Origin of the sequence: Collinsella aerofaciens, assembly GCF_028206995.1 — a bacterium.
GTDB lineage: Bacteria > Actinomycetota > Coriobacteriia > Coriobacteriales > Coriobacteriaceae > Collinsella > Collinsella aerofaciens_AQ.
Map to the genome: position 1 here is coordinate 57,423 of NZ_JAQLFL010000003.1, position 115,343 is coordinate 172,765.

A 115,343-nucleotide genomic window follows, 5' to 3' on the forward strand; every position below is an offset into this window, starting at 1 on the left:
AAGCGCTTTGTCGAAGATGTCGACCCGCTGGCTCTGGGCGTTTGGCAGCTGGGCTTTGGCGGCTTGTTCTCGGGCATCGCCGCATTCGCCTTTGGCGGTTTCACACTTCCCAGTACGCCCAGCGAGATCGTGGTCGTCGTTGCCCTCGCGCTCATCTGCTCTGCCTACGGTTTTATCACCCAGACGCTCGTGCAGCCCCACGTGCCCGCCGAGACCACCGGCTTCGCCTTCTCGCTCGAGCCAGTCTGCTCCGCCGTCTTCTCGTTCTTCCTGGTCGGCGAGGTCCTGAGCCCCATCGCCTTCTTTGGCGCCGCCCTCATCCTCACCGGCGTCATGGTGGCAACCGTCGAGCTTCCGCGCCTCCGCGCACATGGACAGGCTCGCATGGCAGGAGCGCCCGAGCACGTCTCGTAGACCCCGCTCTTCATACAGCCGCGGCATAAAGGCAACCGGTGCGCCTTTACAATAGATGCCAACAGAGCATCTGACGTAAAGGAGCCCCATGGACGCCGCGACCCGCGACCGCAACATAGCAACTTGGTTGGGCGATGCACCGCAGCCGGTACGTGACACTACGAACCAGCTGCTCGAGCGCATCGCCCTTTTGCGTGCCGAGCAGACTATCTACCCGGCACAAGACGACATCCTCAATGCCCTCGCCTACACGCCGGCCGGCCAGGTCAAGGTTGTCATCTTGGGTCAAGACCCCTATCACGGACCCAACCAGGCCATGGGGCTGTCGTTCTCGGTCCCCGCGACGCAAACCAAGTTGCCGCCGAGCCTGCGCAACATCTACAAGGAACTCAATGCCGATCTGGGTTGTCCCATTCCCGCCACAGGAGATTTAACGCCATGGGCACAACAGGGCGTCCTGCTTCTCAACACTACGCTCACCGTGCGCGAGCATGCCGCGAACTCGCACGCCAAGCTGGGCTGGAGCACGCTCACCGACTACGTTATCGAACGCTGCTGCCAGCTGCCTCAACCGGTTGTCTTTTTGGCATGGGGCCGCTTTGCCCAGCAGATGGTCGAGGGCAAGCTCGTCGCAACTGACGCGGGCAAGGCAACCGACAAGTTCTGTCTGGCCTCCACGCACCCCTCGCCGCTTTCGGCCAATCGTGCCACGGCAGAACTCCCCGCCTTTATGGGGTCGCGTCCCTTCTCGGCAGCCAATCGGCTACTCGAACAGCACGGCTCGACCCCCGTCAACTGGACTTGCCTCGGCTAAAAATCGATACATCAAAAACGCGCCCGACGGCTTTCCATCGGGCGCGTTTCCTATTCGGGCCAAATAAATTGCGTGCGGCCGGCCTCGCCGCCATCGATCAACAGACTCTGTCCGGTCATAAACCGGTTGGTCACGCCCACAAAGTAGATCCACTCGGCGATCTCTTGGGCGGTGGCCCAGCGTTTAAGCGGCGTGAGCTCCATAATCTGATTCCACAGGCGCTCGTCTTCCATCACGCAACGGTTGAGCGGCGTGATAACGCCGCCCGGGTCCACACTGTTGGCGATGGCCTGCGGCGCCAGGCGGTTTGCAAGGTTCTTGGTGTACGCGATAACGCCGCCCTTGCTGGCAGCATAGGCAGGAAACTCCGATCCCGTATGCCCGCTCGCCGACCCCACATTGACCACGGATTGGATAGCCGGCACCGGCTTGGCGGCAAGCCCCTCCCCCGCAAAGGCGTAGCGCTCGGTCACGTTGATGGTGCCATACAGGTTGGCGGCGATGTCATCGGCCGAATCCTGCGTACCGGCAACGTTCACGATCACCTGGGGTTCAAGGTCGCCTGGAAACGAGCCCGGCTCGCGGACATCAACGATCAGATGGCGGTAGCGCTCGTGTTCGACCGCCGCCGGCAGCAGATCAAAGCCCACAACCTCGTGGCCCTCGTCCAAAAAGCGCTGCACGCATGCAGCTCCGATACCGCCCGAAGCGCCCGTGATCAAAACCCGCATACTTGCTCCTTAGGCGGTTGCGTGGCGCTCGAGGTACTCGGAGCCCACATTCTCGCGCTCCCAGCCGCGCACGACCTTGTAGCCCACAGGGCTCAGGAAGACCTCGCATAGCAGCTCGGCAACAGCACCCGTCAGCGAGCACATAAGGACCTGCACCCAGGTCCAACCAAAGAACGTGTGGCTCACTACAATGGCAAAGACCAGGTTGTCGATAAACTGGCCAACACCCGTAGACACATAGGAGCGGAAGGCAAAGCTCGCAAAGTTATTCTTTTTGAGCATACGGCCAAGCGACTGGTTGAGCGTGGAGTTAACCACGGCAGAAACGAGCATTGCCAGCGAAGAGCCCAGCACCACGTACCAGGTGCCACCGATGGTGGCGTTAAGGGCGGTGTTGACCTCGATCATGCCCGTGTCGTAGTAAGCGCCCCACATGCCGGGCGTGAGCGAGCACGCCCAAAAGCACAGGCTGACGGCGAGGTTGACCAGCAGCGCGAGGATAGAGATTTTGATGGATGCCTTGGCGCCAAAGCGCTTGCAGATCATGTCCTGGCACAAAAACGAGACCCAGCTCACCACAAAGCCGCAATCGAGTGCCAGATACGGCAAGCTGATAAGCTCTTTGTTGGCCAGCAGGTTCATCATGATGACGCTCACGAAAAACAGCGAAACCGTTGCCGCGGGAATGCTCCGCAACAGGACCTTGTAGTCCTCCATGACCTTCTTGATCATTATGTACTCCTTTGGTTTTAGGTTTAACGAGCAGGATATCGGACCCGAACTGCTCGGACGCCCCGGTCTTGAGACGACGGTGGGTATGATAGCCGCTCACACGGCATCAGGCAAGCAAACGGCGCGGCAGCCCCGCAGGGCCACCGCGCCGATGCGTTAAAAGGCCACGTTACCAAACTCCGACAGGATAAGGTCGGGGTTGTGGTCAGTTGCCCAATCCACGTTCCACGGGCTCGTAAACAGCAGCAGCTTACCGCCGCGCATGTCCTCGACGCGCAGCGTGTCGCGCGTGAGCGAAAGGCCCGGGATATCGATGGTGTCGGGGTCGTTCTGGATCCAGCGGATGTCCGTATAGGGCAGCGGCTGGCGACGAACCTCAACACGGTACTCGGCCTTGAGACGGCGCTCGAGCACCTCAAACTGCAGCACGCCGACCACGCCCACAATAACGCTCTCCATGCCGGCACCCAGCTCGCGGAAGATCTGGATGGCGCCCTCCTGGGCAAGCTCCTCCATACCCTTGACGAACTGCTTGCGCTTGAGCGTATCGACCTGCGTAATGCGAGCGAACATCTCGGGGGCAAACGTCGGGATCTGCGGATACTGCACGTGGCGCTTGCCGGAGCACACGGTATCGCCGATGCTAAAGATACCCGGATCGAACAGGCCCACGATATCGCCCGCGTACGCCTCGTCAACAATCGCGCGGTCATCGGCCATCATCGACGTGCCCGTGGCAAGCTTGAGCTTGCGGTTGCCCTGCACGTGGAAGGCGTCCATGCCGCGCTCGAACTTGCCCGAGCAAATGCGCACAAAGGCGATGCGGTCACGGTGGTTCTTGTCCATGTTGGCCTGGATCTTAAACACAAAGCCGCTAAAGTCGTCGCGGCAGGGATCGACCGGCTCGCTGGTGAGCGTATCGGTATAGGCGCGCGGCGTCGGGGCCAGGCGCAGGAACTCCTTGAGGAAGGGCTCCACGCCAAAGTTGGTGAGCGCCGAGCCAAAGAACGCCGGGCTCAGCTTGCCGCAGGCCACGGCATCCAAGTCGAGCTCGTCGCCGGCACCATCGAGCAGCTCGATATCGTCCATTAGGTTCTTATGGTTCTCCTCGCCGATGAGCTCATCCATGGCGGGGTCGCCCAGCTCGGCCTCGACCTCGGCGACCTTCTTGGTGGCGTTGGCGTGACCATCGCCCTCAAAGGCGATAACGCGACGGGTCTGACGGTCGAACACGCCGCGGAAGTTGCGACCGCTGCCGATCGGCCAGTTCATGGGATAGGTGTTGATGCCCAGGACGTTCTCGATCTCTTCCATGAGCTCAAACGGATCGCGAGCCTCGTGGTCGAGCTTGTTCACAAAGGTGAAGATGGGAATATGGCGCAGCGTGCAGACCTTAAAGAGCTTTTTGGTCTGGGCCTCGACGCCTTTGGCGCCGTCGATGACCATGACCGCGGCGTCGGCGGCCATAAGGGTACGGTAGGTATCCTCCGAGAAGTCCTGGTGGCCGGGGGTATCGAGGATGTTGACGCAGGCGCCGTTATAGGTGAACTGCAGCACCGAGGAGGTAACGGAGATACCACGCTCCTTCTCGATGTCCATCCAGTCCGAGACGGCATGCTTGGCCGAGCTCTTGCCCTTGACCGAGCCGGCGGTCTGAATGCTGCCGGTATAGAGCAGCAGCTTCTCGGTAAGCGTGGTCTTACCGGCGTCCGGGTGGCTGATGATCGCGAATGTGCGGCGCGACGAGATTTCATCCGACAGGCTTGCCATGCGGATCCTTTCTTGCATTGAGTGCATTACGTCGTTGTAACCGCACTATTGTAGCCGCGAAATCCCGCCATAGGGCGCCTATCAGGACAAATTCATCAGTTGGGACCTGGGCAGCCGGCCCAATCCGTATTTACCTCTTGCAGAACTGTGCATAGTGTATATATACTGTGCTTACCGGTTATATACACGTGTAGCCCAACAGCTAAGGAGCCGCTGTGGACATCATCCTATCCAATTCGAGCGACAAGCCCATCTACGAGCAGATAACCTCGCAAGTCAAAGCTCAGATCTTATCGGGCACGCTCGCCGCGGGAGCCAAACTCCCCAGCATCCGTGCACTCGCGAGCGACCTGGGCGTGAGCGTCATCACCACCAAGCGCGCCTACGCCGACCTGGAGCAGCTCGGCTTTATCTGCACCGTGCAGGGCAAGGGCTGCTTTGTCGCCGAGGGCAACCAAGAACTCTTGCGTGAAAACCAGCTCTGCCATATCGAAGAGTTACTTGCGAAAGCGGCAAGCCAAGCCGAAGCCTTGGGCGTCACGCGCGACAAGCTGCACGAAATGCTCGACCTCGTGGCCCCCGAAACCATGCAGTAGCCATCTGCAAGAAAGGCTATACCATGCAAAACCTTTTAGAACTCAAAGGTATCTCACGCCGTGTGAGCGACCGTTTTTCGCTGCGTGATGTCACACTCGCTGTGGAGCCCGGCCAGATTGTCGGCTTTGTGGGTGCCAACGGCGCCGGCAAAACCACGACGATTCGAGCCGCGCTCGGGCTTATAAAGCTCGATGCCGGCGAGGTGCACCTGTTTGGGCAGCGCTGTGGCGCCGACGCGCCCGATGAAGCGCAGCGTTGTCTGCGCACTCGTGTCGGCCTCGTGCTGGACACATGCCCCTTCCCTTCCACACTCAAGGTGGCCGAAGTTGAGGCACTCGTAGGCCCGGCGTACCCCATGTGGAATCGCGAAACGTTCAGCGGACTCATCAACCGATTTGGCCTCGATCCCAAGGCAAAGGTCAAGGACCTCTCTCGCGGCATGGGCATGAAGTTGCAGCTTGCCTGTGCGCTCAGCCACAATGCCAAACTGCTCGTTTTGGACGAAGCCGCCGCAGGCCTCGATCCCATGGCACGCGAGGAACTGCTTGATGAGCTGCTTGCCTTTGTCGCTGACGGCCAGCACAGCGTGCTGCTCTCGAGCCATATTACGTCCGACCTCGATCGCACCGCCGACCGCGTCATCTGCATCGACGCTGGCTCGATTATGTTTGACCTGCCGCGCGAGGATATTACCGACCGCGCTGGCATCGCCCACTGTACCCAAGCACAGGCCGCCGAGCTTATGGCTTGCGTCGAAGGCGCCCGTGCCGCCCACCACGCCTATAGCGTGGACGTGCTCGTGCCCAACCGTCGCGAAACGCTCGAGGCCTTCCCCGAGATTCCCTGCGATCGGGCAACCATTGATGACTATCTGCGCCTCATGCTGAAAGGGGCTTCGAAATGAAACGCGCCTTTATGTCCGAGCTCGCCATCGTTCGCACGCTCGTCCCGAGCATCGCGGGCGTCGGCCTGTTCATATTCGTCGTGCTGACCCTCGCCAACGCATCGGATGGCGATTCCGGTATGAGCGCCGGCGCCTGCGCCGTCAGCGCCATGTCGCCCATCATGGCCATGAGCTCACTGGCAGGCTTCGACAATCAAAACGGATGGGAGCGCTATCGGGCAACGCTGCCCATCTCGCGCAAAGACATCATCTGCGCACGCTACCTGAGCATTGTCGCATTTTCGGCCGTCATGGCGTGCGCCGCCGCGCTTTTGAGCATCGTCGTCATCCCGCTCTTCAACAGCGCGGGCGTCCCTTCGACGGGGCAGGCTGTCTTTGAAATCACAATAGCCTCCGCCGCATCGATGCTCATCTCCCTCATGATGGTGTTTTTGGCACAGCCGCTGTTCTTTCGATTTGGACACATGGAGGCGCTGCGCCTATCCGTTGGCCTGTTTGCCCTGCTCGGATGCCTTGCCATGGCAATGCTGAGCTCCTCCAACCCCATTAGCAACTGGCTCATGTCGATTGCTGGGGCGAATCCCGATCCCGCCGTCCTTGGCTGTCTGTGTGCAGGAATTGCCGTACTGGCGCTCGCACTATGTGCAATCAGCTGCACCGTCAGCACCAAGGTCTATCGAGCACGCGATCTGTAACCACGCGAGCCTCAATCCACGAAGGGCACGATCGCCGCCCCTTCCCGCAAATCCGTGGCAAACGGTATGTCCCCGGCGTGCGCCACCGTACTACTTGCGCAGCGGCTTGGGCAGCGGAATGCCGGCGGCGATGGCTGCGGCGATGATCATGCAGACGATACCCTTGAGTGGGAAGCACATGAGCAGCAGGCCCACAACCATGACGGGCTGACGCATGACCGCACCCATCGTCGATGCCGTGCAGACGGCGACGCAAAAGACCGGATCAGCGCCAGTGAGGATAGCAAAGCCGTAGCCCAGGCTCACGCCCGAGAAGATAACGGGGAAGAAGTGGCCGCCGCGCCAGCCCATGTTGATGAGGGCGGGGGTCAGCATGGCCTTAACAAGACCGGTCGCGATGAGCACACCGGCGGGGATGGTCAGATAGGTTTCCATGAGCACGTCGGCCTGCGTCTCGCCGGCAAACATGGTGAAGGGCAGAGCCGTACCGCAGGCGGCAAGTACCAGACCGGCCAGCATGGCCTTGGCGACGGGGCGCTCCCCTATTGCATGGGACAGTGCCTCGCTTGCGTGCTCGGAGACAAAGTACAGCCAGCCGCATACGGTGCCGACCAACGCCAGCGGGATGAGCCAGGCAAGTTCCAGGTTGCCCACCTCGGCGGACTCAAATCTGGGCATGCCCATGCCGCCGCCCACAAGCTGGCCAAGCAGCAGGTAGGCGCCCAGACCGCCGGCAATCGCAATGCCGTAGACCACCGTCTTTTGCGCCTTGGGCAGCTTGATGGTGATTTCGCCGGATGCGGGGTCCTCAGCATCATTGGCACCCTGGCTGTCGGCGCTACCGGCGAGCGGAGCCACAAAGCCAAAGACAGGCGCGGTAAAGAGCGCCGTCAGGGCAGCCTGGGTACCCAGCAGCGTAAGCTCCCTAAACTCGGCACCAAAGCGGCGCATGCGGTTGCCGACCCAGCTGCACAGGCCCGCGATGACGCCGGTCAGACCGGCCTCCGGTCCAATACTTCCGCCAAACAGCAGCGGCAGCAATGCCGCGAGCGAAAGCTTGCCCAGGTTGTCGTACGGGTAGCACCCGTCTTGCTTTACCTTAGCCATCACCTGGTTGAGGTCATCGGTCTTGGTGCCTGTCATCTTTTCGTACAGGCCAATCACCAAGCCGCCCAGCAGGCAGACAAAAAACGGGTACGGCAAAAAGCCAAACGGGCCGCTGGCAAGCTCGGGCGAAGCAACGCCCAGCGCGTTCGGAATCTCGGTCCATAGATAGTCGATACCGTGCTCCATCGCAAAAAAGAACAGCCAGACCGCGGCGCCTGCGAACGTACCGGTCACGGCAACGCTAACTAAAAACAGCGCACGGTTTTTGGGTTTTGCAAGGCTATCCATCGGGTCCTCCCGTGGCCAAAATCGACAAAGATAGGTTTTATTTTAGAGCGAATGTGGCCCAGACAAGCCAACCATCCGCGCTGCAAACGGCGCCAACGGGAAGCACGGCGGGACAGGCTCAAGGCTCATCCGTTGATAATCGAGGCAATCTCGTGCAGGTCCTCGGCAAAGTAGATGCCCTGTTGGCGCCGCGGGCTCGATAGGCCCTTATCGATCATGTGTCCGAGCAGCGCCTTGAGGTCGTTGTAGTAACCGTCCAGGTTATACAGGATGCACGGAGCACTCAGGTGCCCCAACGACACCGCGGACATAACCTCGGCAATCTCCTCGAGCGTTCCCGTGCCGCCGGGAAAGGCAATGAACGCATCGCCGAGCTCGATCATCTTTGCTTTACGCTCCGCCATATCGCTCGTCACGATGAGGTCGTCGATACCGTCATGTTGAAACTCGGCCTCGATAAAAAAGCTCGGCTCCACACCCGTCACGTGCCCGTCGGCATTAAGTACGCTATCGGCGAGCGCGCCCATCAGTCCCGACTTGGACCCGCCGTATACCAGCGCGTGCCCATTGGCGCCAATCCAGTCGCCCAGCTCCTGCACCGCGGGCAGAAACGCCGGGTCGTTGCCGGCACTGGCACCCAGATACACGGTGATATTCATGTTCAGTCCCCCTCATCGTGACGCGCGACGTTCGTCTTAGCGCTGCCGACGACGGTACTCGCGCACGCGTCGCGACAAATCGGCAAGTTCATCGCGGTCAAGCTCTTCCAAGCGCTCAAGATCGTCCATAAAGCGCGCCATGGTGTCCTTTTGGCGCATCTTGATGAGCGTATTGCAGTAGCTCACCGCCACGCCCGTGAGCATGGCGATGTAAAAAATGCTAATAACGCTCAGGACGACCGTGATGGCACGGGCGACCGGTGTCTCGGCCGGAATGTCACCAAAGCCGATGATCGAGACCGTCTCAAAGCTAAACCAAAGTCCATCGCCAAACGTTAGGGTCGTGGGCTCAGAGAGCCAGACGGCCGTTGAACACAGAAGATAAAAGACGAGAAATAGGCCCGTGATACGCACGAAACCGGCCTGACGCAACACATCGGCCAGCGTCCTCAGCTTTTTCATCGAGACCCCCTTTTTTCAGGACAATCAATCGCTTTTGGTCGGTATTGTCCCACGCCTCCCCTGCAAACGGAACCAATCATTAAGAACGCTTCTAAACGACGGGTTGTGAGGGACAATCCTCCCACGACAAAACGAAGGACGTTTCAATCTGCGGAAAACGGGGCGTTCCCATCGAACTCGCAGCCTGAACTAGTATCGTGATATAGACACACCGCCCACCATCGTGCGCGCAACACGCGGAAAGAAAGGAAGCCCACGATGTTTAGACCTCTTCGCAGGAAGAAGCGCGCTATCACCGATCAAGAGGCACGAGAGCTGCTCGTTAATTGCAAACGCGGCATTTTTGCCGTCAACGGAGACGACGGCTATCCTTACGCCATTCCCGTTAACTACTACTTTGACCCCGAGCACAACAAAATTTACTTTCATGGAGCCAAGGCGGGGCATAAGGTCGATGCACTCAAACGCAGCGACAAAGTCTGCTTTACCGTCTATGGCAACGATTGGTATAAAGACGACGACTGGGCACCCTATGTTCAGAGCACCGTGGTTTTTGGCCGTTGCCGCCTCGTGAACGATGACCCGGCGTTTGTCGAAGACAAAGTCCGACAGTTTGCCCTCAAGTACTATCCTTCTGCCGAAGAGGTCGAAGAGGAAATCAAGCAAAGTATCAGAGGCGTCCAACTGTATGAAATTACGATTGAGCACCTTTGCGGCAAGCAAATTCAAGAAAAGTAGCGAACGGGGAAAACGCGCTCGCAACCCTCTGCGCTCTATGCGCCCACGCACATTGACGACATGGGCGCAAGCCGCGGTACCCGAATCGTGCGACCCCTATACCCCAAAAACGTAGCGGTCTAGGCGGTCGCACGCTTCCTTTACGCGCGAAAGCGGCAGCGCCAGATTCACGCGAATGTGGCAGGGCCCGTGGAACGGACGGCCATCCTGATACCCCACGCCCACGCGGTCGCCCTCGTCGAGCAGCCACTGAATATCACGGCCATGCTCGCGACACCACTCGGTGCAGTCCAGAAACACCATGTACGTGCCCTGCGGACGCGAAAACGCGACGCCCTTCCAATGTTTTTCTGCATACGTGCAGAAGTACTCGATATTGCCGGCAAGCACCTGGTTGAGCTCGTCCACCCACTCGTAGCCCTGCGGCTGGTAGGCACCGATAAGCGCATGCATCGAAAGGACATTCATCTCGTTGTAATGGGTCTTGTTAGACACGGCGCACATGCGGTCGCACAGCGTCTCGTTGTAGATGATGTGGTAGCTGCCGACCAGACCCGCTAGGTTAAACGTCTTGCTCGGCGCATAGAGGGCAACCGTGCGCATGCGGGCATCCTCGCTCACCGACTGCGTCGGGATATGCTTGTGACCCGGCAGAATGATATCGGACCAAATCTCGTCCGAAATCACCACGCAATCGTGTTGGCGGTAGATGTCCATGGCGCACTCGATCTCATCGCGCTCCCATACGCGGCCGCAGGGATTGTGCGGCGAGCAGAACACTGCGGCATGAATGTGGTTTTGGGCGAGTTTGCGCTCCATGTCCTCAAAGTCCATGCGCCACACGCCCTGGTCGTCGAGTTTAAGTGGGCTGTGGACAATGCGATAGCCCGCGGCCTCGATGGACTTGGTAAAGCCGATGTAGGTGGGGCTGTGGACCAGCACCGCATCGCCCGGCTGGACATACGCGCGCAACGTCGACACGACACCGCCCAGCACGCCGTTTTCGTAGCCGATATGCTCAGGGAGCAGGTCCTCGACACCATTGCGGCGGCTCTGCCATTCGATGATGCGGTCAAAGTACTCGTCGCTCGGATTGAAATAGCCAAACATGGGATGCTGCGCGCGCTGAATGATGTGTTCTTGGACCGTGGGCACCGTGGCAAAGTTCATGTCGGCCACCCACATGGGAATGCGGTCGAAGCCCTCGTCGGGTGCGTTCGGAGCCATACCGGGGATCTCGCCCCAAGAGTCAACGGCGATGGCGTCCATGTTGTGTCGATTGATAAGTGAGGTAAAGTCGTATTTCATGCTGAGCCCCCGTGCAAAGTTGATTGTTTTGGTAGGCGTTATTGTCCACCAGCACGGGCGGTTTTGGCGCGGGGTTTGGCGCTTAATTTGACGGGTGCGGACGAATGGCTGGTTAGTCTTGCGCGTCGTTGACGGCGACTACGGTTAGCTGGGTTTCATCGACCGTAAACGATATGTCGAGCCCGGCGAAGGCCAGATGATAGACGCGGTTTGGCTCATGCTTGCTGCCCGCGCGGCGCGGATCTTGGCGAAGAACCTCGACCAAGCCGGGGAGCTTTGCAGGCGGGACCATATCCTGCAGCGCCTGCGGGAACTCGACGTCGAGCTCTTGCCACGGAGCATCCTCAATCCAGCCGCCCGTTGAATCCGGGTGGCAGTCCGCAAACGGAATGTAGGGCTTGATATCGTAGATGGGCGTGCCATCGCGCAGATCGGCCCCCAGCACATGGATGATCGGACCATCGTCGGTGAGCTCGACACGGTCGAGCTTAACGCAGGTGAGACCGATAGGATTAGGGCGAAACGGACTGCGCGTGGCAAACACGCCCACGCGCTCGGCTCCACCCAGACGCGGCGGGCGCACGGTTTTCGACCATTTTGCGTTGGTGCCGGACCTGTCCTGTGTTTTGGCATCGGCGGCTATGTCCTTAGCCGTGCCGCCGGGCGTGCCGTTTTCGAAGCGCCAGAGCAGCCATAGGTGAGAGAAGGAGTCCAGACCCTCAACCGCTGCATTGGAGGCAAATTCCGGCTCAAAAACGATGCGTCCCTGCAGATGGGGTGCCAAAAAGCTGTTGCGCGGAATGCCGAACTTCTGCGGCAGGTCGGTATGTATGCGTGCGATAGGTTCCATGCCGGTCATTGTACGGCATGGAGGCGTGGGGCGTTGCGCGCAATTCTTCGCCGCGGTCCTCCGTCGTGCAACCAACGGTTGCTTGGAAGGGCACCTGCTGCCGCGTATGCTTAAGCCATCAACCAGCAGAAAGGAGCCGCTATGGCCTTTGCAGAAAAGCTCATTGCTGTCCGTCGCGCCCATCACCTTACCCAAGAGCAGCTTGCCGCTAAGCTCTTCGTCACACGCCAGGCCATCAGCCGGTGGGAGCGCGGCGAGGTCACACCGGGCATCGACATGATGAAGCTCATCGCCGCCGTAACCGGAGAACCGCTGTCCCACCTGCTCGAAATGCCTGAGCACTATTGCCAGAGCTGCGGCATGATACTCACGCCCGACGACTGCGGCACCGATGCCACGGGCACCGCGACCGATCATTACTGCAAGTGGTGCTACGACCACGGCAAGTACACCTATGACACCACCATGGAGGCAATGATTGAGGATTGTGCCCCGCGCCTGGCACAAAACACCGGCATGTCGCTCGACGAAGCCGTCTCGCTCATGGGCGCCGTCCTGCCGCAACTGGAGCGCTGGCGCACCGTGCAGGAAAACGAGGAGCGCTACGGCGCCGAAGCCCGGAAGCGCTACGGCGACGAGGCGATCGACGCAGCAAACGAAGCACTGCTGGACATGGACCCTCAGACATGGAGCGACATGAAAGAACTTGAACGCGCTATTCTGGGCCAGCTCTCGATTGCCATGGGCATTGGCGACCCAGAGAGCAACGAGGCTCGTAAGCTTGTCGCGATGCATCGTCGCTGGATTGCTCTCAACTGGGGATGCGAGCCCCAAGACGAGGCGTACCTGGGCCTCGCCCACGGTTATCTTGCCGACCAGCGCTTTGTTGACTACTACGACAAGCCCTGCGCCACCGGAGCCACGGCGTTTCTGGTCCAGGCCATCGAGTCTTCGTTGACGCGCGCATAGAACGCGGCGGCTTTGGGTATTTCAATCAAAACCTCAACCGATTGGAGACCTATGGCTACTAATCACGAGCTCGCGCTGTACGTTATGACCGGCTGCCCGTATTGCTTAAAGGTCAAGCACTTTTTGGCCGATAACGGCGTGACCATTCCCGAGCGCAATATCTCGACCGATTCCGATGCCGAACAGACACTCATCGCCGTCGGCGGAAAACGCCAGGTTCCCTGCCTGTTCATCGACGGCAAACCACTCTACGAATCGAGCGACATCATCGCGTGGGTGCAGGAAAACCTGCTCTAGTACGCACGCCCTGTCCGTCCAGGGCCCCAACCCATACGACCCAAACATGTACACCAGCATCCAAAGTCGACATTTTTCGACATCTTTGGATGCTGGCGTACAGCTTTTTGGTAGTCATGGACGCTCTTGGCCGGCTAATTGTTTGAGGAGACCTTTGGATTATGGCTGTTTGACGCCTCTGGAAAGGTTTCCGAGAGGGCTGTGGTCAAAAAAGGGCAAATATGAGTACTGCCACCTGTTTAGTAGCAGCGATTTTGATCACTTCAGGAACTATTCAACGTTCCACTCGTCCGCAGACGACGTTATTTCTCCTCATATGTTCAATAAAAGTAGCTCTTAATGGGAACAAATCTCATCAGGAGCTACAATTTATAGCAAATAAATGCAACCATAATGGCAACAGTACTCATATTTGCCCTTTTTTGACCACGACCCTCCAGAATAGTCGCTGAGAGCGACACTAAATGACAAAATCCGACACTTGAACGTTCTTATATGAGTAGCCATTGAAGGACACCTAACGACTACTCCCATTCGCGACACACTGTGTCGCGAATTAAGCTGGCCCCATTACCGAAGACCAGTGAGAGCTCCTGCCCAGAATCTCAATAGCTTAATAAAGGGCTCCCCTCCGGAAGTTCAATGAGCATCCAAATTCCAAGCTGAAAAGCAAAGGAGTATCGAAGCCGTCAATGCTCATTTCCTATCGAACAGGCAGGTCAAAACAAGCTAATTAGCCCGATGAACTGCTTGTATTTTTGTCTACAAAATTGTATACAAAAAGAGAATCCGAGAACCGGCGCTCGACATTATGTCGATCGATAGGAGGCGCCATGGATGCTAAGCAGCTCGAAAAGATGATGGGGTTTGCTCCCGGAGAGTTGAAGAAAGCCGCGGAAGCCTACGAAAAAGATGAGTGGCCGAAAGGTCACACCATCAAGTTGGGAAGGCCACCAATCTCCGATGAGCCGAGCGTCGTTATATCAGCACGTGTGGGCGAATCGATTCTTGAGGCGTTTGACGAAAAAGCCAAACGCCATGGGCAAACACGCACGGAGCGGCTCAGAGAGCTCATTACACTTGATGCACTGATTGCCTAGGCCCGCTCCCCCGTCGGACCCAAACATATACACCAGCATCCAAAGTCGACATTTTTCGACATCTTTGGATGCTGGTGTACATGTTTTTGCTACATAGTCGTTGGGGACGTCCTTAAATGACCAGTCGTTAAAGAACGCCCCCGATGACTAGTTAGCCGTGGAAGCGAGCTGTGGGTGCAAGCGGCTGTTCACGAAAGACGCGCTCGACGGCAGCGCGGTATTCGTCGACCTTTTTGGTCTTGCGTACGATCTTGTGGACGGTAGCGGGATCAGCGAAAGCGCACTTGGCGTAGAACCACCACTCCTTCATGCGGAAGACCGCATTGCCGCCAATCTCTTCTGCATATGCCGCAAACAGCGTGTCGTGGAAGCGCTGCAGCTCAGCAGCCGTTGCAGCAGGGCCTCCCTTGACCATGCGAGCCAGAGCGGGGTTCGCGAGCAGGCCACGCCCCAACATCACATGGCGCGTGCCGGGATAGGCCTCCACCAGCGCGTCCATATCCTCAAGATCGAAAATGTCGCCGTTATAGGCCACCGGAAACGGCGCACGCTCCAGCGTCTCGCCGTAAAACTCCTTGCGCGGCGAGCCCGTATAACGGTCCTTCTGTACGCGCGGGTGCACAATCAGCTCTGCCAACGGCATGCGGCAATACAGATCGAGCACACGTTCATACTCGTCATCGCGTTCCAACCCCAGCCTGGTCTTTACCGATACCGGCAACGGCGACCGCTCGCACACATCGCTTAAGAACGCCTCGAGCTCGTCGAGATTGCGCAAGAAACCCGAGCCCTTGCCCTTGGCGACAACCGTTCCCGAAGGGCAACCCAAGTTGAGATTGACCTCGCGGTAGCCCATGTCGGCGAGCACCTGTGCCGCCCACACAAACTCGTCCGCGTTCTTGGACATCAGCTGAGGCACTACGTTGAGCCCCTGGTTATTGGCAGGATCGATCTCCTTAAACGCCTTGCCGCCAAAGCGGTTTCCCACCCGCGGCGGCGGCAAAAACGGCGTGTAATAGCAATCGAGCGCACCGAAGCACTCCGCATGCACGCGACGGAACACATGCCCGGTAATCCCCTCCATAGGGGCCAACGAAAGAATCATCTACTCTTCTCTCATATCAACGGATGTGACAAAGGAACCGCCCCCTTGTTACATGCATTATGCCTTGTGCTCCAGATGATTCACAAGGCAGAGGCAGCAGCTTGACGATAATCACCCTTCCATCCGGCGCCTCATGCAACGAAGGTGAATGGTTTTCCGCGAAGTGAACGAGTGAAATCGGACCCTCGATGCATCGACACTTTTGGAAGGCCAATTCCTGCGGTTTTATCACTCAAATCCTGCGGTTTTAGCGTCGAAAAATGTGGGTGCTTCAGGGGTCCAAATTAGGTCGTTCACTTCTCGGGAAACCATTCACCTTCGATTTGCTGTTTGTGGGCATCGACAGCGGCTTCATGCTCCAAAAGACGACGTTCGCGATCAAACGATCACCAACAGCACGCTATTGACCGCTATGTATGAACAACAGACATCCTCCACTCATCTATACTCAAGAGCGTGTCCGCATCGCCCCAAAAAACGATGAGAGTCGAGGCCCCCATGCAGCAGCTTACCGAACAAGAACAGAAACGCATCCAGCGGTACTGCACATACCCCAAAATCGCAGCGACCGCACTCGTCATGTCGTTCGTAGCATGCCTATTGATGTTGCCGCTCCAAATGATCAACGATATCGCGTTCCACCAAAAGGAATTCCAACCCGCGGGCATATATACCGCTATCGCACTCACCGTAATCGAACTCGCCATCTTTTGCTATTGCGCTCTTGCGCCGCGCTTTGGAATGCAGGGCAAACAGTGGAAGGAACTGCAGAGCAGGCTTGCGGTGGCCCAGACCAACAAGGACCATTCCGCGGAGGTCGCCGGCGTGCTTGCCACGCAAGCTGCCGGCCGCCTGCTCAAGAACAGCGACAACGATCTCGTGCGCAACCTGGGCGGTGCCGCTGAGGTTGCCAGCGCCGTAGGGGCAGTCGCCACGGCGGCAGACGTGCTGGCCGAAACCTCGAGCAATGCCGAGGCCATGGCGGCCGCATACGGCGTTGTGATTCCGAGCGCCAAGAAACAGATTATCGCGCTCATCGCAGTGCCCGCCATTGTGCTGCTTGGCGTCTACATCCCGCAGTTTGTCCAGGGAAATAACGAGCTTCAGGCAAGAAAGGCTGCAGCCGCCGAGCAGCTCGCCATCGCGCAAGATGCCTTGGAGCCCGCGTGCGAACGCGTCGCGGCAGACGACCCATACGAGTCGTATCACGACTACGGCTACCGCATTATCGGCTATCTGCGCGATAATGACCTCGGCGCTCAAGCAGCCTATGTCTACCTTTCTTTCGATGCAGATGGCATGCTCACGGACGTCGATTACGTCAGTCAGATCGACCCCGAGGCAAGCCTCGCAGACAACCTCGCCCGCGCCGAGCAGGATATCGCGACGCTCTGCGCCCCGCTCAACGGGTTGGACATTTCCGTTGCCACACCGGGCCTCCTCACGCCATGCAGCCTGTCGGATGAATTTAAACAGACATTTTTAGCTGGCTCCCTATATGAAGAAATCAGCATCAAGACGGAGGACGAATCTATCAAGTCGTACTACACCTTTGACACCGAGGCCGCAGAAGAATTCGACGAATACACCCATCCGGAAATTAGGCTCATGCTCTCTGCAAAGAAGAACTAAAGGCTTTCGATCTAATTGCCGCTCGCGAACATCGTCTATATCTCGAGGTCTAATACTTTTCCGAGAAGTGAACGACCGTTTTTGGACCCCTGAAGCATCGACATTTTCTGGCGCCAAAACCGCAGGATTTGGTTGGCAAAACCGCAGGAAATTGCATCTCGAAAGTGCCGATGCTTCGGGGGTCCATTTTGACTCGTTCACTTCTCGGAAAAGTATTAGACCCCGATTTCGCAAGGGCCTCAATGTGACAAAGGAACAACCCTTTTGTCACATTATTCGGAGCGCAGGGCTTCGACGGGATCCTTTTTGGACGCGCTGCGAGCGGGCAGCAGGCCGGCAACGACCGTTAGCAACACAGAAATCGCAATGAGCACCAGCGCATCCTGCACGGGCAGGCTCATCAGATTGGGCACCTGTTTGGCAGCAAGCGCCCAGGCATTAACCGGGAAGCTCACGGCCACCACGACGACAATGGCAAAGACACCGGCGATAAGCCCCTCAATAAAGGTCTCGGCATTGAATACGTTGGCCACGTTGCGCTTCGACGCGCCGATCGCGCGCAGGATGTCAATCTCCTTTTTGCGCTCCAGCACGCTGATGTATGTGATGATGCCGATCATGATGGAGCTCACCACCAGACTGATACTCACAAACGCGATGAGCACCAAGCTGATGGTGTTCACGATGTCGGTCACCGAACCCATGATGATGCCCATGTAGTCGGTGTACGAAATTGCCTGCTCATCATGGCCAGCGGCTTTGACCTGCTTGTTGTACGCATCGATGTGATCGAGTACGCGCTCCTTGGCCTCAAAGTCGCGCGGGAAAATCTTGACCGAAATGGGGTCGGCCTCGTCCGCATAACCCAACGTGGTCAGATTGTTATCGTAGGTGAGCTTCGACGCCTTGGCATAGCTCATCATGAGCGAGCTCAGGTCCTCGGCGTCCATGTTGAAATGGATGGCACGAGCAAAAGCGCTCGCATCCACACGCATAGCGCTCGCCAGGTTGGCAAAACTCGATGACATCTGCGTCGCCATCTGGCCCATGAGCCCTTCCGCGCCCGCCTTGAGCTGAGCTGACACCGTCGCCGCAATCTGATCGCTGATCGACTTCATTACCTGATCCATAGCCTGCTGCAGATACGGAGCCAGCTGCTTTTGCACATAGTCGGTCATCGCCTGCTGCAGGCGCTCGGCCAGGGCATCGCCACCGAGTGCCTTGAGCTGAGCCAGGTATTGCTGGGCTGCGGCATCATTCTCAAGATACGCCGAGAATGCGGCGGCGAGCTTTGACGCGTCCTTAAGATCATCGGGCGTCAACGCCTTAAACTGATCAGACTGCAAAAAACCCTCAAACAGCTGGTTGACAAGCGTTCCCACCTGCTGCATTTGCTCGGGCGTGAGTTCCAGACCGTCAAAGATACCCGAGAGATCTGGGGTTGGCGCTTTTGCCATGACGTCGCTGAAGTCGATGTCCTTCCCAACGTTCGAAAGGTCAATGTCCAGCCCGGACAAGTCGATACCAGAAAGGTCCATACCGCCGGCCGCACCCGAGAGTGCAGACGCATCAAACGAGAACGCGCTCTTAAGCGCCGCCTCGTCCACACTGAACATGCTGCCCAGATCCACGCCTTGCTTGGCCTCGCCTTGCAGTTCGTCGAAGGTTTTGCCCGTAAAGACATCCGTCTCGGGGTGGGCGAGTTGCTCCTGCACAATCTGCGAATCGGCGGCGCGCTCCATAAGCTGGCGGGTCAGCGCATGCGTATAGGCAATGCCCGGAGATAACGCACTCGCATTGGCCGTCTCGTTAGGTCGCACCACGCCCACAATGTGCACGTCGATACCGTCGGCAACCTTGGCGGCCATAAAGTCGGTGTCACCAGACATGTCAGTCCACATGCCGGTCTCTTCGTTTTTGCGATAGGCATCGGCCGGTGACAGCACCTTAAACGTCGTAGACAGCGCATCGTCGTAGGTAAAGTCGGAGCTGGTCTCGGGCGTCTCGATCTTACCGTCAGCCGTCATGGCGCTGTTAACCAGGTCGTTGAGCTCGTTGATATCCAGCGCGCCGATGCTGTAGAGCGTGTAGTCGCCCACCGTTCCACGGCTCGAAAGCACCATTACGGCTTCGTTAGCAGACGTGGGCCAATGACCGGCGACGACATCGTACTGGCTGTCGAGCAGGCTCTGGTCGTCGATCATCTCGTTAAAGACCGAGGTTCCCATGGATTCCATGCTCACCGTTGCCGCCGAGCTCGCGCCTCCGCTCATGGCCTCGGTCATGGCGTTGGGCACCAGCCGGACGGGCTTCTCGTCGCCCTTACCCGCACGATAGACAACCGGCGTCACGCCATAGCCGTACTGGATGGCGTTGACTTCTTTATCGATGCCATCGCCACCGGCATCGAGCCATGCCCTAAAGCTCGTCATGTCATTGGACTTAACGCTCGCAAACATATTCTTTACGGCCGTGACCACGGGAATCTTATCGGTTCCCTTAGCCTTGCCGCCGGCACTGTCGTCGGACAAATCCACGTTTTCAGGCGAGTCATCATCCGTGGCCCCCTGTCCACCCATCATGGACGACAGGTCGTAATCCTGCTTGGAAATGGTGAGCGGGTAGCTCGAGAGCGTATCCTCCTCGACCTTTTTGATGTAGCCGTTTACGCCGTTGGACAGCGCCAGAATCGCCGCGATACCGATAATGCCAATCGAGCCCGCAAAGGCCGTCATGGCCGTGCGGCCCTTTTTGGTCATGAGGTTTCGGGCAGAAAGCCCCAGCGCCGTCACAAAGCTCATCGAGGTTTTGCGCGTAGGCTTGGCCTCGCGACGCGCGGCCTTTGCTACATCAAAGGGGTCGGAATCGTCGGTAATCTTGCCGTCCGCCAGGTTGACGATGCGCGTGGCGTACTGGTACGCCAACTCAGGATTATGCGTGACCATAATAACCAGACGGTCGCGCGCCACGTCCTTGAGCAAGTCCATGACCTGCACGGACGTTGCGGAATCCAAGGCGCCGGTCGGCTCGTCTGCCAGCACGATCTCGGGATCATTGATCAGGGCGCGGGCGATGGCCACGCGTTGCATCTGTCCGCCCGATAGCTGGCTCGGGCGCTTGTTAACGTGCTCGCCCAGGCCGACTTTCTCCAACGCCTCACGTGCACGCTGGCGGCGCTCGGCATGGCCCACACCCGTGAGCGTAAGCGCCAGCTCAACGTTTTCCAAGATGGTCTGATGCGGAATGAGGTTATAGCTCTGGAACACAAAGCCGATGCGGTTGTTGCGATAAGCATCCCAATCGCGATCGCGAAAGTCCTTGGTCGAAATGCCGTCGATTAACAGGTCGCCGGAATCGAAATGATCGAGCCCACCGATAACGTTGAGCATCGTAGTTTTGCCCGAGCCCGAGGGGCCCAGAATGGCCACGAACTCGTTATCGCGAAAAGACAGGCTTACGCTGTCGAGCGCCACCTGCGTAAACGACTGGGTAACGTACCTTTTGCAAATACCTTTGAGCTCCAACATGGACGGCAACCTCTCCTGCACAGGCACTCTGCCCGCTCTCACCCGCCGTTCGTATTCGACGCGTTTGTCCTACTCTATCCCCATTTTTTGCCGGAACCAGTGAGGAATGTAACGAACCGCGCCAAAAAACGAACGGGACGGCGCCTAAAAGAAGAGGTCCCGAGCGGGACCTCTGTATGGTGGAGATTATCTTGAAAGGCAGCGGACTACTCTGCACAGCGGCGCGCAATCCTCGCCATGCTTTACGCGTTTTCTACTGCTCGCTATTCGCAATCGCCTGGTCGATGAGCTTGTCGAGCGCTGCGCGCTGCTCGGCGGAGCTGATGGCTCCCACGATTGGATCCCCTACGATGTTGCCATTCTGATCGATGACATACGTTGTCGGGAACGAGAACAAATTTGACGTGAACTTACCGGCCTCGCTATCCGACTTGAACCAGACGTTCTTATATGTCACGCCCTTCTTGCTCAGCACGTCCTTGGCATCCGCAATCTCGCCCTTGTTGCCATCGAGCGTAAAGGAATTGACGCCCACGACCTGGCCGCCCTTCTCGGCAAGTTCTTTATTCAGATTCTCAAGATCGCCCAGCTCGCCCACGCACGGCTTGCAAGTAGTGAACCAGAAGTTCATGACGGTGACCTTGTTCTTAGAGAACAGCTCGTCGCTATTCACGTCGTTGCCATCCAGATCCTTGCCCGTAAAGCTGGGGAACTTCGTCGTCTCGCTCGAAGCATTGGCACCGGCCGTCATGCCAGCGGTCGAAGCGTCGACGCTCTCGCCTGCGCTCGGCGTGCTTCCACAGCCGGGGAACTCCTTCTCCAAGCTCTCGAGCTTGTCCTCGATCTCCTTGATCTGCTGTGCACCGGTCTTGAGCGTCTTAAGCTCATCCGCCGTGAACTCATCCTTGGCGCCGTCGATGGTCTTGAGCAGAAAATCGCCGTAATTGCTGCCGTCCTCAATCATTGCCGAGTCTTTATTTGCCGCATTGAATACCTTTTCCCACAGCGCGTTATCACTCGAAAAAATCTCGTTCTCCTTCTGCATGAGCTTCGCATACAGCTCGGCGGCCTCGTCGGCATTGGCCGGCTTCTGCGCAGTGAGTTCTGCGATCTTAGGATCGGAGCTCGCAGATTCGCTCGCATTGCCGCCGGGCGCCGAACATGCCACAAGGCACAAGGCCAGCACCGGCACCATAAACAGGGCCGCAATCTTAGAAAGCTTCATAGTCATTCCTCCGTTTTGTCGAAGCTTGTTTACTTTTTATCGGCAGTCAAGGGAAGCTTTTCCGCCGACACATCCAGGCCATAGCGATAGCTGATGGCATCGACGGGACAAGCCCCGATGCACTTTCCGCACCGGATGCATTCGGCATGATTGGGCGCGCGGACCACATCAACGTCCATCTGACAAACCTTTGAACACTTGCCGCACGAGACGCATTTGCATGCATCGACCCGGATCCCCAGTAGGGACACCTTATTCATGAGCGCATAGAATGCGCCGAGTGGACAAATCCATTTGCAGAAGGGGCGGTAGAACAAAACGCTCAGCACTACCACGGCAATGAAAACGGCAAGTTTCCAAGTAAAGAGCTGTCCCAACGCAGATCGAATGCCGGCATTGGCAATGGCCAGCGGAATGGCGCCCTCGAGCACACCCTGCGGACAGATGTACTTACAAAAGAACGGGTCGCCCATGCCCACGTCGTTAACCACCAAGACGGGTAGCAGCACCACGGCAAACAGCAACACGACGTACTTGATGTACGTGAGCGGCTTGAGCTTTTTTGTCGAAAGCTTTTTGCCGGGAATCTTATGAAGCAGCTCCTGCAGCCAGCCAAACGGGCACAGAAAGCCGCACACAAAGCGCCCCAGCAGCACGCCGAGCAAAATGAGCGTACCGGTGACATAGTAAGAAAAGTTGAACTTGGATGAACCCACCACCGCCTGGAACGACCCAATGGGGCACGCACCCGATGCCGCAGGGCACGAATAGCAGTTGAGTCCAGGTACGCAGACTGTTTTTCCCGCACCCTGATAAATGCTGCCTTTGGCAAAGTTTGGCAGGTGAATGTTGGTGATAAGCGTCGCCGCCGCCTGAATGAATCCGCGAAATCGGGCCAAAACATGCGACGCAGTGTTTTCTCTTTTATCCAATTCCGATACACTCCAAGCACAGCCTAATCGCTTTGGCCAGCACGGCATCCGCCTCGCCACGCATAACGCCAAAGCACACCATGGCAATTCCGACGATCAACAAAGCGACCTGTACCACGGGTTTTACCGCCTTGAACAACCTGACCACTCCTTTCGTTACGCGACCATTGGACCATATCGGCTATAAAATCCGTGTTAAGCGCGATTTGAAATGTGCAAGGAGACTGTTATGCGTATTTTGATCGTCGAGGACGAGCGGGCGCTGTGTGACGCAATCGCGCGCAGCTTGCGAAACTTGGCGTACAGCGTCGACTGCTGTCACGACGGACAGGAGGCGCTCGACCTACTGAACGTTGAGGCCTTCGACCTCGTGGTACTCGACCTCAACCTTCCCCGCATCGACGGCATGACCGTGCTCAGGGAACTTAGGAAAACTGACTGCGAGACTAAGGTACTGATTCTGTCCGCACGCGGCGAAGTATCCGATAAAGTCGCCGGACTCGATGCCGGCGCCAACGATTACCTCACCAAGCCGTTTCATCTGGACGAGCTTGCGGCAAGGATTCGCAGCCTTACCCTCAGACGCTTTACACAAAGCGACATAGTTTTAACCTGCGGAAAGCTCCGTTTTGACACCAAGGCGCGCATCGCTTCCGTGGACAGCGAGGCTTTATCTTTTACGCGCAAGGAAACGGGAATCTTAGAATATCTGATGCTTAATCAGGGGCGTCCGGTTAGTCAAGAGGAGCTTATCGAACACGTTTGGGATAGCAGCGTGAACAGCTTTAGCAACGCAACCCGCGTTCATATCTCGTCGCTCCGCAAAAAGCTACGCAGCGCTTTGGGATACGACCCGATTCGAAATCGGATTGGAGAGGGCTACGTTATGGAGGATAGCGAATGAAAGGGCTTTCGCTGCAATGGCGCATAACGATTATGACGGCACTGCTCACGTGTGCGGCATGCGTGCTGACGAACTGCCTGGTCGGCTATACGGGCATGCGCTACATGGATGCCATCGGCAGTAACATCTCGGCATTTAACGCAACCGGCGAAGATTCGCCCCAGGCGTTCGACCCAGCGAAAGCGACCCCCGATGACAAGGTCACGATCGTCGTAAACGACGCACAGGAGTCTTTTGGCACGACAACCTGGTACATCACGGCTGGAGTCACACTCCTTGGCGGCGTGCTGGCATACTTTGTGAGCGGTCGTGCACTCAAACCGCTACGGGCTTTTGCAGCCCAGGTTGAGCGTGTGCAGCCTGACAACCTAAGCGAAATCAGACTCAGTGAAGATGTGCCCACCGAGCTACAACGATGCAGCGCCTCTTTCAACGACATGATCGCCCGTCTTGGCGAAGGGTTCTCTGCACAGCGTCAGTTTACCGGCAACGCCGCACACGAGCTGCGCACCCCGCTCGCCCTTATGCAAGCACAGATTGAACTATTCATCTCCGAGCACTCCGGTTTGCAACCCGAAACAGCCGAGCTGCTCGACCTGCTACAAGAACAAACCGAGCGCATGTCTCGAATGACCAAGGTATTGCTTGAGATGAGTGAGCTCCGCAGCGTCCCTTGCGGGGACGCTGTTGAACTCGGTCCCCTGTCCGAAGAGGTCCTCACCGACCTTGCACCACTTGCCGAGAATAAGGACGTAACCCTCAATTCTGCTGGAGACGCTTTAGTAATCGGGAACGATGCGCTCCTCTATCGACTGGTGTTTAACTTGGCCGAAAACGCCATCCGTTACAGCCGCACCGACTCGACTGTCAACGTCTCCATCAGCGACAGCGACAGCCACGTACTCCTGCGAGTCAAAGATGAGGGCCCGGGAATACCCAAGCAGTACCGAGAGAGCATCTTCCAACCATTCTTCCGTCTAGATAAATCCCGCAGCAGGGCATACGGTGGCGCAGGACTCGGACTAGCACTCGTTTGGGAGATTGCAGCGCTTCACGGTGGCACGGTAGAGGTCGAAACAAGTTCCGAGAACGGGACTACCATGCTCGTAAGCCTTCCAAAACGATCTGCAGCGTCAACCGAGCAGTAAAACGAAAGGGGTCCCGAGCAACAGGGGTACAATTGCTGCTATTGTTGCCAGCTGTTGGGAGATGGAAGATGGACTGCGATAGCTACCCATGCGTTCCCATGCCGTTGATGTGCACCGCCTTTGTGCCGGGGCAGATTGACGCTGCGGTTGCAGGCATTTCCGACCCCGATTCGCGCGCCATTGCTACGGCAGAAGCGCTGTACTTTCGCGGGCAGGCCACCCTCGCTGCCAAGACGGCGCGCCCCTATCTTGACGCCACCGATCCCGCACTGCGCTATTCCGCATGCTTTATCTGCGGATACGCCAGCCTGTCGCTCAACCGTATCGCCGACGCCCGCCGCTGCCTTGCGGGCATCCTCGATGCGCCGGCTGACGAGGAATCGCCCGCCATCCACGCCATGCATATCCTGTTCGCCTCGGCCGCGAGTGTCCTGCTGCACCTGCCTTCCCCGTATTCTGCCGAAGAGTTTTATCCACTTGCGGCGCATCTGCCCGAAGGCCTGCGCTTGTTCGCCAGTTACGTGATAGCGCACGCCTTGTATCTGCGCGGCGAATACGGCCGCAGCCTGGGCATGGCGGAAAACGCCCTGATTATGAAACAGGGAAGCTATCCGATCTCGGAACTGTTCCTGCACCTGGCAGCTTCCATGGCATGCATGAGCCTCAAGGACATCGACGCCGCAAAGGCACACTTCGGAACCGCTTGGAACATTGCACGTCCCGACGGCCTTATCGAGCTCATTGGCGAGCATCACGGCCTTTTACAGGGGCTCATCGAGGCGTGCCTAAAAACGCAATACCCTGACGACTTCGCGCGCATCATCGAGATCACGTACCGCTTCAGCTACGGCTGGCGGCGCATCCACAACCCCGATTCGGGCGAGGACGTGGCCGACGATCTAACGACCACGGAATTCACCATGGCCATGCTCGCCTGTCGTGGGTGGACCAACGCCGAAATCGCACGCCATATGGGAGTATCGCCGGGCACCGTCAAAAACCGCCTATCCGGCGTATACGCAAAGCTTGGCATCGGCACACGCACCGAGCTGGTCGCGCATATGTTACGTTAGCGACCGGACTGCCAAGCGCATCGAACGCATTCCGGAACCCGGCGCTTCGCTCGATCAATTTGGACATTTTGACCCTTGAACGGCACTACCGCTACGGGGCGCCTTCTCGCAAAATTGGATTATTTCCACCGATACCTGCGGGATGGGAGCCAAAGATGCTTGATCGCCGTTCGTTACTTGTTGCCGGAGCGTCCTCGCTGGCGAGCATTATGTTGCCGCGCGTGCCGGGAAGCGCAAACGCCTTCATATTGCCGTTCGCCCCCGCCGAGGCATACGCCGACGAAGATGATCCCTTCAAGGTCTTGGTGCTCTCGCGCACCATGTTTGGTGTGGTCGTGGTCGACGTCGCCAACAAGAATACGCCCATCACGGGTGCCCAGGTCACGCTCATATCGCGCTATGCCGCAGGCAAGCAACTCACCGCCACGACCGATGACGAAGGCACGGCCATCTTTGAGGTCGCCCCTCTTTCAGAAGGCTACGTGGACGAGGCAACGCTTCTCGACGCGTACGACTTTAACGGCGGCATCTCCATTAGCATGGCAGGCTACCGCGATGTCGAGATTCCCCTTGCGCGTATCCAGGGCGGCACCGCTATTACCGCACCCACACGTCCGCTTTCCGACGGCGAGCCGTACTTTCGCCAGCTCACATTCGACGAATGGGACATCCAGTACGCTGAAGCCACGTTCATGGCAATGCCAGCGGACGAAGCAGCAAACGAGCAGCCCGATACGCACGCCTTTACCGTGCAGGCACATCTGCCACAGGGTGGACAGGCAACGCTGCGCATCAACAAAGTGACGCCTGCCGCGGGCAGCTCACCCGAAACCGTCACACAGATCGGCCAGATCAAGGCCAACGCATCGGGCGCGGATAATCTGGCAACGTTCACACTCGAAGACACGTTCCTCGATGCAGCTTCGGGCCTTCTGGAGGAAGGGTGCAAGCTGCGCTTTATGCTCGACTACCAGGGCAAAACCTACACGCTCTCATCCCCTATGGCCGTTGTCACCGCGCCGGCCGCAAAGGCGGAATCGGGCTCGACCACCATCATTCCCACCACCATGGACCAAGAGATCACTCCGTTTGATTTCCCCGCGGCGTTTCCCGGTATCGGCGGCAATAAGTTCACGTGCTGGATGCCCACATTTCCCATTCTGTTCGATTTCTCGTTTGCTGGATACGTGCTGTTTGGCGGAGGGTACAAACCAGCTAGCTATATGAACGATTCGGGCAACCCTGATCCGGAATACTGGAAGAAATCGCCGCGCGAGTCGGGCGCCAAGCAGGCAAACCGCTACCTCGACGAGATGGAGGGGAAGTGGAATCAGTACAAGAGGATGAGTGCCGGTTCGGGCACCGATCCAAGAAACACCAAGCTCCTTCGCCACCATTGCACGCCGCTGTTCACGATGGATATCGCCACACAGCTGTACGGCTCGCTCGCCTACGATTGGGTGGGCAAAACCTGGGGTAACAACAACGACCCCGCATACGGCAATATTAAGGCCCTCTTCCAGGTAAGAACCGACCTCAATTGGACCGAGCAGTTTACCCTAGGACCGGTGCCATTTTTCCTAAACGTCAACCCCTGGGTGCTGGCAAAACTGGCGCTCGCCGTGGGTGCCCACACGCACGGCAGCGGCGCGGCGTTTTTTAAAAACATTTCGCTCGACTATTCAAACACGTCGGGCTCGTTCACCATCCAGATCGGGCTTGCCGTCACCTTTGGCGCCGGCGTTGCAGGCGTCGCTTCGTCTGCCGTGCGCGGCGCCGCATCCCTCACGCTGTTCATTGGGTACGAAAAGGCAAATGGACACCAGCTTCCGCGACTGCGTGTAGGTGCAGACGTCGATGTCGATGTAATACTCCAGTTCGTAATGTTCAAGTGGACCACCAAGGCTTGGTCGGGGTCGTGGCCCACACTCATCGATTCGTGGAATATGTCGGTGAACAATGGCGACCAGTATGTGCTCCAGCGCTCTGAGCTCGCATTGGATGGAGATACGCCTTATACGCTGGATGCCTGCTTCGGCTCGGCCGGCAACGCCGAGGCGGGTGGTGTGCCGCAATTTATCGCATCGGCCACCATCGTCACCAACGCCGAACTGCTCGCACGCGCCGAGGTTAAGGCCACTGCCGTAAACGCCGCGCCTGTCGTGCGCGATTGGGATCAAGCGGTCACGCGCATTGAGCTCGAGGCGGATGCAGAAAGCGACGACACGGGACAGATCGAGCATTTCGTCCATGCGCTGATAGAGAACGACGAAAACGCCGCGCCGATGTATGAGTACACCTATATCGGTCAGGCAACAAACGCCGTTGCCGACCCGAACGCCAATTCTGCTGGTGTATCGGAGGACGAGCGTGGCGGCATAAAACCCTCGAGCGACAACGTGCTGTTTTCCGGTGTGCTCAGCGAAGCCCACATGAAGCTAACGATGATTGCCGGCGTGGAGTGCCTATTCCGTATCGCCTCGGTGCGCTACGGCGACAATGGTCGCTCGCGCCTGGTGGTACACACAAAGGCAAACGGGACGTGGTCCGCTCCCACGCCTGTGGACTTTCCCCTTGGGTTTGGCGAGGGCGACGTGGAGCGCGACAGCATATACGATTACGACTTCGACGTAGTGGAATATACGGACGGAAGAGGAAACCAGGACGCCTACGTGCTGCTGGTCTCGGGCGAGCGCCCCGCCGGCGACAACACCCTTTTCGATACGGCGAGCACATCCGGCATACTGTCCGTTGTGCGCCTGCGCATAAGCAACGACGGAGTTCGCGTGATATCGCACACGTCGTGGCGCAGCATCTCGCGCGGCCGCCTTCAGGAGGATGGCTACCATTGCCTGCAGTGCCCACGCATCACGGTGGGCAAGACACTTGTCGACGGGCGCCTGTCGGGCGCCTACCTCCACCGCCGCGGAACCACCGCAGAAAAGACGCTCGGCAGCGAGGCCGAGGTTGCGCTGGAGTGCTTTACCCTGTGGTCGGACGTTTCGGGCGACAGTCTCACGTTCCGTCAGGTCCTCCGCTTTCCGCAGGCACCGTCGAGCATCGAGCTCGGCGCGCCCGAGAATATCAACGGCAAAATGGTGGTGCCCATTGCATACGAGACCGCAGGCGGTTGTGGCTGTGCATCGTACGCCGTGATCGGCCAGTCCATTGCGAGCTGGGGCGTTATGTCGCCAGATGCCACAGTACCCCACGCGGTGCCGTGGCCGCAGCACACGGGCTTTTTGGCTACCGTCAACGAGCAACTGCAGCATATTACTTGGACGCGAGGCGCATCGGCATTTGCAACGCAGCCCGTGGGTGCCGCAGGCTGTGGCCCGGCATCGTTTAGCGTAAGCAACAACGGCAGGTGCGTGCTCTATGTAGAGAACACCGATGGCAAGGTGGGGCAAACCTACGACGAAGAAGGCAACCCGGTAGCAGTGATGGGCAAGCACTTCCGCATCTTCGCCAGCACCTTGGCAGGCGATCTGTTTACGGAGTCGTTCGTGATGTGCGAGCTGGACCATCCCGTCGATCAGATAACGACATTTTTGACGTCGGGGAGCATGCTCTCCGCGCTCGCCACGCACATTGTGAGCGCGGAGAAGAGCGAGGCAGAACTACACGGCATCGAAGTGCCCTTGGTGGCGTGTGCCACTCCGACGGGCGCAGTCGCTACCTCGGGCGCGGTGGTGCCCGGAGCAGCAGGCGAATCCTTCATGGTCACGGTGCGAAACGACGGCAACACCTTGCTGACCGCCGGCACAATCGATCTGTACCGAGAGGGCTCCAGCCAGCCGTTCTCCAGCGCATCCATCGGGTTCGGAGCGAACACACGCATGGCATCGATCTACGATCCGGAACTTGCCGAGGACGCTTCGGCCAACGACATGGCACACGTGAAGTACGCGCTCGAAACGCTGGACGCACGTTTTGCAACGCACCCGCTGGTAGCCGACAGCGGCAACGCCGTGCTGGCACCGGGTTGCACGGCACAGTTCCGCATGAGCTTCGCCATCCCCGAGAGTTGGAGCGATGAAGTGGGCAAACGTGTAACGCTGTATGCGAAGGCGCGTAATCTGGTGACGCTCGATCCCGTAACGCTCGAGGAAATTCGACCGGGCGCAAACTCGGCGCTGGGTGCCGTACTGCACGAGCTTCATGTGCCCGACGCGGCACGCGAACGCTCAGAAGTTCAGGTCGGCGTATGCGACAAAGCGGATACGACGGGGCTTCACGATGCACCGATGACGGCGGACGGCGGTGGCGGCTCGAGTGGCGGCGGTACCGACGAGGGCGGCGGCTCCGGCGGAAGCCGCTCCGGCAGCGGCAAGGATCACGGCAATAACAAGCGCTCCGGAAAAGCGGGCGCGCTTGCAGGCACGGGCGATGCCAGCGCTCCCCTTACGGCAGCCGCTGCAGCACTCGCCGCGGCAGGCGCAGGCCTCGTCGCCTACAGCGCCCGCCGCACGGCGCTCGAAAAAGACACCACCGATGAGGTCAATTCGGATACGCCTCGCTAGCTCCTAGTTACTTTTGTGAGAGACGCCGACTCGGCTCGTCGAACATCAAATGGGCTGGTTCTGGATACCCAGAGCCAGCCCATTGCGCATTAGTTATCGTCAATGGAGTCGAGTTCTGCCTCGAGCTTGGCACGGCGTCTTTTCGCCGTGAAAAACGTTGCGCACAGGACAGCAAACGTGGCCGCGAAAATCGTCGCACCGCAGAACACGCCCGTGGCCAGATTCGCCAACCAAAAGACGCTTTCGAGCGGTACGATCTGCGCCTCAGCGATACAGCGCATTGCAGCAATAACAAGCGCGAACGCGGCGCCGCTAAGACCGCTGACAAGCAGGAAATATCCAACAGGAAGATGCTCGGTTTGCCCAAAACGATTGGTATCGACATAGCCCTTCCGCGTTTGCAGTCCTGCGCAAATCAACATCACGAGAACGAGCCACAAATACATGGCTGCCTCGAACGGCGTTGCAAAGCCTTGCGGCATTTCACTGGCGTCGCTGTGAACCCACGCAACCTGTCGAGCTATAAACTGGTAGAAAAAGATCATCAGCATGCCAAACGAAAGCAGCACGAAACCAATCTTGTAGATTTTTGCGCTCTCAGCCTCCAGGCGCTCATCCTTTGGGCCGGCATATTCGCACCACTTTTGCACGAGTTTTAAATCTTCAAATTTCATAGCGAACTCCTAAAGAGCGTTAGGGTCGACGTCGATCCCGTCTTCCCAAAACAGATCGTTCAACGTAACGCGTAGCGCTTTGCAGATCGCCACGCACAAATTGAGCGTGGGGTTGTAGCCGCCCGCCTCGATCAGGCCGATGGTCTGGCGCGTAACGCCCACGGCCTCGGCCAAGTCAGCTTGCGAAAGGCCAACCGCCGCGCGCGCCGCCTTCATGCGGAGGTTCTTTTTGCCCGGCATGGAGTTCCTTTCGTAGTAATGGACAGATATCCGTTGCAACATGACAGAAATATATTGCATATATCATACAATGTCAACTATATCTGTCATTATGAAAACCATATTCGTCATCGCCATGCGGACATTACAACTTCGGTTCACTATTCAAACTTACTCGGACAGAACCGACTCGGTTTTGTCCGAGTAATCTCGAGCATAATCTGATTCATGCGATACAATTAACTCGGACAAAACCGAGTCGGAAGGAACCGAGTAAGTGGAATTTATTGGCAGGGAGCGTGAGCTCGCCCGTATTAAGAAAACGCTCAAAGCACCCGAGCAGCGCAATGTTCTCATTTACGGCAGGCGTCGCGTCGGAAAAAGTGAGCTCATCAAGCAGGCGCTAACCGATTTGTCGGACGTCGCAACGGTCTATTACGAGTGCCGCCAAACCTCCGAGGCAGACAACCTCGAGAGTCTGTCCGTCCTTGTTGCTGAAGCGCTGAGCTTTCCTCCGCTCGCCTTCACAGGCATCCGCGAGCTCATCGAATTTCTGTTTGCCCAAGCTAAAGACAAGAACATTACCCTCGTTCTCGACGAATACCCCTACTTGAGAGATGCGGTTAAAGGCCTAGACAGCATTCTTCAGACCTCAATCGACGCCCGCAGGGAAGACTCACGTTTAAACATTGTCCTGTGCGGCTCCTACGTTGAGATTATGAAATCCCTCATCGAGCATGAAAGCCCCCTCTACGGGCGAATTGATCTCGCGCTTGAGCTTAAGCCCATGGATTACTTTGACGCTGCGAAGTTCTATCCCGCGTTCTCGCCCGAGGACAAGGTGCGGCTCTATAGCGTTTTTGGCGGTATCCCCTTTTACAATCGCCTCATCGATCAATCCCAAAGCGTACGCAACAACATCATCGAGCTCGTCACGGAACCTGGCGCCCGCTTAGAAAGCGAGGTGCCGTCCTATCTCAACGCCGAGATCTCGAAGATGACCAACGCCAACGAAGTTTTCGGGGCTCTCGCACAAGGCTACTCCCGTTGGGGGGACGTGCTGGCACAGTCGCACGTCTCGAGCGGTCCGGCCATGGCAGACGTGCTCGACAAGCTCATGTCACTCGAAATCGTCCAAAAGCGTGCACCCATCAACGACCCTACGAACAAGCGCAAGTCTGGCTACTTTGTAGTGGATCCGCTTTCGCTCTTTTACTATCGCTATGTTTTCCGCAATGCCTCAGCGCGTCAGCTGCTCGACTCGGAAGTCTTCTATGATCGTCACGTCTTCCAAGACTTCGAGGAAAACTACGTTCCTCATATGTTCGAGGAGATCTGCCGTCAATACCTCGTGCGGCAGAACAGGACCGGCAAGATCGAACCGGCTTTCGACGCCATAGGCAAGTACTGGTACGACGACCCCGCAAACAAAACGAGCGGCGAATTCGATGTGGTAACGCAAGACCCCGAGGGCTACGCATTCTACGAAGCAAAGTTCCGCAAATCCCCCATCACGCAAAAAATGGTCGACGAGGAAATCGCCCAAGTCGAGGCAACGGGACTCAAGTGCCATCGCTATGGATTCTTCTCCCGTTCGGGCTTCGAAGCTGGCGAAAGCGATCGAACCGTCTTCATCGACCTGCCGCAGATGTTTGGATAGGACAGGACAGGTCCCTCCCGCATTCCAAGCATTCATTATCTAATCGAACGATTGTTCGATGGATTTCGTGTTGGGTGGAATCGTCTGTGGGCTGGGCTATGCTACCTTGACTATCTATATGACTTAAACGCAGCAAAGAAGCACCGAGAGAGCGAGTATGGCAAAAAACACCGCAAATTATGGTAACGACAGTATCCGCCAGCTCAAGGACGAGGAGCGCGTACGCCTGCGCCCCGCCGTCATCTTTGGCTCGGACGGGCTCGACGGCTGCGCGCATGCCGCCTTCGAGATCCTGTCCAACGCCGTTGACGAGGCGCGCCAGGGCTACGGCAAGCTCATCACCCTTACCGCCTTTCGCGATGGCTCCATTCAGGTAGAGGACAACGGCCGCGGCTGCCCGCTCGACTGGAACCCTTCCGAGAAGCGCTTTAACTGGGAGCTCGTCTTTTGCGAGCTTTACGCCGGCGGCAAGTACAACAACAACCAGGGCGGCGACTACGACTTCTCGCTCGGTACCAACGGCCTGGGCTCGTGCGCGACCCAGTACGCCTCCGAATACATGGACGTCACGGTTTGGCGCGACGGCAACAAGTACTCCCTGCACTTTAAAAAGGGCAAGGTCGTTGGCGCCAAAAAGAAGGCACTCGAGATTGAGCCCAGCGACGAGGACCGTACCGGCACCACCATCAAATGGCGCCCCGATCTTGAGGTCTTTACCTCCATCAGCATCCCCCACGATTGGTATCGCGAGACCATGCGCCGCCAGGCCGTGGTCAACGCCAACGTGACCTTCCGCCTGCGCATTGAGGGCGACGATGGCGAGTTTTCCGAAGAGGACTTTTGCTATCCCAAGGGCATCGAAGACTACGTGCTCGAGAAGGTCGGTACCGACTACCTCACCGAGCCCTTCTTTATCGAGGCCGACCGTCGCGGTCGCGATCGCGAGGACCTGCCCGACTACAATGTAAAGATCACCGCGTGCATGTGCTTCTCGCGCACCATCATGATGCAGGAGTACTACCACAACTCATCGTGGCTCGAGAATGGCGGCTCGCCCGAGAAGGCCGCCCGCAGCGCTCTGACCAGTGCCATCGATGCTTACATTAAGCAACAGGGCAAGTACAACAAAAACGAGAGCGGCATTAAGTGGCAGGACGTCCAGGACTGTCTGGTGCTGGTGACCAACTGCTTCTCCACCCAGACGTCCTATGAAAACCAGACTAAGAAGGCCATCAACAACCGCTTTATCCAGCAGGCTATGACGGCCTTCTTTAAGGAGCGGCTCTCGACCTACCTAATCGAGAACAAAGACGCTGCCAACAAGATCATGGAGCAGGTGCTCATCAACAAGCGTTCGCGCGAGAACGCCGAGAAGACGCGTCAGAGCATCAAGACCAACCTACAGCAGAAGACCGACATGGCCAACCGCGTGCAGAAGTTCATCGACTGCCGCTCCAAGGACAAGAGCCGCCGCGAGATCTACATCGTAGAGGGCGACTCGGCAGCAGGCGCCATTCGCACCTCGCGCGATGCCGAGTTCCAAGGCGTTATGCCCGTCCGCGGTAAGATCCTCAACTGCCTGAAGGAAGACTATCCGCGCATCTTTAAGTCCGACATCATCATGGACCTCATGCGCGTGCTGGGCTGCGGCGTGGAGATCAAGGACAAGCGCATCAAAAACCTTGGTGCCTTTGACCTGGACAACCTCAACTGGAACAAGGTCATCATCTGTACGGACGCCGACGTCGACGGTTATCACATCCGTACGCTCGTGCTCACCATGCTCTACCGCCTGGTGCCCACGCTTATCGACGAGGGTTACGTGTATATCGCCGAATCGCCGCTCTACGAGATCAACTGCAAAGAGAAGACCTACTTTGCCTACACCGAGCTCGAGAAGAACGGCATCCTCAAGGAGATTGGCGACCAAAAGTGCTCCATCAACCGCTCCAAGGGTCTTGGTGAGAACGACCCGGACATGATGTGGCTCACCACCATGAACCCCGAGACGCGTCGCCTGATCAAGGTGGAGCCCGAGGACGTCACCAAGATGGAGACCATGTTCAATCTGTTGCTGGGCAACGACGAGGCAGGCCGCAAGCGCCATATCTCCGAGCACGGCAAGGAATACCTGGACCAGCTGGACCTGCAGTAACAGCAAATCGATAACGACGGCCCATAAGAAGTTCAAGAGGATATCGTGGCAAAGAAGAAGACGAAGAACCAGCCAAAGAAAAAGCAGGTCAACGCCGAGAACGTCATCGGCCTGCACTCCGAGGTCACCGACCAGCCGATCACGCAGACGCTCGAGGTCAACTACATGCCCTACGCCATGAGCGTCAACGTCTCGCGTGCGTTCCCCGAGATCGACGGCTTTAAGCCCTCGCACCGCAAGCTGCTCTACACCATGTACAAGATGGGTCTGCTCAAGGGCGAGCGCCAGAAGAGCGCCAACATCGTGGGCCAGACCATGAAGCTTAACCCGCACGGCGACGCCGCGATCTACGAGACGATGGTGCGTCTGGCCACCGGCAACGAGGCGCTTCTTGCCCCCTTCGTAGAGTCGAAGGGCAACTTTGGCAAGTACTATTCGGGCGACCTGAGCTACGCCGCCTCGCGTTATACCGAGGCCAAGCTCTCCCCCATCAGCGCCGAGATCTTCAAGGACATCGACAAGGACCCGGTCGACTTCGTCGACAGCTACGACGGTGCCATGAAGGAGCCGCGCCTGCTGCCCACCACGTTCCCCAACATCCTTGTCTCGGCCAACAAGGGCATCGGCGTCGCCATGGCGTCCGACATCTGCGGCTTCAACCTCAACGAGGTCTGCACCGCCACGATGCACTACCTGCAGGATCCCGACTGCGACCTGCTCGAGTACATGCCCATGCCCGACTTCTCGACCGGCGGCGAGATCATCTACCGCCGCGAGGAGATGGAGAAGATTATTGAGACCGGCCTGGGCAGCTTCCAGATCCGCTCCCGCTGGCGTTGGATTCCCGAAGAGCGCATCATCGAGGTCTACGAGATCCCCTACACCACCAAGACCGATGTCATCATCGAACGCATCGTCAAGCTCTCCAAGGAAGGCAAGGTCAAGGAGATCGCCGACATCCGCGACGAGACAGACCTTTCGGGTCTGCGCATCGCCATCGACCTTAAGCGCGGCGTCGACCCCGACAAGCTCATGGCCAAGCTCTATCGCTCGACCACGCTACAGGATTCGTTCTCGTGCAACTTCAACGTGCTCGTCGATGGCTATCCCCGTGTTATGGGCGTGCGCCAGATTCTGCACGAGTGGGTCAAATGGCGTATTGAGTCCACGCGTCGCCGCATTAACTTTGACCTGGGCAAAAAGTCCGAGCGCCTGCACCTGCTGCACGGCCTTGAGGCAATCTTGCTCGACATCGACAAGGCCATCGCCATCATCCGTGGCACCAAGCTTGAAGCCGAGGTCGTGCCCAACCTTATGAAGGGTTTCGACATCGACGAGACCCAGGCCGAGTTTGTTGCCGAGCTCAAGCTCCGCAACATTAACGAAGAGTACATCCTCAACCGCACCAAGGACATCGCCAAGCTTGAGAGCGAGATTGCCGAGCTTGAGGAGATCCTCTCCAGCGAGGAGAACATCAAGAAGGTCATCAGCGACGAGCTGGCCGCGGTCAACAAGAAATATGTGATGCCGCGTCGCACGGGCAGGATCGAGCCCCATGAGGTTATCGAGGTAAGCTTGGAGCCCGAGGTCGAGGAGTACCCGGTGACCATCATGCTCTCGCGCGATGGCTACCTTAAGAAGATGACGGACCGCGTGCTCAAGAAGGCGACCACGCTCAAGTACAAGGACGGCGACAAACCCTTTATCGAGTTCCCGTCCTCCAACACCCACGAGCTGCTGGTCTTTACCAACAAGAGCCAGGTGTACAAATGCAAGGTTGCGGCGTTTGAGGACACCAAGTCGGCCCAGCTGGGCTCGTACCTGCCGACCGATCTTGAGATGGAACCCGACGAGAGCGTCATCTGGGTCATCGACCCCGAGGACTATAAGGCCGACGTGCTGTTTGTCTTTGAGAACGGCCGCGTGGTGCGTGTCGCACTTTCTGGATACGTCACCAAGACCAACCGCAAGCGCCTCAAGAACGCCATCTACGGCGGCAGCAAGCTGCTGTATGCCCAGGTGCTCAAGGAAGACCGCGACATCGCACTGGTCTCGAGCGACTATCGTTTGATGAACTTCAACACGTCGTTGCTCAAGACCAAGACGACTACCAACACGCAGGGCGTCCAGGCCTTTACCGCCAAGAAGGGCCGCTCGGTCACCACCGTCGGCACAACCGAAGAGATCCTTGGCGCCGGCGTCTCGGCCGAGAAGTTCACCGCGCAGAGCCTCCCCTCAGCCGGTGCCCTCATGAAAGAAAACGACATGCCAAGTTTGTTTGACTAAAACAACGGCAGCCAAACCGTCATGGTTTTACAATGCAGCGGGGCCCGGAGCGCAGCAACATCGCGCTCCGGGCCCCGCTCGTTGCAACGTAGTCGGAATAATAGGAATCCCCGTTTTTCACTCCTGCAATCCCGCGGCACAAGACATGTTAAACCGTTAGCAAAACTTGCAAAAATTAGCAAAAGTTGCAAAAAGTAGCAAAACCTGCAAAGGGGCCACCATGGATCGCAGCAAATGTCTCCGCCATGCCAGGCATGCTCGAAGATATTATCGAGCGAACCAAAGAAGCGGCAGATAGCTACCTTTCACAGTCTCACGCGCGCATGAACGGCGTTCAAATTGGTCCAGTGGGCATCAATTGGACATATGTTCAAGAAGCCCAGGGCAACTGGCGCACGTGCATGAATGGCATCTTCAGGCAACTCGAGAAGCATGGCATCGGGCTTCTCTCGAAACGACCTATCGGGAGCTTTCCGATAAAGACATTGAGTTTTTGCTCGCGATGCTGCCCGATTCTGGCCCCAGCAGGACCTCGGAGATAGCCAAACGCATGGGCGTCGCCAGCAACTACGCAAGCCAATACAAACGCCGCCTCCTCGAGGACGGCGTTATCGGGGAACGTGGACGTGGCCTCGTCGGCTTTGACATACCCGCGTTCAGGGAGTTCCTGAGCGAGAAAGTCTCCTAGCACGCGGAGATTGTCCACAAGGGCAACGGTGCATGGCAATCAACGATTCACCCGGCAAGGACGGCAAGTACTTCCAATAACGCTGATTGCCATGCGTTCTTCTTGTCCTTAGGCGAGCTTGCGAGCGAGCTCTCGCACCTCTTCCAACTTGGGCGACGATGCCATGCTGTCGCGCTCGGTCATACCGCTGATGGTGACAATGCCCTGGTCCTCCCACTTGCAGTACGCGCAGGTTGACTTATACATAGCGATCGCCGCATCATAGACGCCCTCGCTATGGCTATCGAGCAAAAGGGCCGTCTTGGTGAACGGGAAGCCCGTAGCACCGAAGGCGTACAGGCGGTCGATGGCGGCCTTCTCCTGCGCAGTGATATCAAACCAGTAGATAGGCGAAGCGAAGACAACCATATCGGCGCCTTTCAGCGACTCGATCACGTCGGCCATGTCATCCTTCTGCACACAGGTGCCCTCATGGGTAAAGCAGTACTGGCATCCCAGACAACCAGCGATCTTTTTGCCGGCAACGCGGATGACCTCGACCGTATGGCCGGCCTCGCGCGCGGTCTCGGCAAAGGCCTCGACCATGGTGTCGGTATTGGCACCCTTGCGCGGGCTACCACTCAATACAACGATATTCATAGAAATCCCCCTCCTTCATGCCGCAGGCGCGCGGCACACATTTCGTTGTAACCAAAACAGATGAAGCTATTCAGTCGTCCGCAGGCCACATCTCTCGTTCGTGCTCTCTAGACAAGGCGCAAACGGTGCTGTACCCCCCCCTGTCGCGCTATATCCCTACGCAGTGTTCAGAACCCCTGCTCACCGAGCAGCACCGCGCGAGGTCCAGCACGAGTACGCCTTCCCGGGTACAGGGCTCATGCCCTATGCGGGAGATGAGGACCTTCGGGAACACGTCCCCGATGGGCAGAAGCGACGCGAGCTCCCCCTCAAGCATCAAGTTGATGCTCAAATCGCCTCTCACATACGCTCTCCTTCCCGGTTTCGAAACTCGAATTGATTTAAAGTTTCGAAACCGGGAAGGCAATATACAAAAGGATGTGTCGAGGAACGAATCTCAGCCACGTCATGTCGGCAGCGATGAAGGGCGCGTCCGCGCGTGCTACAATGCGGGCATCAGAGATGAAAACACAGTCCCCGTCGGGTAGTCGTGGGCGTGCGGGAGTCCGCATCAGTAACCTGCCTCCTTGGTTGTCCCTTCTCTGCATGGTTATCTACATAAAGGAGGAACCAGCCATGCAGATCAGCGTGTCGTCCACCCTGACCGTATATCACGACGGTCAATTCTGGGTCGGGCTGGCGGAGCACGTCGAGGGCGGAAAGTACGGCGTCGCCCGCATCGTCTTCGGCGCGGAGCCGTCCGATGAGGAGATCCTGCGATTCGTTACAAGCGAATGGGAGAAGCTCTCGTTCTTCGGCGACAAGGCCATTGAAACAAACAAGCCCGCGAAGAACCCCAAGCGGCGCGCCCGTGAGGCGGCGAAAGCCCTTAAGCGGCCCGCGATGAGCACCAAGGCGCAGCAGGCGCTCGCAGCACAGAGAGAAGCGATGAAACAGGAGTCAGCTCATGCAAGAAGCCGACGCCGCGCGGAAGAGGCTGATGCGCGCTTCGAGCAGCGAAAGCTGAAGCGCAAACAGAAGCATCGTGGGCATTGATTGCCATTTGCAGCAAGGCAAACCATATACAGCAGCGGCGCCAGTTCCACTTGAAGCCGACGCCGCGTAGACGCTGATGGTGACGGCTATGCACGGGCACGGGCGCGCCACCGCACTTCACAGCTTGTTTCTCAAGTATTTGGGACGCACGCGCGGCGTTCGAAAATGCGGAGCGACTCCGCATGGCTCGAGACTGAGCCGAGGTGCCCTACTTCTCGCCTTCCAGCAGGCCCACGATGCGATCGATGTCGACGGCAAAGCGGGGCCTTCCCTCGCGCTCATAGAGGTCAAGGTACGCCTGGCACTCGGAGACAATGCGTTTGGTGTTGCCATCGATGATGCGCTGGAGCGTCTCGTAGTAGGCCGAGCCCTCGGTCCTGAAGCGGCGCTGGTAGGCCTTGGTTATGGGGAACATCTTGATGTAGTGGATGCCGTGGCGGCAGCCGGGGCGCGTCGTGGGGCGGGGTGGCAACGCAAAGTACTGGTCTTTGGGCACGTTAGGGGCGATGTTGGAACGCAGCGGCACGGCGAAGTCCCTGCGCTTTCCGCGGAAACGCAGCCTCACCACCACGATGCAGGGGCGATTGTGCTTAAGCATGAGCTCACGGTCGCCATCGACGAGGTCGAAGAAGTCCTGGGAGATGGATACGATCTTCATCGGTTGCGCCCCCTTCATACGAAGCGGGGCCCGCATCGCTGCAGGCCCCTACAGGTGGGCGATATTCTACGCCTTGCGGCACCCCGTCGCCCACGGAGGTTAAACGTACACGTAAGCCGTACTCTGAAAGCCGCGGCTTCCGGCAAGTAGTTTATACCACGAAAGGTCGCTTTCGATGCGCCTAGCTCGCAAAATAACACTCGCTGGGCCGTCACCCCTGATCTTCTCGACCGTCTCCTCCGGGTACTTATTGCGTGCCACGGGCACCTCCGTCCTTGTTATCGCGATAAACATACCATGAGTGGCGTACGGGTCGAGAAGGGCTGGCGCCAAAAGAGCCCAACGGCCGTTACGGCTTCGTTAGAAACGCGCCCCACCATGGATGGTGAACCCGAAAGGTAAGGCGCGCGGGCACGGTGGCTCGGCCCGCGCGCCCGAAAGAGAAAGGACGAACCCATGGATTACATGCTCGAGACGCGCGGGCTCACCAAGCGCTTCGGCCGCGGCGACCAGGCGCAGGATGCCGTGGCCGACGTGAGTCTTCATATCCGCGAGGGCGAGGTGTACGGGCTGCTCGGCCCCAACGGCGCCGGCAAGTCGACAACGCTCAAGATGATCTGCGGGATGCTGCGGCCGACGGCCGGGGAGATCCTCTTTGCCGGGCACGCCTGGCGCCGCGAAGACCTCTACGCAATCGGCAGCCTCATCGAGGAGGCGCCGCTCTACCCCAACCTCACCGCGCGCGAGAACCTGCGCGTGCGCACCACGCTGCTGGACCTTCCCGAGAGCCGCATAGATGAGGTGCTCGCCGCCGTGGACCTCGCGGACACCGGGAAGAAGCGCGCCGGGCGCTTCTCAATGGGCATGCGGCAGCGCCTGGGGCTCGCGCTGGCGCTGATCGCCCGGCCACGCCTGCTCGTGCTCGACGAGCCCACCAACGGCCTCGACCCCATCGGCATCGAGGAGCTGCGCGACCAGATCCGCGGCTTCGCGGCGGCGGGCACGACGGTGATCGTCTCGAGCCACATCCTCTCCGAGGTGCAGCAGATGGCGGACACCATCGGCATCATCTGCGGAGGGCGCCTCGCCTACGAGGATGCGCTTCGGCCCGGGCAGGACCTCGAGGAACTCTTCATGAGCTTCTGCCGGGAAGGGCGACGAGCACGCGGGGAGGTGGCGGCATGACGGGCGAGAAAGGCGGCCTGCTCGCGGGCCTGCGCGCCGAGGCCCTGAAGTCGCGCCACGCGGCACCGGTTCGCCTGGCCGTGCTCATGGCGCTGCCGATGCCGCTGCTCGGCGCGATGCCCTACCGGGGCGTGCAGATCTTCAGCGCGTGGAACTACTGGTACGCGCTCTTCCTGCCCGTGTCTCTCTCACTCGTGGTGGCGTGCGTCGCGCGGGCGGACGCTCGTACGCGGATGCGGGGGCTTCTGGGCCTGGGCTTCCCGCTCGGGCGCGCCTGGTGGGCCAAGGCGCTCTGGTGCCTCGCACTCTGCATGCTCTCGAACCTCGTGGTCTTCGGCATCTACCTCGCGGGATCGGCGTTCTCCTCGCAGGGCCTCACGGCCGCGGGCACGCTCACGATGCTCCTCTGCGCGCTCACCAACACGGTGACCGCGGCGTGGATGATCCCCGCAGGGCTCTTCCTCACGGCGCGGCTCGGCATGCTCGCGGGCATCTTCTGCCCGCTCGCCGCACAGCTCGTGGGTGGGTTCGCTTGGTCGCTGATGCCGCTGCCGCAGCTCTTTCCGCCGTCGGCGAGCATGGTCATCCCCACGAGCTTCATCCCCGTGCTGCCGAGCGGCGAGCCACTCGCGGCGGACATGGCGCTCGGCGGGGCGCTCACGGCGGACGGCATGCTCACACTGGCGGGCCTTGCGGTCTGCGCGCTCGCGTTCGCCGCGCTCACGGCGGCGGGCGCGGCCTGGTTCGCACGCTCCGAGGAGAGGTGATGGCCATGACACGACTCTCCGACCCGACGCCGCGCATGACTCTCCCGCGGGCCCTGCTCTCCGAGGCCCTGCGCCTGGCGCGCTCCCCGCTCACGGCAGTGCACCTCGTCTGCGGCCTGGCAGCCGGTCTTGCCTGCGGCGAGTACTTCTCCATAGCCCGATGGGACCCGGCGCTGGGCGCAGACGCCTACGCCCAGTTCCTCGGCGCCCTCATGCCGCTCATGTCCGCCATCGTCTGCGGGCTCGCCGTGGACGAGGAGCGCGCTGCCGGGCGCCTCGCCAACCTCACGGCAGTCCCCTCGCGCGGGCGCGCCGTCGCGGCGAAGCTGCTCGCCCTTGCGGCGCTCGGCGCGGGCGCGCTGGCCGTGGCGCTCGGCGTGTTCGGGGCCGTGCTCGCCGTTGCCGGGCGCCTGCCGCTCGGGCCCGCTCCACTTGCGGCCACTTGGGCGGGCATCGTGCTGGGCAGCCTGCCCCTCTACGCGCTGGGGCTCGGCGTGGCTCTGCGCTTCGGCCGCAACGCCACCATCGGCGCCGGCGCGGCGGGGGTGCTCCTCGCGTTCTTCTCAGTGGGCGGACTTGCACACGGCCTCATGACCGGCGAGCTCACCGGTGCCCTGGCGACGCCCCTGAGCTGGGTGCCGCTCGCCTGGCCCGCGCGCCTGGGGTCGCTCGGGGTAGAGGCCTTCATCGACGCCGCACGCGCGGCGGGCCCTCTCCTCACGACTGCGCTCGCTGGCCTCGTGCTCACCCTGGCAACCGCCGCCGTCCTTATCGCCTGGTTCTGCCGCTTCGAGGACGGGAGGGCAGATGCGTAGGAAGCCGCTCGCCGCCGTGCTCGCCCTCCTCTCCGCAGCGCTCGTCCTGGGCGGGAATGCCCCGCTCGTCGCCGGCTGGGGGTCGGCGCTGCGCTCGATCGCCGACCGCGTGCTGCCCAACCCTGAGATCGCCATGTGGGCGCCCGCGCCCGCGGCTGCGCGCGGGGCTCTGGACCGCTGAGCGCGGCGCAAGTACAATGCCGACGGGAGTTTCAGGAGGTCGAACATGGCGAGGATACTGGCAGTGGATGATGAACGGGCGATCCTCGACGCGCTCGCGCGCGTCCTCGGCCGCGACGGCCATGAGGTCGTCAAGGCAGCGGACCCGACGGCGGTCCTGGAGATGGACCTCTCGCGCTTCGACCTCGTGCTCTGCGACGTCATGATGCCGGGGCTCGACGGCTTCGAGCTCGTGCGGCAGATCCGCCCGGACTTCGACGGGCCCATCATCTTCCTGACCGCGCGCGTGGCCGAGGAGGACGCCGTGGCCGGCTACGGCCTGGGCGCCGACGACTACGTCCGCAAGCCCTTCGGGGCCGCGGAGCTGCGCGCCAAGGTCGCGGCCCATCTACGCCGTGAGCGCCGGCCGCGCTCGCACGCCCTCTCCTTCGGGGAGGTGCGGATCGACCTCGGGGCGCGCGGCCTCGCCGTGGGCGACGAGGCCGTGCCGCTCACGCCCACCGAGTACGCCATCTGCGAGTACCTCGCCCGCCACCCCGGGCAGGTCATGAGCCGCGCACAGATACGCGAGGCGGTGCTCGGCTGGGAGAGCGACGCCGACGACGCGGCCATATCCATGCAGGTCAGCCGCGCCCGGAGGAAACTCTCCGAGGCCGGCGCCGATCCGATCGCGACCGTCTGGGGGATGGGGTACAAGTGGCAGCTCTGAGGACCGGGGCGCGAGGTCGCGGGGGCATGCCGCTCTCCTTCGTCATCGCGCGCTACTTCGCCTACGCGTTCGCTGCGGTCGCCACGGCGTGGCTCGCCGCGTTCATGGCGCTCTCCGCGGCGATCAACGCGGGCTTCGTCTACGAGGCAAGCTGGGGGCCGGCCAATGCGCGCGAGGTCGCGGAGGGCCTGGCACGCGACGGCGTCTGCGGGCAGCAGGACGTGCCGACGGCGTACCGCTACCTCATCCTGAATAAGGACGGATACGTGCTGATGACAGACCTCGAGGGCACGCGGCTCGAGGACGCGACGGAAATGGCCCGTGCGGCACTCGCCGCGGATCCGGGCACAGTGGAGATCGAGGGCGGAGGCTCGGGCCTCACCTACGCCGCGTTCCCGCTCAAGGGCGGCGGGGCCTGCGCACTCGTCAGCGAGTACCTGCCGCAGTGGGTCTCGCGCGACCTCGCCGGCCTGCTTCCCAACCCGCAGAACCTCATGCTCGTCGGCGCCGCTGCGGGAAGCGCGCTCGCGCTCGCGCTCGTGGCGCGCCGTGCGAGCCGCGTGATCTCGCGCAAGATGGCGCCGCTCGCGGAGGCAGCGGGGCGCGTCGGCGCGGGGGATCTCGACTTCGCGGTCGGCAGCACTAACGTGCGCGAGGTGAACGACGTCCTCGCCGCGATGGACGCCATGCGGACCTCCCTCGCCGAGTCGCTCGAGGCCCGCTGGGCCGCGGAGCGGGGGCAGCGCGAGCAGGTGGCGTCGCTCGCCCACGACCTCAAGACGCCGCTCACCGTGCTGCGCGCCAACGCCGACTTCGTGGCGGAGGAGCTGGAAGACGAGAAAGACGCCGACCTCGCGGCCGCCGCGCGCGACATAGCCGGCAGTGTCGAAAGGCTCGACGGCTACGTGCGCCTGCTCATCGAGGCCTCGCGCGGGTCCGGCGGGGCGGAGAGGGCCCCCATGCGGCCAGCCGAGCTCTGCGAGCAGGTCCTCGCCGAGGCCGCCCAGATCACCCGGGCGCGAGGCGTGACGCTCGACGCGACCACGGGCCCTGCTGTCGCGGGCGCGCCCGAGGCCCCGCTCGACCGAACCGCCCTGGCGCGAGCCGCCGCGAACCTCGTGGCCAACGCCGCCGAGCACGCGCGCTCGCGCGTGGCGGTCTCCTGCGACGTCGAGGGCGGCCACCTCGTCATCGAGGTGGCCGACGACGGACCGGGCTTCTCTCCCGCCGCCCTCGAACGCGGCTGCGAGCGCCTCTTCACAGACGACTCCTCCCGCTCCTCGCGCGACGGAGGCCGCCACTACGGGCTCGGCCTCCACGCCGCCTCCGAGGCCGCGAGCGCCCACGGGGGCTCCGTCTCGCTCGCCAACAGCCCCTCGGGCGGCGCGGTGGCCACCATCGCGGTCCCCCTGTGCGGGGCCTGACGACTCAGGCCCTCACAGCGGCGTGGCTCGCAACCAAACGCTTCCATCTTGAAACACGGGGAGTAAATCGCGAAATCGCAGGTGAAAGAGAGTAAAAAGGCAAAGAAAAAGCCTCCGTTCCAACATGGGAACGGAGGCTCGATAATCGAGTTTACTCACCAATGTCGCTGGTGGTTTTGCCGTAACTCTCGTACGAAACGAAACTCAGGAGCACAGTGCGGCACTCAAAAGTGCAGGTCAGAACCCTGTCAGCCTACTCCCACTCGATAACGAGCGCCGCAGCTAGAAAGGCAGCTCACTTTTTTACAATGCAAGCTAACAGGCGTTTCTTCGACGGAATTTGGTCCTCATTTGGTCCTCACGCATAAAACGAAAAGGTTGATTCGAGATCTTTAATCAGCTGGATCATCCTTCGTCAGACATTTGACCCAGCGATATTTTTCATCATCAAGGCGCGAAACCAACTCATGGCAATCTCTGTAGCGCAATGCTATAGGTTTAGGAAATAGATCGTCTTTTACAGAAGCAATCAGCTCGCGAGGCGCATTGTTATCTACCAGCGAGATCATTGCAAGAACGTACCCGCTATAGAGACCATCTACATAGCCTGTTTGATGCAAATTTTCAATAAGTAAATCATTCGGCAAGCCGCCATACCCACTTGGCACTAGGCCTTCTTCTACGAGTTGAGAAGACCAGAGGGACATAATCTCGTCCTCGTCTTTCTTGCTCAGTTTTCCTAGAAGATCATCAAAATCGATACCCTGAACTTTATCGTTAAGGTATGCAAACAGGATTCGAATGAAACTCTTAGCCATCGAAGACAGCTCGCGATTGATTTCTTCCTTTAGCTCATTGGCGACTCCATCGCCCAATTTCGTTTCTTTATTCATATCCTCTCCCTTCCCAACAGCTTGCCCCAAAGCAATATGTTCCGACCCGCCAATGGCAGAAACTTGCTAAGCAAGCGCATATCCCCTCTTGAAACGTTCGTCGAAGGGACAGAAATCGCTATAAACATGACCGTCAATAAGCAGCGAACCATTCGGTTGGCGTATCGTATGCTGCCGAAACTTATCGACATAGTCATCGGACTTATCATGTTCGAAATAGCTGAACCGATCGAGCCACTCGTCGTATTCATCGGCCCACTTCACACGAGTCACGTACTTCTTTGCCCATTCAAAAAGAAAAGAGTCGGAAACAGGTCCCCTCGCGAGGAGCACTGGGCCGTCTTCCAGCTGAACCGGAATCAACCCATATGAGGCCGAAAGCTGAAATAATGCGTGGGCCGCTTGGACAGGACTACCGAAATCGGTAAATACTAGCGCCCCTCTCTTCACGCCAAGAGCAGCAGACAGTTTTTGGAGTGCAGCGAATTTTGGCACCCTAGCCCCTTGTTCATACGAACGTAGCGTTGCAAGGGAAAGATCGGTCTCTCGAGCCAAATCCGGCTGAGTCTTCGCAGGAGTGCACCGCGCCCTTAGCTCGGGCAGTTTCTTCGACTGCATTCTATTCTGCCAGGGCGTAATCAGTATCCAGGACTCTCGCGGATCGTACTCGTAGCGCAAGGGAAACTGGGACGGGTCAAAGTCAGCCGCGAAGTTGTCCTTCCATCTTTCATAATCATCCCGGTCGGAGTCGCTCTCAACCTGAGCATACTGAGCAGCCCATTTCTTCAGGAACGCCTTCATGAAAGATGAAGTCGGCTTGAGCGCAGAATAGCGCTCATTTGCAACGGGCTCGAACCCGTATGTCGCAGCAAATTGAAAGAAAGCCTGAGCAATTAGGTCCGTATCACTGAAATCGTAGTAGCGAAGCGCCTCGGCTCGTATGCCAAAGGCGCTCGCAAGCCCCTCAAGATGCTCCTCTTTCGGGGCCGACTTCATCAGCTCGTAATTCCTTAAGGCCGATTCCGGGATTCCCGCCGCCTGCGCAGCCACCTTTCGGGTCCATTTACGCGCCGAGCGGAGGCAAAACAGTTTCTGAGATAGTTGCTGCCTCCCCCAGCGCTTGCTCGTTTGTTCCCACTCCCTGTCGGCCGCAAACGACGACAGGGCCTCCGAGATTGTACCGACGTAGTCGACGGCAGTCATTCAGATACACCTCCAAAGAATAGCTGCCCTTAAGTCTACACGCGAAATCTAGTGCGTACAAAAAATGTAGGAGATGTGGTCAGATTGGAAATAATCCAGTTTTCGTCGTAGCTAATACCTTTCTTGTACATAATCGAGACAAGGGGCAACAGGTGTCCCATCCTAGAAAGGAGACTACATATGACACGTCAGCTTATCGGCGCGGAGGAGGTTGCCGAGATCACGGGCATGAGCAAGTCCTATTCGTTCAAGCTGATCAAGACTTTGAATGCAGAGCTTGCAGCTCAGGGGATCATGACCATCCCCGGGAAGGTCCAGCGCTCGTATTTCGAGGCACGCCTTCTCTCCACCCCTTCTAAGCAGAAGGTGGCGATGGCCCATGTCGGTTAGCCGCGACAAGAAGCGCGGGACCTGGACAGTCGAGGCTTGGTATCGCAACTCTATGGGCGAGCGTCATAAGAAGACGAAGCGCGGGTTCGCCTCCAAGAAGGAGGCTGTGGCTTGGGAGCGCGACTTCCTCGCCTCCTGCGACGAGCGTGTCGAGGTCACCGTCGAGGCCTTCGTCAAAACCATGTACGCACGTGACATCTACCCTCGACTGCGAGTCGGCACCAGGCTCACCAAGGATGCCATTATCGACAAGTACATCCTGCCCATTTTTGGCCCCATGCGCCTTTGTGACGTCAAGGCTGCGGACGTGGTGCGTTGGGAGAATTGGCTCCTTGAGCAGAACCTGTCGCAGAGCTATCTCCACACCATCTGCAACCAGTTCTCAGCCATCTTCAACCACGCCGTCCGATTCTACCGCCTGCCCCAGAATCCCATGTTGGCGGCGGGAAAGGTCGGCTCCAAGCGCCCCGAGAAGGAGATGCTCTACTGGACCCCTGCCGAGTTCAAGCGCTTCTCCCAGGCCATCGAGGACAAGCCGCTCATCTACCTTGCATTCCTCACGCTCTACCTCTCGGGCTGTCGCGAGGGCGAGCTCCTCGCCCTCCGTCCGGAAGGCATCGACTTCAATCTCAACGTTATCCGTATCCGTCATTCCTACGCCCGCATCAAGGGCGAGGACGTTATCGGTCCACCCAAGACGCGCGCCTCGAAGCGGGACATCGTCATGCCGAGCCTCCTTCGTGAGGAGCTGCGTGATTATCTGTCGACACATCCCGAGATCGCCCCTACCGACCGGCTCTTCCCCGTCACGAAGCACGCGTTGTCGCATGAGATGAAGAGGGGTTGCGAGCTCTCGGGCGTGAAGCGCATCCGCATCCACGACATCCGCCACTCTCACGTCAGTGCGCTCATCAACAGCGGCTACTCGCCCACGGCGATCGCCGACCGCATGGGTCACGAGACCGCCGAGGTCACGGAGATGTACTCGCATCTTTTCCCCTCGACCCAGCACGACCTCGTGGAGGCGCTGGACGAGGTGATGTCGGATGTCTAGGCCGATTGTGGACGCCAAGGGACGCCGTCGCTGCAAGACCATCGCCTTCCGCATGTCGCCCGCAGAAGCGGACCAGCTCGACCTCCGCGTCGCTTTGAGCGGTCTGTCGAAGCAGGACTTCATCGCGAGAAGACTGCTGGAAGGCACTTTTACTGTGGTTGCAACCACCCGTATGCGCAAGGCGGTTAAGGAGCGCATGGGACCTGTCGTAGCGGAACTCCGGCGTATCCGGCGCGCAGGAGATATGGACGACGAGCTCGTCGAGTCGCTTGAGACGCTCGCCGCCTTTGCCGGATCGTTCGCGCCCGAGCGCTCCCCCGTGGAGCTTGAAGACGCCCTCATCGCAAACCTGGGTCTGGACGACGGCCTCCCCTACCAAAGCTCGGCCGTCGTCCAAAAACATGAGCCCACACGTAAGGAGGACTCTGTCGATGAATCTTAGCATGATGAATTCCGCCCGACGCCGCGCCGTCTTGCGCGACTACCGCCTCGACCACCCCTTGTCGGAGGAAGAGCTGGTCGAGCGCCTTATCGACACGGAGCTTCGCCTCCGCCGGCTCGAAGCACTTGCCTCCGCCAAGAACCACCCCATCAATGGCCCTCGCCGTCACCATTCTTGTGAGGCGATCTGATGGGCACGCAGAAGCACGACGACGCCCCCGAGCCGCAGTCCCCGGAGCGCCGCTCCCCGCCGACGGTCAACGAGATCGTCGAGGAGCTCAAGTCTCTTCCCCTGAACGTCGGCTACAACCGTCTCGCGAACGAGCTCTTCAAGACTGGGCCCCTGCCCTGGGATGCAGATTCGCAGGAACGCCGGTGGCGCGATAGCGACGACGCACGGCTCTTCGCCCTCCTCCAGCAGATCATCTCTCTCCAGAAGGAGAAGTTCATGCTGCTCGCGCTGACCATCGTCGGCGAGGACAACGCCTATGACCCGCTCGTTGCCATGCTCGATACCCTCACCTGGGACGGCATCCCGCGCGTAGGGACACTCCTCAATGTCTACCTTGGCGCGGAGAGGAACGCATACGTCTCGGAGGTCGAGCGCATCTTGTTCTGCGAGGGCATCGCCCGCGTCTACAGCCCGGGCTGCAAGGCCGATTACATGCCCATCCTGTGCGGTGCCGGAGGCATCGGCAAGTCCTCCTTCGCGAGGGGCCTCGCCATGCGCGACGAGTATTTCAGCGACTCCGTGATCAACCTCGGCGACGTCAAGCTCACGGGCGAGCAGAACCGGGGCAAGTGGATTGTCGAGATCCCCGAGCTCAACGGCATGTCCGAGCGCTCCGTCGAGAGCGTGAAGGCCGGGATCACACGTCAGGTAGATGAGTTCCGGGGAGCCTACTGTCGACGGACGGAAGCTTTCCCCCGGCGCGTAGTCTTCGTCGGCACCACGAACGAGGCCGACTTCATCCGCGAGCGGACGAGCGGCGCAAGGCGCTTCCTCCCGGTGCTCTGCGGCATCGAGCGCACGGAGAAGTCCGTCTTCGACGAGGGCTTTCCTACCGCCATCCGGCAGGCATGGGCAGAGGCCCGCACGTGGATGAAGACGGGCGACCCCCGTTTCTCGACCGTCCTCACGCCCGAGATGGAGGTCGAGGCAACCGCACAGCGCGGACGTTTTGTCGAGGAGGACCCCTGTGTTCAGAAGGTCCTCGCATATCTTCCCGGCAACACCGACCGTCCCATGTGCACGTTCGAAATCCTCGACAAGGCCCTCCACCTTGAGAAGACCAAGGCCAACTGCAAGATGGTCAGCCGCATCCTCTCGTCGCAGTGCCCCGGATGGGTTCCGGGCAACAAGCGCCTCTGCCCTCCATACGGCAAGCAACGCTGTTGGGTGTTCCGGGAAACGGATTAGGGCCGATTGGGTGCCGCAGCATGTCGCAGCGGCACCCTGTCCACCGCCCTTCACCTGCAAGACTCGGCAGACGGTGCCGAAGGTGCCATGGATTCCAAAACTCTTGGCCGCTCCTCGGCACCTTCGGCACCACGCAGTCTCTCCGCAGCTAGAACCATCGCTAACCAAGACATTCAAGCGAGTTGCCGGCACCCGTGCGGCACCGGCAGAAAGGAAACACACGATGAAACTGATCGAGAAAATGAAATCGCGCCTCGCCGACCTCCTCGGGACAATCCCCGAGCACAAGGGCGACGCCGTCGACTCCGTACTCTCCCATCTGTTGGAATCCGATCCCGGCCTGAACTTCACGCGAGCAGGGCGGGTCAACGAGCGTCCGGGTTTCACGCGCGTCGTTCGCGCCGGAATCGCCTACTACGCGAAGCGGGAGTGCAAGGTCTTGAACCCGTTCAAGGAAGGCGGAAACGGCGTCTATTTCGTCAAGGGCTGCAACGACGACCCCACAGGCATCTTCTTCACCGACACTTTCAACGTCGACGACGTAGAGTACAGCGATGCCATCGCGGCCTATCTCTTCGCCTACGGAATCCCCCGCGACGATCTCGTCATGGTACCCATCACCTTCTGGCCCAGGACCTACGAGCGCACGCCCGAGAACATCGCCGCCCTCCGCGCCGTCGGTGCGCCCCTCCCGAACGAGGGACTCTAAAATGGCCATCGGAAAAGACGGGTCGAAGGTCATGAGCCTCCGGCTCCCTGACAAGGCATATCGCCGCCTCCACGCCTACGGGGTTTCCAAGGATCTTAGCGACAGCGCAGCCGCCCGCGAGCTCATCGCCGCCGGGCTCGCCTCCGACGGCCTGGCGCTCTACTCCACTGAGCTCGGAACCTATCTGCGCGGCGTCATGCAGCCGCTGCTCGAGCAGCTCGACCACATGCTCGACGAACGCAACGCTGAGCAGGAGGACCGCATCGCGCGCGTCGTACACCGCGCGACCCGCGCCTCTATCGTCGCGGCCATCGCGGCGGTCGAGATCGAGAAGGGCACGTTCGAGGGCCTGGATGGCGTGAGCGCCTCGGACATCTACGCCGCTTACGACAAGCAGGCCGGCCTCATGCAGCGCGGCATGACGCTCTCGGAGGCAAGGGAGCGTCTGTCCGATGGCAAGTCGTAGCAGCCTCGTCGTGAACGCCCGTGTGCACCTCTCCGGGTCGCGCGGGCGTTCCGCCGTCATCACCAACAACGTCGAGTACGTCGCCACGCGCGAGGGGGCCGACAAATCCGCAACCGTCGACGACCTCAAGCGCTACGAGCTCGCAGAGAGGATGGGGCTCATCGGCTACTGCGCCGAGAGGCCCGGGTCGACCGCGCTCTTCGACCAGAACGGGGCCGTCCAGCTCCGCACGGCCCGCAAGGAGCTCGAAAAGGCTGACGGCGCGATTGCTACCGTTGTGCTCAGCGTCCGCAGGGACGAGGCATGCGAGCTCGACCTCGCGTGCAAGGAGGACTGGCAGCGCTTCTGCCGCCGAAACCTCGCGCCGGCGCTTGCCGAGGCAATGGGCATCCCCGAGTCCAGCGTCCGTTGGGTAGCCGCCGAGCACGAAAACCACCCGAATTCCAAGCACGCGCACGTTATTGCGTGGTCGTCCGATGGCTCGTTCGATTCACTCATGGCCCGCAACAGGCTCGACCGGGCTAGAAACGCGCTCACCGACGCGGCCCTGGCCCCGGCGCTCGCGGCCGAGTATGAGGCCCGCGACCTCGCGAGGTCGCGGGCGGTCGACGCCGTCCGCCAAATCCCCGCCGACGAGATTGGCGTCACGCTGCCTGCGGACGGCCGAATCTCCTACGCGCACCTCCGCCGCTGGCACCCAGATGTCGCCAAGGCCGTCGATGTCGCAATCGCGGAAGCAGGGTCGAGGCATCCTGAAATCAAAGGGGCGAGCGCCGCTTACAGCAAGTCCGTGGAGCGTTGCGCCGGCCTCAAAGGCCTCGAAAGCGTTGCGCGGGACCGCTACGTGAACAACGCCATGCAGGAGCTACGCGCGCGCCAGGGCAACGCCCTGCTGAGGGTCATCGCACCCGACCGGACAACGGACCCCGAAAGGGAACTGATGAGGTCCGCAAGGCCGGACGGCGGGCCTGCAACGGAGCGCAAGCGCATGAAACCGCTCATCGGCGAGGTCCGCGCCTGCGTCACCGGTGAAGATCTGGAGGGGGCGCGAGAAGCCGTCCGCGAGCTCAGGCCTATCCCGGAGAGGTGTCTCCGGTCATGTCCGTCCTACGCGCTTTCTATGGCAAAAGCCCCGGTTGCCGTGAGCAGGGCCCTTACCAAAGCGCTCGCATTCGCAACGGAGAACCCCAGAGGCAAGAAGGATCTGTCAGATGAGGTCGGCCAGAAAGCTGAGCGCGCGCTCGCAAGGGCGCTCGCAGCCGCTGCATCGGCCGCGATCAGGGGCGATACGGCGGGCATCGTACTCGACCCCGCGAAAACCATAGTGAAGGGAATGATTCTATGAGCAAGCAGAAGAGCTTCAACGTCGACGAGGGCGCGCATTTCAAGCGCTGTGTCGCCGCCGGCACGGCCGCTGGGACCGCGATCGCGCTCATCCTACTGCCGGCAGCATGGCACTGGCTGAAAGCATGGGTCACCGGCATCGCCGCGACGCTCACAAGCTTCGGGACGGCCGCAGCACCCGAACTCCCCGATACCATGTTCCAAAACCCACTCGAAGTCCTGCCAGAGCTGATCCAGGACGACGCCTTCCTCGTGGGATGCATGGCGACCCTCGCCATCTCCACGATAGCAGGCGTCTGGAGCCACTTCGACTGGTCGCGCTGGCTCCACGACGGGACCTGGGTCGGTGGGCGCCGCGCGCCGGGCGCGCCCATCCACGGCGACGCGAGGCTCATCTCGGCACACGGCGAGCTTAAGCGCAAGAGCAAATCGTGGCAGGAGGGCGAAAGACCCTCGGGTGGCACACTGGTCGTGGGCGAAATCGGGAAGAGCGTCAGGCTCATCGACTCGGTCCACGCTTGCATCCTTGCCGAGAGTGGCGAGGGCAAGAGCCGTCGAGTCGCCATTTTGTCAGCCTTGGCTAACTTCGAGCAAGGCCGTTCCCTCATCATCAACGACATCAAAGGGGAGCTCCGCGCCTTTCTCGAGCCGACGTTTGAAAAGGCCGGCACGCACCGCATCGTCGACGTGATGTTCGATTCGCCCGCCTCTTCGGCGCGGTTCGACCCGCTCGAGAGGGCGAAGGAAGCCTTTAATGCGGAGGGAACCGGCGGCTGCACCCGCGAGCTGCGGGAAGTCGCGCGCTGCATAGTACCCGCACCGTCGAAGGGACAGCCGTTCTTTTATGACGGGGCCCGGAACCTGTTCGTCGGCATCTCCCTCGCCCTCATCGAGGGTCCGTCCATCCCCAATGAGGAAAAGACCGTCATGTCCGTCGCCGCGGCGATCTCGCCCTCGGGCGAGAAGGGAGCGCTCGAGCGCGTCGCCGCCCTGGCGGCATCTCTGCCTTCAGGTGACCCCGCACTCCCCTTTCTCGGAGGCCTCAACGGCGAGCACGGAGGCGGCCCGGGCATCGTCTCGACCCTCAGCAATTGCCTGACCGAATACATCGACGGCAACGTGGCGAGAATGCTGCACGACGACGAGTGCGAACTCGGCGGCATCGGCGAGGAGCCCACTGTGGTCTTCGTCTCGTCCTCCTCAGCAACCGGAAACTATAAGCGGCTCGTGCAGACGTTCGTCTCACAGGCGCTCTCGGCGCTGCGCTCCTGCGCCGGCGCCCACGCCGGCCGCTGTCCCGTAGAGACCGTCCTTCTCCTCGACGAGGCGGCGTCCCTCGGCCGCAGCGAACGCATCGTCCAGGACCTCGGTGAGATGAGATCAGAGAGGATCAGCGTCCTGTGGTTCTGCCAGTCGCTCCTACAGCTCCAGTCAGCTTCCGGCTACAGCCGCGAGGAAGCCGAGACAATACTCGACCTTCTCAAAGATAAGGTCATACTTTCATGCTCCAACCTCGACACGGCACGCAAGCTCTCGGAATCGATGGGCTCCTACACCGCGATCGCGCAGTCCACGAGCAGAACGAAGGGAACGAACACCGGGTCAACCGGCACGAGCGAGGGACTCGTCCGCAGGCCGCTCATCACGCCCGACGAGCTTCAACGCTGGACGGGCCGCGAGACAGGAGCCCTCGTGATCCACGACGGCGTACCTATGGCCTTCCCCAGCAGGGACGTCACCGAGACCTTCGTCGGGCCCATGCTCGGGATGGCGTCCCCCGAGGCCGAACGGGCACTTATGGAGCAATCGACCGCTCGCCGCGAGATCAGGAACGAGACGGTACCGAACGTTTGGCAGGGCCCGTGTACTACCGATGGCACGACGGCACCGACGAGGCCGCAAGCAGTCACAAGCTACGTTCCCGAAGGCTTCTAGCCTCGTAATCGTCCACAACCAGCGAAAACGCCTCGATCTACTACACGCCCATGTCCGCGCATTACACGCGGATATGGACGCCTTCCGTTCTCAGCACAGGCATCTACCTGCGCTTTCGAACTCGGCTCGCCGAGTTGCGCCGTTTGCCTCCGGCGAAACGTAGTGGAGCCTTATCCTGCACCGCCGCTTCGTGGCGGAAAACCGAATCCAGGGTGACGCGTAGCATTCGAACCACAGCGTCGAAAAATGACGTCAGAAGCCCGCCGCCGAGCTATCCATCGAACAGGTCTGAATTGAAAAACTCTCGCAGGGAGACGCCGAGCCCGCCTGCGATGCGCTCGATGTTCTCGATGGAGACGTTGCGCTTGCCAGTCTCGACTTCGGCGAAATAGGTGCGCGACATCTCGATGGAATATGCGAAGGCCTCTTGGCTCACGCCGAGTCCGGCCCTCAATTCCTTGACGCGAAGCCCCACGCGCATCTTGGGGCCCAGTTGAGTCATTGGCACCTCCTTACCGTCGGTGTCAATGATTCGGCCCTGTTCTATATAAGTCACACCTATATAAGTGACAGTTTGAATTACAATACGGGAATCAGAGGATTTCAATCTGGGAGGAAGCACGATGAACATTGAAATCTCTAGAAGGGCGTTTCTCGCAGCGGGACCCCTCGCCGTCATGGGCTCGCTCGGGCTCGCCGGGTGCGGCAAGAGCAGTATCAGCGGCAAGACCCTCTACTACTACTCGGTTTGCGGCAGCGTGGCCCTCGGCAAGGTGTGCGCGAACAAGCCCGGAAGCGCGTCGACGATCAAGTTCGACGACGACACATGGCACTACGTCGGCTCCACCGAACTCAGTGGCGACTGGAAAGCCGAGGACGATGACGTGGTCCTGTCTTCCTCGCAGCTCGGCACCGTCACGCTCGTAAGGCAGGACGACGGGAGCTACGTGCCCTCGGGGTCCGAGGGCTACGGCGAGAGGTACTTCGTGGACGAGTCCGCGGCGCAGTCCTACTACGACGAGTACACGGCGGCGACGCCTGACAGGGTGAGAGACACACTGGAGAGCGCCACCTGGTCGGTGAAAAACCCGCCCTCGACCCAAACCGTCGCAGAGACGCTCTCGTTCGACAACGGCTCGCTCGCATTCACGAAGGGCGAATACCAGAGGAAGGGCTCTTACACCGATGCTCCGCGCGAGAGCTCATGGCTCGCCTCGGACCATTCGGGCGAATACGACCTCGACGTGACCTCCCAGTGGGTGAGCTCGGACGGATCGTCGCCGCGCCCCTTAATCTACGAGGGGACGATGACCGTCGGGGGCGAGGCGACAGACTTTAAGCTGTCCGACCGCAGGGGCTCCCTCACGCTAACCCTTTCCTCCGAGTGGAGCGCGGTGGTGTTCGTCAATGGAGAGTAGGCGCGACAGGGGCAGGTGGCTCGCGACAACGTCCCTCGCGCGCATGGCGTCGCGGAAAGCCGCGGCTGTGGCGACGGCAATCCTGCTCCTCGCATTCCTCGCCCTCGTCTGGGCTAACGCCTCACCCGCGGAAAACGGAGCCGGAGGCGAGCCGGCTGCGCACGCGTGGCGGGAATCCGAGGAGGCTTCCGGAGAAGATGGAAGCGCCGGTTCCGCCCCTCAGGACGACGCGAGTGGAGCCTCCGAGCCGGCGGCGAAGGGCGACCAGACCGAGGATGCCTCCGCGAACAGAGGTGAGGCAACGAGGAAGGGTGCAGGCGCCACGTCGTTGAGGGGCGATGCCGCGAGCGCCACCAAACCAGGACCGAAAGGCTCCTCCGAGCAAGGGACCGCTGCCCACAAACACAACTGGGTAGCCCAGACCAAGACTGTCCATCACGACGCGCAGTATAAGACCGTCCATCATGATGCGGTGACACATCAGGTGTGGCATGACGCGGTGACGGAGGAACACTATATCTGCAACCAGTGCGGTGCGGATATCACGTCTGACCCTTGGGGGCATATTAACAACTCTCTTATGAATGGTGGTAATTGCGGAAGCTATCACTCTACCTATGTGACTGTAAAGCAGGGGTATTATGAGACCGTGACCGACCAAGCGGCCTATGACGAGCAGGTGCAGGTGCGCGATGCATGGGATGAGACTGTGACCACTGGGTATAAGTGCTCGGGCTGCGGAGCCACGAAATAGCGTCCGTAGCCGGATTCCGGGTCAGAGCGTGTATATGCCAGACAGGAGTCCATCGACGACAAACGCATAAATCCCAAAACTCGTCACGCACCCTCGAGTTTCCTTAAGCAAGGTTCCAAGGGGCAGCAGCCCCTTGGCGCGCAGGGGTGCGGGGATGGCGCGAGGCATCCCCGGAAAAGCTGGCGCGGGCATGCCGATGGCATGCCCGCGTTCTCCGTATGCGCCTCACCCCTCTCCGGCAACGTACACGGTCCGGCCGCTCTCGCAGTCAATGCTCTCCACGTCGCCGAATCCGATGCGGACGGCAGTCCATCCGCCCCCGTCCTCCACCAAGGCATCGGCCTCGTCGCGTGCGCCCGAGACGAGTCGCCCGAGTTCGGGCGACCCCTCCGGAGCAGTACCCACCTCGAACGCCCCGCCCTCGCCGCCCGACTCAAACTCGACGACGACAGTCAGCGCGACGGCTCCGCCCGGGTACTTGCCGAATCTGCCCACGGCGCCAACCTCGTCCATCTCCATGGAGCTACCTCCCCTTGACGGCGCTAAGCGGCTTCGGCTCGAAGTGCTCGTCGCGCTCGACGGCGGCGAACCCCATCTGGCGGTTCAGCTCGGCCATCTCCTTGATGCTGAAGTAGCCGAGCTCGTCGTCGTAGCCCTCGACGAGGCCGAACGCCTCGTCCGTCCCATCGAACTCGAGCAGCCACCAGTCCCATCCGTTCACGCACGAGAAGTAGTGGACGTATACCGTGGGGTCTTCCGCGCCGTCTTGCTCATAGAGCCTCGGCAGCCCCTCCGCAATCTCCCTCGTCATCAGCTCCTGCATGTCTTCCTCCGTTTCCGGGCACGCTGCCCTGAACATCTCGCCCTTGCGGGCAAAGCCGAATGGCGACGCCGCGCGTCGTCGGTCGGCTTTGCTCCCTGCAAAGCCGCACCGGAGCGAAGACGGGTCAAGGGAGTCCATGACGACCTCCACCAACCGGAGCGGAGCGGAGGTTTGTGCGGGGTCTCATGGGCCCCTTGACGCGGCGTAGCGGAGGTGCCACCCACGTAACGGATACGAGGTCATGACCGACGAATGCCACCGAAACGCTTGAAATCATTGGTCAAGACTGAAGAGAGGCGGCCGCCCCTAACGGACGGCCGCCTTAGCGAGCCTTACTAATTCGGTTCTTGTATATGATCCGAGACGCCCGCCAGGCAAATCCCGACAATCCTAGTGATAGTCGTTTGCGAAGGAGCCGTAGAAGAGCGCCTTACAGTCGACATCGCTGTAGCCCATCACGGCATCCTGCACATCGGATCGCAAGAGGTTGAGCACCTTGTACACGCCCTCGCCCATATCCCCGACGAAGAGTACCTGCTTGAACACATCGGGATAATCGCGCAGATAGGTCACATAGCCCCTAAGCTTTGCTAGCGTGTCGCCGAGGAACTCGCCATGAGGGTCAACGATGGACGGCCTGATGACGCCCGCTGCATCCTTCACGAAGAAGAGGAAGTCTGGATGCAGGGCCTTGCGTCCCACCGAAGACATGTACGGAATCGAAAACGCCTTAGCAGACATGCTGCCCGACGGATTGCGATAGAAGGCAACCGTGCGATTCTTTGCCAATTCGTTCCTAACGATATAGTCTTCCGCCGGGTTCAGGTCGAGCGGGCAGAGGCCGTCCTCTTTCTGCACGATATGGCACGGATATTTAGCGAAGTCGTCCGACGTGCTGGTAGACGTGGGCCACTCTATCTTTGTGAGGCGCTTGCCCTCAGTTTCACGGGCCAGCTCGTCGTAGCGCTGCTTTGCCGCGTCGTTAAGGTAGTCATAATCGCCAGATCCATCGACCTTATCGAAGTATTCCTTTCGGCATTGAGCCGCCCAGCCCTCGAGCGCATCAACGATGGCCTGCGTGCGCACCGCTGCGGCAAGGCGCAGGTCGCACCCGGGCCGCCCAAGCTCCTTGAAGTTGGCGCGACGATACTCATTCGCAAACTCCTTAGTGAAATGCATGTCGGCGTCGCGGGCGGCCTTTCTGAGGCCCTCGGCGTCCGTGCGGGCCTCCTCCTGCTCCTGGTCCTCGGTCTCGTTGAGCTTGTCGAGCGTGATCTTGACGGTCTCGGCAACCTCTACGTCGTGTTTGGCTTCGCGGTACTCGTCCTCGTTAGCAACGATGTATCCCTTGAGCTTCTGGACGAACTGTTTTTTCACGTCGGCCGCGGCATTGACATCGAGGCCAGTCTCGACAAGCAGAGTCGCCGTCTTAACCAGGCTCTGGAATTCGTTCCTGGCCTTTTTCGGAATGCGCTGCACGGGGATGGAATCGAAGGCTGTGCGGATGCCCTGCCACTCCTGATGCGTGAAAGACTGCTCGCGCTTGGTGGGCGGCTTGGGCTTTGCCATGGGCACGGGTATTACGACCGAGACGGGCTGGGTCGGCTCGGTCTGTGCGGAACTTGGCTCAGGTGTCGCAGGTTGCTGCGGGGCAGACGCTGCAACGTAGTTGCCCGTTGCGGGCTGAGGCGCCAGCTCCGCTTCTGGCGCCGGGACGTCGACGGGCCTGACCGCCGAGGCAAGCGAGGGCTGCGCTCCCTGCATGTCCAACGGCTCCTGAATCGCGATGCCGGCAAGCGGCGCCTGGTAGCCGGGTTGTGCCTGCCGCGCCGCCTCGATGGCTTTCTCGTTCTCCTCGTACGCCTTGAGCTCCTGTTGGTAGTCGGCTTCGGACTTGGGCGCAGCCGCCGTGATAGTCACGGGGTTGAGAACGATGTTCTGCTTGCCGATGGAGCTCTCGCCCATGTCGTCCTTGCGGCCCATGAGGTAGTCGACCACGTCCTGAGTGCTCTCGGGATTGAACTGGGGCAGGTAGCAGGCGACGGAGTTCAAAAGATCATCGGATTCGATGCGCCGCGCAAGTGGAGTGCGTACCATACGTCCCACGAGCTGTGCGATATAGGTCGAGTCCGAACGCCTGCGCTGCGAGAAGATGACCTCCGCTCGCGGGCAGTCCCATCCGTTGGAGACAGCCTCCTTGGCGAAGAGCACGCGAATGCGCGAGGTGTCCTGAACGAACTCGGGTTCGACATAGGGAATAAGGTATTTTCCCGCCGCGATGTCCTTATGCTCGCCGAAGACGTTGGCGAACGACATCGCCTCGGAAAGGCCGGGGACCAGGCCCGTGATCTGGTCGCACATCTCAGCCAGGGCCGAGTTGCTCACGTTGTCCGCCGCTTGGATGAGCAGCAGCGGGTTGACGGGGCTCTCGCCCTCACGGGCACAGTACTCGCCCCATTCGCGGCAAGTCAGGGCATAGCGCTCGCACGCCATAGTGAGGTACTGGTGCTCGACCGGGTCGTCCTTCTCTGGCACGCGCAACTCGATGATGTCCTTGAGCAGACCTGACTCCTGGACCTCGCGAGGGGTCACAGCGACCTTTGGCATACGTACGCGATCGGCGCGCTGGTCCATGGCCGCCTCGAACCTCTGCGGCGTGGCAGAGACCCCGACGACGATGGGCATCGCTGCACGGCCGTCGAGCCCATCAATGAGGCTGGCGTAGATCGTCGCGGTGCCGCGCTCGCTCGAGGCATTGGCCCCCAGACCGCGATGGGCCTCGTCTATGAACAGATAGAGGTTACGCTCCGGGTCCCTGATGGTGCGGTCAAGGATGTCCCAGAACACGCGGCCGGAGTTGGCCTCACTACCCTTGGTGAGCAGGCCGTTCTTACTGAGTAGGTCCTTGCTGAGGAAATAGACGTGGCGCGGCTCGAGAATGTCGTGCGCGGCTCCGAAGTCGTTGGTAATTGTGACCAGGTGGCGCCTGTCAAGGATGCTGTCTGCCAGCTTGTCCGCCACGTTTGAGAAACGCACGCTCGTCTGCTCGTTCAGGCTCGGGGAATCCGAGAGCCAAAGAACGACGGCATTCTCGTCGGGCATGAGGCTCAGATCGTCGTCTCCGAAGAAGAGCGCTTCGATCGTCGCTGCGCACATGACCGTTTTGCCCGACCCCGTGGGAGATGCGAGGCATATCGAGGACAGCTCGCCGTCCTGCTCGTAGCGTCGGCGCATCGACTGCAACTTGTTCGCCAGGGTCGCGACCGCACCGGCTTGGAAATCCTTAAGTTCGACTCTCATGTTTACCTCACCGCATCCTCGGCGGCAATCTTGAACGATTGCAGGTAGTTCTCGTACAGGCGGACGACGTCGAGCCCAGGCAGTTGTGCCTTGACGGAGGCGTATCGAGCCGTGTCGTCCGTGATCACATAGGCGCACCCTATGCTGGCATTCTGCTTGACGGCGTCTATGAAAGCGCCGACCGAAGCAAAGTCGAAGAGGACGGCGTAGGCGTCGGCCATGGCAAAGCCCGGCTGCTCGTGCTTGATGATGCTGCCACGCGAACCAGCGCGCAGCCAGAGCAGGGGCGCGATCTCCTCGAAGGCCACGCCCAGCTCGACGGCGTCCGGGTCTTCGTAGGTGAGGTCAAAGAAGACGGCGTTTTCCTCGAAGCCGTCGGCCATGGGGAACTCGTCGGTGAACTTGTAGTCACCCTTGATGGAATCGCCCTCGGGCGTCTTACCCGTGATGGCCGCCGTGACGCGTGGTTTGGTAACGTACTGGCAGATGCCCAGCGCCTCCCATTCGGGGTCGCCCTGGCGAAGACCGCGCTTGGTGAGCTTTTTGGATTCGTCCTCGGAGACCTCGTTATTCGTTACGCTGATGGAGCGCCTGCGCCCGCCGTCCTGATGGTTCAAGCGCATGACGGCATGTGCCGTGGTGCCCGATCCTGAGAAGAAATCGACTACAAGGGCGTCGGGCTTGTCGGCAACAACGGAAGCGATTGAGAGCTCGGTCGCATAAAGGGACTTTGGAAATGTGAAGCGCCTATCGCCGATGAACTTTTTGATATATCGGCTCCCGTATTCACCGGCAGAGAACTGCGTGCCACTCCAAACAGTTGTTGGAATGGCAGAGCGCTCTCCCTGCTCTTCGAGAAGCAAGGACCCATCCTCAGCCTTGCCGATGAGTTTAATTTCTCCATTCTTGAGACGCTCCTCTTGGGAATCTCCTAGGTAAAGGAGGGAGTACCGATCACTCTTTTTGTTGTACTCACCTACTTTTGCGCACCCGCGATCAAGCTTGGCCTGTAGAGCATTCTGGGAGATCCTCCAAGTCGCCTCTCGGCCATCGGTCCTAATAGGCCAAACTGCCCTGAGACCCGTTTTTGTCGGTATCTTTGTCCAGTCTTGTTCAAGGGGGAGAGAAGCGCCGAGCTCCTTAATTGTCGCGGTCTCCTCATCGATATAGATGGGATAGAAGAGGTTCGGCCTTGCGGTGCGAGCGGCATTGGGACCGCCCCTCAGCAGCCACTCCCAACGTACTTTACGTTGGGAGCGGCTGCTCGACGCGTCATCAGCCACTTTTTCCTCAAGTTCTCCGAACTCAACGGAATAGAGTCTGCGGTCCACTTGGCACGGCGCGGCGGTGCCAAAAAAGCAAAAGACAGCGTACTCGTCAGCTCTCTTGAACTGGTTGCCGCGGGCAACCCCGTTCTTGTTTATGGTGATTGAAACCGTCTGGATACCGGTCGCGTTGGGAAAAACGCTCTCTAAAAGAAGCTCAAGCCTTGCGTACTCCTTCTCGTCGATCGTCACGATGAGTACGGAATCGTTGGGGTTGAGCAGCTGCTTGGCGAGCTTGAGGCGGCGCTCCATGAAGGCAAGCCACTTGGAGTGGCGATAGGCGTCGGAGCCGTCGACGTAATCGTTGTTGTATTTCCAGTCGCGGGCGCCAGTGTTATAGGGTGGGTCAATATATATGCAGTCCACTTTGCCTGCATAGGCAAAGGCCAAGGTTTCAAGAGCATGGTAGTTTTCGCCGTTAATGACTACTTGATAGGGCTTATCGCCAGCGCGCTCGACACGCCCAGTCTCTTTGAGGCCAGCATAAATCGGCTGGTCATATTCAGCAACAGGCACGACATCGTCGACAGCAACGGAGCGGGGCTCACAATCGTTTTCGTCATATGAGGGCGATTGATATGGCTTTAGATCAGCAACCCCCCCCCCGAACGGCATTTACCAACCATAGCAGTTGGGAGCTAGAGTCCTCTTTTTTACCACGCTCGGGAAGCACCTGTACGACATCGCCCTCCATGATAGGCTTGCCATAAAGGCGAAGTCGCTCTGGACGGTTGTGTTCAAATACAAGCCCAAACTGGCGCTGCGCAGCAAAGGCGCGGATGTCGGCAGCGAGCTGACGATCGCCCAGCTTGACAGCGCGATCAACAAGGTTCTGAACGACCGCTTGCGCCGTCTGAGACATCACTTCTCCCCCTTGCACTTCTCGTCAATCCATTCGCGCAGGACTTTAGCCACCGTCTTATCCTGGCGCGCGGCATAGGACTTAAGAGCCCGCTTATCCTCGCGGGTTATCGAGAGCGTGAACTTATCTAGCTCCCTTTCGGCATGAACAGCCTGATCTTCCTCCATGATCGCCCCTCCGAATTGACCCGTTCTACGTTCCTTAATTGACCGAAATCATTTTACTTCAGAATACGTAATTACGTAATTACGTATGCAAATTTGAGCCATGCATCACTCAATCACTAGTCAGTATTCGTTGACGAATCGTTGGGGATAACGAATATATCGAGGTAGACAGTCGTTTTTACCGTCTGCGAGTACCAGCAAATCGATACTCAAAACGTCGTGAGTACATTTTGAGTACCAGTCCGAGCGGCCTCTTGCGGGCGGACGCGATCTGCCGGTCAGCATTAATTGAAATAAATTGATGGCGTTGCTTCGGTAATTGAAAACACTTTAAAAAATACCAGCAAACAATAATCCCAGCTAAACAGCTTGAGAGATTGCGTGGCTGGTTTGCATGTACCACATACACCACAGCACACACGCGCCCATGGCAGGCAAATAAAAAACGAGGGAGGCCGTTTCCGACCTCCCTCGCAAAGGGCTATTTACTATTCCCACTCGATCGTCGCGGGCGGCTTGGACGTGATGTCGTAGCACACGCGGTTGGCGCCGGGGACCTCGGCCACGATACGGCCGGAAATGCGGGCCAGCACGTCGTAGGGCAGCTTGGCCCAGTCGGCGGTCATGGCATCGCTGGACTCGACGGCGCGCAGGATGATCGGGCGCTGATAGGTGCGCTCGTCGCCCATGACGCCCACGGACTTAATGTCGGGCAGAACCGCAAAGTACTGCCAGCAGCTGTGCTCGGAGTTGCGCTCGCCGGTCTGCTCAAACAGACGCTGGTTGTAGGCGTCGAGCTCCTCGCGCACGATAGCGTCGGCGTTCTTGAGAATCTCGAGCTTCTCCTTGTCGACCGCGCCGATGATGCGGATGGCCAGACCCGGGCCCGGGAAAGGCTGGCGGAACACGATATGACCCGGCAGGCCGAGCGCCAGACCAAGTGCGCGGACCTCGTCCTTAAAGAAGTGATCGAGCGGCTCGATGAGGTCGAAGTGCACGCCCTCGGGGAACGGGATTAGGTTGTGATGGCTCTTGATGGTGGCCGTCTTGCCGCCCGTCTTGCGAGCGCCGGACTCGATGATGTCGGGGTAGATGGTGCCCTGGGCCAGGTACTTGACCGGCTTGCCGTCGGTCTCGAGCTGCTGCGCCACGGCGAAGAACTCTTTCCAGAACTGCGTACCGATGATGCGGCGCTTCTCCTCGGGCTCGGTCACGCCGGCCAGAAGCTCGGCATAACGGTCCTCGGCGTGGACGTGGATAAAGTCGACGTCAAACTGCTTGGTGAAGACCTCCTCCACCTGCTCGGGCTCGCCCTTGCGCAGCAGGCCGTGGTTGATGAACACGCAGGTCATCTGCTTGCCCACGGCGCGGGCACCCAGTGCAGCCACGACGGAGGAGTCAACGCCGCCGGACAGGGCAAGAATCACGCGGTCGTTGCCGACCTTCTCGCGGAACTCGGCCGTCATGGTCTCGACCAGGTTGTCCATGCTCCAGTTGGGCTCCAGGCCGCAGATCTCAAACAGGAAGTTGCTCAGCAGCTGCTGACCATACTCGGAGTGCTTGACCTCGGGGTGGAACTGCGTTGTGAAGATCTTGCGCTCGGGGCACTCCATGGCAGCAACCGGGCACACGTCGGTGCTGGCGGTAACGGTAAAGCCCTCGGGCACCTCGGAAACGGCGTCGCGGTGGCTCATCCACACGGTCTGCTCCATGGGCGTAGAGTTAAAGAGCTTGGCACCAGCCGTGCGCGTGATGGTGGCGCGGCCATACTCGCCCACCTCAGAGTGGCCGACCTTGCCGCCGAGCGTCACGGCCGTGATCTGATGGCCGTAGCAAAAGCCCAGGACGGGAAGGCCCAGGTCAAAGATGGCGGGATCGATAGACGGAGCGTCCTCGGCATACACGGAAGCCGGGCCGCCGGAAAGGATGAGCGCAGAGGCGTTCATCTCGCGAATCTCGTCGGCCGAGATGTCGCAGGGGACGATCTCGGAATACACGTTGAGGTCGCGGACGCGACGGGCAATGAGCTGACCGTACTGCGCACCAAAGTCGAGTACGAGGACCTTTGCGGAAGCCTTTTGATCCATGGTTCCCCCTCTTGTTGGCGGGGAGCCGGTGCCCACCCGCGTGAATGAACGAAAATAACCTCCATAGTGTACACGTTATATGGGGTTTCTCGCCCCTCGCAGCCATCAGCGCACGGCAAACGCACGACCTGGGCCCTTATTTGACGGCAATTGAAGTGTTTTCAAACGTTACAGATGATGTAATACGTTTGAACATTGGACGCCCTGTGCCACAATACTGCCGAACGACTCCGCCTCTGCGGCGGCAAATACGATAGGAATACCAGCATGAAGCGCATCCTTCTCATCGCCACGGGCGGCACCATCGCATCGACCGAGGACGGCAACGGCCTCTCCCCCGCCCTGACCGGTGAGGAGCTCGCCCAGAGCGTCCCCGAGATCTCGGGGCTCTGCGAGCTCGACGTCGTGCAGCCCATGAACATCGACAGCACCAACATGCGCCCGAGCGACTGGATGCGTATCCGCGACGTCATTGTCGAGGGTTATGCCGACCACGACGGCTTCGTGATTCTGCACGGCACTGACACCATGAGCTACACCGCAGCAGCGCTTTCCTACCTGATTCAGGACAGCCCCAAGCCCATCGTGCTCACCGGCTCGCAAAAGCCCATGGGCAATCCCTTTACCGACGCCAAGCTCAACCTGTACCAGAGCCTGCTCTATGCACTCGACGAGCATTCGCACGATGTGTCGATTGTGTTTGGCGGCGTCGCCATTGCCGGTACGCGCGCCCGCAAGCAGCGCACCATGAGCTTCAACGCATTCATTAGCGTCAACTATCCGCCCATTGCCTACATCCGCAATGACCGTATCGTGCGCAACGGGCTTCACGGCACGCATCAGGACGAAAACCCGGTGCATTTCTACGACAGCATCGACCCGCGCGTATTTGTACTCAAGCTTACGCCCGGCGTAAACCCGGGCATCCTCGACGCCCTAGCCGATAGCTACGATGCTGTAATCCTTGAGACCTTTGGCATTGGCGGTATCCCCGAGTTTGGCGAGTCCGGTGAGTCATTCCAGGAGGCGATTTTCCGCTGGGTCGATTCGGGTCGCACCGTCGTCATGACCACACAGGTCCCCGAAGAGGGCCTCGATCTGGGCGTTTATGAGGTCGGCCGCGCTTACGCCGATCATCCGGGCATCCTGCGCGGCGATGACATGACCACCGAGACGCTCGTGGCCAAAACCATGTGGGCGCTCGGCCAGTCACGCGATGCGGCTGAGATTCAGCGTCTGTTCTACAGCCAAGTCAACCACGACCGCATCCCGATGGCGTAATTCAGCTGTCGGCGGGTATCCCCTATTCGATACCCTCAAGAAGCTCTGACACCGTCATACCGAGTGCGGGTGCGATCTTAAATAGAACCTTGAGCGTGAAATTTGCCGTCCCATCTTCGATTCGGTCGAGGTAGGGTCGGCTGATTCCTGTCGCCACACAAAAATCAACCTTGGAGATACCAAGGTCTCTGCGTGTCTCTTCGACCCGCCTACCAAGAATCTGTTTCGCACGTTCGTCCATGCAGCCGAGTTTGAAATGGAGCCGAACATAAACGTAAACTATAGTTTACGTTTTGCCGAATACACAGGAGTTTTCTATGTCGGGTTCTTCGGTCCGCATGTACCGAGCCACGCCTCGCACAAACAGCGCGCCGCCCAAGCTCGTCGTCGTTGAATCAGAATGCCTTTCGCCCGATGAGCGCACAGCATTTGCATTGCTATCAAGTCGCGTCGCCGCCGTTCTGGTCCCTTGCCCGGCGCAAGGTGAACTTGCTATCCAATGCCAGGCGCACAGCTGCTCGCTCAATCAGGCTGCCGTGATCGCAACCAGCCAACGCGGTCTGCCCCTTCTCCTGGAAGCCGGTATCGCACTCGCCCTTCGCGGCGCCGGATACGAAAACGAGGCCGCCGCCGACATGGTCTTTAAACCACGATCGAGCGGCGGCCTCGCAGCAGCTATCGAATATATGTGCAGACTCGTTGCCTAAAAGGACAAGCTAGAAACCAAAGCCAAAGCCCGTTCCGGTAATCGCCGAGTACATAAAGTAAACGTTGATCACGTTGAGGAACACACCCGTAATGCAACCGTTGCGCAGGTAGCGCTCGCACACGATGCGCGCCATGGCGGCGGAGTCGTCATTGTTCTTGGCTTGGCGTCCCGCCGTAAAGTACGTCGCCACGCTCAGCAGCAGATTGAGTACCGGCAGTGCCAGCAGCTCGTAGCTCTTACCCCAGCGCGTCACCTCGCCGGCGGCGTTAAACTTCGTTGCCACCTCGGGGCCAATGTTGGGGATAACACACGCTGCGACCACCAGCGGAATCACCGCAAGTACGAGCAGCGCAATACCCATGTAGCCAGCTTTTTTGCCATATTTGAACATATGCGTCGTCCTTACACGTTAAAGCGGAAGTGCACGACGTCGCCATCGGCCATGACATAGTCCTTGCCCTCAATACGCAACTTGCCGGCGGCCTTGGCGCCCTGCTCGCCGCCGAGCTCGATGTAGTCGTCGTAGCCAATGACCTCGGCCTTAATAAAGCCGCGCTCAAAATCGGTGTGGATGACGCCGGCGGCCTGCGGGGCGGTCGCGCCCTGACGAACCGTCCAGGCCTTGACCTCCATCTCGCCGGCCGTAAAGAACGACTGCAGGCCGAGCAGCTTGTAGGCAGCCTGAGCGAGCACGTCCAGGCCGGGCTGCTCCAGGCCCAGGCTCTCCAGGTAGTCGGCGGCGTCCTCGGGATCGAGCTCGGAAAGCTCTGCCTCGATCTTGGCGCAGATGGGCAGCGGCTTGACACCATCGATGGGCGCCAGATCGTCGTTGAGCATATCCTCGTCCACGTTGGCCACATACAGGATGGGCTTCATGGTGAGCAGGAACAGCCCCTTGGCGGCGGCACGCTCCTCGTCGGTCATCTCCATGGATGCGGCGCGCTTGCCCTCGTTGAGCCAGGCAAGCAGGCGCTTGGCAACCTCGAACTTGGGCATGAGCTCCTTGTCGCGCTTGGCCTCCTTCTCGAGCTTAGGCAGCTGCTTCTCGAGCGTGCCCATGTCGGCCAGGATGAGCTCGGTCATGATGGTGTCGGCATCGCCGGCGGGATCGACGAACTCGCCCGTGCGGCCCACCTCACGCATGACGTTGGGGTCCTTAAAGTAGCGCACGACCTCGCAGATGGCGTCGGTCTCGCGAATGTTGGCCAGGAACTGGTTGCCCAGGCCCTCGCCCTCGTTAGCGCCCTTCACCAGACCTGCGATGTCGACGAACTCGACCGTCGCCGGCACAATGCGACCCGGGTTAACGATGTCGGCAAGCTTTTGCAAGCGGCTATCGGGCACGTCGACGATACCCACGTTGGGGTCGATCGTGGCAAACGGGTAGTTGGCGGCAAGGCCGGTCTTTTTGGTAAGCGCGGTGAACAGCGTCGACTTGCCCACGTTGGGCAGGCCCACGATACCGATGGAAAGGGACACGACAGCTCCTTTTGGTACAGGTACTTCAAACCGTATAAGTATAGCGCCGCCGCAGCATCCGGGCGAATCCGGACACCGCGGCGGCGCAAATGAAGCAGAGATAGAGCTCGCTGACTAGTCCGCGAGCTTCTCCACCTGATCGAGCATCTTGTCAAGCTTGGCCTTTGCCTCGGCCTTGGCCTTCTGGGCCTCTTCGTGGGCCTTGGCCTTCTGAGCGGCCTTTTCCTCGGCCTCGGGGTCGACAACGACCAGATTGGACGCATCGTGCTCGACCAGCTTGAGCGCATGCTCGGGGCACACCTTGACGCAGGCTCCGCAACCTAGGCAATACGTGGACTCCAGTGCAAAGCGACCGCTTCCCACCAAATCGCAGGCAAACGTGGGGCACACGTTGACGCACTCGCCGCATGACGTGCACTTGTCAAAATCGCATTCCGGTGTGCTCACCTGCATATTCTGGGCAAGCTCGGGGTGGTTCTGCAGCGTCGAGAGCACCAGCTGCCGCCCGTGCGTGAGCGAACGGCGACGCTTGGTCGTCGTGGTGCCGCACATGGTGTTGAGCGTGCGCTCGAGCTGCGTGATCTGGTGACGGTGAGCCTTCAACTTCTGCGTCACCGAGGCCAGCGCCGCCGTCGCCGGATTGAGCTTGGTCACCGTCAGGCCCGTGGTGCGGGCAATCTTATCCATGTACTCCTTGCGCTCGTACTCGCGGCGCTTATGGCATTTGAGGCTCTTGGGGTCGACCTCCAGGCCCATGCCCGTACCCGCCCACTCCTCGGCGGTAGCAATGGCCTCGCCCAAAATGTCCTCGCCACCGGTGTTGCGGCACTTATCGCACACGCCCAGTGGCAGGTAGACGCTCACGTTGGGATAGTCCGCCAGTACCGAGAACCAGGTCTCGGCCGTAATATCGCCCACGCAGGCAACGACGACCTCGTTTTCGCGCGGCATGCGCTTAAGGGCGCGCGTGCAGGTAACGTAGGCGGTCTCGTGGCTCGTGGCAGCAGAGACGATATCGTCATACAGGTTTTTGGGCGCCAGGCGCGGCGAGATGATCGCCTCGGTCGGACAGGCAGCGGCGCACAGGCCGCACTTGCGACAGGAGTCGAGGATCTCGATGGCGTCTTCCTCGACCTCGATAGCGTTGACCGGGCACACGTCCATGCACGCAGTGCAGCCGCTCTTTTCGTTTTTGCAGGTCAGGCACGGAATGGTGTTACCGCGCGGACGCTCCTTGTAGTCGGCAGGATTCCATTGCGGCGCCGACGGATCGAGTGCATCGGTCACACCGCCAAGCGGGTTTTTAAGAAAGTCGAAACCCTTGCTGATCTCGATAATGTCATCAAACAGATCGTGTTCCTGCGCCATGCGCGGCCCCTCCCTGAGCAGTGCAAACAAGCAAGAGATAATGATACGCTATCGGCCCACGCCTCGGGCAAATTACACGCGGCGCACCTTGAGGGAAATAACCCATGGCCTATCGCCGCCCCGATTGCACAAGGTCAATCAAGCGCCAAGCTATGCCTCGCACATGAGCTGCACGAGCTTCTGTTTGGTCACCTTGGCCTGCTCGTTGGCCATATTGCGCTCGTTTCTAAAGACCGCATCCGCAACGCTCATCAGATCGGTATCGGAAATCTCGCCAAGTCCCAGCTCCGCGAGCGTCGTCGGTAGACCAACGCGCTGGCAAAACTCGAGCACCTGATCAAGCTCGGGCGCACGCTCCAGGCGCAGCTGCACCACCAGGCCAAATGCCACGGCCTCACCATGCATGGCCTTGCACTCGGGCAGAATCGTCAGGCCGTTGGCTATGGCATGGGCAAGCGCTAGGCCACCACTCTCAAAGCCAACACCCGAGAGCAGAATATTGCACTCGATCAGGCGCTCAACCGCTGGCGATGTACGGCCCTTTTTGAGATCGCGCTTGGCAGCGACGCCGCACTCCATGAGTGTGTCATAGCAGGCACGAGCCGCAACCAAGGCCAAGTGTCCCGGCGCGCCACCGTGCTCGTTGGCGCCGTGCGCCGCGGCGCACGAACGCGCCTCGAAATACGTTGCCAGCGCATCGCCCATACCAGCGACCGTCATACGCAGCGGGGCCGCCGCGACCACGTTGGTATCGACCACGACCAGGTCTGGATTCTTCTCGAGCATCAGGTAGCGGTCGAACGACCCATCCTCGTGATACAGCACCGAAATCGCGCTGCACGGACCGTCCATCGACGCCGCCGTGGGACATACGCACAACGGCAACTCGGCATAAAACGCAACGGCCTTGGCGATATCGAGCATCTTGCCGCCGCCAATGCCCACCACCATGTCGCAATACTCGGCCCGGGCTTCCTTGGCCATTTCGACAACGGCATCTTCCGTACACGGACCGTTGTAAATCTTAAAGAACGGCTCGCTTAGATCTTCATCCAGAAATCCATCGACGATCTGCCTGCACAGCCGATCCTCGGTGCCCTGGTCAAACAAGACATAGGCAGCGCAGCCCAACCATGACAAATACCTGCCCTGACGCGAGAGCTCACCCGGCCCCTGAACATATCGTCCGGGACCGCCATAAACCATGGGAAGCGCCATACGAGAATCTGCCCTTTCATCAACAACAATTGGTGCAAAGCAACCTGACCCCTTTGCACCATAGCAAAAATGGGCAAAGCCGTCTGCCGGCTTTGCCCCTTCCTTAGCTTGATTTACTCATCCATGAGATAGTAGTGGCCCAGCGCGTCGGCACCCAAGATGGCGTTTGCGACCATCTCGAGCGTCACCTCAAACGGCATGTTGCACATGGTGTCATCGGGCGCGCAGGCGGCCTCGGCAACAATCATGGCCTGCTCGCGCGTAAGCTCGGCAACGCCAAGTTCCTTCATCGTGACCGGCAGGCCCAGCTCAATGCAGAAGCCCAAGACTTCCTCGAGCTTCTCGGTCGGGGCATCCTCGAGTACCAGCTGGACGATGGTGCCAAAGGCGACCTTCTCGCCGTGATACATGCCGTGGCACTCGGGCAGCATCGTCAGGCCATTGTGGATGGCATGAGCAGCAGCAAGGCCCGAGCTCTCAAAGCCAATGCCCGAAAGCAGCGTATTGGCCTCGATGATATGCTCGACGGCAGGCGTGAGCGCACCCTTCTCCAGCGCGACCTTGGCCTTGACGCCATCGGCCATAAGCGTCTCGTAGCAGAGCTTGGCGAGCGCCAGGCCGGCCATTCCGCCCTTGCCGCCGGCGCAAGTGCCACCGTCGGCATCGTGCGTCGCCTGGGCCTCAAAGTAGGTTGCGAGCGCATCGCCCATACCGGAAACCGTCAGGCGCACCGGGCTCGCCGCGATAACCGTCGTATCCATCAGGACAATGTTGGGGTTTGCCTTAAGGAACAGGTACTTATCGAACTGGCCGTCGTCGGTGTAGAGCACCGAAAGTGCCGAGCACGGCGCATCGGTCGAGGCGATGGTGGGGCAAATGATAACCGGGGACTCCAGGTAGTAGGCAACGGCCTTGGCGGTGTCGAGGATCTTGCCGCCACCGACGCCGACGATGATATCGCAACCGTTGTCGCGCGCGAGCGCCACCAAACGGTCGACCTCGCCCTTGGAGCACTCGCCATTAAAGTCCTCAAACAGCAGCTCGGCCTTAGCCTCGGCAAAGCCGCCCTCGATCTTGGCACCGACGCGCTTCTTGCCCGAAGGCGTCACAATAACGAGGGCCTTAGCGCCGAGCGGCTCGACATAGGAGCCGAGCTTGGCGAGCTCGTCCGGACCCTGGATGTACTTGCTGGGGCTATTGAAAATTGCAGCCATAACTATCCCATTCTCTAAAAGAAAAAAGAAAGGGGCTCCGTACGGATACGTGCGGAGCCCCTCGTTACGATAACAAGAGTCGATTAGAAATCGATGTCGGTGTCGTAGTAGCAGGCCTTGAGAATCTTCTCGAAGTCGGCAGCCTTGGTCTCACGCGGGTTCTCGGGCGTGCAGGCGTCGGTCTCGGCGTTCGCGGCAATCTCGGGCAGCTTGGCGAGGAACTCCTCCTCGGAAACCATCTGCGGGTTCTCGGCGTCGACCTTCACGCCGCCATTCGCGTAATCCTTGATGGACTGCGGAATGTTGAGCTGGTCGTTGAGGTCGCGAATCTTCTGGACGAGCGCAGCGATGAGCTCCTCGTTGGTCTCGCCGGGAAGGTGCAGGATCTCCTTGGCCACGTAAGCGTAACGCTCGGCAGCACGCGGGTCCTTGGAGTTCCACTGGATGACCTTGCCCAGGTACATGGCGTTAGCAGCACCGTGGATGATGTGGCCGTTCTCGAAGGCAGCACCGGTCTTGTGAGCCATGGAGTGAACGATGCCGAGCAGGCCCGAGGAGAAGGCGATACCGGCGATGCACTGAGCCTCGTGCATGTGCTGACGGGCCTCATGGTCGCCAGCATAGGACTTGGGCAGCCACTCGACGATCTCGCGGATGCCGTGCAGGGCGTTGGCGTCGGTGAACATAGAGGCGCAGGTGGAAACGTAAGCCTCCATGCAGTGGGTCAGAGCGTCCATGCCGGTGTGAGCGCACAGCTTGGCGGGCATGGTGTAGGTGAGCTCCGGGTCGACGATGGCGACATCAGGGGTGATGTTGAAGTCGGCCAGCGGGTACTTGATGCCCTTGGCGTAGTCGGTAATGACGGAGAACGCGGTGACCTCGGTAGCGGTGCCGGAGGTAGAGGAGATGGCGCAGAAATGAGCCTTCTGACGCAGCTCGGGGAAGCTGAACGGCTGGATGATGTTATCGAAGGACTCCTCGGGATACTCGTAGAAGACCCACATGGCCTTAGCGGCATCGATGGGCGAGCCGCCGCCGATGGCGATAATCCAGTCGGGCTCGAACTCGCGCATGGCCTCGGCGCCCTTCATGACCGTCTCGATGGACGGGTCGGACTCGACGCCCTCGAACAGCTTGACCTCGAAACCGCCTTCCTTAAGGTCGGCCTCAACGTCCTGCAGGAACCCGCCGCGGCGCATAGAGCTGCCGCCAGAAACGATGATGGCCTTCTTGCCCTTGAGGTTCTTCACCTCGTGGCGAGCGCCCTCACCAAAGTACAGATCGCGAGGATTGGTAAAACGTCCCATACTGTGCCTCCTAAACAAGCCCCTCTTAGACTTGCGTATATAACGGAGCACCCGATTGGCTCCGTTAGGACCGTTTTGCGCGTTGCCGGCGATGACAATGCGCGATGTCTGAACGTCTCAACGCTCAGACAAACACTATTTTACCGTTCTGGTTGGTCAGTTATTCACCTAAAGCCGATAATGATGAAACGTTTTTTCTATCCCTGAAGACCCTTGTGGGGCATTCATACTCCCAAGCTGGGCAAACGTTTTATCAGGGTTGACTACATATTCCGGGCAGGGCTGTGCCCCTCCAAAATGTGCCCCGTTCGCCGCCAAAAATCGACCGTTTGCGGCACTGTGATACCACCCGCGCAACCGAGGTGCCGACATTTGTGCGACATCCGTCTTCGTGGTGCAAAGGTGCAAGTCCAAGTGCGGCACCCCCCGGTGTGCCACATGCGGGTAAACTAGAACTTTATATAGAGACATTTGAACCCTAACCGCAGCAAAGGAGGCCCCATGGCATTCGATCCCATTCAAGAGGATTGCCATCGCCTCGTTCTTGAGGCCTTGCGCCGCGACAATATCCCGCTCACCGACGCTGCCGCCGTAGAGCGTCTGATGGAACAATTCACCCGCAACCCCGCACCACTCATCGTGCACGACCGTGACCGCGCCGGGCACCTCATTGCCAAGGTGGTCGAAGCCGTCGACTACCGCATTCCCTTTATCCCTGACGATGCCCAGGCAGAGCAGGAAGAGGCAGCTGCCGAGAACATGCTCCGCGAGGCAGCCGCGCTCGACCCCACAAACTGGGATGCCCAGCGCATGCTGACGGCCCTCACCGCAGAATCCAACGAGGAATACGTACAGTACCTGGTGTCCAAGTGCGATGAAGTCGAGCATGACCTGGCGCTCAAAATCGCCTCGGCTCAGGACCCCTACGAGCGCGAGGCCGCAGGCGACCTTATGCGCCACCCCTATCTGCGCTGGCTTGCCGCCTTGGCATCGCGCGCCCTCATTAGCGGCCGCTATCGCATGTCGCTCGAAGCCGCAAATCGCAGCTTGGACTTTGCGCCCAACGACCCCGCTGGTGTCCGCCACACCGCGATGCTCGCCATGGCAAAGCTCGAATACCCCGCCGAGGAGCTCAAGCGCTTTCGCTCCGCTCACTCCGTGCCGTACCTCGCGAATACCCCGCTGCGCCGCCGCCCCAAAGATGCGGAGCGTGACTTGGACCCGTGGACGCTCATCGCGCTGATGAGCGCTGCCTGGCGCGAGCTGGACTACGAGGGTGCCGAACACTACCTGCGTATCCTTGTGCGTTCGTGCCCGCACGCGGCCGAGGCGCTCTACTTCCAAACCGAGTTTCCCGATGGCGTCTATGCCCGCGTCAACGTGGGTGCGGGCTCCACCGACGAGCTTGTCCTTGCGCTATCCGAGGCGACGCCGGTACTGCAGGAGGGCCTGGGCGCCCCCGACAACGCCAGCTTTGCCGCCTGGGTCGCCACCAACGATATCGTGCGTTCCCAAATCGATGAGCGCATACTGCGGGCGGCCGAGCAGGGTTTGCCGTTTAAGGGAGGAGACCTCTAATGGATCCGAGCGTCTACATCCCCGCCTACCTGGAGCGCGCCTACGTTGCGTCGCACCCCGAGCTCACCGATGCAGCACGCGAGCTTGTCCATAACGACATTAGCGCGAATCCCCAAAAGTACGCGCAGTCCGAGCATGCCCAGGCGCTGCTGTCCTATGCCGGTGTTCATCGCCACCTGCTCGACGAGCTCCATCGCATCGAGGACATGGGCAGCGACGAGGAATTCGAGCAGACGCGCAATCGTCTGTTCGACGACATGCGCGATGAGCTGCTCAAGATTGTCCGCGTCGATGCGTATGTCCTCGATGCCCAGCTGCTCGCCATCATCCTGGCTGACACGCCCGTTGACGCCTGCCTGGGCGACCTGATGAAGCTCGAGGCGACCACAACCGATTACCTGCAGCAAAGCGTGCCCGGGTTCGACATGGAAGCCCCGCACTACTGGGCCAATAAGGTTTTGACGGACGGTGTGACGGCGGCAGAGCTCACCGTGAGCGAGCCGGCTCTTATCGGGTGGCTTCACACACTCGAGGCCATCTCGCAGCTGTGCATGGCGAGCGCTCGCTACCGTGCTGCCGCCAACTACGCCCGCCGTGTTCTTAAGGCGGAAGGCTACCCCACCCGAGCCGCAGGCACCGTGTTGCTCGCCCTCGCTCGCCTGGAAGACCAGGACGGCTTTTTTGCCCTGGCCCACCAGCTCGAGGAAGAGATCGGGGCTGACGCGCTCGAGAACTCTCCTTGGTATCTGCTCGCCCGCACGATTCTGCTGTTCAAAACAAACAAGATGCGCCCGGCGGTGCGTGCGCTGCGTGAGTTCGCTAACCGCTGCGAGGGCGGCGCGTTCTTCTTGCTGAATCCCATGTACCAGACACCGTACCTTCCCTGCCGGCCCGAGCCACGTGATCCCTGGGATCTTTCGCACCAGGCCGTTTGGGAAGCGGACGGCATTATCTCGGACACTCCAGACTTTGCCCCCTGGGCCAATGCCTGCGAAGACGCGTCGCAGCTTGCCCAGGAATTTGCGCGCCGCTACGGTTTTTAGTGACGCACTCGACCCGACCATGTCGTTTACGTTAGGAACGGTTTCATGAACCTCCGCTCATCTCTTGCCTGCACCTCGAGCGATATCGCTCGCTGGGGGCTGCGCTCCGTCCTTAAGCGCCAGGGTGGCGTACTCCCCGGCCGCATCGCCATGAAGATCGACCCCGAGTTGCTGAGCGACCTCGCCGGCCTTGTCGACCGCAGCGTGGTGATCACCGGCACCAACGGCAAGACCACCACCTCCAATCTCATTGCCGACGCCGTTGCCGCCAGCGGCGCCACCGTGGTATGCAACCGTGCCGGAAACAACATGGAGCCGGGCGTGGTTGGTGCCCTGCTCGAGGCGCGTGGCAACCTTAAGCGAACCGCCAGCAGCAAGCGCGTAGGCGTCTTTGAGTGCGACGAGCTCTACACGGTGCGCGTCCTGCCCAAGCTCAAGCCGACGTACTTTGTGCTGCTCAACCTGTTCCGCGACCAGCTGGACCGCTACGGCGAGATCGACCACACCCAGGACGTCATCGCCCACGCGCTGGAGCTTTCGCCGGCAACGACGCTCATCTATAACGCCGACGATCCGCTGTGCGCCTCGATCGCCGCGCGCGTCCCCAACACGAGCATCGCCTTTGGCATCGACGGTGCCACGGGCACCGAATCCGATCGCATTAGCGACTCGCGTTTTTGCTCGCAGTGCAACGCGCCGTTGGAGTACGACTATGTGCAGTACGGCCAGCTCGGCGCCTATCATTGTCCTTCGTGCGGTTGGGGTCGTCCCGCGCTGCTCCGTCGCGTGACGGACATTGAGCTCACCTGCGACGGCTACGGCTTTGACCTGAACTTTGGACCCGATACCGGCGCACCCGCAACGCACATCGCCACGCGCTACAACGGCCTGTACATGGTCTACAACGTTGCCGCCGCCTTCTTTGCGGCACGCGAGTTGGGCGTGAACGCAGCTCACCTGCAGCCCACGCTCGATGCCTACGTCCCCGCCGGCGGACGCATGGGCCGCTGGGAGATCGCCGGCCGTACCGTCGAGGCAAACCTGGCCAAAAATCCCGTGGGCTTCGATCGCCAGATTCAGTCCATTAAAACGGCAGGCGGCAGGCTCTGCGCCTTCTTCCTGAACGACAACGACGCCGACGGTCACGATGTCTCGTGGATCTACGACGTCGACTTCGAGCGCATCGCCGACACCCCAGGGCTTGTCGCCTTTGCCGGCGGCACGCGTGCACACGATATGCAGGTACGTCTGAAGTACGCCGGCATCGACGCCTCCATCATCTCGAATATCGAGCAAGCGATCGGTGCCGTGGCGGACGAGGAGGCCGGCGATACTTTCTACGCCGTCGCCAACTACACGGCCTTCCCGCCACTGGTCAAGGAGCTCGACGAGCTTAAGGGCACCGATGCGGCTACGGTTGCCGCCCACGCTGCAACACGCGCCAATGGCAGCGCTGTCCCCACCGATATTGCGCCGGTCGAGCTCTCGCGCCCCCTGCGCATCGTCTACCTGTATCCCGATGCCCTCAACCTCTATGGCGACGGCGGCAACGTCATTGCCCTCGAGCGCCGCTGCGCCTGGCGTGGCATCCCCGTGCGCGTGGACGAGGTCCGTATGGGCGAGTCGCTCGATCTCACCGACGCCGACATCGTCATGATGGGCGGTGGCTCCGACCGCGATCAGCTGGCCGTGGCACACGAGCTGTTCGCTCAAAAAGACAAGGTTGCGTCCTATGTTGAAGATGGCGACTCGCTGCTCGCTATCTGCGGCAGCTATCAGCTGCTCGGCCGTTCGTACTATATGGGCGAGAATCGCATCGAGGGCCTGGGCGTCATTGCTGCCGAAACCGTGCGCGGCTCCGACCGCCTGATCGGCAACGTCGCCGTCAAGACCGACCTGGCACCCGAGCCCTTTGTGGGATTTGAGAACCACGGAGGCCGCACCCTTTTGGACGCCGATGCCACGCCGCTCGGAACGTCCGTCGTCACGGGCACCGGCAACAACGGCGACGATGGCTTTGAGGGTCTCATCTACAAGGGCGTCATCGGCACGTACCTGCACGGACCGGCACTGCCCAAGAACCCCGAACTCGCCGACTGGCTCATTACCCACGCCCTCGAGCGCCGTGGCGACGCGCAGGCCACAGCCCTGCTGCCGCTCAAGCCCCTCGACGACACCTACGAGCGCGCCGCCCACGACGCAGCCATGAAGCTCCTCCCCTAGCACCCCACCACCACAAAGGGGACAGGCACCTTTGTGGTGGTTTTTCAGTTTGCCAACGATATGTGAACGGCTAAAAAAGTCTGCTATACTCTTTCCCACTGTCCCCATCGTCTAGCGGCCAAGGACGCCACCCTTTCAAGGTGGATATCGCGGGTTCGAATCCCGCTGGGGGCACCATTTGAATTGAAGAGCCCGTTACCCTCGCGGTAGCGGGCTTTTTGCTACCGATATGCCGGGATTCGAACCCGACAGGGTGCGAAGCTGAGGAAACGCGCAAGCGTTTTCCAGCGCAGCACGCAAGGAGCGGAGCGACGCAGCGGAAGCGGGCGGCGCCAGCCGCACGCGGACATCCCGCTGGGGGCACCATTTGAAACTAGAAGCCCGTTACCCCCGCGGTGACGGGCTTTTTGCTACCGATATGCCTGGATTCGAACCCGACAGGGTGCGAATCCCGGCATCATCGCAAGGCCTGTGGGCAAAAAATAGCAAATATGAGTACTGTCACCAATTTAGTAACAGCGATTTCATGCCATCAGAAGGCGATTTAGACGCCAGGGGTCCTACGGCGAAAGAATTGCAGGCGTTTATCAGCTAAGTACTTGAACATATGTTGTGTAACACTGCATATTTTGCAAAAAAATAATGCTACAGGACTTGTGACAGTACTCATATTTGACGTTTTTTGTCCACGCCCCCTTATTGCGTGGGCGAATCAGGTGCAAAACGGGCTTCAAAGCGCCCTTCGCAAACAAAAACCGGGGCCCGCATGATGCGGACCCCGGCTCAATACCGTGACGATATGTCAGTTACGCTCTACACGTAGAACAGGATGTCGTCATAGGTCGGGACCGGCCAGTAGTCGGCGGCCACGATCTCCTCCATGGCATCCACGGCGGCGCGCAGCGTATCCATAGCGGGAACGACCTCATGTGCATACACGTTGGCCTGCTCCTGGCCATCGAGAGCCTCGGCCTTCTGATGCACGACGTCGAGCGCCTTGATGGAGTCGTTGATGGCAGTGATACCGTTGCAGAGCTTGTTGAGCGTGTTCTGCTCGCACTGCATGGCGGCCTCGGCACCGGCGGCACGAATAGTCTCAAGGCCCTTAGCGACCTTGGTGGCATAGGCGGTAATGACCGGGCGATAGGTACGACGCGCCTCGCGAACCATCGTGGTGGCCTCGATGTTCATGAGCTTGTTGTACTTCTCGAGCTTGCAGTCGTAGCGGCACTGAGCCTCGGCCTTGGTCAGGACACCCGTCTCCTCAAAGAGCGCAATGGCCTTTTCGGAAACAAAGGCGGGCAGGGCGTCGGCCGTGGTCTTGTTGTTGGCAAGACCACGCTTCTCGGCCTCAACGGGCCACTCGTCGGAGTAGCCGTCACCGGAGAACAGGATGCGCTGGTGGTCGGTCAGGACCTTCTTGCAGTACTCGAGCGCAGCGTCCTGGAACTTATCCTCGGGCGTACCCTCAAGCGCGTCGGCGAAGGACTTGAGCGACTTGGCCACGGCGGCATCGAGCACCAGGTTGGAGTCGGAGACGTTCTGCTCGGAGCCGCAGGCACGGAACTCGAACTTATTGCCGGTGAAGGCAAACGGGGAGGTGCGGTTGCGGTCGGTGTTGTCCTGCATCAGCTTGGGCAGGGTATCGGCGCCCAGGTCGAGCACGCCGCGCGTGGCATGGACGGAAGCCTTGCCATCGATGATCTTCTCGACGACCTCGGTAAGCTGGTCGCCCAGGAAGATGGACATAATCGCCGGAGGAGCCTCGTTGGCGCCCAGACGATGGTCGTTGCCGGCCGAGGCAACGGAGGCACGCAGGAGCTCCTGATAGTTATCGACGGCCTCGATCACCGCGGTGAGGAAGACGATGAACTGCAGGTTGTCGAGCGGGGTGTCGCCCGGATCGAGCAGATTCTCGGACTCGGTGCCAAGCGACCAGTTGTTGTGCTTGCCCGAACCATTGATGCCCTCGAAGGGCTTCTCGTGCAGCAGGCAGACCAAGTCGTGGCGGGAGGCGATGAGCTTCATCTTCTCCATCATGACCAGATTCTGGTCGATGGCCTCGTTGACCTCGCCATAGACCGGTGCGAGCTCATGCTGGCAGGGAGCGACCTCGTTGTGCTTGGTCTTGGCGGGAATGCCAAGCGCCCACAGTTCATCGTCCAGGTCCTTCATATAGGCCGAGACGGTGGGGCGGATAGCGCCAAAGTAGTGCTCCTCGAGCTCCTGGCCCTTGCAGGGAGCAGCACCAAAGAGGGTGCGGCCGGTGATGACCAGGTCCTTGCGCTTGCGGTAGGCGTCCTTCTTGATCAGGAAGTACTCCTGCTCGTCGCCCACGGAAGGAACGACCTTCTTGGGGGTCTTGCCAAACAGTGCCAAAACGCGCTTGGACTCACGCGAGAGCGCGGTCATGGAGCGCAGCAGCGGGGTCTTCTTGTCCAGGGCCTCACCCGTGTAGGAGCAGAAAGCCGTGGGGATGCATAGGACATCGTCCTTGATAAAGGCGGGGCTGGTGGGATCCCAAGCGGTGTAGCCACGGGCCTCGAAGGTGGCACGCAGGCCGCCGTTGGGGAAGCTGGAGGCATCGGGCTCGCCCTGGATGAGGTTCTTGCCCGTAAACTTGGTAATGGCGGTGCCGTCGTGGTTGGGCTCCAGGAAGCTGTCGTGCTTCTCGGAAGTAATGCCCGAAAGCGGCTGGAACCAGTGCGCGTAGTGCGTCGCGCCCTTGGAGATGGCCCAGACCTTCATGGCATGGGCAACGGCGTTGGCCACATCCAGGTCGAGCGGCTCACCGCCCTCGAGGGTTGCAGCAAGGCGCTTCCAAATGTCCTTGGGGAGGTAGTCCTTCATGACTTCCTCAGAGAACACCATGGTCCCGAAGCGGTCAGTAAGTTCGGCCATACGGAACTCCCTTCGTATCGGCACCGCGTGAGAAGCGGTGTTGATTACTAACGAACGAGTCATAGCTTAGACTCGCCGTGTTTCCGCGACATTACCGTTATGTTGCTGTCGCGAAACCAATCAATGAGGTTACCCTATCGAGGCGGCGTTGCCACCCTCAACAGCCAATCAACTGCATAAATTGCAGACCTCTCCCCATGGTTTAAGGGTAGTCAATTTGGGACGGGGCTTTATTAACTGGTATTTCGCATCAGATACCATTCAATATAGCCCCATCCTACATTGACCGCCCTGTTATAGGAAATGTCGATAGCGAAGCATTTTCGATTGGTATCCCCAAATAGCGAGTGAAATTCCATCGTGGCACAGTGGTGCTGTAGAATCCTTACAACGCATCACACTATTACGTATCTAGAGGAGCACGATATGCGCGTCGACGAGCTTTTTAAGCAGGCAGCATCCCAGGGCACCGCACCCGTTTCGTTTGAGATGTTCCCGCCCAAGGGCGAGCTGACCCTCGACACGGCTCGCAAAGTGGCAGGCAATCTGTGCAAGCTTTCGCCGAGCTTTGTCTCGGTCACCTGCTCGGCCGGCGGCTCAGGCAACGGTGCCACCACCGCCCCCATCGCGCATATGATTACGAGCGAATTCGATACGCCCTCGGTGGCGCACCTCACCTGCGTGGGCCGCACGCATGCCGATATCGCCGCCAAGATCGACGAGTACCGCTCCACCGGCGTAGAAAATGTACTGGCCCTGCGCGGCGATCTTCCCGCCGGCGCGACCGAGGACGACAAGCCCGCCTCGGACTACGCCTACGCCCGTGACCTCATCCCCGAGCTCGTCGACGCCGGCTTTTGCGTGGGCGCCGCAGCCTACCCCGAGGGCCACATTACCTGCGAGGATCTCAACCTCTCGGTCGAGCACCTCAAGCAAAAGCAAGACGCCGGCGCGAGCTTCTTTGTGACACAGCTCTTTTTTGACAACGAGTGCTTCTACCGTTTTCGCGAGCTTGCCGACAAGGCCGGTATCACCGTGCCCATTACCGCGGGCATCATGCCGTTTATGGGCAAGTCGCAGATTAGCCGCATGGTCTTTATGTGCGGTGCGTCGCTACCCTCCCCCGTCATCAAGATTCTCGCCAAATACGAGAACGACCCCGAGAGCCTGCAGGCAGCCGGTGTAGATTATGCCGCCCGTCAGCTTTGCGACCTCAAAGAGCACGGTGCCGACAGTCTGCACCTGTACACTATGAACCGTCCTGCGATCGCCGCAACCATTATGGAGCGCCTGGGGTAATGGAAAAACCGCACATCGATACAGTTTTTGGTGAAGTGCCGGCCGACCTTGCGTCGCCGGCGCTTTACCGTATCGACGCTGCTCACCACCCTCGTGTCGACCGTGCCGAGATGCTGCGGTATCTGGGCTACGGCGGTCAGCAGATTGAGCCCGAGCTGTCGCAGCGTATTGAGCTTGTCGTTGAGCGTCTGGAGCTGGATATTGAACCCCGTGGCGTGCGCCGCGTATTTGCCGTCGATGCCACGGGAGTCGATGAACAGGGCGATCCTTGCATTCGCTTGGTCGGCACCAACGTTGAGCTGCGCGGTCGCGATATCTATCGCCACCTCAAAGACGCCCGCTTTGCCGCACTCATGGCATGCACCCTCGGCATGGAAGCCGAGCGTCGTCTGCGCACCACGGGAGCCCAGCAACCCCTAGAGGGAGCCGTGCTCGACGCCGCATGCTCTGCCTATGTAGAAGCCGCCGTCGAGCAGATGGACCAGCAGGCCAAGGCTGCGGCCGCCGCACACGGACTCGCCGGCAACTGGCGCTTTAGTCCCGGCTACGGCGACTGCCCGCTTACGGCCCAGCGTTCAATCGTGGATGCACTCAACGCCACGCGCCTCATTGGACTTACCGTCACCCCCACCAGCCTGCTCATGCCCACCAAGAGCGTGACCGCGGTAATTGGCCTGTTCGACGGCGAAGTCCATGACGCCCAGAGCCATCCTACCTGCAATATCTGCCGCATGCGCGAGCACTGCCGCTTCCGCGCCGCCCACACCACCTGCTATTCCAGCCACTAGGAGCCCCCGATGTTCACCCCGCTTATTACTCATAATTCGGATGGTGCCGCGCTGGCGGCGCCCGTCAATGCCGCACGCTGCAACGGCGCTGTGTACAAGCCACGCACGATCGACGACCTGCGCATTAAGGACGATCGCCTGCGCGCCACCATCGAGGGCACGGGGCACCTGCTGTTTGACGGCGGCATGGGCACCATGCTGCAGGCTGCCGGCATGAAGGCCGGCGCCCTGCCCGAGCTGCTCAACTTTGAGGAGCCCGAGGTTATCACCGATATCCAGCGTCAGTATGTCGAGGCCGGCTGCGACGTGATCACCGCCAACACCTTTGGCGCCAACGCCCACAAGCTCGACGGCGCCGCCACCGTGGCAGATGTCTTTGCCGCCGCTGTCGCCTGCGCCCGCGAGGCCGGCGCCCGCTACGTCACCGGCGATATCGGCCCCATCGGCGCGCTGCTTCGCCCCTTGGGCACCCTGAGCTTCGACGAGGCCTATGACCTCTTTGCCGAGGAGGTGCGCGCCGGCGTCGACGCGGGCGTGGACCTCTTTATTATCGAGACCATGACCGACCTTGCCGAGATCAAGGCGGCCGTCCTCGCCTGCCGCGAGAACTCCGACCTGCCCGTCTTTGCCACCATGACCTTTGAGGAAGACGGTCGCACCTTCTTGGGAACGAGCCCCGAGGTCGCAGCCATCACGCTCGACGCCATCGGCGCCGACGTTTTGGGTATCAACTGCAGCCAGGGCCCGGCCGAGCTCCGAGGGCTCGCCGCACGTATGCTCACCGTTACCGACAAGCCCGTTATGGTGCAGGCTAACGCGGGACTGCCCCGCGTGGACGACGACGGCAATACCGTCTTTGATATCCAGGCCCCCGAATACGCCGAGGCCGTCGCCGGCATGATCGAGGACGGCGTGAGCGTCGTGGGCGGCTGCTGCGGAACCACGCCGGCGCATATGGCGGCCTTGCGCACGCTTATCGACAACCACACGCCCAGCCCGCGCCGCCGCAAGCCCAGCATGTCGGTCACGAGCGCCCAGACGGTCGTGGACCTTCCCTGTGACGGCCACAAAATCGCCGTCATCGGCGAGCGCATCAATCCCACCGGCAAAAAGCGCCTGCAACAGGCCCTGCGCGACGGCGACCTGGACTACGTCGTGAGCCAGGGCATCAGCCAGCAGGAACAGGGCGCCGACATCCTGGACGTCAACGTGGGCCTGCCCGAGATCGACGAGGTCAAGATCATCCAGCAGGCGACCGAGCAGCTCCAGGGCTCCACGCTGCTGCCGCTGCAGATCGACTCCACCGACCCCGCAGCCGTCGAGGCAGCCGTGCGCCGCTACGCCGGCAAGCCCATCATCAACTCGGTCAATGGCAAACAGCAAATCATGGATGAGATCTTTCCGCTGGTCGCCCATTACGGCACCAACGTCGTCGGCCTCACGCTCGATGAAGGCGGCATCCCCGATACCGCCGAAGCTCGCTTCGCCATCGCCGAGCGCATCGTGGCCGAGGCCGCCCGCTACGGTATCGGCCCGGACCGCATCCTCATCGACTGTCTGGTCATGACCGCCTCGACCAATCAACGCCAGGCCGAACAGATCCTGCGCGCCATGTCCCTGTGCAAGGAGCGTCTGGGCGTCAAATGCGCGCTCGGCGTGTCGAACATCAGCTTTGGTCTGCCTGCCCGCCCGCTGCTGGGCTCGGTCTTTTTGGCTGCCGCTTTTGGCGCGGGCCTGGACGCCCCCATCATGAACCCGGGCTCCAAGCGCTTTATGGATACCGTCTACAGCTATCGCGTGCTGAGCGTTGAGGACGAGGGCTCGACCGGATACATCGAGCGCTACGCCGGCTGGACCGATCCGTACAAGATCGCCGCGAATCCGGCGGCGGCTCAGGCGGTATCGACCGACGCCGCGCCCGCTGCTGGCACCACCGGCACCGACGGCAACGACGACCCGATTCGTCGCATGGTCGTCTCGGGCCGCAAGGGCGAAATCGCGGCCGAGACCGAGCGTCTGCTGGCAGACCATGACGCCATGGACCTCATCAACAATCACTTTATCCCCGCCCTCGACGAGGTCGGAGTCCTCTTTGACCAGGGCAAGTTCTTCTTGCCGCAGCTCATGGCCTCGGCCGAGGCCGCACGCGTGGGCTTTGACACCATCAAGCGTCTGATGCCCGCCGGCGAGATTGCCGACAAGGGCAAAATCTGCGTGGCCACCGTCAAGGGCGACATCCACGACATCGGTAAGAACATCGTCAAGATGCTGCTCGACAACTACGGCTACACCGTCTTTGACCTAGGCCGCGACGTCGACCCACAAGAGGTACTCAAGACCGTACAGGAGCGTGACATCAAGCTCGTCGGTCTCTCGGCGCTTATGACTACCACGGTCGTCGCCATGGAAGAGACCATCAAGCTGCTTCATGCCGAGGTGCCAGGCGTCAAGATCATCGTAGGCGGCGCCGTACTCACCCCCGAATACGCCAAGCAGATCGGCGCGGACTACTACGCCAAGGATGCCGCCGAAAGCGCGCGCATCGCCGAAGAGGTCTTTGGGCAGTAACACAACGGAAACAACCCCGCACCAAAACGTGCCGCACGCGCCACGAGACGTGTGCGGCACGTTAGAATAAAAGGGACTATGCTCGTTTTGGCAGATAGGAGCGCAAGGATGGCGATCACGCCTGCAGAAATCGCGGAAACCCGCGGCATGGTTGAGGAGCAGAACCTCGACATCAGGACCATCACCATGGGTGTTTCGCTCATGGGTTGCGGTGACGAGAACCTCGACCGCATGTGCACGAAGATCTACGACCACGTGACGCACACGGCTGAGCACTTGGTCGAGACCGCCGAGAACCTCGAGCGCGAGTACGGTATCCCCATCGTCAACAAGCGCGTCTCCGTCACCCCGGTGGCGCAGATCGCCGCTTGCTGCAAGGATGAGGACCTCACCCCCATCGCGCATGCCCTCGACCGCGCGGCCGAGACCCTCGGCATCGACTACCTGGGTGGCTTCTCCGCACTCGTCCAGAAGGGCATCGGCGACGCCGACCGCCGTGTCATCCAGTCCATCCCGCAGGCGCTCGCCACCACGAGTCGCGTCTGCTCCAGCGTCAACGTCGCCAGCCTGCGTGCCGGCATCAACATGGACGCCGTACTCATGGCTGCGCAGACCATCATCGCTGCTGCTAAACTCACGGCCGACCAGGATTCCGTCGGCGCCTCCAAGTTTGTCTGCTTTGCCAATATGGTCGAGGACTCCCCGTTTATGGCGGGCGCCGTCCACGGCGGTGGCGAGGCCGACGCCGTCATCAACGTAGGCGTCTCGGGCCCCGGCGTTATGGCCGCAGCCCTGGAGACGCTGCCCGATTCCGCCTCGATGATGGAAGTCGCCGAGAAGATTAAACAGACCGCCTTTAAGATCACCCGCGCCGGCGAACTCATGAGCCGCGAGGCCGCCCATCGCCTGGGTGTCGAGAAGGGCATTGTCGACCTGTCGCTGGCCCCCACGCCCGCCATCGGCGACTCCGTCGCGCGCATCCTCGAGATCATCGGCGTGGGCACCTGCGGTGGCCCCGGCACGACCTGCGCGCTCGCCATGCTCAACGATGCCGTCAAGAAGGGCGGCGTCATGGCCAGCTCCAGCGTGGGCGGCCTCTCGGGCGCTTTTATCCCCGTGTCCGAGGACGCCGGCATGATCGCCGCCGTCGAGGCCGGTGCGCTTTCGCTCGAGAAACTCGAGGCTATGACCTGCGTATGCTCCGTCGGCTTGGACATGATCGCCATCCCCGGTGACACCCCGGTCGAGACCATCGCCGGCATCATCGCCGACGAGATGGCCATCGGCGTCATCAACAACAAGACTACGGCCGTCCGCGTGATTCCCGCTATCGGCAAGGGCGTGGGCGACTGCGTTGAGTACGGCGGCCTGTTTGGCCGTGCGCCCATCATGCCGGTGAACCCCAACGCCGGCACCGTGCTTGCCCACCGCGGTGGACGCTTCCCGGCGCCGCTGAACTCGCTGAAGAACTAGCTGAGGGGTTCGGGCGAGGAGCCCCGCCGCCGGGCGGCAGACATATAAGGTCGCCTGCTCGGACAGTCCTGACTCGCACGGAGAGCACATTTAGTGCTCTCCGGCTCGTGCGGAACTCGCGATCGACCTTATATGTCTGCCGCCCGGCGGCGGGGCTTCTCGCACAACGGGACCTCAGTTGGGTTCTATCCCGGTTGCAGTTGCTTCGCTCCTGCACCACTTGGCTGGTACGGCGGTTTGGCGCTGGATCGGTTCTTTCTGATATATGCTGGTTGCGGCTCTTCTTTTGGGAGAAGTCGCTTTTTTGTTGCTAGGAGGTTGGCCCGTGGTCGATGGGGATGCTCACTCTGAGCTTCTTTCTGCTGATTGGAATGGCGAATGGATGCGTCTGCAAGCTGATCGGCATCGGGCTGATGATTCTTTTGAATGGGATAAGCGCGCTCGACATTTTCGGCCATTGGAGACTGCCCCGTATGCTCGAGATTTTATAAAACTGCTGGCTCTTGAGCCTGGTGAGTCGGTGCTGGATATGGGGTGTGGGGCTGGGTCGATTGCTATCCCGCTTGCTCAGGCTGGACATTCCGTGATTGCTGCCGACTTCTCTCCTGCCATGTTGGGCACCCTTGATGCTGGCTATGGGCTCGAGGACCTTATTACGCCGCTTGAGCTTGCTTGGGATGATGATTGGGATTTGGTTGGGCCGGTTGCCAAGGCTGTTGACGTTTCCTTTGCGAGTCGCTCGGTTACTACGAACGACCTGAAGGGGGCACTTGCCAAGCTTGACCGTACGGCTCGCCGACGTTGTGCTGTCACGATGGTCGCCAACTCCAGCCCGCACTATGACCTGTACCTGATGAACGCCATCGGTGCCTCGGTTACCTGCAGTAATGGTTTTGTGTATGCCTTTAACATCCTTATTCAGATGGGTGCGCTGCCGCAGGTCACGTATTTTGAATCGCCCCGCCGCGACACCTTCGATAGTCTCGAGGCGGGCGTTGCAGACTTTTCTCGCATGCTCGAACATGGCAACGAGGATAAGATCGACCGCCTGCGTGACTATATCGCCCACCACATGATCGAGAACCCCCATGCCGGCGAGCCGGGATCAAAGGGCGTACCGCAGGGACGCTACATGCTCGACCACATCCGCAAAGTCCGATGGGCGTTTATCGCCTGGGAGCCGGTCTCCGTACCCCGCCCGTAGCCCATCTAAAGCCTGCATCGTCTACCCGTCCGGCATCCGCATTCTTTGCGAACTGGGCAAACGCGCTCCACACCACGCCGTTCCTGCGCTATCGTGGGACAGCTCACGTAGATTAAGGCCCCATTGCAGGGCGCCCCATACATAGAAAGCGAGAACCCATGGCACTGACAGGAGCCCAGGTCAAGCAGCTTCGCAGCATGGCCCATCACCTCAACCCCGCCATCATCATCGGTAAGTCCGATGTCAACGAGGGCACCGTCGAGCAGACGGTTGCCTACCTGGAGAAACACGAGCTCGTTAAGTGCTCCGTGCTGGACGGCTCCAGCCTTTCTGCCCGCGAGGCCGCCGAGGAGCTCGCTGAGCGCTGCCACGCCGACGTCGTTCAGGTTATCGGCCGCAAGTTCTCGCTGTATCGCGAGTCCTCGCGCAAGGATATCGAGAAGATCAAGCTCGTCTAAAACCGACTGGCCATACCGAGTAGTCCGCGGGCGTCCGATTGATTCGGACGCCCGTTTTTTATCGCTCGACAAGCACGCGCTTGAGTCTGCCTTCGACCAGGCGCTCATACAGACGCCTTGTCTCGGGCTCGGGCACGCCTTGAACCTGTTCTCTCAGGTGGTGCATATGGCCGCTGTACAGCTCAACAACATCACGGCGTCGTCCCGCCGCGCCGTAAACGCGCATGGCGCAGCGAACCATGTCCTCGCGCGCCGTCTCTTGGCGAAGCCCCGATTCCACGAGCCAAATTGCCGATTGCAGGTCATTTTCCTCGAGAGCGGCATTCGCTCCCCTAATCATGCAGTCGATGTACTTGGATTGCATAATGCGGCGCATGCGCGTAAAGAACGTGGGGTTGCAACCGGTGGGAACATATAGCGGGCCCGCGTAGAGTTGCTCAACCTTAAGACATAGCTCAACCAGGTGAGGGCCTCTCGCACCCATACGGTTTCCCAGGATCTCACGGCTCAGCTGGTCAAAGAGCCTTACATCGGTCTTAACGTAGTCGCCGTTGAGCCCAATGCACTCGTTTTGGATGACCACGCACGACTTTCCATCTGGCGTTGGACCCAAAGCCGAGCGCAAGCGCGATACCGTCGAATACAGATTGTTGCGCGCGGCGTTAAACTCGGCATGGGGCCACAACTCCATGGCGATTGTCTCGCGGTCGACCATGGCATCCATACCCAGCGCAAGACGTTCGGCAAGTGTTGCCGCCTTTTTGCGACGCCACATCTTATCCGTGATGGGGAAACCGTCGCGCTCGGCGCGAAACGCGCCAAACATGCGCATCTCAATATGGCCGATGGCATCGACAGCCTCAACCTCGCCCGCCTGGAACAGGTGCTCGCTTTCGCCCTCAAAGTCATCGCGTAGTGAATACCGCGACAGCTCACGCACCGGAAGCTTCTTGCGAATCCTGACGGCAGGCTCGCCCAGGCAATGCATCGCAAGACGCGCAAAAAGCCGATACGATGGGTCTAAAATCCCCGAGCGATTCATAGACATCCAGGCAGCAAGATCGCTATCGCGGCCCGCAGCGGCCAGATGCAGCGCCACGATCCAGGCTTCTGAGCCACCGACCTGCGTCTTACTAATGTCGAGCAGCTCTGCCTCTTCGCGAACCGATACCAGCGACGTATTGCGCAGATACGCCACACGTTCCAGCAACAATGCGTTTTCGCGCATGTACGCAATCGATTCATCAGCGAGCTTGAGCACCTGGACCGCGCGGAACTTCGCGTTGACCGGCCGTCCCTCCGCCAGCGATTGCCAGCCCTCCAGCAATAGTCCAAACAGCTGAATTTGATTGTCTCGAACACGCACCGCAAAGCGGTCGAGCTCGCCAAACGCCACATCGTCGGTCACGGGCAAGCCCGCGAGCAGACGCCGCGCCGCCAGCACCATACGCAGCCATATGGATGGCGCCTTAAGCCCGCGGATATCGAGCGCCTCGAGTATCTGCGTCATCTTGTCATCGCGCTCGTCGGGTTTAGCAAACGAGCCGTCGAACAACTCCAGCAGCATATGGTCGGCCTGTATGAGAATCCCCGCGATGTCGAGCTCGCAATCATAGGCTTTGCACGCCTTGAGCTTCGCGAGAACATCGCCGTCTCCCGCTCGCTCGGTTAGGTGGCGCTTGACCTCGATATGCGCGGACAGCATGTCGAGTACCTCGCAGGATGTCTGTTCTTGCACAACAGGGTTGGCGGGAAGCCCCAGGTCATTGTCGCCGTAAAAGGCGATAGTGAGTGCCTGGGCTATTTTCCAGGTAGCGGGGTCGAGCTCGCGTGCGGCCTGGTCACCTGCACGTTCGATAACGGACGCCATATACCTTGCGAGCTTTGTATTGCACACGCTAACAGCCGCCAGATACACGCCGAGTGCCTCGGCGGGTGCCGGCTCTTGCTCCTGCTTTTCCGCATTGATCATCGCCGACGCCGCACGGCAAATGTCCCCTCCATGCCCGGTCAAGGCAAGATCGGCCCCATACTGCCCGGCAAGTTCCAACACCACATGGCGGTCCAAGAACGCATCGGCCAGGTCCATGGCCAAATCGCATCGGCCTGCCTTAATCAAAATGCGAGCAGCCCGCGATACAAGTTCGGGACGGATCTCGGCAACAAGCTTTCGCAACCTCAGGCGCGCATTGTCCTTAGCACCCAAACACCTAAAGGTGCGATCAGACGGATCCACGCCAAAAATCGGATAATCGCGCACAAAAATGGACTGGTCGACCATCGAAAGCCTCACGCCGCACGCCTCTAGCTCCGCAATGCCGCCCTCGCCCATCAGCACCATCAAACAGGCAACGGTAAACAGCAGGTTGTTCTCGAGCAATGCGAGATCGGCCAGCGCCGCACCGTACACGTTGACAATTTCGTTCTCGAGCAACCCGGCAACATCGCCCTGTCCATACATTCCCGTCTGCAGGGCAGATACCAGCTCTGGCACACCCTGCGTGAGCCGATAAAAATCGAGCGATGTACTGATCGAGAACGCCGTGGCCCATGACGAATACTCATAGGCGTGCACCTTGAGCATCTGCGCATTGACTTTTACAGAATCGCCCAGCCCGTGGATAAGCAATCGGTTGGAGGGGCGGCAAGTAATAAAGACCCCCGTCCCCGTAGCACGTAAGCTGCGGATTCGATTGATGAGATCCTCGGTTTCGCGCTGCTCGAGATTGGGTACGTTGTCGATCGCAACGAGCGAGTGCGGCTTGTCCTTGAGCTCATCGGCGACAACCTCGAGCTGGATAAAGAGCTCGCGTCCAATCGCGCGGTCGGCCTCGATTATCCGAACCGGCCCTCGCGTGGGGTCCGATTTAACTTCCTGCACGTATTGCAGCAATACCGACGTCTTACCAAACCCGTCGGGCGCGTAAAGCAGAACGATTCCCGCCTTGCGCCCTTTAACGATGAGCTCGTTCATCAAGCGATCGCGCCGCACCATATAGCCGCCGCCCGTCGGCATCAACTCGAGGTCGTCCGTATTGCCCAGATCGTTTACCATGCCTGCTCCTCAACTCGACCATATGGACACCGTAGCTGCAGGACCATATGAGCCACCCCGTGAATAGCACAACTTAGAGTTTTTGGTTGTCTGCCGGTACGTGTTTGGCAAGTTTTTGTACAGCGAGGCCCGATGGTAATTTATCCCCCGACCAATAGGTCTTTGCGCAGGTCAATGCGCTTGCCAGCATGTCCCATCCAATTTGCAGTGTAGCGCAGTTGGCTGTTTTTATTTGAGTTGCGCAACTCGCCTATTCCTCGCTACCGCCTGCGACTCTATAGTGGCAAATGTGCATAAAATCTGGTATGGAATGAATCTCATAATTTAGAGCCCACTCGCCAAGCACATGGCAAGGTTACCGTCATGCATGCGCCACGGCCTATGTCCACTAAAAAGGCCCCCGCAAAGCGAGGGCCTTTTGAAAAGCTATGTAAGATTGCTTGGTCGCGTTACTCGCAGAGCGAAAGAGCGGCCTCGTCAGCAACGACGACGCAATTGGTGTGGAGCTGCAGGATCGAAGCGGGGCACTCGGGCGTAACCGGGCCATAGCACATATCGTGCACAGCCTGAGCCTTGGCCTCGCCGTTGGCGACAACCAGAATCATGCGGGCATACATGATGGTCTGGGTGCCCATGGTGTAAGCCTGACGGGGCACATCATCGATGCTGTCGAACAGGCGGCTGTTGGCCTGAATGGTGCTCTCGGTCAGGTCGACGCAGTGCGTACCCTTGGAGAAGTGGTCATCGGGCTCGTTGAAGCCAATATGACCGTTATTACCAATGCCGAGCAGCTGCAGATCGGGGTAACCGGCGGCAGCGACGATCTTGTCGTACTCGGAGCAGGCAGCAGCGGCATCGGGGTTGGAGCCATCGGGCACGTGCGTGTTGTTCAGATCGATATTGATGTGATCGAAGAAGTTCTCGCGCATAAAGTAGTGATAGCTCTGAGGATCGTCGTGCGAAAGACCGCGATACTCATCCAGGTTATAGGTGCTGACCTCGGCGAAGTCGACGTCGCCCTTCTCGTACCAAGCGGCGAGCTGCTTGTAGGCACCGATCGGGGTGGAGCCGGTGGCAAGGCCCAGTACACAGTCGGGCTTGAGGATAACCTGGGCCGAGATGATATTGGCGGCCTTGCGGCTCATATCCTCGTAGTCTTTAGCTTTAATGATCTTCATTACGCGTCCTTTCTCGTACAAGAGAGGCAAGGCTCCCTTACAAGCACTTGCCCGCGGCCCGCGTCGGCCGCAACCAACGTGTGCGGCCACCAGGGCGAGGTCGCGTAATGTATGTGTCTCGTGTCTAGCCGCGTCGAGGCCCCTGCCCGTCCACGGTGACCCGAAGCTGTTTAGCCTCGGACGTTTCCCATCTTGCCACGGAGGGCGTCCTCTTTCAAGGGCGCCCTCCGTAAACGTGTTTGAATTGTAGGCTAATGGCCACGTGCACTTGCTAGCGCTCGCGAGCAACGATGAGTTGGTCCATCTCTTCGACATGCACGCCAACGGAGCCCTTGATGCTTGAGAACTCAACGGAGTTGCACACCAAGATGGGAACCGTCACATCGTAGCCCTCGGCAGCAATTGCCTCGCGATCGAACTCAATGAGTACATCGCCCTTATGGACGATGTCACCCACTTGCGCATATACGGTAAAGTGCTTGCCCTCGAGCTGAACAGTGTCCAAACCAACGTGAATAAGCACGTCCAAGCCATCGACCGTGTTAAGCGCAACGGCATGACCCGTGGGAAAAATCGCCTCGACCTTAGCATCCGCCGGCGCGATCACACGTGTGCCCGTGGGCTGAATCGCCACGCCCTGACCCAAAAGGCCAGTGGCAAACGTCTGGTCGTTTACCTCGGAAAGCGGAATGACATCGCCCGAGATGGGAGCATCCAGCGTAAGGACTCGACCACGCATACCAAAAGACCTTAGGACTTTAGTGAACATGCTCCCCCCTCGGACATACCAATCAATCAAAATAGCCTTAACAGTTTACCACTTGGCACCCGTTATTGACCATTAGGGAAGTTCGCGCTTGACAACCTCGACGATGTCGTCGACAACGCGCTGGGTCAGCTCGTGTGTCTCGGCCTCGGCCATAACGCGAACCAGCGGCTCGGTACCGCTCGGGCGCACCAGGATACGGCCGCGACCATTGAGCTCCTTCTCGGCGGCAGCGACGGCGTCCCAAATGGGCTGGCAATCGTCCAGGCCGGCCTTGTTGTCGGAATGCACGTTGACGAGCACCTGCGGGTACTTCTTCATGATGCCGGCAAGGTCGGTGAGGGTGCGGCCGGTGCGCTTGAGCACGGCCAGAAGCTGCAGGGCCGTCACCAAGCCGTCGCCGGTGGTGTTGTGCTCCAGGAAGATGATGTGGCCGGACTGCTCGCCGCCGATGACAGCGCCGTCCGCGAGCATGCGCTCCAATACGTAGCGGTCGCCCACGGCGGTCTGCACCATCTCAAAGCCCTGCTCCTTCATGGCAATGGAAAAGCCCAGGTTGCACATAACGGTCGAGACAATCTCGGAGTTGGCGAGCTTACCGCGAGCAGCCAGGTCGGAACCGCAGATAGCCAGGATGTAGTCGCCATCAATCTCGTTGCCCTCGCTGTCCACGAACAGCACGCGATCGGCGTCGCCATCGTGGGCCAGGCCGATGTCGGCATGGGTACGCAGTACGAGCTCACGCAGGGGCTCAAGGTGAGTGGAGCCGCACTCGACGTTAATGTCGGTGCCGCAGTAGTCGGTGTTGATGGCATGGACCGTGGCGCCCAGGCGCTGCAACGCGGCGGGCGTGGTCTGGCAAGAAGCGCCGTGGCCGCAGTCGACGGCAACAACCAGACCGTCGAGTTTAAGGCCGTCGAGGGTGCTGATAGCGTGGTCGACATATGCCTTGCGAGCGTCCTTCATCTTGATGATGTGACCCACACCGGCACCGGTCGGCAGCGTATCGGCAGCCATGGCCTCCTCGGACATGACCCAAGCGCTGATCTCTTCCTCGACAGCATCGGGAAGCTTCATGCCCTTGCGGCTAAAGAACTTGATGCCGTTGAACTCCGGCGGATTGTGCGAAGCGGAAATGACGATGCCGCCGTCGAGCTCGTTTTGGACGGTGAGCAGCGCCACGGCCGGCGTAGGAATGACGCCGCAGCAGTGCGGGCGGCCGCCCTCGGCCATAATGCCGGCGGTCAGAGCACTCTCGAGCATGGTGCCCGAAAGGCGCGTGTCGCGGCCGATGCAAATGTCCGGACCAAGGAACTTGGTCGCCGCACGGCCGAGGCGAAACGCGAGGTCGCACGAGAGGTCGGCGTTGGCGACGCCACGGACGCCGTCGGTACCGAAGATGTTCTGGGGCATAGGATCGCTCCTTCCCAAGTGGGCAAAACGCAGCCGCCCACCCTAGTCGAAAAAGAAAAGCGGGACCCGCCGAGCAATCGGCAGGCCCCGCTTGTACATTGCATCTCGTAAGGAGATAAAACCTTAGCGCTTGGAGAACTGGGGAGCGCGGCGAGCCTTCTTGAGGCCGTACTTCTTGCGCTCGACCACGCGAGCATCGCGCGTAAGGAAACCGGCCTTCTTGAGGTCAGCACGGTAGTCGCCAGCGTTCAGAAGAGCGCGAGCGATGCCCAGGCGCAGAGCGCCGGACTGACCGGAGATGCCGCCGCCATCGCACAGAGCGATAACGTCGAACTGACCGGCGGTGTCGGTCACCTTGAAGGGAGCAAGGGCGTTCTCAACGAGCTGATGACGGCCGAAATACTGCTCGGCGTCACGCTTGTTGATGGTCACCTTGCCGGTGCCGGGGACGAGACGGACGCGGGCGACGGCGTTCTTACGACGGCCGGTACCCTGGTAGACAACGGTGTTCTCAGCCATCTTTAAGCCTCCAGCTCAATCTTCGTGGGGTTCTGGGCAGCATGCGGATGCTCGGCACCAGCGTAGACCTTAAGCTTGGTCATCTGGGCACGGCCGAGGGTGGTCTTGGGCAGCATGCCGCGAACGGCGCGCTCGATGACCTTCTCCGGGTGCTTCTCCATAGCCTGGCGGAAGCTCTCAGCCTTGAGGCCGCCGTTGTAGCCGCTGTGGCGATAATAGGTCTTCGTGTCGGCCTTGTTACCGGTAAGCTGGACCTTATCGGCATTGATGACGACAACGAAGTCGCCGCAGTCGCTGTTGGGCGTGAACTGGGGCTTGTTCTTACCGCGCAGGATCATTGCGATCTGGGTGGCAAGACGGCCCAGGACAGCACCATCGGCGTCGACGAGAACCCAGTTGCGCTGGACCTCGCCCTGCTTGGCGTAGTGAGTCGATTTCGAAATCACTTAGACTCCTCCATGTACAGTACGTGTTGTTACAGAGATTCACGGGGCTCTGCAAGTAACCCGTCCATATTACCCCGCTCGTCGCTCGAGTCAACAGGTATTTTGGCTCTGACCAGACTTTCTGCACATGTCGTCCATGGGTCATGACGTCGCGACGCTAGCGCTCGACAAACGCCTCGATATCTCCCAGCAAGCGCTTTGCCTCCTGGCGACCCTGAATATACAGGTCGAGGAGCTTTGCCGGATCGTGCTCAACGTGACCGACCTCGACCGGCTTTTGCGGAGCGACGACCAGCGCGCGGCCCTCGCGCTCATACTTCCACAGATGCATGCGCTGGATGTTATAGCGATCGTGGCGCGTCTCGATAGCCTCGAGCAGGTAGGGGTAGTCGGCATAGCGAGCGCGTGCGGCTGGCATAAACTCGTAGGGCTTTTTCTCGTACGAACGGTCCTGCGTGACAATGACAACCGCGCGATTGAAGCCCGCCTCCTCCAGCACGTGCTCGATGGGGACCGAATCGGCTACGCCGCCGTCGACGTATTTGTGCCCGTCTATCTCGACCGGCGGCGTCACCAGCGGCAGCGACGTCGAGGCGCGCACGGCGTCGAGGTCAAGTACGGCGCTTTTGACCGGCAGGTAGGCAGCGGTTCCAAACAGCATGTCCGTCGCAACGGCGTACATCTCGATGGGGTTCGCGTCGAACGTCTCGCTATCAAAAGGATCCAGGCGGTCCTGGACATCGTTGAAGATAAAGTCGTAGCCGACGATGGAGCCCGTGGACGCAAACGATGCGGCGCCCATGAAGCGGCTGTCGTTGCAGAAAGCCAGGTTGATGCGGTTGGCACGGCCGATCTGGTGCGACTTGTAGTTTACGCCGTTGAGGGCGCCGGCCGATACGCCATATACCGCCGGAATCTCGACGCCGGCCTCCATGAGAACGTCGAGCACGCCGGCGGTAAATTGCCCGCGGAAGCTGCCGCCCTCCAGAACGAGCGCGACCTTGCCGGCGTTCTTTGCCTTATCTTCTGCAGTCATATTGACCTCCTGCGATTGCGTTTTGGCTTTCTTCTACCCAGTTTTGGAATGGAGGGCGCATAGGTTTTGGAGGTGAGAAGATGGAGCGGATAGCGCGTCCCAGTTTGAGGCGGGATTCCGGGACGCGCTTTCCGCTTGGACTGCCGTTGGGAAAGCGCGTCCCGTTCTGCGCGGATTCCGGGATGAGCTTTCCGTCAACAGCCCATCCGGAAAATGCATCCCATTCCGAATGAGGATTCCGGGATGCGGTTTCCACTTGATGTGCCATCCGGAAACCACGTCCCAGTCTGAGAGCGGACTCCGGGACGCACTTTCCGCCTGGGCCGCCATTGGGAAAGCGCGTCCCACCCTGCGTTGCCGTAGCGTTTGCTTAACGCCCGCGCCCTGCACAGAGTTCGATTCTCCGCGGGTTTGGGGTTCCGTTGATGCGGCGCATGGCAGGCTGAGATTCGATAAACATCGCATCTGTTCTGGGCTGGGGCATTGCGCGGAGAATCCGCGTATTTGCTTCGCAAATCCGCACCGGCTTCGGCCGCCTGTCGGCGTCCTCGCCCGCGGGCTAAAAACGCTTACGCGTTTTCTTTACGCACGCGCCCTGCACAGAGTTCGATTCTCCGCGGTGCGGACTAGAAATAAAAAGGCAGGTAGATATGAGTATCTACCTGCCTGTTACTTATGGTGGAGGCGCGGAGAATCGAACTCCGGTCCACGAAAGCCCCCTGATTGGCATCTCCAAGCTCAGTCGCTGGTTTAGTCTCGGACGCTTTGCGCGCAGCGACACGCTCGCGGCGTCCTAACCGGTTCGGTCTTAGCCTGCGCCATACCGATTACGTGCGCAGGAGCATTCCCCTAAAATGACGTCGCGCCGGTGTCGGGGAAATCACCGGGTTGACGCGCCGCTATAAACTAAGCAGCGAGAGCCATAGGCTCAAAAGAAGAGTTGTTGTCAATTCAATTTGACGGTACCCCTGTTTAACGAGGCGAGGAGACCTCGGCTTGCTTCCTCTCTCAGAGCTATCGTGTCGAAACCAGTCGCCCCCGAATGTCGGGAAAGTCTGGATGGCATTGGGCACGAGCACCCAACACCCGTCGACTTTTCAAGGAACATGCGGGGCGAGCCCCGCTTGCGAAGTGTTATCTTACCACGTTCTGAAAGCGGACAGCTGTTCTATGCACGAGCTGTGAAGACCCCAATGTGCGCCGCACTTCGCACTTTTGCTACCGATCGCGTCACGTATATTTTCGCCAAGCAAAATTGACCCGTCGAAAGGACCGTTATGAATACCAAGCAGCAACTCGTCAATGCCCTCGCAGGCCTGGGTTCAACCATTACCGAAGCTATGGATGTCATCGAAGGCTTTGTCCCCTGCGGACATCCCGCCCTCACGGTATCCAACGCACTCGTCGCGCTGGACGCCGACGATGATGCAGCTCTCGCCCAGCAGCTTGAGACCGTCGAGGGCTTTATCGACCACGTGAGTGAGAACCGCGGCGTGGCCGCCTACCACGGCATCGAGGTCGAGCTCGCGGGTCCCAAAGCCGATCTGCTCGCAGCAATCCGCGAGGTAGGCGCCCTTATGCAGACCGCAGGCGTCAAGAACACCCAGGTCAACGAGTGGGTCTACCGTAGTCTGGCAGCACTCGACAGCTCCGATGAAAAGGCAGCCGAGCAGCTCGCAGAAAGTCCCACCATCAAGGCCGAGCTTTTGTAAATAGCAGGCGCGGGCCCCTTGGCGCATCGTCGTCCAAGAGGCCCGCAAACAGTTCGCGTCAACCGATAGCCGCGCCGCCGCGTTCGGCCAAAGTCAGAATCGGCATCATTTGGCGCGGGGTCTTTGCTGCAAGATCGGCATGTTCGAGCAGTTTGCGATCGCTAGTCACCAAGTAATCGACCTGCGCGCGCTTGCATGCGGCAAGCACCAAGTTGTCCTCGTAATCGCGATGGAGCGCTAAGTATTTGTCGGCCAGCCAAAGGTCCGACGCATCTGCACCCACGGCCGTGGCGTTTTCGGTCATGTTCCGAACAAACGCCAACGCCGCATCGCCAATTGCGCGGGCAGATGCCTCGTCGAGCGCTCCCCCGCTGGCAAGAACGCTACGCTTCAGCTCGTGTTGGACAACGTACAGCACGTCCTTAGCGATATGCACCGGGAAGAACAGCAACGCCCCCGCCTCCGTCGCCTGCCCAATAAACGCACGCGCGGCAAGCGACTCGGCATGGTCGACGCAAAACGAATCAACCCATACGTTGGCATCCACCATTATTTTGAGGGGAGCCCCACTCACTGGATCATCCCCTTTTGGCGATAGCGCTCGTCCATGGCTTCGGAATAGATTGTGTCCCAACCGCGATCGTCGGATACGGGCGACGCAGCGATGCCCAAGTCTGCATAGAGCCGGTCTGCCGCTGCCCACGACGCGGCGAACGGAGTATCGGGCGCGACGGTCTGCTGCCGGTCGTCGACGGCCGCAAGCACTTCCTCGCACTGCCCGCCACCCTGCGCGACCTTGGCCACCACCTTTTTGATGAGCTTGGGCAGCGACCCGCCCGAAAGCCGCAGCGCCTCCTCGGCACGGTTCTTGACCTGGCGATCCACGCGAACGTTCACCTGCGCCATGCCGCTAACAGTACCCATCTCAACCTCACCTTCGACTTTTGCTATCTAAGCTAGCACAACTATATATTTCTGCTAGCACATGGTCAAACGCAAAAGGCCTGCATTCTGGCGGCTGCAACACCGCCCAAATGCAGGCCAAAAACTTAAGTAAAAACGCTAGCGCAGGTAAGCCTTTGCGTTGCCCAGGCTGTAGGCGATCGTCGAGCCGTTGTGCAGCAGTGACGACGTCTGCGGAGTAATCATGCCGGTAATACCCAATGCCAACAGCGCCGAGTTGGTGAGCATCACCTTGGAATATGAACTCGTCAGACGGTCGATAAGCCCCTGACTCATACGGCGCAGACGCACGATTGCGGCCAGATCCGTATCGGTCAGGATGATATCGGCGACCTCCTTGGCGATGTCGCTTCCGCCGCCCATTGCCAGCCCCACGTCGGCCAAACCGAGCGCCGGCGAATCGTTGACGCCGTCGCCCACCATGGCAACGTGGCGCCCCTCGCCCTTAATGCGCTCAACATACGCGTACTTGTCCTCGGGCAGCAGCTCGGCCTTAAACTCGTCGACACCTGCCTCGCGAGCAATGCGCTCGGCCGTGCGCTCCGAGTCACCCGTGAGCATGACCACGTGTTTAACGCCCAACGCGTGCAGGTCGGCGATGGCCTCACGGACCCCGGCCTTGAGCGGGTCCTCGATACCGAGCACGCCCACAACGGTGCCGTCGACCGCCAGATACAGCGGCGACAGGCCCTGCATCTGGAGCTCGATTTGCTCCTTAATGTCGGACTCGAGCTGCGCGCCCTCATCCTCGAATACAAAGTGCGCGGAACCGATGATGGCGCGACGCTCCTCAATGGACGAGGCAATGCCGTGCGCCACAATATACTCGACAGCAGCGTGACGCTCGCGGTGCTCGAGCCCGCGCTCGCGTGCCGCATTGACCACGGCACGCGCCACCGGATGCGGAAAATGCTCCTCCAGGCAGGCGGAAAGGCGCAGGACCTCGTCCTCGCTCCAGCCGTCGGTCGTGAGCACGCAGGCAAGACGCGGCTGCGCCTCGGTCAGCGTACCGGTTTTATCAAACACAATGGTGTCGGCCTTGGCAAACGACTCAAAGTACTTCGCGCCCTTGACCATGACGCCCATCTTAGCGGCGTCACTCATGGCAGTCATGACGGCGACGGAACCCGTGAGCTTGAGTGCGCACGAGTAGTCGACCATCAGCGCCGCTGAGGTCTTGATGAGGCTGCGGGTGGTAAGCGCAACCAGGCCCGCAAGCAGGAAGTTCCACGGGACGATCTTGTTGGCAAGATCCTCCATATGCGACTGACCCTCGGACTTGAGCGAATCGGCCGTCTGCACGAGCGAGACGATCGAGCGTAGCTTGGTCTGAGCCGTATTGGCGCGCACGCGCACCAAGATGCTGCCGTCTTCCACGACGGTGCCGGCGAACACGTCGTCGCCCACGCTGCGCTCGACGGCCAGCGGCTCGCCGGTCAGGGTCGCCTGGTTGACCATAGCGCTCCCCTGCTCGACAACGCCGTCGATGCAAATGGACATGCCAGTGCGCACGGCGACCAGATCGCCGGGCTCAAGCTCGGTGGCGGCAACGCTTACCTCGGTGTCGCCGACGACCTTTTGCGCCTTGTCGGGCACATCGAGCAGCGAGTTGATGAGCTCGTTTTCGCTCATGGCGCGGGTGTAGTCCTCGAGCAGCTCGCCCACGTTGAGCAGAAACATTGTCTGGCCCGCGGTGTCGACATCGCGCTTGACGAACGAAATGCCGATGGCCGAAGCGTCGAGCACGGGAACGGTCAGGCGCGGCTTCGCCAGCTCATGAAGGGCAGCGCGCAAAAATGCCATGTAACCGGCCACGACAAACACCGCACGCAGAGGCGTCGGCAAGAACCAGCGACGCGCGTAGTGGGCGCCGATAAGTGTGGCAAGATCCATGACGAGCTTGTGCTTGCGCGGCTCGAGTTGCATCACGTAGCCCGACTTGGCATCGGCGATAGCTTGAGCATCGAGTGCGCCCAAGGCGTCGAGCACGCTTGCACGGCGCGGCTCGTCGTACTCCAGCGCCATCTGGCCAATGCGGCCATACACGCGCACCTTGTGCACGCCGTCGATATCGCCGCTGAGCTTAAGAAGTGCATCGAGATCGCTCTCTGGCACAGGACCCGCCAATTGAAGACGGGTCCTGCCGGGGATCTCGCTAATAATCGAGAATCTCATAGTTTGTGCCTGGGAGCGTTACTCGGCTGCCTCGTCAGCAGCGGCCTCGCTCTGGGTGATGTAGGCCGCCTCGGCAACCATGTCGTCGACATTAGCCTTGGCCTGCTCGACCATGTCCTGGTAGCAGTTCTTGACGCGCATACCGCACGCGATGCCCTGCACGCAGGCATTCTTGACCGGAGCGCTGGTAAGCAGCTTGATGCCGGCCGTGCCAAGCAGAAAACCGCCACCAACAAGCAGGGTGTTAAACGTCGACTTCTTCATGTTGCTTCTCCCTTTTGCCGCATTGGACGCGGCACGGTGCCTCAGCACCCGAGTAAACAAGTTTGCTCGAGCACACTTTTGAGACTAGTTTAGTATAATTATTTGGTCAACAACGGCTAACTTTTTGGAAACTATGGGGGTGAACTCAATATGACAAAGGGACTGTCCCTTTGTCATATTCCTACAGCTGCCAGTCCGCCGCCTCCTTTTGCAGCGCAACCATGCGGGCGAATTCTCCACCTGCCGCCTTGAGCTGCGCCGGGGTGCCCTGTTCGGCAACCACTCCATTCTTGAGCACAACGATTTTGTCGGCATTATCCACCGTACGCATACGGTGGGCAATAACGATAACCGTCTTACCTGCAAGCAGACGGGAGAGTGCCTGTTGCACCACGGTCTCGTTCTCCACATCCAAGCTTGCCGTCGCCTCGTCCAACAGCACGATAGGCGCGTCTTTGAGCAGTGCGCGGGCGATGGAGATGCGCTGGCGCTCGCCGCCGGAGAGTTTGGAGCCGTTCTCTCCAATCATAGTGTCATAGCCCTGCGGCATGCGGTTCACGAACTCGTCACAGTTGGCGGCACGCGCGGCTGCAAGCACTTCCTCATCGGTGGCATCACGACGCCCGAGGCGGATGTTTCCCATCACCGTGTCGTCAAAGAGCAGCACGTCTTGGAACACAATGGCGTAGTCGCGCAGCAGCACCTCGGGATCCACGCCCGCAACATCCACACCGCCCACGGCAACCTTGCCCGCAGTGGCATCCCAAAAGCGCGCGGCCAGGCGGCTCACCGTAGACTTACCGGAACCCGAAGGACCGACCAGCGCCGTGACCTCGCCTTCCTTGGCGGTAAAGCTCACATCGGTAAGAACTTTCTCGCCGGCGCGTCCGTCCTCGCCCGCACCATAGCCAAATGCCACGTGATCGAACACCACATCGTGGCCCGCAGGCTTAAAGTTCTCGCTGCCCCGCGCCACAGGCTCTTCCATGATGGAACGCATGCGCTTGGCAGACGACTCGGCGGCAAACAGCTCGGACATTATCATTAATGCCTGGTCAAAGGGCGCATAGATACGGCTCACCATAAGCAGGAAGGCAAACAACACCAAAAAGTCGACCTGCCCGGAGGCGACCATCGCGGCGCCCGTGACCAGCGTGGTGGCAATGCCCAGACGCAGGATGGCAAAGGCGGAGTTGACCAAAAGCCCGTTAACGAGCTCGCCCTTGGTGGTCTCGCGCTCCTCGGCATCGATCACGGCGTTGAGTCCCTCAAGATAATGGGCCTCCTGGTTGGTGGCGCGAATCTCGCGAACGCAGTCGAGCGTCTCTTGAATAGCCTCGGTAACCTTGACCTTCTCGGCGCGCACGCGATCAAACACCGGAGTCATGGGGCCGCGTGTTAGATACAACACGGCAAAGGCCACGGGAACGCTCCAAAACGCCGCAATCGCCAGCTGCCAGCAAAAGAACAGCGATGCCACGAAGACAATGGCGCTTGCGATGATGGCACCCCAAAGCTCTCCCAGCACGTGGCTGTAGGCGTGCTCCATGGCCTGGACGTCGCCCATGATGGTCTCGGTTAAATCGGCCAGATCACGACGACCAAAAAACGACAGCGGCAGTTTGCGCAAGCGCTCGGCAATCTCCATACGCTGCTTGCCGCACTCCTCGTAAAAGATGCAGTAGGTGTAGTAATACTGCTGCCAGTTAGAGGCAAAGAGCAACACGAAAAAGACCAGGAGGCCGCCCACGATCGGCAGGGCATCCGGCAGGTCAGCCCCGCTGACGAGATGCTCGACAAAGCCGGCCATAACCAGGAATAAAAAGCCCATGCCGGCCATGGTGATGAGATTGGTGAGCGTGGTCCAGAAAATGCCGCGTTTTACGCCGGCGACGCCTTTATCGGATAGGAAATACTTCTTTTGGAATGAGGCGAACATTTAGGCCTCGCCTCCCTTCGTGACGGTGGCATCCGCGGTCGCTGCAGTGATTTTCCAGCTCGCGGCCTGTTCGTACTCGGCCCACATCTTGGCATACAGGCCATTTTGGGACAGCAACTCGGCATGGGTACCCGACTCCTGCACGCTGCCCTGGTTGAGCACCACGATTTGGTCTGCGCCCACTACAGTCGAGAGTCGGTGCGCGATCATAATGACCGTGCGACCCGCCGCCAGTTTGCTAAAAGCACGTTGGATGAGCGCCTCGTTCTCGGGATCGGCAAACGCCGTGGCCTCATCGAGCACCACGATAGGCGCGTCTTTAAGGATCGCGCGGGCGAGTGCCACGCGCTGGACCTCGCCGCCCGAAAGATATGCTCCGCCGGCACCGAGCATGGTATTGATGCCCTGTGGGAGCTTGGCCACAATGTCGTCGCACTGAGCTGCGGAGAGGGCCGCACGCACTTCGTCGTCAGTGGCCGTAGGCTTGGAGGCGCGCACGTTATCGGCAAGTGTTTGCCGGAACAGCTGGTTGGTCTGGAACACGAAGGCGACCTGGTCCATAAGCTCGTGCGAATCCATATCGCGAACGTCCACACCGCCTACGAGCACTCGACCCGAGGAAACATCCCAAAAACGCGGGATCAGGCTTGCGCAGGTTGACTTACCGCCACCAGAGGGACCCACCAGGGCGAGGGTGCTACCAGCGGAAACGCTGAAACTTACATGGCTAACGGCAGGTGCTTCGGCACCTTCGTACGTAAAGCTCACGTCCTCAAATCGCACGTCGCCGCCGGCAGGGTGCTTGGGTTGTGCGGGCACGGAAAGCTGCTTGGAATCCATGACGCTTCGAATACGAGCCAACGAATCGGCACTCATCTGAGAGGCCTCGCCCACAAACATGAGCTTGGTCATGGCCGTCGGTACCACGGCCGAAAATATCGCGTAAAACGTGAAGTTGGTCATAAAATGCGCGAAGTCCGTCTCGCCTGGCGCCAACAGCAACGCCACGGGCAACAGGAATGCCACAAGACCATTGAGCGCGGTAAGGTTGAGTACCTGCGGACCTCGGCAGAACGTGCCCGCATAGTTTTGCGCCATGTCGGCGTATTCGGCGATTGCATCGTGGAAGGCCTTAAAGGAGTAGACCGTCTGCTGAAACACCTTGACCACGGGGATGCCGCGTACGTATTCGGTGCCGGTCTTGTTCATCTTGACCAGCGCTCCCATGTAGGCCTTCATGAACTCGGCGCCTTCGCCGCTCATCATGGTGGCCATGGCGCCAAACGAAACGACGACCGAGATAAGGCATGCCGCGCCCAAGCGCCAATCGAGGGCGAAAAGCAGCACGAGCAAGCCCACGACCATGGCGGCGGCGCCGGCGATATCGGGCAGCATGTGCGCGAGCAGGGTCTCGGTGGAGGCGGCGCATCCGTCTACAATACGGCGCAGCTCACCGGTGGCGTGCGTGTCAAAGTAGCCGAGCGGCAGCTTAAGCAGGTGCTCGCTCGTAGTCTTGCGGATATTGGACGCGCAGCGAAACGCAGACAGGTGCGTGCACATGAGCCCCACGAAATAAGCTACGATGCTTGCCAGCGCAAACCCCACGGCCCACCAGCCATACATCGCGATGTCGCAGGCTTCGCTCCAGTTAGGTGCCACGGCGATCAGGTCGCGAGCGACAAGCCAAATGCACACGTACGGGCCAAAGCTCAGCAGCTGCGAGAGCGCCGAGAGCGCCATGCCCAAATACGTTAGGAATTTACGGTCACCGGCATACGCGAGCAACTCGCCGATGCCTCCACCTTCCCTTTTTGATCCCTTTGCCATGAGATTCCTTTCTAACGGCTTGAGAGTTAACCGTAATGAACTTATCATTGATGTGTTAGCCATGGCTCACAATCAAGCCAGGCGTGGACGTTTCTGCAAAGGAAAGGGACGCTTTTGCAAATACGGCGGGCAGCGACCGACATAACCGAGCTCTACGCACCACAGTTTGAGCAGTTTGGCCTGGAGCTTTCCGGCAAGGGCGCTGTCTTTACCGGCGAGGTGGCAAACGATCGGGCGCACGGACGCGCATGGATCATGCCCCTCTCCCCTGCCTGCATCGTCATGGAGCATTTCATCACCCCGACGCACGATATGTACCTGGCCGAATACACACCCGAGCCATATGCCTGCGTGAGCGAGGTCAGCGCGCCCACACTTACATGCATGCCCGAGGCTGGCATAACGCCCGCGAACCTCAAACCATTGCATGGACCGTGGCCAAACAATGCCGTTTGCAGCTTTATCCAAGATAACTGTGGCGAGGAATTAAGCCCGCTGTTTGCGGGGGAGCTCTATCACTCGCGCTCGGTGCTCTTTTTGCCTGGATATTTTGACGAACTGGAGCACCGCTATCCCACCGAGTTCGCGGGAATCTTTGAGGCGTTTGCCGAGCCATGGCACGAGGAAGCGACGTCTGCCATCTGCCACACGCTGCGCCGGATTAACGAGGACCGCGCTCACACCGTAGGCGGACACGTCTATATGCAGGGCATCGTGGAGACCATGGTCGCGGAGCTCGCCTGTTCGCGCGCGGCCCACAAGCAGGCGCGGCAGGCGGCAGACACACGCGTCAGCATAACCATTGCCGAAGAAGCAACGGCAATGATTGAGCGCGCGCTCGACAAAGGCAGACGTGTGGGTATCAACGAGGTGGCCGAGAGGCTCTACACAAGCCGCTCCAAACTATGCGCCACCTTTAAGGCCCAAACAGGCGAGTCGATGGGCGCCTACATTCGCAGACGCCGTATGGAGCGAGCACAGGACCTTTTGGCCGATAGCGGGCTCACGATAGCGCAGGTAGCAGAGCGGCTCGACTACCCTCAGCAAGCCGCCTTCGCCCAAGCCTTCAAACAATACACCGGCACCACCCCCACCGCTTGGCGAAGCAAGCATCGCTAAGGCCCAAGCTCCCTGGCCGTAACGGAGCGATTAATTAGCCACCGCCCGTCAGCTCACCCAGGATCTAAACGTCAAGATGCGCACAATCAAGCGCCTTTTTGATAAGAGGGACAGATCGATCAGCCAAATACAACGGAATGTTGAGCACCCCGTCGTCGAGCTTTAGGTTCTTAAGTGAGTAGCGGACCCTCAATGGAGTCGTCTCCGCATGCTTGTCGGCATAGTACTTAAGGCTCTTGGAGTGAACGACCTCTCCCGATTTGACCTCGACGGGAACGATTTCGTTTCCGACTTGAATCAAAAAATCGACTTCGTGCTTCGGCTTCTCGTTTGTCCAGTAACGCGGAGCAGCATCTAACTGTGAAAGTAATGCCTGAAGCACATAGTTCTCGGCGAACGAACCTTTGAACTCCGAAAATAGCGCATCCGAGATGGCAAAAGCGGACGCATCCAGCCTTGCCATGCGGCGCAGCAAGCCGACATCAAGACAGTAGACTTTAAATGCCTTGAGGTCATCGTACGCAGAGAGCGGCACACCACCGGCAGCATTAAGGCGAACCGCCGTGATGAGCCCAGCATCGGCAAGCCATTCCAGAGCATCCTCGTATTCTCGAGCACGAGCCCCCTCGCGCACCGCACCCCAAACGAACTTTTTGTTCTCGCGCGCCAACTGAGCTGGAATCGAGTTCCATATTTGCGAAAGCTTGGCGAACTGCGCACGGCCACCATGCTTGGCAAAATCGCGCTCGTAGGAATCCAAGAGATCAGACAACACCTTATCGACCTGAACGATATCGCCCGTCTCCGCCCACCGGCCAAGAGCCTCTGGCATGCCGCCGCATGCAAAATAACGACGAAGATGCTCGACGAGACGGACATGGAAGAAATCGGGCACTGTCTCGATCTGATCCAGGCCGCCAAGGTATTCGTCGTAGTTTGCAGCGCCCTCGGCTTTCAGAAACTCGGAAAAGCTCATGGGGCGCATCTCCATGAACTCGACCTTTCCCACCGGAAAAGCGCTGGTCTCACGGGACAAGCGAACGCCCAACAAAGACCCTGCGCATGCGACGTGATACTCGGGGGCCTCGTCACAGAAGTATTTAAGGGCACCGACTGCAGAAGGACAATCCTGGATCTCATCAATAATAAGCAGCGTCTCGCCAGGATCGATAGGCTGTCCAAGTGCCAGGGAAAGATTTGAGATGATCCGTCGAGGATCGCGCGTACCTTCGAAAAACTGAGCGTACTCGCTCTGTACCCCAGGTGACGGCTCCTCGAGCGTCAGATACACATAATTGATATACGAGGTTCGGCCGAACTCCTTAAGCGCCCACGTCTTTCCAACCTGGCGCGCCCCCTTAAGGATAAGCGGCTTACGATATTCTGACGCTTTCCAAGCGTTAAGCTTGGCAATGATATCTCGCTGCATGGCCGAACCTCCCGCAAAGAAACTTCCGTAAACGTGATATTTCCCACATTTTACCCTAGGTAAAACGTGACATTTATCACATTTACGGAAGCTTTAAGTTCATTTCGCCACACTTTCATCACATTTATTGCAATGTGACAAAGGGACAGTCCCTTTGTCACCCGCACAAAAATGGACGCGCCAACGGCGCGCCCATTCGCTCTATTCCATTCAGCCCAGCCTGACCCGAACGGCCGAGTCGTCTGGCCGGGGAAGCCCCGAGTCGCCGGGGTGTTTGCTCCAAATGAGTTCCGCATGCAAAGAAGGCCACTAAATGTGGCCTTCGTCTTGCATAGGACTGTTTGAAATTTGGAGGAAATACCCTGGCGACTCGGGGCTTCCCCGGCCTCGCAGCTACGAGAGCGACGTTCTCAGCAACTCGTTGAAGAGCTTCGGGTTGCCCTTGCCGCGGCTTGCCTTCATGCACTGGCCCACCAAAAAGCCGATAACCTTCTGGTTGCCGTCACGATACTGCTGCGCCTGCTCGGCACAGTTAGCCAGCACCTCGTCCACGATCGGCTGCAGCGCGCCGGCATCGCTCACCTGACGCATACCGCGCTCATCGACGATCTTGTTGGGGTCGTCGCCGGTCTGGGCCATAGCCTCAAAGACCTCGTGCGCCTGGTTGGAGCTGATGGCATCGGTCGCCAGCAGCTTGGCAAGAGCGGCCACCTGAGCCGGCGCGATGCCGGACTCGGCGAGCGACACGCCTGCGCCCTTAAGGTAGGCGATCATCTCGTTCACCAGCAGGTTTGCGACCGTCTGGGCCTCCTTGCCGGCCATACCGGCAGCGGCGGCCTCAAAGAAGTCGGCAAACTCGGGGTCGCCGGCAATCTGCTCGGCGTCGGCCGTCTTAATGCCAAAGTCGGCCTCAAAACGGACGCGCTTGGCATCGGGCAGCTCGGGGATCTCGCCTCGGCAGCGGTCGATGAACTCATCGTCCAGATCGAACGGCGCCAGATCGGGGTCGGGGAACAGGCGATAGTCGTCTGCCGTCTCCTTCACACGCATGACCACGGTGCGCTTACGGCTGGGCTCCCAGTGGCGGGTCTCCTGATAGATGATGCCGCCCTCCTCGAGCACCTCGGCCTGACGGCAGATCTCGTAGGCAAGGCCGTCATGCAGGCTCTTAAACGAGTTGAGGTTCTTGAGCTCGGTCTTGGTGCCCAGCTTGGTCTCGCCGCGGCGGCGCAGCGACACGTTGCCGTCGCAGCGCATGGAACCCTTCTCCATCGAGCAGTCCGAAATACCCAGCGTCACAAAGATGCGACGGAGCTTTTCCATAAACAGGCGCGCTTCCTCGGGCGTACGCAAGTCAGGCTCAGTCACGAGCTCAATCAAAGGCGTGCCGCAGCGGTTGTAGTCGACGAGCGACTCGGCCGCGGCGGTAATGCGGCCCTCGGCGCCGCCCACGTGGACCATCTTGGCGGCGTCCTCCTCCATGTGAATGCGCAGGATGCGGATGGGCACCGTGTAGGAACCGTCCTCGCGGCGCTCGGGCATCTGCAGGTTGGACGCGTCATAGCTGGCCAGGTGGCCGGCGCGCTGGTTGCCTTCGCGCATGGTCGACGTCATGGACGTGGACAGGCCCTCGGCGTTGGCCGAGGCGCTCGCCAGGCTCTGGGCCTCGGCCTCGCCAAACGCGCAGTCGGGGCGCTCGGCGGCACCGCGACCGGTCACGTCCAGGTCCAGGTGGCCGTACATGGCAAAGGCGACCGGACCCTGCGTGGTCTGGAAGTTCTTGGCCATGTCGGGATAAAAGTAGTGTTTGCGGTAGAACATCGAGTGGCGCTGAATCTCGCAGTTGGTGGCGAGACCGGCCTTGACGATGCTCTCGATGGCGCGCTTGTTGGGCACCGGCAGGGCGCCGGGCAGGCCCAGGCACACCGGGCACACGTTGGCGTTGGGCTCGTCATCGTGGCTGAGCTTGCAGTTGCAGAACATCTTGGTATCGAGTGCGGTGAGCTCGGTATGGATCTCCAGGCCGATCACGGCCTCCCAATCCTGCAGGACCTCGGAAAGCTCCTTCATTACAGCTCGCCTCCCTTCCCGGCAAAATCGGGCGCGACGGAAAGCGCGGGCGCACCCGTGGCGGCATCGGCTAAGCCGCGCTCCAAGGCGCGGGCAAACGTGAGCAGCTGACGGTCCTTAAAGGCCGGACCCACCAGCTGGGCAGAAACGGGCAGCTTGCTGTCCTCGCCCAAGCCCAGCGGCACCGAGATACCGCCGTTGCCGCAGATGTTGAGCGAGATGGTGTACAGGTCGGAGAGGTACATCTGCGTGGGGTCGCTAATCTCGCCAAACTTAAAGGCCGTGCGAGGCGAGGCGGGCATAAGGATGGTGTCCACCTTGGCATACGCGGCGTCATAGTCCTGCGTGATGAGCGTGCGGGCCTTTTGCGCGGCGTAGTAGTACTTGTCGTACACGCCCGAGCTCAGCAGGTAGGCACCGAGCATCTGACGGCGCTTGGCCTCGGCGCCAAAGCCGTGGGCGCGCGACAGCGAGCTCTGATCGGACAGGTTGGCGCAGCCCTCCTCCTGATAGCCATAGCGAATGCCGTCGAAGCGGGCCAGGTTGGAGAACGCCTCGGCCGGGCCGATGACGTAGTAGGCGGCGATGGCGGCGTCCAGGTGCGGCAGGTCGACCTCGACCAGTTCGGCGCCCTGGTTCTGCAGCTCCTGGGCGGCGCGCTGAACAGCGGCCTTGACCTCGGGCGTCAGGCCCTCGGCCTCCATAAACGCGGGGATGATGCCCACGCGCTTGCCCTCGATGCTGTCGTTGAGGTGCTCGGTAAAGTCGACGGCGCAGTCCTGGCTGGTGCAATCGTACGGATCGTGGCCCGCGCCGGTAAGCGCGTTCATGGCCAGCGCGACATCCTCGACCGTGCGGCCAAAGGGGCCAACCTGGTCGAGCGACGAGCCAAAGGCAACCACGCCGTAACGGCTCACGGCGCCATACGTGGGCTTAAAGCCCACCACGCCGCACAGCGACGCCGGCTGGCGAATGGAGCCGCCGGTGTCCGAACCCAGCGAGAGCGCAACCTCGCCCGCGGCGACGGCGGCAGCGGAGCCGCCCGAAGAGCCGCCGGGCACGCGCTCGGTATCCCAGGGGTTGTTGGTGCGATGGAACGCCGAGCTCTCGGTAGAGCTGCCAAAGGCGAACTCGTCCATGTTGGCCTTGCCCATGGGCAGGCAGCCGGCATCGAGCATGCGCTGGACGCAGGTAGCGGTGTAGACGCTCTGATAGTTCTCGAGCATGCGGGAAGCGCAGGTGGTGCGCGTGCCCACGAGGTTCATGTTGTCCTTAATGGCCAGCGGCACGCCCGCGAGCGGGGGCAGCGGCTTGCCTGCGGCGCGGTCGGCATCCACGCGCGCGGCGGCCTCGAGCGCAAGCTCGGGCGCCACCTGCAGGAATGCCTGGACCCCGCCTTCGCGCGCCTCGATGGCGGCAAGAGAGGCCTGGGCTATCTCGGTAGCGGTGAAGTCGCCGGCGGCAACGCCCGCGGCAATCTGGGCGGCGGTAAGGGAATCGAAGCTTAGCGTCATTACTCGCTCTCCCCCTCTCCCAAAATGGACGGCACGCGGAAGTAGCGGTCGCGCGCGCTGCCGGCGTTTTCCAGCGCAACGTCGAGCGGCAGGTCGCGCTCGGGCTCGCGCAGGTCGTCGCCCATCACGTTGGACAGGCTTCCGATGGGATGGAACGTGGGCTCCACGTCGGGCAAGTCATATTGCAAGACGGGCTCGAGCATCTGGACGGCGTCGTTCAGGTAGGACGTCATCTGGGTGAGCTCGTCATCGGTCAGTGCGATCTTTGCGTACTCGGCGATGCCGCGCACGTCTTTCTCGCTGAGTGCCATAGGCGCTCCCTTCCGCATAACAGTTAAACCGCTCTAGTATACAAGGCAACGCCGGCTTGGAGCAGGCGCTTTACCCAAATGCAGCGAAAACGTAACGAGGGTGGCGAACGCGGTCCGGCAGCTCTGCGGCGAAAACCGCATAGCTCACAACAAAAACCATCACAACATTCGACGTTTATCGTCAAAATCGTGATTTTCATCGAATGTTGTGATGGTTTGGAAGTCCCGACCACCACAAAGGTACCTGTCCCCTTTGTGGTGGTTCTGGAGAATGTCTTATGCCGAGGCCTTGGCCTTGCGGCGCTTGCGGACCGCGTGGACCACGATGTCCAGCAGCAACAACACAATGGCTACGACCACGATGAGCACGGCAAACTCGCGCTTGCCCCAGTGGCGGCCGGCCAGCGACTTTTGCTTGTCGACGTCCTTCTTGCTGTACTTGGTGCGCACGCAATGCACCAGCAGGCGATGGTCGTTCACGCCATAGGGCGTGCAGGTGACAAGCGTCACCTTGTCGGCGCCGGGCTCGATGGTCAGCGACTCCATCTCCTCGGGCAGCACCACCTCGGAGTCCACCATCTTGTAGGCGAGCGTCTTGTTCATGGTGTGCAGCAGCACCAGGTCGCCGGGCTCCAGCGAGTGGATGTCGTCGAACATGCTCAGGTTGCGCATGCCCGAATGCGCGGTGAGCACGCAGTGCGTCGAGGTGCCGCCCACCGGTAGGCTCGTGCCCTCCAGGTGGCCGACGCCCGCCATGAGGACTTCCTCGCTCGTACCGTGGTAGATGGGCATGCTCACGTCGATGGAGGGGATCTCGACCCAGCTCATCATGGGGTCGCGGTCGAAGATGAGCTGCTGAGCGTAGGGTTCGATCTGGTCGGCGGGAAGCTCGGTGGCCTCGCCCGCCAGTTGCTCGTTAAAGGAGCGCGCCTGGAGCAGGATGCGCTCGCGCTCCTCGGCAGAAAGCGCGTCCACGGTGCTGGACACGGTGCTGATCTGGTTGAACACGCCCGAGGCCTCGAGCCGGTCCAAGATCCACGGCCAGGTCATAAGGCCCACGCCAATAAGGATGATGACGATGGTGATGAGCCGGTCGGCCCAGCGCGGCAGCCGCTTGCGACGGCGCTTGGGCTTTGGTTGAGGTTTGGGCTGAGGGCTTGAGCCGCCGTTGGCCGCGGCGTTATTGCTCTTCATATGTTTGGCGCCCTGCACCATCACCGGTCACTCCTCTACAACTCAAGTTGTCTAAACAAATAATAGCCGATTTGCAAGCTTCCACGCCGAACAACGCAGCTAGACCGCTCCGT

At 60.1% G+C, this 115,343-nt stretch carries 102 protein-coding genes, 1 tRNA gene and 1 other RNA gene (1 of these 104 only partly in view); 49 read left to right on the top strand and 55 right to left on the bottom strand.

All coding sequences use genetic code 11. The annotated features are described in order from the left end of the window. Together PMX60_RS03355 and PMX60_RS03360 are read left to right on the top strand one after the other, a co-directional pair. Positions 1-414: the end of a DMT family transporter gene (locus PMX60_RS03355; protein ID WP_271746886.1), read on the top strand. 489 nt of this gene lie to the left of the window's left edge; the window shows 414 of its 903 coding nt (coding positions 490-903); the start codon falls outside the window, past its left edge; the stop codon is at positions 412-414. 88 nt (positions 415-502) lie between these two features. After that, complete coding sequence (locus PMX60_RS03360; RefSeq protein ID WP_271746887.1) at positions 503-1,228, top strand: uracil-DNA glycosylase; 726 nt, start codon at positions 503-505, stop codon at positions 1,226-1,228. Positions 1,229-1,278: 50 nt separating this feature from the next. Here PMX60_RS03360 and PMX60_RS03365 read toward each other — a convergent pair whose 3' ends face one another. The 3 genes from PMX60_RS03365 to PMX60_RS03375 form a co-directional block, all read right to left on the bottom strand. Further along, positions 1,279-1,959 carry an SDR family NAD(P)-dependent oxidoreductase gene (locus PMX60_RS03365; RefSeq protein WP_196032399.1) on the bottom strand — a complete coding sequence of 227 codons (681 nt, stop codon included), beginning with the start codon at positions 1,957-1,959 and terminating at the stop codon, positions 1,279-1,281. Between the two features lie 9 nt (positions 1,960-1,968). Continuing rightward, entirely contained in the window at positions 1,969-2,691 is a 723-nt protein-coding gene (locus PMX60_RS03370; RefSeq protein ID WP_022093974.1) for a VUT family protein, read from the bottom strand. A gap of 156 nt (positions 2,692-2,847) precedes the next feature. Beyond that, positions 2,848-4,461, bottom strand: coding sequence for a peptide chain release factor 3 (locus tag PMX60_RS03375; RefSeq protein ID WP_055252215.1), 1,614 nt, complete (start codon positions 4,459-4,461; stop codon positions 2,848-2,850). A gap of 215 nt (positions 4,462-4,676) precedes the next feature. Here PMX60_RS03375 and PMX60_RS03380 point away from each other — a divergent pair, with 215 nt between their 5' ends. The 3 genes from PMX60_RS03380 to PMX60_RS03390 are packed head-to-tail and all read left to right on the top strand — an operon-like array spanning position 4,677 to position 6,657. Then, positions 4,677-5,057 (top strand): GntR family transcriptional regulator, encoded by a 381-nt coding sequence (locus PMX60_RS03380; protein ID WP_152068430.1) that lies wholly within the window; start codon positions 4,677-4,679, stop codon positions 5,055-5,057. Between the two features lie 23 nt (positions 5,058-5,080). Next, complete coding sequence (locus PMX60_RS03385) at positions 5,081-5,962, top strand: ABC transporter ATP-binding protein (protein WP_271746888.1); 882 nt, start codon at positions 5,081-5,083, stop codon at positions 5,960-5,962. Then, complete coding sequence (locus PMX60_RS03390; RefSeq protein ID WP_271746889.1) at positions 5,959-6,657, top strand: ABC-2 transporter permease; 699 nt, start codon at positions 5,959-5,961, stop codon at positions 6,655-6,657. Before PMX60_RS03385 ends, PMX60_RS03390 begins: the two co-directional genes overlap by 4 nt. A 90-nt stretch (positions 6,658-6,747) precedes the next feature. On the opposite strand, the gene PMX60_RS03395 is transcribed toward PMX60_RS03390, so the two are convergent. The 3 genes from PMX60_RS03395 to PMX60_RS03405 all read right to left on the bottom strand — a co-directional run bounded on the left by PMX60_RS03395 (position 6,748) and on the right by PMX60_RS03405 (position 9,173). Continuing rightward, positions 6,748-8,052, bottom strand: a complete 1,305-nt coding sequence (locus PMX60_RS03395) for a chloride channel protein (protein WP_271746890.1) — start codon at positions 8,050-8,052, stop codon at positions 6,748-6,750. 125 nt (positions 8,053-8,177) lie between these two features. Further along, positions 8,178-8,711: an LOG family protein gene (locus tag PMX60_RS03400; protein ID WP_196025943.1), complete on the bottom strand. Its 534-nt coding sequence runs from the start codon at positions 8,709-8,711 to the stop codon at positions 8,178-8,180. Positions 8,712-8,747: 36 nt separating this feature from the next. Further along, entirely contained in the window at positions 8,748-9,173 is a 426-nt protein-coding gene (locus tag PMX60_RS03405) for a potassium channel family protein (RefSeq protein WP_271746891.1), read from the bottom strand. Between the two features lie 258 nt (positions 9,174-9,431). Here PMX60_RS03405 and PMX60_RS03410 point away from each other — a divergent pair, with 258 nt between their 5' ends. Further along, positions 9,432-9,911, top strand: coding sequence for a pyridoxamine 5'-phosphate oxidase family protein (locus PMX60_RS03410; RefSeq protein ID WP_196025941.1), 480 nt, complete (start codon positions 9,432-9,434; stop codon positions 9,909-9,911). Positions 9,912-10,007: 96 nt separating this feature from the next. Here PMX60_RS03410 and PMX60_RS03415 read toward each other — a convergent pair whose 3' ends face one another. Then, positions 10,008-11,219 carry a MalY/PatB family protein gene (locus PMX60_RS03415; protein WP_271746892.1) on the bottom strand — a complete coding sequence of 404 codons (1,212 nt, stop codon included), beginning with the start codon at positions 11,217-11,219 and terminating at the stop codon, positions 10,008-10,010. 112 nt (positions 11,220-11,331) lie between these two features. After that, entirely contained in the window at positions 11,332-12,069 is a 738-nt protein-coding gene (gene tsaA / locus PMX60_RS03420; protein WP_271746893.1) for a tRNA (N6-threonylcarbamoyladenosine(37)-N6)-methyltransferase TrmO, read from the bottom strand. 141 nt (positions 12,070-12,210) lie between these two features. Between tsaA and PMX60_RS03425 the strand changes: the two genes are divergently transcribed. From PMX60_RS03425 to PMX60_RS03435, 3 genes are all read left to right on the top strand, one after another. Further along, positions 12,211-13,038, top strand: a complete 828-nt coding sequence (locus PMX60_RS03425; RefSeq protein WP_271746894.1) for a TipAS antibiotic-recognition domain-containing protein — start codon at positions 12,211-12,213, stop codon at positions 13,036-13,038. Between the two features lie 51 nt (positions 13,039-13,089). Beyond that, on the top strand, positions 13,090-13,335 hold the full coding sequence (locus tag PMX60_RS03430; protein ID WP_117763676.1) for a glutaredoxin family protein: 246 nt from the start codon (positions 13,090-13,092) through the stop codon (positions 13,333-13,335). An 833-nt stretch (positions 13,336-14,168) separates the two neighbouring features. Further along, positions 14,169-14,435, top strand: a complete 267-nt coding sequence (locus tag PMX60_RS03435; RefSeq protein ID WP_055309982.1) for a ribbon-helix-helix protein, CopG family — start codon at positions 14,169-14,171, stop codon at positions 14,433-14,435. 151 nt (positions 14,436-14,586) lie between these two features. Here PMX60_RS03435 and PMX60_RS03440 read toward each other — a convergent pair whose 3' ends face one another. Further along, positions 14,587-15,540 (bottom strand): tRNA dihydrouridine synthase, encoded by a 954-nt coding sequence (locus PMX60_RS03440; RefSeq protein WP_271746895.1) that lies wholly within the window; start codon positions 15,538-15,540, stop codon positions 14,587-14,589. Between the two features lie 618 nt (positions 15,541-16,158). On the opposite strand from PMX60_RS03440, the gene PMX60_RS03445 reads away from it, so the two are divergent. Continuing rightward, positions 16,159-17,172 carry a hypothetical protein gene (locus PMX60_RS03445; RefSeq protein WP_196025936.1) on the top strand — a complete coding sequence of 338 codons (1,014 nt, stop codon included), beginning with the start codon at positions 16,159-16,161 and terminating at the stop codon, positions 17,170-17,172. A gap of 272 nt (positions 17,173-17,444) precedes the next feature. On the opposite strand, the gene PMX60_RS03450 is transcribed toward PMX60_RS03445, so the two are convergent. From PMX60_RS03450 to PMX60_RS03465, 4 genes are all read right to left on the bottom strand, one after another. Beyond that, positions 17,445-20,699, bottom strand: coding sequence for an ABC transporter ATP-binding protein/permease (locus PMX60_RS03450; RefSeq protein ID WP_271746896.1), 3,255 nt, complete (start codon positions 20,697-20,699; stop codon positions 17,445-17,447). A gap of 253 nt (positions 20,700-20,952) precedes the next feature. Beyond that, positions 20,953-21,924, bottom strand: a complete 972-nt coding sequence (locus PMX60_RS03455; RefSeq protein ID WP_271746897.1) for a TlpA family protein disulfide reductase — start codon at positions 21,922-21,924, stop codon at positions 20,953-20,955. Between the two features lie 29 nt (positions 21,925-21,953). Then, the gene (locus PMX60_RS03460) at positions 21,954-22,640 is read right to left on the bottom strand and encodes a 4Fe-4S binding protein (protein ID WP_271746898.1); all 687 of its coding nucleotides are present in this window, start codon (positions 22,638-22,640) and stop codon (positions 21,954-21,956) included. 208 nt (positions 22,641-22,848) lie between these two features. Continuing rightward, complete coding sequence (locus PMX60_RS03465) at positions 22,849-22,995, bottom strand: CD1871A family CXXC motif-containing protein (RefSeq protein ID WP_040219972.1); 147 nt, start codon at positions 22,993-22,995, stop codon at positions 22,849-22,851. Positions 22,996-23,067: 72 nt separating this feature from the next. On the opposite strand from PMX60_RS03465, the gene PMX60_RS03470 reads away from it, so the two are divergent. From PMX60_RS03470 to PMX60_RS03485, 4 genes are all read left to right on the top strand, one after another. Further along, positions 23,068-23,760: a response regulator transcription factor gene (locus PMX60_RS03470; RefSeq protein WP_438861067.1), complete on the top strand. Its 693-nt coding sequence runs from the start codon at positions 23,068-23,070 to the stop codon at positions 23,758-23,760. Further along, complete coding sequence (locus PMX60_RS03475; protein WP_271746900.1) at positions 23,757-24,908, top strand: HAMP domain-containing sensor histidine kinase; 1,152 nt, start codon at positions 23,757-23,759, stop codon at positions 24,906-24,908. The genes PMX60_RS03470 and PMX60_RS03475 overlap by 4 nt, the downstream gene beginning before the upstream one ends. A gap of 68 nt (positions 24,909-24,976) precedes the next feature. Further along, complete coding sequence (locus PMX60_RS03480; RefSeq protein WP_271746901.1) at positions 24,977-25,981, top strand: helix-turn-helix domain-containing protein; 1,005 nt, start codon at positions 24,977-24,979, stop codon at positions 25,979-25,981. 155 nt (positions 25,982-26,136) lie between these two features. Beyond that, positions 26,137-30,504, top strand: coding sequence for a hypothetical protein (locus PMX60_RS03485; protein WP_271746902.1), 4,368 nt, complete (start codon positions 26,137-26,139; stop codon positions 30,502-30,504). An 89-nt stretch (positions 30,505-30,593) separates the two neighbouring features. Here PMX60_RS03485 and PMX60_RS03490 read toward each other — a convergent pair whose 3' ends face one another. Together PMX60_RS03490 and PMX60_RS03495 are read right to left on the bottom strand one after the other, a co-directional pair. After that, entirely contained in the window at positions 30,594-31,178 is a 585-nt protein-coding gene (locus tag PMX60_RS03490) for a hypothetical protein (protein WP_271746903.1), read from the bottom strand. Between the two features lie 9 nt (positions 31,179-31,187). Beyond that, complete coding sequence (locus PMX60_RS03495; RefSeq protein WP_195568536.1) at positions 31,188-31,418, bottom strand: helix-turn-helix transcriptional regulator; 231 nt, start codon at positions 31,416-31,418, stop codon at positions 31,188-31,190. Between the two features lie 256 nt (positions 31,419-31,674). Here PMX60_RS03495 and PMX60_RS03500 point away from each other — a divergent pair, with 256 nt between their 5' ends. The 3 genes from PMX60_RS03500 (at position 31,675) to PMX60_RS03510 (ending at position 37,498) form a co-directional block, all read left to right on the top strand. Further along, entirely contained in the window at positions 31,675-33,057 is a 1,383-nt protein-coding gene (locus PMX60_RS03500; RefSeq protein ID WP_271746904.1) for an ATP-binding protein, read from the top strand. Between the two features lie 157 nt (positions 33,058-33,214). After that, complete coding sequence (locus PMX60_RS03505; RefSeq protein ID WP_138374938.1) at positions 33,215-35,212, top strand: DNA gyrase/topoisomerase IV subunit B; 1,998 nt, start codon at positions 33,215-33,217, stop codon at positions 35,210-35,212. 45 nt (positions 35,213-35,257) lie between these two features. Then, positions 35,258-37,498: a DNA gyrase subunit A gene (locus tag PMX60_RS03510; protein WP_040358715.1), complete on the top strand. Its 2,241-nt coding sequence runs from the start codon at positions 35,258-35,260 to the stop codon at positions 37,496-37,498. Between the two features lie 796 nt (positions 37,499-38,294). Here PMX60_RS03510 and PMX60_RS03515 read toward each other — a convergent pair. Then, complete coding sequence (locus PMX60_RS03515) at positions 38,295-38,825, bottom strand: flavodoxin family protein (protein ID WP_271746905.1); 531 nt, start codon at positions 38,823-38,825, stop codon at positions 38,295-38,297. A 615-nt stretch (positions 38,826-39,440) separates the two neighbouring features. On the opposite strand from PMX60_RS03515, the gene PMX60_RS03520 reads away from it, so the two are divergent. Continuing rightward, positions 39,441-39,860: a YjdF family protein gene (locus PMX60_RS03520; protein ID WP_195233026.1), complete on the top strand. Its 420-nt coding sequence runs from the start codon at positions 39,441-39,443 to the stop codon at positions 39,858-39,860. 208 nt (positions 39,861-40,068) lie between these two features. Here PMX60_RS03520 and PMX60_RS03525 read toward each other — a convergent pair whose 3' ends face one another. Further along, on the bottom strand, positions 40,069-40,518 hold the full coding sequence (locus PMX60_RS03525) for a hypothetical protein (RefSeq protein ID WP_196026013.1): 450 nt from the start codon (positions 40,516-40,518) through the stop codon (positions 40,069-40,071). Between the two features lie 456 nt (positions 40,519-40,974). Between PMX60_RS03525 and PMX60_RS03530 the strand changes: the two genes are divergently transcribed. From PMX60_RS03530 to PMX60_RS03555, 6 genes are read left to right on the top strand one after another with little or no spacing between them, the layout of a single operon-like run. Further along, the gene (locus tag PMX60_RS03530) at positions 40,975-41,703 is read left to right on the top strand and encodes a lantibiotic protection ABC transporter ATP-binding protein (RefSeq protein ID WP_271746906.1); all 729 of its coding nucleotides are present in this window, start codon (positions 40,975-40,977) and stop codon (positions 41,701-41,703) included. Beyond that, positions 41,700-42,470 (top strand): ABC-2 family transporter permease, encoded by a 771-nt coding sequence (locus PMX60_RS03535; RefSeq protein WP_055309960.1) that lies wholly within the window; start codon positions 41,700-41,702, stop codon positions 42,468-42,470. The genes PMX60_RS03530 and PMX60_RS03535 overlap by 4 nt, the downstream gene beginning before the upstream one ends. Continuing rightward, a complete protein-coding gene (locus PMX60_RS03540) occupies positions 42,470-43,285 on the top strand; it encodes an ABC-2 family transporter permease (RefSeq protein WP_227789912.1) in 816 nt (271 codons plus the stop codon). Before PMX60_RS03535 ends, PMX60_RS03540 begins: the two co-directional genes overlap by 1 nt. Beyond that, positions 43,278-43,466, top strand: coding sequence for a hypothetical protein (locus PMX60_RS03545; RefSeq protein WP_271746907.1), 189 nt, complete (start codon positions 43,278-43,280; stop codon positions 43,464-43,466). The genes PMX60_RS03540 and PMX60_RS03545 overlap by 8 nt, the downstream gene beginning before the upstream one ends. A 45-nt stretch (positions 43,467-43,511) precedes the next feature. Then, complete coding sequence (locus PMX60_RS03550; RefSeq protein ID WP_227789913.1) at positions 43,512-44,174, top strand: response regulator transcription factor; 663 nt, start codon at positions 43,512-43,514, stop codon at positions 44,172-44,174. A 26-nt stretch (positions 44,175-44,200) separates the two neighbouring features. After that, positions 44,201-45,598 (top strand): sensor histidine kinase, encoded by a 1,398-nt coding sequence (locus PMX60_RS03555; RefSeq protein ID WP_271746908.1) that lies wholly within the window; start codon positions 44,201-44,203, stop codon positions 45,596-45,598. Between the two features lie 392 nt (positions 45,599-45,990). On the opposite strand, the gene PMX60_RS03560 is transcribed toward PMX60_RS03555, so the two are convergent. After that, positions 45,991-46,491 (bottom strand): hypothetical protein, encoded by a 501-nt coding sequence (locus tag PMX60_RS03560; protein ID WP_271746910.1) that lies wholly within the window; start codon positions 46,489-46,491, stop codon positions 45,991-45,993. 66 nt (positions 46,492-46,557) lie between these two features. Beyond that, on the bottom strand, positions 46,558-47,694 hold the full coding sequence (locus tag PMX60_RS03565; RefSeq protein WP_271746912.1) for a helix-turn-helix transcriptional regulator: 1,137 nt from the start codon (positions 47,692-47,694) through the stop codon (positions 46,558-46,560). 180 nt (positions 47,695-47,874) lie between these two features. On the opposite strand from PMX60_RS03565, the gene PMX60_RS03570 reads away from it, so the two are divergent. From PMX60_RS03570 to PMX60_RS03610, 9 genes are all read left to right on the top strand, one after another. Beyond that, positions 47,875-48,084 carry a hypothetical protein gene (locus PMX60_RS03570; RefSeq protein ID WP_117745737.1) on the top strand — a complete coding sequence of 70 codons (210 nt, stop codon included), beginning with the start codon at positions 47,875-47,877 and terminating at the stop codon, positions 48,082-48,084. Next, positions 48,074-49,138: a site-specific integrase gene (locus PMX60_RS03575; RefSeq protein ID WP_271746913.1), complete on the top strand. Its 1,065-nt coding sequence runs from the start codon at positions 48,074-48,076 to the stop codon at positions 49,136-49,138. The genes PMX60_RS03570 and PMX60_RS03575 overlap by 11 nt, the downstream gene beginning before the upstream one ends. Then, the gene (locus PMX60_RS03580) at positions 49,131-49,580 is read left to right on the top strand and encodes a plasmid mobilization protein (protein ID WP_271746914.1); all 450 of its coding nucleotides are present in this window, start codon (positions 49,131-49,133) and stop codon (positions 49,578-49,580) included. The genes PMX60_RS03575 and PMX60_RS03580 overlap by 8 nt, the downstream gene beginning before the upstream one ends. Beyond that, entirely contained in the window at positions 49,570-49,770 is a 201-nt protein-coding gene (locus PMX60_RS03585) for a hypothetical protein (RefSeq protein WP_147330584.1), read from the top strand. The genes PMX60_RS03580 and PMX60_RS03585 overlap by 11 nt, the downstream gene beginning before the upstream one ends. Continuing rightward, entirely contained in the window at positions 49,770-50,999 is a 1,230-nt protein-coding gene (locus PMX60_RS03590) for a virulence-associated E family protein (protein WP_271746915.1), read from the top strand. Before PMX60_RS03585 ends, PMX60_RS03590 begins: the two co-directional genes overlap by 1 nt. Positions 51,000-51,222: 223 nt before the next feature. Continuing rightward, positions 51,223-51,708, top strand: a complete 486-nt coding sequence (locus tag PMX60_RS03595) for a hypothetical protein (protein ID WP_271746916.1) — start codon at positions 51,223-51,225, stop codon at positions 51,706-51,708. A 1-nt stretch (position 51,709) separates the two neighbouring features. Further along, positions 51,710-52,174 (top strand): hypothetical protein, encoded by a 465-nt coding sequence (locus PMX60_RS03600; protein ID WP_271746917.1) that lies wholly within the window; start codon positions 51,710-51,712, stop codon positions 52,172-52,174. Beyond that, a complete protein-coding gene (locus tag PMX60_RS03605; protein WP_271746918.1) occupies positions 52,161-53,519 on the top strand; it encodes a hypothetical protein in 1,359 nt (452 codons plus the stop codon). The genes PMX60_RS03600 and PMX60_RS03605 overlap by 14 nt, the downstream gene beginning before the upstream one ends. Next, a complete protein-coding gene (locus PMX60_RS03610; protein ID WP_271746919.1) occupies positions 53,516-55,453 on the top strand; it encodes a type IV secretory system conjugative DNA transfer family protein in 1,938 nt (645 codons plus the stop codon). Before PMX60_RS03605 ends, PMX60_RS03610 begins: the two co-directional genes overlap by 4 nt. A gap of 271 nt (positions 55,454-55,724) precedes the next feature. Here PMX60_RS03610 and PMX60_RS03615 read toward each other — a convergent pair whose 3' ends face one another. Then, positions 55,725-55,955, bottom strand: coding sequence for a helix-turn-helix domain-containing protein (locus PMX60_RS03615; protein ID WP_117745728.1), 231 nt, complete (start codon positions 55,953-55,955; stop codon positions 55,725-55,727). Between the two features lie 121 nt (positions 55,956-56,076). On the opposite strand from PMX60_RS03615, the gene PMX60_RS03620 reads away from it, so the two are divergent. Further along, on the top strand, positions 56,077-56,871 hold the full coding sequence (locus tag PMX60_RS03620) for a hypothetical protein (protein ID WP_271746920.1): 795 nt from the start codon (positions 56,077-56,079) through the stop codon (positions 56,869-56,871). 67 nt (positions 56,872-56,938) lie between these two features. Then, positions 56,939-57,625, top strand: a complete 687-nt coding sequence (locus PMX60_RS03625) for a hypothetical protein (RefSeq protein WP_271746921.1) — start codon at positions 56,939-56,941, stop codon at positions 57,623-57,625. Between the two features lie 225 nt (positions 57,626-57,850). Here PMX60_RS03625 and PMX60_RS03630 read toward each other — a convergent pair whose 3' ends face one another. The 7 genes from PMX60_RS03630 to guaA all read right to left on the bottom strand — a co-directional run bounded on the left by PMX60_RS03630 (position 57,851) and on the right by guaA (position 66,189). Further along, positions 57,851-58,144: a hypothetical protein gene (locus tag PMX60_RS03630; protein ID WP_271746922.1), complete on the bottom strand. Its 294-nt coding sequence runs from the start codon at positions 58,142-58,144 to the stop codon at positions 57,851-57,853. A 4-nt stretch (positions 58,145-58,148) separates the two neighbouring features. Beyond that, positions 58,149-58,586 (bottom strand): DUF2958 domain-containing protein, encoded by a 438-nt coding sequence (locus tag PMX60_RS03635; protein ID WP_271746923.1) that lies wholly within the window; start codon positions 58,584-58,586, stop codon positions 58,149-58,151. A gap of 252 nt (positions 58,587-58,838) precedes the next feature. Continuing rightward, positions 58,839-61,748 (bottom strand): DEAD/DEAH box helicase, encoded by a 2,910-nt coding sequence (locus PMX60_RS03640; RefSeq protein ID WP_271746925.1) that lies wholly within the window; start codon positions 61,746-61,748, stop codon positions 58,839-58,841. 2 nt (positions 61,749-61,750) lie between these two features. Continuing rightward, positions 61,751-63,589: a site-specific DNA-methyltransferase gene (locus PMX60_RS03645; protein ID WP_271746926.1), complete on the bottom strand. Its 1,839-nt coding sequence runs from the start codon at positions 63,587-63,589 to the stop codon at positions 61,751-61,753. 73 nt (positions 63,590-63,662) lie between these two features. Then, positions 63,663-63,935 carry a hypothetical protein gene (locus tag PMX60_RS03650; protein WP_199572798.1) on the bottom strand — a complete coding sequence of 91 codons (273 nt, stop codon included), beginning with the start codon at positions 63,933-63,935 and terminating at the stop codon, positions 63,663-63,665. Continuing rightward, the gene (locus PMX60_RS03655) at positions 63,935-64,102 is read right to left on the bottom strand and encodes a hypothetical protein (protein WP_158553195.1); all 168 of its coding nucleotides are present in this window, start codon (positions 64,100-64,102) and stop codon (positions 63,935-63,937) included. Before PMX60_RS03655 ends, PMX60_RS03650 begins: the two co-directional genes overlap by 1 nt. Before the next feature lie 488 nt (positions 64,103-64,590). Next, positions 64,591-66,189, bottom strand: a complete 1,599-nt coding sequence (gene guaA, locus PMX60_RS03660; RefSeq protein WP_117770017.1) for a glutamine-hydrolyzing GMP synthase — start codon at positions 66,187-66,189, stop codon at positions 64,591-64,593. A gap of 267 nt (positions 66,190-66,456) precedes the next feature. Here guaA and PMX60_RS03665 point away from each other — a divergent pair, with 267 nt between their 5' ends. Next, positions 66,457-67,470 (top strand): asparaginase, encoded by a 1,014-nt coding sequence (locus tag PMX60_RS03665; RefSeq protein ID WP_138375286.1) that lies wholly within the window; start codon positions 66,457-66,459, stop codon positions 67,468-67,470. 22 nt (positions 67,471-67,492) lie between these two features. Here PMX60_RS03665 and PMX60_RS10225 read toward each other — a convergent pair whose 3' ends face one another. Continuing rightward, entirely contained in the window at positions 67,493-67,711 is a 219-nt protein-coding gene (locus PMX60_RS10225; RefSeq protein ID WP_035136926.1) for a helix-turn-helix domain-containing protein, read from the bottom strand. Positions 67,712-67,787: 76 nt separating this feature from the next. Here PMX60_RS10225 and PMX60_RS03670 point away from each other — a divergent pair, with 76 nt between their 5' ends. After that, positions 67,788-68,177, top strand: coding sequence for a hypothetical protein (locus tag PMX60_RS03670; RefSeq protein ID WP_271746927.1), 390 nt, complete (start codon positions 67,788-67,790; stop codon positions 68,175-68,177). Between the two features lie 9 nt (positions 68,178-68,186). Here the strand turns inward: PMX60_RS03670 and PMX60_RS03675 are convergent, their stop codons facing one another. The 6 genes from PMX60_RS03675 to PMX60_RS03700 all read right to left on the bottom strand — a co-directional run bounded on the left by PMX60_RS03675 (position 68,187) and on the right by PMX60_RS03700 (position 74,765). Beyond that, entirely contained in the window at positions 68,187-68,570 is a 384-nt protein-coding gene (locus tag PMX60_RS03675) for a DUF1648 domain-containing protein (protein ID WP_089572786.1), read from the bottom strand. Between the two features lie 11 nt (positions 68,571-68,581). After that, complete coding sequence (ychF, locus tag PMX60_RS03680; protein ID WP_035136922.1) at positions 68,582-69,658, bottom strand: redox-regulated ATPase YchF; 1,077 nt, start codon at positions 69,656-69,658, stop codon at positions 68,582-68,584. Positions 69,659-69,772: 114 nt separating this feature from the next. Next, complete coding sequence (locus PMX60_RS03685; protein WP_271746928.1) at positions 69,773-71,026, bottom strand: 4Fe-4S binding protein; 1,254 nt, start codon at positions 71,024-71,026, stop codon at positions 69,773-69,775. Between the two features lie 150 nt (positions 71,027-71,176). Then, entirely contained in the window at positions 71,177-72,244 is a 1,068-nt protein-coding gene (locus PMX60_RS03690) for a glycerol dehydrogenase (RefSeq protein ID WP_138375290.1), read from the bottom strand. Between the two features lie 113 nt (positions 72,245-72,357). After that, the gene (locus PMX60_RS03695) at positions 72,358-73,458 is read right to left on the bottom strand and encodes a glycerol dehydrogenase (RefSeq protein WP_271746929.1); all 1,101 of its coding nucleotides are present in this window, start codon (positions 73,456-73,458) and stop codon (positions 72,358-72,360) included. Between the two features lie 83 nt (positions 73,459-73,541). Beyond that, on the bottom strand, positions 73,542-74,765 hold the full coding sequence (locus PMX60_RS03700) for an iron-containing alcohol dehydrogenase (protein WP_117583326.1): 1,224 nt from the start codon (positions 74,763-74,765) through the stop codon (positions 73,542-73,544). Positions 74,766-75,266: 501 nt separating this feature from the next. On the opposite strand from PMX60_RS03700, the gene PMX60_RS03705 reads away from it, so the two are divergent. From PMX60_RS03705 to PMX60_RS03720, 4 genes are all read left to right on the top strand, one after another. Then, positions 75,267-76,343, top strand: coding sequence for a tetratricopeptide repeat protein (locus PMX60_RS03705; RefSeq protein ID WP_271746930.1), 1,077 nt, complete (start codon positions 75,267-75,269; stop codon positions 76,341-76,343). Further along, entirely contained in the window at positions 76,343-77,386 is a 1,044-nt protein-coding gene (locus PMX60_RS03710; RefSeq protein WP_271746931.1) for a hypothetical protein, read from the top strand. Before PMX60_RS03705 ends, PMX60_RS03710 begins: the two co-directional genes overlap by 1 nt. Before the next feature lie 45 nt (positions 77,387-77,431). Continuing rightward, a complete protein-coding gene (locus PMX60_RS03715; RefSeq protein WP_271746932.1) occupies positions 77,432-79,609 on the top strand; it encodes a MurT ligase domain-containing protein in 2,178 nt (725 codons plus the stop codon). A 100-nt stretch (positions 79,610-79,709) separates the two neighbouring features. Next, positions 79,710-79,786: transfer RNA gene (locus PMX60_RS03720), tRNA-Glu, on the top strand. A 636-nt stretch (positions 79,787-80,422) separates the two neighbouring features. Here PMX60_RS03720 and PMX60_RS03725 read toward each other — a convergent pair. Next, the gene (locus PMX60_RS03725) at positions 80,423-82,510 is read right to left on the bottom strand and encodes a glutamine synthetase III family protein (RefSeq protein ID WP_271746933.1); all 2,088 of its coding nucleotides are present in this window, start codon (positions 82,508-82,510) and stop codon (positions 80,423-80,425) included. Positions 82,511-82,936: 426 nt separating this feature from the next. On the opposite strand from PMX60_RS03725, the gene PMX60_RS03730 reads away from it, so the two are divergent. The 4 genes from PMX60_RS03730 (at position 82,937) to PMX60_RS03745 (ending at position 88,638) form a co-directional block, all read left to right on the top strand. Beyond that, a complete protein-coding gene (locus PMX60_RS03730) occupies positions 82,937-83,809 on the top strand; it encodes a methylenetetrahydrofolate reductase (RefSeq protein WP_271746934.1) in 873 nt (290 codons plus the stop codon). After that, on the top strand, positions 83,809-84,597 hold the full coding sequence (locus tag PMX60_RS03735) for a hypothetical protein (RefSeq protein ID WP_271746935.1): 789 nt from the start codon (positions 83,809-83,811) through the stop codon (positions 84,595-84,597). The genes PMX60_RS03730 and PMX60_RS03735 overlap by 1 nt, the downstream gene beginning before the upstream one ends. Positions 84,598-84,606: 9 nt before the next feature. Continuing rightward, positions 84,607-87,165 (top strand): homocysteine S-methyltransferase family protein, encoded by a 2,559-nt coding sequence (locus tag PMX60_RS03740; RefSeq protein ID WP_271746936.1) that lies wholly within the window; start codon positions 84,607-84,609, stop codon positions 87,163-87,165. Between the two features lie 108 nt (positions 87,166-87,273). Further along, positions 87,274-88,638, top strand: coding sequence for a PFL family protein (locus tag PMX60_RS03745; protein WP_271746937.1), 1,365 nt, complete (start codon positions 87,274-87,276; stop codon positions 88,636-88,638). A 185-nt stretch (positions 88,639-88,823) separates the two neighbouring features. Here PMX60_RS03745 and PMX60_RS03750 read toward each other — a convergent pair whose 3' ends face one another. Then, complete coding sequence (locus tag PMX60_RS03750) at positions 88,824-89,096, bottom strand: hypothetical protein (RefSeq protein WP_271746973.1); 273 nt, start codon at positions 89,094-89,096, stop codon at positions 88,824-88,826. On the opposite strand from PMX60_RS03750, the gene PMX60_RS03755 reads away from it, so the two are divergent. Together PMX60_RS03755 and PMX60_RS03760 are read left to right on the top strand one after the other, a co-directional pair. Further along, positions 89,021-89,842 carry a methyltransferase domain-containing protein gene (locus PMX60_RS03755; RefSeq protein WP_271746972.1) on the top strand — a complete coding sequence of 274 codons (822 nt, stop codon included), beginning with the start codon at positions 89,021-89,023 and terminating at the stop codon, positions 89,840-89,842. The two genes, PMX60_RS03750 and PMX60_RS03755, sit on opposite strands and share 76 nt — an antisense overlap. Positions 89,843-90,000: 158 nt before the next feature. After that, positions 90,001-90,300, top strand: a complete 300-nt coding sequence (locus tag PMX60_RS03760; RefSeq protein ID WP_117839974.1) for a YhbY family RNA-binding protein — start codon at positions 90,001-90,003, stop codon at positions 90,298-90,300. 58 nt (positions 90,301-90,358) lie between these two features. Here the strand turns inward: PMX60_RS03760 and PMX60_RS03765 are convergent, their stop codons facing one another. From PMX60_RS03765 to ssrA, 8 genes are all read right to left on the bottom strand, one after another. Then, positions 90,359-93,355 carry an AfsR/SARP family transcriptional regulator gene (locus PMX60_RS03765; RefSeq protein ID WP_271746938.1) on the bottom strand — a complete coding sequence of 999 codons (2,997 nt, stop codon included), beginning with the start codon at positions 93,353-93,355 and terminating at the stop codon, positions 90,359-90,361. A gap of 449 nt (positions 93,356-93,804) precedes the next feature. Beyond that, positions 93,805-94,533 (bottom strand): glucosamine-6-phosphate deaminase, encoded by a 729-nt coding sequence (gene nagB, locus PMX60_RS03770; protein WP_117583336.1) that lies wholly within the window; start codon positions 94,531-94,533, stop codon positions 93,805-93,807. 271 nt (positions 94,534-94,804) lie between these two features. After that, positions 94,805-95,302 (bottom strand): PTS sugar transporter subunit IIA, encoded by a 498-nt coding sequence (locus PMX60_RS03775; protein WP_117798040.1) that lies wholly within the window; start codon positions 95,300-95,302, stop codon positions 94,805-94,807. Between the two features lie 72 nt (positions 95,303-95,374). Continuing rightward, complete coding sequence (gene glmM / locus PMX60_RS03780) at positions 95,375-96,712, bottom strand: phosphoglucosamine mutase (RefSeq protein WP_117805965.1); 1,338 nt, start codon at positions 96,710-96,712, stop codon at positions 95,375-95,377. Between the two features lie 123 nt (positions 96,713-96,835). Continuing rightward, on the bottom strand, positions 96,836-97,231 hold the full coding sequence (gene rpsI / locus PMX60_RS03785) for a 30S ribosomal protein S9 (RefSeq protein WP_022094634.1): 396 nt from the start codon (positions 97,229-97,231) through the stop codon (positions 96,836-96,838). Positions 97,232-97,233: 2 nt separating this feature from the next. Further along, entirely contained in the window at positions 97,234-97,677 is a 444-nt protein-coding gene (gene rplM / locus PMX60_RS03790; RefSeq protein WP_022094635.1) for a 50S ribosomal protein L13, read from the bottom strand. Positions 97,678-97,834: 157 nt separating this feature from the next. Continuing rightward, positions 97,835-98,713, bottom strand: a complete 879-nt coding sequence (locus PMX60_RS03795; RefSeq protein WP_271746939.1) for a patatin-like phospholipase family protein — start codon at positions 98,711-98,713, stop codon at positions 97,835-97,837. Between the two features lie 676 nt (positions 98,714-99,389). After that, positions 99,390-99,753: a transfer-messenger RNA gene (gene ssrA, locus PMX60_RS03800) on the bottom strand. Positions 99,754-99,990: 237 nt separating this feature from the next. Between ssrA and PMX60_RS03805 the strand changes: the two genes are divergently transcribed. Then, positions 99,991-100,425, top strand: coding sequence for a hypothetical protein (locus PMX60_RS03805; RefSeq protein ID WP_271746940.1), 435 nt, complete (start codon positions 99,991-99,993; stop codon positions 100,423-100,425). Positions 100,426-100,483: 58 nt separating this feature from the next. Here PMX60_RS03805 and PMX60_RS03810 read toward each other — a convergent pair whose 3' ends face one another. The 6 genes from PMX60_RS03810 to PMX60_RS03835 form a co-directional block, all read right to left on the bottom strand. Beyond that, complete coding sequence (locus tag PMX60_RS03810; protein WP_215693067.1) at positions 100,484-100,999, bottom strand: type II toxin-antitoxin system VapC family toxin; 516 nt, start codon at positions 100,997-100,999, stop codon at positions 100,484-100,486. Then, the gene (locus PMX60_RS03815; protein WP_271746941.1) at positions 100,996-101,349 is read right to left on the bottom strand and encodes a hypothetical protein; all 354 of its coding nucleotides are present in this window, start codon (positions 101,347-101,349) and stop codon (positions 100,996-100,998) included. Before PMX60_RS03815 ends, PMX60_RS03810 begins: the two co-directional genes overlap by 4 nt. A gap of 138 nt (positions 101,350-101,487) precedes the next feature. Next, complete coding sequence (locus PMX60_RS03820; protein WP_271746942.1) at positions 101,488-103,503, bottom strand: heavy metal translocating P-type ATPase; 2,016 nt, start codon at positions 103,501-103,503, stop codon at positions 101,488-101,490. Positions 103,504-103,581: 78 nt separating this feature from the next. Further along, on the bottom strand, positions 103,582-103,827 hold the full coding sequence (locus PMX60_RS03825) for a DUF6110 family protein (protein ID WP_022094642.1): 246 nt from the start codon (positions 103,825-103,827) through the stop codon (positions 103,582-103,584). 181 nt (positions 103,828-104,008) lie between these two features. Beyond that, positions 104,009-105,766, bottom strand: a complete 1,758-nt coding sequence (locus tag PMX60_RS03830) for an ABC transporter ATP-binding protein (protein WP_271746943.1) — start codon at positions 105,764-105,766, stop codon at positions 104,009-104,011. Beyond that, on the bottom strand, positions 105,767-107,593 hold the full coding sequence (locus tag PMX60_RS03835; protein ID WP_271746945.1) for an ABC transporter ATP-binding protein: 1,827 nt from the start codon (positions 107,591-107,593) through the stop codon (positions 105,767-105,769). Positions 107,594-107,707: 114 nt separating this feature from the next. Here PMX60_RS03835 and PMX60_RS03840 point away from each other — a divergent pair, with 114 nt between their 5' ends. After that, positions 107,708-108,712, top strand: a complete 1,005-nt coding sequence (locus PMX60_RS03840; RefSeq protein ID WP_271746946.1) for a helix-turn-helix domain-containing protein — start codon at positions 107,708-107,710, stop codon at positions 108,710-108,712. 64 nt (positions 108,713-108,776) lie between these two features. Here the strand turns inward: PMX60_RS03840 and PMX60_RS03845 are convergent, their stop codons facing one another. From PMX60_RS03845 to PMX60_RS03865, 5 genes are all read right to left on the bottom strand, one after another. After that, entirely contained in the window at positions 108,777-110,141 is a 1,365-nt protein-coding gene (locus tag PMX60_RS03845) for an ATP-binding protein (protein ID WP_195361736.1), read from the bottom strand. 393 nt (positions 110,142-110,534) lie between these two features. After that, entirely contained in the window at positions 110,535-112,211 is a 1,677-nt protein-coding gene (gene gatB, locus PMX60_RS03850) for an Asp-tRNA(Asn)/Glu-tRNA(Gln) amidotransferase subunit GatB (protein ID WP_271746947.1), read from the bottom strand. Further along, complete coding sequence (gene gatA, locus PMX60_RS03855) at positions 112,211-113,725, bottom strand: Asp-tRNA(Asn)/Glu-tRNA(Gln) amidotransferase subunit GatA (protein ID WP_271746948.1); 1,515 nt, start codon at positions 113,723-113,725, stop codon at positions 112,211-112,213. The genes gatB and gatA overlap by 1 nt, the downstream gene beginning before the upstream one ends. Next, positions 113,725-114,036 (bottom strand): Asp-tRNA(Asn)/Glu-tRNA(Gln) amidotransferase subunit GatC, encoded by a 312-nt coding sequence (gatC, locus tag PMX60_RS03860; RefSeq protein ID WP_055287082.1) that lies wholly within the window; start codon positions 114,034-114,036, stop codon positions 113,725-113,727. The genes gatA and gatC overlap by 1 nt, the downstream gene beginning before the upstream one ends. Before the next feature lie 276 nt (positions 114,037-114,312). Further along, a complete protein-coding gene (locus tag PMX60_RS03865; RefSeq protein ID WP_271746949.1) occupies positions 114,313-115,230 on the bottom strand; it encodes a class C sortase in 918 nt (305 codons plus the stop codon). Between the last annotated feature and the right edge of the window lie 113 nt (positions 115,231-115,343).

What these genes read in the sequence shown, in the direction of transcription:
- PMX60_RS03630 (WP_271746922.1), bottom strand. Translation starts at nt 58,144, where the DNA reads ATGGAGATGGACGAGGTTGGCGCCGTGGGCAGATTCGGCAAGTACCCG.
- PMX60_RS03540 (WP_227789912.1), top strand. Translation starts at nt 42,470, where the DNA reads ATGGCCATGACACGACTCTCCGACCCGACGCCGCGCATGACTCTCCCG.
- PMX60_RS03795 (WP_271746939.1), bottom strand. Translation starts at nt 98,713, where the DNA reads ATGACTGCAGAAGATAAGGCAAAGAACGCCGGCAAGGTCGCGCTCGTT.
- gatC (WP_055287082.1), bottom strand. Translation starts at nt 114,036, where the DNA reads ATGGCACTCAGCGAGAAAGACGTGCGCGGCATCGCCGAGTACGCAAAG.
- tsaA (WP_271746893.1), bottom strand. Translation starts at nt 12,069, where the DNA reads ATGGAACCTATCGCACGCATACATACCGACCTGCCGCAGAAGTTCGGC.
- PMX60_RS03425 (WP_271746894.1), top strand. Translation starts at nt 12,211, where the DNA reads ATGGCCTTTGCAGAAAAGCTCATTGCTGTCCGTCGCGCCCATCACCTT.
- PMX60_RS03370 (WP_022093974.1), bottom strand. Translation starts at nt 2,691, where the DNA reads ATGATCAAGAAGGTCATGGAGGACTACAAGGTCCTGTTGCGGAGCATT.
- PMX60_RS03740 (WP_271746936.1), top strand. Translation starts at nt 84,607, where the DNA reads ATGTTCACCCCGCTTATTACTCATAATTCGGATGGTGCCGCGCTGGCG.
- PMX60_RS03440 (WP_271746895.1), bottom strand. Translation starts at nt 15,540, where the DNA reads ATGATTCTTTCGTTGGCCCCTATGGAGGGGATTACCGGGCATGTGTTC.
- PMX60_RS03450 (WP_271746896.1), bottom strand. Translation starts at nt 20,699, where the DNA reads ATGTTGGAGCTCAAAGGTATTTGCAAAAGGTACGTTACCCAGTCGTTT.
- PMX60_RS03730 (WP_271746934.1), top strand. Translation starts at nt 82,937, where the DNA reads ATGCGCGTCGACGAGCTTTTTAAGCAGGCAGCATCCCAGGGCACCGCA.
- PMX60_RS03520 (WP_195233026.1), top strand. Translation starts at nt 39,441, where the DNA reads ATGCAGATCAGCGTGTCGTCCACCCTGACCGTATATCACGACGGTCAA.
- gatA (WP_271746948.1), bottom strand. Translation starts at nt 113,725, where the DNA reads ATGACGCTAAGCTTCGATTCCCTTACCGCCGCCCAGATTGCCGCGGGC.
- PMX60_RS03670 (WP_271746927.1), top strand. Translation starts at nt 67,788, where the DNA reads ATGTCGGGTTCTTCGGTCCGCATGTACCGAGCCACGCCTCGCACAAAC.
- guaA (WP_117770017.1), bottom strand. Translation starts at nt 66,189, where the DNA reads ATGGATCAAAAGGCTTCCGCAAAGGTCCTCGTACTCGACTTTGGTGCG.
- PMX60_RS03435 (WP_055309982.1), top strand. Translation starts at nt 14,169, where the DNA reads ATGGATGCTAAGCAGCTCGAAAAGATGATGGGGTTTGCTCCCGGAGAG.
- PMX60_RS03815 (WP_271746941.1), bottom strand. Translation starts at nt 101,349, where the DNA reads ATGGGTACTGTTAGCGGCATGGCGCAGGTGAACGTTCGCGTGGATCGC.
- PMX60_RS03775 (WP_117798040.1), bottom strand. Translation starts at nt 95,302, where the DNA reads ATGTTCACTAAAGTCCTAAGGTCTTTTGGTATGCGTGGTCGAGTCCTT.
- PMX60_RS03745 (WP_271746937.1), top strand. Translation starts at nt 87,274, where the DNA reads ATGGCGATCACGCCTGCAGAAATCGCGGAAACCCGCGGCATGGTTGAG.
- PMX60_RS03865 (WP_271746949.1), bottom strand. Translation starts at nt 115,230, where the DNA reads ATGAAGAGCAATAACGCCGCGGCCAACGGCGGCTCAAGCCCTCAGCCC.
- PMX60_RS03735 (WP_271746935.1), top strand. Translation starts at nt 83,809, where the DNA reads ATGGAAAAACCGCACATCGATACAGTTTTTGGTGAAGTGCCGGCCGAC.
- PMX60_RS03580 (WP_271746914.1), top strand. Translation starts at nt 49,131, where the DNA reads ATGTCTAGGCCGATTGTGGACGCCAAGGGACGCCGTCGCTGCAAGACC.
- PMX60_RS03470 (WP_438861067.1), top strand. Translation starts at nt 23,068, where the DNA reads ATGTGCAAGGAGACTGTTATGCGTATTTTGATCGTCGAGGACGAGCGG.
- PMX60_RS03725 (WP_271746933.1), bottom strand. Translation starts at nt 82,510, where the DNA reads ATGGCCGAACTTACTGACCGCTTCGGGACCATGGTGTTCTCTGAGGAA.
- PMX60_RS03385 (WP_271746888.1), top strand. Translation starts at nt 5,081, where the DNA reads ATGCAAAACCTTTTAGAACTCAAAGGTATCTCACGCCGTGTGAGCGAC.
- rpsI (WP_022094634.1), bottom strand. Translation starts at nt 97,231, where the DNA reads ATGGCTGAGAACACCGTTGTCTACCAGGGTACCGGCCGTCGTAAGAAC.
- PMX60_RS03455 (WP_271746897.1), bottom strand. Translation starts at nt 21,924, where the DNA reads ATGAAGCTTTCTAAGATTGCGGCCCTGTTTATGGTGCCGGTGCTGGCC.
- PMX60_RS03610 (WP_271746919.1), top strand. Translation starts at nt 53,516, where the DNA reads ATGAGCAAGCAGAAGAGCTTCAACGTCGACGAGGGCGCGCATTTCAAG.
- PMX60_RS03595 (WP_271746916.1), top strand. Translation starts at nt 51,223, where the DNA reads ATGAAACTGATCGAGAAAATGAAATCGCGCCTCGCCGACCTCCTCGGG.
- PMX60_RS03605 (WP_271746918.1), top strand. Translation starts at nt 52,161, where the DNA reads ATGGCAAGTCGTAGCAGCCTCGTCGTGAACGCCCGTGTGCACCTCTCC.
- PMX60_RS03550 (WP_227789913.1), top strand. Translation starts at nt 43,512, where the DNA reads ATGGCGAGGATACTGGCAGTGGATGATGAACGGGCGATCCTCGACGCG.
- PMX60_RS03710 (WP_271746931.1), top strand. Translation starts at nt 76,343, where the DNA reads ATGGATCCGAGCGTCTACATCCCCGCCTACCTGGAGCGCGCCTACGTT.
- PMX60_RS03665 (WP_138375286.1), top strand. Translation starts at nt 66,457, where the DNA reads ATGAAGCGCATCCTTCTCATCGCCACGGGCGGCACCATCGCATCGACC.
- PMX60_RS03405 (WP_271746891.1), bottom strand. Translation starts at nt 9,173, where the DNA reads ATGAAAAAGCTGAGGACGCTGGCCGATGTGTTGCGTCAGGCCGGTTTC.
- PMX60_RS03835 (WP_271746945.1), bottom strand. Translation starts at nt 107,593, where the DNA reads ATGGCAAAGGGATCAAAAAGGGAAGGTGGAGGCATCGGCGAGTTGCTC.
- PMX60_RS03515 (WP_271746905.1), bottom strand. Translation starts at nt 38,825, where the DNA reads ATGAATATCGTTGTATTGAGTGGTAGCCCGCGCAAGGGTGCCAATACC.
- PMX60_RS03525 (WP_196026013.1), bottom strand. Translation starts at nt 40,518, where the DNA reads ATGAAGATCGTATCCATCTCCCAGGACTTCTTCGACCTCGTCGATGGC.
- PMX60_RS03690 (WP_138375290.1), bottom strand. Translation starts at nt 72,244, where the DNA reads ATGGCGCTTCCCATGGTTTATGGCGGTCCCGGACGATATGTTCAGGGG.
- PMX60_RS03535 (WP_055309960.1), top strand. Translation starts at nt 41,700, where the DNA reads ATGACGGGCGAGAAAGGCGGCCTGCTCGCGGGCCTGCGCGCCGAGGCC.
- PMX60_RS03685 (WP_271746928.1), bottom strand. Translation starts at nt 71,026, where the DNA reads ATGGCGCAGGAACACGATCTGTTTGATGACATTATCGAGATCAGCAAG.
- PMX60_RS03705 (WP_271746930.1), top strand. Translation starts at nt 75,267, where the DNA reads ATGGCATTCGATCCCATTCAAGAGGATTGCCATCGCCTCGTTCTTGAG.
- PMX60_RS03375 (WP_055252215.1), bottom strand. Translation starts at nt 4,461, where the DNA reads ATGGCAAGCCTGTCGGATGAAATCTCGTCGCGCCGCACATTCGCGATC.
- PMX60_RS03545 (WP_271746907.1), top strand. Translation starts at nt 43,278, where the DNA reads ATGCGTAGGAAGCCGCTCGCCGCCGTGCTCGCCCTCCTCTCCGCAGCG.
- PMX60_RS10225 (WP_035136926.1), bottom strand. Translation starts at nt 67,711, where the DNA reads ATGGACGAACGTGCGAAACAGATTCTTGGTAGGCGGGTCGAAGAGACA.
- PMX60_RS03585 (WP_147330584.1), top strand. Translation starts at nt 49,570, where the DNA reads ATGAATCTTAGCATGATGAATTCCGCCCGACGCCGCGCCGTCTTGCGC.
- PMX60_RS03445 (WP_196025936.1), top strand. Translation starts at nt 16,159, where the DNA reads ATGATCAACGATATCGCGTTCCACCAAAAGGAATTCCAACCCGCGGGC.
- PMX60_RS03805 (WP_271746940.1), top strand. Translation starts at nt 99,991, where the DNA reads ATGAATACCAAGCAGCAACTCGTCAATGCCCTCGCAGGCCTGGGTTCA.
- PMX60_RS03700 (WP_117583326.1), bottom strand. Translation starts at nt 74,765, where the DNA reads ATGGGACGTTTTACCAATCCTCGCGATCTGTACTTTGGTGAGGGCGCT.
- nagB (WP_117583336.1), bottom strand. Translation starts at nt 94,533, where the DNA reads ATGAAGATCATTAAAGCTAAAGACTACGAGGATATGAGCCGCAAGGCC.
- PMX60_RS03570 (WP_117745737.1), top strand. Translation starts at nt 47,875, where the DNA reads ATGACACGTCAGCTTATCGGCGCGGAGGAGGTTGCCGAGATCACGGGC.
- PMX60_RS03575 (WP_271746913.1), top strand. Translation starts at nt 48,074, where the DNA reads ATGTCGGTTAGCCGCGACAAGAAGCGCGGGACCTGGACAGTCGAGGCT.
- PMX60_RS03395 (WP_271746890.1), bottom strand. Translation starts at nt 8,052, where the DNA reads ATGGATAGCCTTGCAAAACCCAAAAACCGTGCGCTGTTTTTAGTTAGC.
- glmM (WP_117805965.1), bottom strand. Translation starts at nt 96,712, where the DNA reads ATGCCCCAGAACATCTTCGGTACCGACGGCGTCCGTGGCGTCGCCAAC.
- gatB (WP_271746947.1), bottom strand. Translation starts at nt 112,211, where the DNA reads ATGAAGGAGCTTTCCGAGGTCCTGCAGGATTGGGAGGCCGTGATCGGC.
- PMX60_RS03495 (WP_195568536.1), bottom strand. Translation starts at nt 31,418, where the DNA reads ATGCCGGGCAAAAAGAACCTCCGCATGAAGGCGGCGCGCGCGGCGGTT.
- PMX60_RS03650 (WP_199572798.1), bottom strand. Translation starts at nt 63,935, where the DNA reads ATGTCTCAGACGGCGCAAGCGGTCGTTCAGAACCTTGTTGATCGCGCT.
- PMX60_RS03475 (WP_271746900.1), top strand. Translation starts at nt 23,757, where the DNA reads ATGAAAGGGCTTTCGCTGCAATGGCGCATAACGATTATGACGGCACTG.
- PMX60_RS03555 (WP_271746908.1), top strand. Translation starts at nt 44,201, where the DNA reads ATGCCGCTCTCCTTCGTCATCGCGCGCTACTTCGCCTACGCGTTCGCT.
- PMX60_RS03755 (WP_271746972.1), top strand. Translation starts at nt 89,021, where the DNA reads ATGCGTCTGCAAGCTGATCGGCATCGGGCTGATGATTCTTTTGAATGG.
- PMX60_RS03750 (WP_271746973.1), bottom strand. Translation starts at nt 89,096, where the DNA reads ATGGCCGAAAATGTCGAGCGCGCTTATCCCATTCAAAAGAATCATCAG.
- PMX60_RS03825 (WP_022094642.1), bottom strand. Translation starts at nt 103,827, where the DNA reads ATGAAGAAGTCGACGTTTAACACCCTGCTTGTTGGTGGCGGTTTTCTG.
- PMX60_RS03620 (WP_271746920.1), top strand. Translation starts at nt 56,077, where the DNA reads ATGAACATTGAAATCTCTAGAAGGGCGTTTCTCGCAGCGGGACCCCTC.
- PMX60_RS03600 (WP_271746917.1), top strand. Translation starts at nt 51,710, where the DNA reads ATGGCCATCGGAAAAGACGGGTCGAAGGTCATGAGCCTCCGGCTCCCT.
- PMX60_RS03760 (WP_117839974.1), top strand. Translation starts at nt 90,001, where the DNA reads ATGGCACTGACAGGAGCCCAGGTCAAGCAGCTTCGCAGCATGGCCCAT.
- PMX60_RS03360 (WP_271746887.1), top strand. Translation starts at nt 503, where the DNA reads ATGGACGCCGCGACCCGCGACCGCAACATAGCAACTTGGTTGGGCGAT.
- PMX60_RS03400 (WP_196025943.1), bottom strand. Translation starts at nt 8,711, where the DNA reads ATGAATATCACCGTGTATCTGGGTGCCAGTGCCGGCAACGACCCGGCG.
- PMX60_RS03485 (WP_271746902.1), top strand. Translation starts at nt 26,137, where the DNA reads ATGCTTGATCGCCGTTCGTTACTTGTTGCCGGAGCGTCCTCGCTGGCG.
- PMX60_RS03505 (WP_138374938.1), top strand. Translation starts at nt 33,215, where the DNA reads ATGGCAAAAAACACCGCAAATTATGGTAACGACAGTATCCGCCAGCTC.
- PMX60_RS03655 (WP_158553195.1), bottom strand. Translation starts at nt 64,102, where the DNA reads ATGGAGGAAGATCAGGCTGTTCATGCCGAAAGGGAGCTAGATAAGTTC.
- PMX60_RS03410 (WP_196025941.1), top strand. Translation starts at nt 9,432, where the DNA reads ATGTTTAGACCTCTTCGCAGGAAGAAGCGCGCTATCACCGATCAAGAG.
- PMX60_RS03390 (WP_271746889.1), top strand. Translation starts at nt 5,959, where the DNA reads ATGAAACGCGCCTTTATGTCCGAGCTCGCCATCGTTCGCACGCTCGTC.
- PMX60_RS03430 (WP_117763676.1), top strand. Translation starts at nt 13,090, where the DNA reads ATGGCTACTAATCACGAGCTCGCGCTGTACGTTATGACCGGCTGCCCG.
- PMX60_RS03530 (WP_271746906.1), top strand. Translation starts at nt 40,975, where the DNA reads ATGGATTACATGCTCGAGACGCGCGGGCTCACCAAGCGCTTCGGCCGC.
- PMX60_RS03765 (WP_271746938.1), bottom strand. Translation starts at nt 93,355, where the DNA reads ATGGTAAACGATCTGGGCAATACGGACGACCTCGAGTTGATGCCGACG.
- PMX60_RS03565 (WP_271746912.1), bottom strand. Translation starts at nt 47,694, where the DNA reads ATGACTGCCGTCGACTACGTCGGTACAATCTCGGAGGCCCTGTCGTCG.
- PMX60_RS03490 (WP_271746903.1), bottom strand. Translation starts at nt 31,178, where the DNA reads ATGAAATTTGAAGATTTAAAACTCGTGCAAAAGTGGTGCGAATATGCC.
- PMX60_RS03675 (WP_089572786.1), bottom strand. Translation starts at nt 68,570, where the DNA reads ATGTTCAAATATGGCAAAAAAGCTGGCTACATGGGTATTGCGCTGCTC.
- PMX60_RS03830 (WP_271746943.1), bottom strand. Translation starts at nt 105,766, where the DNA reads ATGTTCGCCTCATTCCAAAAGAAGTATTTCCTATCCGATAAAGGCGTC.
- PMX60_RS03365 (WP_196032399.1), bottom strand. Translation starts at nt 1,959, where the DNA reads ATGCGGGTTTTGATCACGGGCGCTTCGGGCGGTATCGGAGCTGCATGC.
- PMX60_RS03845 (WP_195361736.1), bottom strand. Translation starts at nt 110,141, where the DNA reads ATGCAGCGAGATATCATTGCCAAGCTTAACGCTTGGAAAGCGTCAGAA.
- PMX60_RS03695 (WP_271746929.1), bottom strand. Translation starts at nt 73,458, where the DNA reads ATGGCTGCAATTTTCAATAGCCCCAGCAAGTACATCCAGGGTCCGGAC.
- PMX60_RS03480 (WP_271746901.1), top strand. Translation starts at nt 24,977, where the DNA reads ATGGACTGCGATAGCTACCCATGCGTTCCCATGCCGTTGATGTGCACC.
- PMX60_RS03635 (WP_271746923.1), bottom strand. Translation starts at nt 58,586, where the DNA reads ATGGACTCCCTTGACCCGTCTTCGCTCCGGTGCGGCTTTGCAGGGAGC.
- PMX60_RS03615 (WP_117745728.1), bottom strand. Translation starts at nt 55,955, where the DNA reads ATGACTCAACTGGGCCCCAAGATGCGCGTGGGGCTTCGCGTCAAGGAA.
- PMX60_RS03415 (WP_271746892.1), bottom strand. Translation starts at nt 11,219, where the DNA reads ATGAAATACGACTTTACCTCACTTATCAATCGACACAACATGGACGCC.
- PMX60_RS03640 (WP_271746925.1), bottom strand. Translation starts at nt 61,748, where the DNA reads ATGAGAGTCGAACTTAAGGATTTCCAAGCCGGTGCGGTCGCGACCCTG.
- PMX60_RS03590 (WP_271746915.1), top strand. Translation starts at nt 49,770, where the DNA reads ATGGGCACGCAGAAGCACGACGACGCCCCCGAGCCGCAGTCCCCGGAG.
- PMX60_RS03560 (WP_271746910.1), bottom strand. Translation starts at nt 46,491, where the DNA reads ATGAATAAAGAAACGAAATTGGGCGATGGAGTCGCCAATGAGCTAAAG.
- PMX60_RS03715 (WP_271746932.1), top strand. Translation starts at nt 77,432, where the DNA reads ATGAACCTCCGCTCATCTCTTGCCTGCACCTCGAGCGATATCGCTCGC.